Here is a 108,672-nt window from a genome sequence, read left to right on the forward strand (position 1 = left end):
TGCCGTCGGTGCTGTTGAGGGTGTCGCGCAGGGTGGCGCGGCGGTAGTCCGGCAACTGCGTGTAGAGGTACTCGTTCAGCGCATCGGGCAGGAAGAACTGCGAGGTGAGCACCGGCCGGGCGGCGTCGAAGACCTTGAAATGGATGTGCGTCGTGCGGCCGTGGTACCAGCCCGGGTAGATGGTCGTGAAGGCGGCCACGCCGCTGGCGTCCGTCAGCAGGGAGCCGCGCAGGAAGGTCTGGCCCTCGGTGGACAGCCGGCGGTCCTCGCCCTGGCCGGCGTAGCCGGAGTAGAGGCCTTGCGCATCGCAATGCCAGATGTCGACGCGGGCGCCGCGCCAGGGCCTGAGCGCCAAGTCCAGGACCGTGAAGCGCACCGCCAGCGGCACGCCCGGCCGGCCCTCGGTGATGTCGGGGCGGAACTTGCGGGCATCGAAGTAGAAGGGGCCCTCGGTGGCGGCGGCGGTCGGCGGCGCCTGGCCGGCCTCGGCGGCCGCCGCGGCCGCGGGGCGGGACGACGTGGCGGCCACCGTGGCCGCCAGGCCGGAGATCAGGACACCGCGGCGCGCGGTGCGGAAGGAGTCGGGGTCGTTGGTTGGCATGGGCAGGTCCGTGGCTGGGGTGCGCCATCGATGCTGCCTGCGGATTGTCGAGACAAATGGGAGCACGTTGCATTTCCCGGCTGACGGCGTACAAAGGCCTTCCGGACCGGACGGGGCGCTGGTTCGCCCGGCCGTTGCGACGACCGGTCCAGGTCCCGCCTCGATTTCATGGGAATGGAGACGCGTATGCCCACCTACATGACGTGCTTCAGCTACAACACCGAAGGCTGGCAGAAGCTGGCCAGGAACCCCGAGGACCGCAGCGTGCCGGTCAAGGCGCTGCTGGAGAAGCTGGGCGGAAAACTGCTCAGCATGTACTACATGGCGGGCGACTACGACGGCTTCATCATCTACGAGGCGCCCGACGCCAAGGTGGCGGCCACCGCCATCGTCGGGGTCGAGCTGGCGGGCCATATCCGCACCCTCAAGACCTCGCAGCTCTTCACCGTGGCCGAGACGCTGGAGGTGCTGGGCAACGCCGGCAAGCTGGCCTACCCCGCGCCCAAGGGCTGATCAGCCTGCCGTCTTGCCCCGGGCGGCCTTCTTCGGGCTCTCCGGTGCCGCCGGGCCCGAGCCGGCGCCCGCCTGGTCGAGCCACAGCAGGGTGTCGACATAGGCCATGAACCGGTTGAGGTACTCGGGCGACAGGTCGCGCATCAGGGTCAGCGAGCGATGCACGAGGTGGTGCGAGTTGAGGGGGCCGGCATTCTCCGGCACCTTGGCCAGCGACTGCGTCAGCCGCCGCTCGGCGCTGAGCCTGGCCCAGGTGCTGCGGAAGTAGCCGAGCGTCTTCAGCTCGCCGGCCGCCGGCGCGTCGCCCGCGGACGCTGCCTGCCGGGCCACCTGCTCGACCAGCAGCGCGAGCGGGCCAGGGCGCGCCGGCAGCTTTTCGGTCGGCGGCGCCGCATCGCCGTCCGCGGCCCGGGCGGCTTCGAGCGCCGCGCCGTAGTCCGCCACCAGCCCGGCGACCCGGTCGTCGAGCAGGCGGCGCGCCTCGCCGTCGTGGGCGGCCGAGCGTCCGGCCAGCGCCTCGATGAAACGGAAGCGCACCGGATCGAAGCGGTGCGCGCCACTGTCGCGCCAGGCAGCGATCCGGGCGCCGGCCTCGCTGCTAGCCACGGGGTCGGGCCTGCGCGTTGCTCGGCCGCGGCGTGGGCGACATCTCGACGCGCCGGTTCTTCGATCGGCCATCGGCATCGGCGTTCGAAGCCACCGCCTGCTCGGAGCCGAAGGCGGCGGCGAACACCGACGAAGAAGGCAGGCCCTCTTCGATCAGCGCCCGCGTCACGGTCAGGGAGCGCTGGGCCGACAGCTCCCAGTTGTCGGCGAAGCGGCGCGCGCCGTCGCGCATCTGGCGGTCGTCGGTGAAGCCGCTGACCATCAGGATCTCGTCGCGGGCCCGCAGGTAGGCGGCCAGCGGGGCGGTCAGGCTGCGCAGCAGCTGCCGGCCTTCGGGCTGCAGCTCGGCGGAATTGAAGGCGAACAGCACGTTGCCGCTGATCCCGATGCGCCCATTGTTCAGGGTCACGCGGCCGGCGGCCAGGGGACCGGCCAGCGCCTGTTCGAGCGTCTGCAGCCGTTGCGCGGCCTCCTGCCGCTGCTTGACCTCGGCTTCGAGCTGGGACGCGAGATCGATCTGCATGCCGAGCACGCAGACCAGGATCAGCACGAAGGCGCCCAGCAGCCCCGACATCAGGTCGCCGAAGACGGCCCACACCGGCACCGACGGCTCCAGGCCGCCGTCGAGCTCTTCGGTCGTCACGCTTCGCTGCCTTCGGTGGCGCGCTGGCTGGCGATGCGCTGCAGGTCTTCGACGATCTGCTTCTGCGACATGATGCTGAGGTCGATGACCTCGCGCGCCTGCGCCACGTAGTAGGCCAGCTGCTCGTCGCTGCGGGCGATCGACTTGCTGAGCGCGCCTTCGACGCGCTGCAGCTGGGCCGCCAGCTTGTCGTTCGACTGGCTGAACAGCTGCACTCCGGTGCCGAAGGCCTCGCCCAGGCTCGCGACTTCCACCGCGCTGCCGGTGATCTGGGCGGCGACGCCGGCCATCTTGCCGGCTTCGGCAGCGACCGTGTCGGTGAAGCGCGTGCCGACGCGCTCCAGCAGCTCGGCCGAGGTGGCGACCAGCGCGTCGATCGCGCCGCGCTGTTCGGTGGCGGCATGGTTCACCGCGCCCAGCAGCGTATCGAGCGTCTCCAGGATGCGGGCGCGTTCGTCGAGCATCGCGTTGTCGCGCGCCATGCTGTCGGAGAGCTTCTGGCGCAGCTCGGCGATCACTTCGGCGGCGGCGCGAGGGGCCTCGGCGGCGGCCTGCATGAGCCCGGCGATCTCGGCGATGGTGCCCTTCGCGTGCGCTTCGGTCTGCGCCGAGATCTCGCGTGCGGTCTCGGCCAGCGTCTGGCAGATCGCCTGCTGCTGCTGCTCGCTGCGGGCGCCGGCCTGCTGCCATTCCTGCTGCAGCGCGGCGGCCATGGCCTCCAGCGCCTGGGTCCAGGCCGCGAGCCGCTGCTGGTCGCGCGAGGCGATCTCGGCCTGCAGGCCCGCATGCGCCTGGGCCACCGTGCCGAGCAGCGAAGTGCCATGCTGCTCGAAGCTGGCCGCGGCCGCCGCCAGGGCGCCCTGCGTGTCCTCCGACAGCTTTTCGCTCACGCGCTGCTGCTGCGCCAGCGCGCCACTCCAGCCTTCCGACAGCTGGCCGACCGTGCTTTCCAGCCGGCCGGCGACGCCGTCCACGAGCGCGGCCGAGCGTTGTTCGAAGGTCTGGCTGAACTGCTCGAGCGCAGCGCGCAGGTCATGGGACTGGGCCTCGCTGGTGCGCTGCTGGGCGGCGAGCGCGCCCTGCCAGAGTTCGGCCACGGTGGCGGTGCTGGCCTCGAAGCGGCTCGACAACCCGTCGAGCTGGCGCTGCACGCCGTGCTCGACCGTCTGGTGCAGTGCGGCCGCCTCGCGCGCGATGCCGGCCATGGTGGCCTCGACCACCGGCTGGATGGTCGCGCTGGCGGCGCGGGCGCTTTCGATCAGGCTCTGCTCCAGCGAGCGGCCGACCGTGGCGGCGAGCCCGGCATAGGCGGTCTCGGCCTTGCCGTGGAATGTGTCCTGGCTGGCGGCCAGCCGTTCGTGCAGGGCCTGGCTCTGGCGCTCCATCGTCGCCATCATGGCCTGCAGCCGGTCGACCAGCTGGGGCATCGCCTCGCTCTGCCGCTGCAGCAGCTGGAAGGATTGCTCGCGCTGATGGACCTGCGAGAAGCCGCGCAGGCTGGTCGCGATCCGCGTGTCGAGCCGCTGCCCGGCCTGCAGCCGGTCGCGCCGGCACAAGGCCGACAGCAGGCCCAGCATCGCCGACGCCGCCACGCCCGCGAGCGAGGTGCCGAAGGCCAGTCCCAGGCCCTTCACCGGGGCGGCCAGCGAGGCGCGGATGGCCTGCAGGTCGGACGCGCTCTCCAGCGCCGTGCCGGTGCCGCTCAGGGTCACCACCATGCCGAGGAAGGTGCCCAGCATGCCGAGCAGCACCAGCAGGCCGGTGAGGTAGGGCGTCAGGGCCGGGCCGGGCAGGGCGGCGCGTTCGCCTTCGACCCGCAGGCGCACCGCGTTCTGCAGCGAAGGATGGAGCGTGTCCAGCCAGGCCGCGAGGCTCGCCGGCGGCGCCGACACGGCCGCCACGGCGCTCGACAAGGTGGCAGTGGCCTGGTGGTAGCGGCGCAGTTCCAGCGCGCCCATCAGATAGAACGCGCCGATCAGCAGCGTGATCGCCAGCGCCAGCGGGTTCGAGCCGATGTAGCCGGCACCCACCCAGCAGACGGCGGCGAGGCCGACGAAGAAGGCGGCGTAGTGAAGAAATCTGGTCATGAAGGCCTGTCAGTCGGTCAGCGCTTGCGAAGGGCATCGAGCAGCCCTTCGATCGGTTGCAATCGGATATCCAGTTCGGCCAGCAGCACGCCCTGCATGTCGCGGCAGAAAACATCCAGCCAGGCGCCGGATGCGGTTGCGCCGTCGCTCTCGTCGGCCGGCCGCTCGGCGGCCTGGCGCAGGCGCTCGAAGTGCTTTTCGAGCAGGCCGGGCACGGTCGCGAGCAGGCGGTGCTCCTGCGCACCGAGCACCTGCTCCATGACCACGTCCAGCGCGGCCAGCCGGGCCATCTCGGGCGACGCGGACGCGAGCCTGGCCCGCAGCCGGCCGCGCAGGGGACCGATGGCGGTCTCCATGGCCTGTTGCCGGGCGAGATAGCGTCGACGCTGCGATGCGAAGTCGGACGCGAAGGCGCCGCGTTCGGCGATGGCTTTCGCCAAGGCCGCCCGCACCCCGTCGACTTCGCGTCGTTCGGCGTCGTCTGGGCCGCGCGAGCGCCTTGGCGCCGCCGCCGGACTGCCATCCAGCGCCGCCGAGAGCGAAATGGCGTGGGTCCAGCCGAACCACTGACTCAAGCGGTCCGCGAAGCCCTGGCGGGATTCGGGAACCGCGATGTCGTTCAGTCGAGCGAGCAAGCGAACCAGCGCCGAGTCGGTGAAACCTGTGCGCCTTGACACTTGCACCTACTGGAAAAACCGCCGATTTTACATCGGCGCCCGCAAAGCGGGTCCCCACATCAGCCCGCCATGAGCGCGATGACGACGGCGTTGACCAGGTCGATGAAGAAGCCGCAGACCAGCGGCACCACGATGAAGGCGCGCGGCGCCGCGCCATGTTCGCGCGTGACGGCGCTCATGTTGGCGATGGCGGTGGCGGTCGAGCCGAGCGCGATGCCGCCGAAGCCGGCCGAGACCACCGCCGCCTCGTAGTCGCGGCCCATGCAGAGGAAGACCACGAAGACGGCGAAGGCGATCGCCATCAGGATCTGCAGCGACACCGCCGTCAGCACGAAGACCGCCACGCCGTGCATCTGCCAGAGCTGCAGCCCCATCAGGGCCATGGTCAGGAAGACGCCGAGGCAGATGTCCGAGAGCAGGGCCACGCCGGCCTGCATGCGCTCCCAGTGCCACAGCTGGCCCTTCTGCTTGGTGAACAGCGCGCTGACGTTGCGCAGCACGATGCCCGCGATCAGGGCGCCGACGAAGCCCGGCAGCCGAAGGCGGGTCAGTGCGATGGCGTCGCTGACGACGCGGCCCAGGATCAGCGCCAGGTTGAGCCAGAGCAGCGCCAGCAGCACGCTGTTGTAGTCCAGGCGGCTGCGGTTCTCGTCCTCGTAGTGGGCGCCGGCCGGCAGCGCCGCTTCGGCCGACGACTTGAGCCGGTGCCGGCGCATCAGCCAGGCGGCGATCGGGCCGCCGATCGCGCAGGCCGAGATCAGGCCCGCCATGTTGCTGGCCAGGCCGATGGCCTCGGCGTTGACGATGCCCAGCTGCACGAAATGCGGCGCCCAGGCCAGCGTCGTGCCGACGCCGCCGGTGAGGGAGACCGAGCCGGTCAGCAGCCCGGCGCGGCGGTCGAGCCCGAAGCCGCTGGCCACCGCCATGCCGGCCAGGTTCTGCAGCACCATGAAGCCGGTCGCCAGCGCGACCAGGATCAGCAGCGGCCGGCCGCCCTGGCGCAAGGTCCGGACGTCGGAGGCCAGCCCGATGGCGGCGAAGAAATAGAGCAACAGCACGTCGCGCACGCCGAGCTGGAAGTCCACCTTGAGCCCGAACACCAGATACAGCGTGCTGACGACCACGATGCTGACCAGCCCGCCGATGACGGGCTCCGGGATGCTGTAGCGGCGCAGCAGCTCGAAGCGGCGGGTGCAGGCCTTGCCGACGAACAACAGCAGGATCGCCAGCGTGAAACTGACGTAGGCGTCGAGGTGCAGGTCGTGTGGCGGCAAGGCGGTGCTTCCGATGGCGGGGAGTGTGTCCTGCCAGAGCATAACGGCCCGGTTACGTAATTCCCCTCACCCGGGCGTCAGATTCCGATCAGCGAGCCGGCAACAACATCGGGTCGTCCCGGCAAGCCTGCATGGGGCGCAAGGCGGTCCGGCAGCGGGCCGCTTTCACGATCGGAAACAAACCATCTTGCGCGTATGAATAGAAATCTAGTCCGAGGCCTGTTCCTCGTGGCGATCTCGCTGGCCTTCGGCCTGCAGGCGCTGCGCTATCCCATTGGTGACTTCAGCCGCGCGGGGCCGGGATTGTTTCCCGCCATGGTGAGCGGGATCCTGCTCGTGATCGGCGCGGCGACCGTGGTCCGCTCGTTCTTCGTCGAGCGCGTGCGGCTCAGCATCAACTTCAGGAACATCGCGATCATCCTGGGCAGCCTCTGCGGCCTGGCCCTGATCTCGACCTACCTGAACATGATCGCCGGGATCGTCTTCATGGTGTTCTTCTCCTCCTTGGCCAGCAGCTCCGGCTTTTCGTGGATGCGCAACGTCAAGGTGTCCCTCGGGCTGGTCGCGATGGCCCTGGCTCTCCAGAAACTTCTCGGCCTGAACCTGCCGCTCTACTGACCATGGATGCCTTGAACAACCTGGCGTTTGGGTTTTCCCACGCCCTGACCCTCTCGAACCTGATGTACTGCGCCATCGGCTGCACGGTGGGCACGCTGGTCGGCCTGCTGCCCGGCCTGGGGCCGCTGGCCACCATCAGCCTCTTGCTGCCGCTGACCTATTCGATCCCGACCACCGGCGCGCTCATCATGCTGGCCGGCATCTACTACGGCGCGCAGTACGGCGACAGCGTGAGTGCGATCACGATGAAGATCCCGCACGCCAGCAGCATCGTGGCCTGTATCGACGGCTATGCGATGACGCTCAAGGGCAAGACCGGCCTGGCGCTGTTCACTGCGGGCTTCTCGAGCTTCATCGGCGGCACGGTCGCCATCCTGGTGCTGACCTTCCTGGCGCCGATGCTGGGCGAGGTGGCCTTCCTGTTCGGGCCCGCCGACTACGTCGCCATGATGCTGGTCGGCTTCGTGTGCGTGAGCTTCGTCACCACCGGCAGCCTGCTCAACGGGCTGGCCATGTGCATGATCGGCGTGCTGCTCGGCACCATCGGCACCGACGTCAACAGCGGCGCGCAGCGCTTCACGATGGACATGCCCTTCCTAGTCGACGGCGTCGGCATCGTCAGCATCGCGCTGGGCTGCTTCGGCATCGCCGAGATCACCAAGAACCTCGATTCGCGCGAAGAGCGATCGCCCTTCAACGGCAAGATCAACCTGATCCCGACCTGGTCGGAGTTCAAGCGGATCATCCCGAGCGCCCTGCGCGGCAGCGTGGTCGGCTCCTTCCTGGGCATCCTGCCGGGCGGCGGACCCACCATCGCGCAGTTCGCGGCCTATGCCATCGACAAGAAGGTCAGCAAGTACAAGCACGAGATCGGCAGCGGCTGCATCGAGGGCGTGGCCGGCCAGGCGGCGGCCGACGAAGCAGCGGCGCGCACCAGCTTCATCCCGCTGATGAGCATCGGCATCCCCGAGAACGCCGTCATGGCGCTGATGCTGGCGGCCTTCATCATCAAGGGCATCCAGCCGGGCCCGAACATGATCGCCAGCCACCCCGAACTGTTCTGGGGCCTGGTGGCCAGCATGTGGATCGGCAACGTCTTCCTGCTGGTGCTGAACGTGCCGCTGGTGCGCTACTGGCTGTCGGTGTTCAAGATTCCGTACGCCGTGCTGTTCCCGTCGATCCTGTTCTTCTGCTGCATCGGCACCTACAGCGTCAACAACAACCTCGAGGACATCTACATCACGTCGGCCTTCGGCTTCCTGGGCTACATGTTCATGCGGCTGGAACTCGATGCGGCGCCCTTGATGCTCGGCTTCATCCTCGGGCCGATGCTGGAGGAGAACTTCCGCCGCGCGCTGCTGATCAGCCGGGGCAGCTTCGGCACCTTCGTCACGCGGCCGATCAGCGGCACCCTGCTGAGCCTGGTCGCCATGTTCATCGTCTGGCAGCTGGTGGCCTTCGGCTTCAAGGTCTGGAAGCGCAACGCGCCTCGGGTTCAGGCAGCCTAGCCCCGGATGCGCTGCCGTTTTGGCAGGCACCGTGTCGCAGGCCGCGCCAGTCAACGATTCCGCTCGAAATCCGGGCGGTTGTCCCCAAAGTTGTCCCCCGCTGGCAGGGAGAACTTTGGGCGTTGGCGCCTGGGCCGGCCCTGCCGGCCGGCCGCTAGTCCAAGGACACGTTGCGGTACTCGGCCAGCATCGTGCGGCGGAATTCGGTCACCGGGATCAGCCGCTCGCCCAGGTCCGGAAAGAGGGCGCGGACATAGGACTTCTCGCGAACCCAGCAGCCGTTCGAGGTGCCGCCATCCCTGAAGGTCAGGTAGCACACGCGGCGAGGTGCCGGGCAGCCTTGCTCGGCGTCGGTCAGCTGCACCACCTGGAACGGGTTGCTTTCCGTCACGAACAGCACGTCTGGTTGCACGTCGCAGCCAGAAAGGGTGGTGCAGATGGTGACGACTGCCATGACGGACGACGTCTTCATACCTGCCTTCCTGGACGCTCGGGAAGCTTAGATTGAGCTCTTTAGTATTACTTGCGTCAACTCCCCAAGAGGGGGTGACGCGGGCATCGCAGAGGCCTTTGCCGGGCCACGGCAGGTGAGTTGCCGCTCGCATCGCGCTGTGGAAAAGATGCAGGCGACGCACCAAGCTGGCGTGCCGCGTTTTTCGGGCCCGACGCACCGAAGGCGTGCCCTTCCCAATGAGCGGGGTCATTGTGCACTGCACCAAAACACGAAAGTCAAGGCCCGGTTTTCCCCTTGGGCGGTGCATGACTCTGTGGATAACCGAGTGGGCAACCGGTCGGACCCGCATCCCGCTTGGGCTCCATTGCGATGCCCATGGAACGGGCAGTCGGCGGCGGCGGCCAGGTTTATTTGCCGGATCGGCGGCCGCGGCGCGCCGGCTCAGTTGCCAGCCGGGGCGGGCCCGACCGCTGGGCCGGGGTCGTCACCAGAACCGCCACCACGGCCGGGGGCGCAGGCGCACCGCCAGCGGGCGGGTGTCGAGCCGGTCGAGGATGCTGGCGGCCGCACCGAAGCGGCTCTGGGGATCGCCGGGCGAGCCCGTCGTGGTCCGGGGCCCGCCGTCGGCGGGCGTGCCGTCGCGCGGCGGGCGGGTCGGCGCCGGGGCGTCGCTGGCAGGGAGGGCGCCAAAGTCGGTCATGGGCCTGATTCTGGCGGTATTGCGGCCCGCAGGGCGCGAGGGCTGGAAAAACCCGCGTCCGGCAGTTGCCGGAGGAGAAGGGTTGTTTGCCCTTTGATCCGCCCATTGCTTCACGGCACCGCCGCGAACAATCCTCTTCATGAACGCATCCCCTGCATTGCAGCCGGCCGCCGGCCCGCGCGACACCCCGGTGTTCGACGCCCTGGCACAGGCGCTGGACGAGTCGTTGCGACTGGCGATGAATTTTCACCGGGCCGGCCAACTGGAACACGCCGAGACCCTGTACCGCGGCATCCTGGACGCGCTGCCGCAGCACGCCCAGGCGAACTACGGGCTGGCTCGGTTGGCGGTCCGTGCGGGGCAGGCGAGCCAAAGCCTGCCTCACTTCGCCGCGGCGCTGAAGGCGCAGCCGGACAACCCGAACTACCGGCTCGGCTGCATCGATGCGCTGATGCAGGCGGACCAGATCGACGTCGCGCAGGAGATGCTGGCGTCGGCGTTGAACGACGGCCTGCAGGGCGAGGTCGTGGAGGCGCTCGGCAGGCAACTGGAAGTCCGCACGCAGATCGCCCGCTCCATTCGCGACACCCAGGCCCCCGCCAAGGCGGCGCCGGCACCGCGGCCGCAGGCCGCCTCCACACCTGCGAGCCGCAAGGCCCAGCCGAGCCCTCGTGACCTCGGCCTGCTGGCGACCTGCGCGAGCCGCAAGGACCATGCGCAGGTCAAGGCGCTGGCGCGTTCGCTGACCCATCGCTTTCCCCGCCACGGAGCCGCCTGGAAGGCGCTGGGCGTCGCGGTCTGCTCGGAAGACGGCCCGCAGGAGGCGCTGCAGCCGATGGCGACCGCGGCGAGCCTGCTGCCGCAGGACGGCGACGCGCATTTCAATCTGGCCCTGACCCTGGCCTCGGTCGGGCGCAGGAAAGAAGCCGAAGCCAGTTTCCGCCGGGCCCTGGAGATCGACCCGATGAGCGCCAAGACGCACTGCACCCTGGGCTGGATGCTCCAGGCACAGGCTCGGCTGTTCGAGGCCGAGCTGCATTGCCGGCGTGCGCTGGAGATCGCGCCCTCGTATGTCGAAGCCTACCTGGAGTTGGGCGCGATCCTCAAGAACATGCAGCGGCCGCAAGAGGCCGAGGCGAGCTACCGCAAGGCGCTCGAGATCGATCCCGCCAGAGCCCTCGGCCACAACCGGCTGGGGCTGCTGCTGCTGGAACAGGACCGCTGGGCCGAAGCCGAAGCGGCGTTCCGGTGCGCGCTCGCGGCCGATCCGTCGCAGGGCTACCCGTACACCAACCTCGGCGCGGCGCTCGGTGCCCAGGGCCGGCAGGCCGAAGCGGATGCCAGTTATCGCAAGGCCCTGCAGCTCCAGCCGGACGACCACAATTCGCACAGCGCGCTGCTGTACAGCCTGAGCCTGGGCCAGTCTCTGGGCCCGGCGGCGCTGTTCGCCGAGCACCGCCGCTTCGGCGAGCAGTTCGAGACGCCGCTGCGCGCCGCATGGACGCCGCATGACGGATCGCGCGATCCCGATCGGCCGCTGCAGGTCGGCTTCGTGTCGGGCGACTTGTACAACCACGCGGTCGCCTCCTTTCTCGAGCCGGTCCTCCAGCATCTGGTGGGCGACAGCGCACTGGTGCTGCATGCCTATTCGACCCGGCGCGCCGCGGAAGACCACGTGAGCCAGCGCCTGCGAGGCTACGTCAGGCACTGGCACGCGGCCGGGGGACTGGACGACGCCGAACTGGCCGCCAAGGTGCGCGCCGACGGCATCGACATCCTGATCGACCTCTCGGGCCATACCGCCGACAACCGCCTGCCGGCCTTCGCCCGCCGGCCGGCGCCGCTGCAGGTCAGCTGGATGGGCTACCCGGGCACGACCGGCCTCGAGAGCATGGACTACTACCTGTGCGATCCCTTCATGCTGCCGCCGGGACGATTCGACAGCCAGTTCAGCGAGAAGCTGGTCTACCTGCCGGCCAATGCGCCCTTCCTGCCCTTGGCGGAGTCGCAGCCGGTGAACGACCTGCCGGCACTCCGTGCCGGCCACATGACCTTCGGCAGCTTCAACCGGCTGAACAAGATCAGCCGCGACGTGGTCGCCGTGTGGGCCCAGCTGCTGCGCGCCGTGCCCACGTCGCGCATGCTGTTCGGCGCCATGTCGGGCCAGGAGAACTGCGACGCGCTGATCGGCTGGTTCAGCGAGGAAGGGATCGCGCGCCAGCGGCTCGACTTCCATCAGCGCTGCGCCATGCCGCAGTACCTGGCGCTGCATCACCAGGTCGACCTCTGCCTCGACACCTTCCCCTACAACGGCGGGACCACCACCTTGCATGCCTTGTGGATGGGCGTGCCCACGCTGACGCTGGCCGGCGCCACCATGGCCGGCCGGGTCGGCGCCGGCGTGCTCGGGCATGTGGGCCTGGAGGAATTCATCGCTCCGGACGCCGCGGCGTTCGAGGCCCAGGGCGCGGCCTGGGCGCAGCGCCTGCCCGAGCTGGCACAGCTGCGCGCCGGCCTGCGCGATCGCTTCGCGCAGTCGGCCATCGGCCAGCCCGCGCTGATCGCCTCCGGCCTGCAGCAGGCCTTGCGCACGATGTGGCAGCGCTGGTGCGCCGGCCTGCCCGCCGCATCGTTCGAGGCCGGCCGCGATCAGGGGGGCCGCGCATGACGCCACCGCGCAAGGATCCGGTCTATGTGACGCAGCCCCACCTGCCGCCGCTGGACGAGTTCATCCCCTACCTGGAGACGATCTGGGCCAACAAGACGCTGACCAACGGCGGCCCGTTCCATCACCAGCTCGAGCAGGCCCTTTGCGACTACCTGGGCGTCAAGCACCTGTCCCTGTTCACCAACGGCACCATTGCCCTGGTCACGGCGTTGCAGGCCTTGCGCATCACGGGCGAGGTCATCACCACGCCGTACTCGTTCGTGGCGACTTCGCATTCGCTGTTGTGGAACGGCATCAAGCCGGTGTTCGCGGATGTCGATCCGGTGACCCTCAATCTCGATCCGGCCCGGATCGAGGCGGCCATCACGCCGCAGACGACGGCGATCATGCCGGTGCACGTGTATGGGCATCCGTGCGACGTCGAGGCCATCCAGACGATCGCGGACAACTACAACCTCAAGGTCATCTACGACGCGGCACACGCCTTCGGTGTCCAGGACGCCGGCGGCAGCATCCTGCGGCATGGCGACCTCTCGGTCCTGAGCTTTCATGCGACCAAGGTGTTCAACACCTTCGAAGGCGGCGCGATCATCTGTCCCGACGCCAAGACCAAGGTGCGGATCGATCAGTTGAAGAACTTCGGCCACGTCGGGGAGGTCACGGTGGTCGCGCCGGGCATCAACGGCAAGATGAGCGAGGTCAATGCCGCGTTCGGGCTGCTGCAACTGAAGTACATCGACCAGGCGCTCGCGCGCCGCGCGGAAATCGCTGCGCTCTACCGCGAACTGCTCGCGGGCATCGACGGCATCCGCTGCCTTCAGGATGCCGGCGAACGGGTCGCCAATCACGCCTACTTCCCGATCCTGGTCGAGCCCGGCTACCCGCTGAGCCGTGATGCGCTCAACCAGAAGCTGCGCGATCATCACATCTACGCGCGCCGCTACTTCTTCCCGCTGATCTCGGAATTTCCGATGTACCGCAGCCTGGCCTCGGCGCACCGCGACAACCTGCCGGTGGCGTCCGCTGCCACGCAGCAGGTGCTGTGCCTGCCGATCTATCCCGACCTGCGCAACGCGCAGGTGGAGGCGATCGCCGCGCTGATCGACATCGGGGGCGCACCCGAGGCCAGGACCGAGTCGCAGATCGAGGCATTTGCATGAGGGTGGCCATCATGCAGCCGTACTTCATGCCCTACATCGGCTACTTCCAGCTCATCGGCGCGGTCGACCTGTTCATCGTCTACGACAACATCAAGTACACGAAGAAGGGCTGGATCAATCGCAATCGCATGCTGCAGGACGGCCAGGACATCGTGTTCTCGCTGCCGCTGAAGGGCGGCTCGGACGCGCTCGACGTGCGCGACCGATCGCTGGCCGGCGACTTCGATCGCGCCAAGCTGCTGCGGCGCTTCGAGGAAGCGTACCGGCGCGCGCCTTACTTCAGGCAGGGCTTCGCGCTGGTCGAGCAAAGCCTCGGGTGTGCCGAGCAGAACCTGTTCGGCTTTCTCCATCACTCGATCGCGAGCGCCTGCGAACACCTGGGCATCGCGACCGAGATCCAGGCCTCGTCGAGCATCCCGATCGATCACGCGCTGAAGAACACCGACAAGGTCGTCGCCCTGTGCCAGGCGGTGGGTGCCCGAAGCTACGTCAATGCGATCGGCGGCACGGCGCTGTACGCCAAGGAAGAGTTTCGTGCGCACGGGCTCGACCTGGCCTTCGTCCAGTCGAGGCCGCTGCAGTACGCGCAGTTCGGCCAGCCCTTCGTGCCCTGGCTCTCGATCGTCGACGTCCTGATGTTCAATTCGCTCGATACCGTCCGCGGATGCGTCGAATCCGGCTACGACCTGATCTGAAGAGGCTGCCACCGTGTTCGTCTGGAAAAAAAGGGGCAAGGTCTTCACGCCGCAGGAGGTCGAAGGGCGCAGCTGGCTGAAGGAGTTCGCGCAGGCGCCGGCCACGCTGGTCTTCGACGACTTCGTGCGCGTCTATTTCTCGTGCCGTCCGCCGGCCGATGCCAACGGGCAGTACGTGAGCTACTCCGCCTGGGTCGACCTCGACCGCAAAGACCTGTTCAAGGTGCTGCGCGTCAGCGAGGCGCCGATCCTGGCGCTGGGCGGGCTGGGCGCGTTCGACGAGTTCGGCACCTACCCGGTCTCCGTCATCCGCGCGGGCGACGAGGTTCGCGCCTATTACGCCGGCTGGACGCGCTGCGAATCGGTGCCCTTCGACGTCGCGATCGGTTGCGCCGTCAGCCACGACCAGGGCAAGACCTTCACCAGGCTCGGCAGAGGCCCGGTCCTGGGCCGTTCGCCGCAGGAGCCCTTCGTGCTCAGCGGCCCGAAGATCCGCCGCTTCAACGACCTCTGGTGCCTCTGGTACATCGCCGGGCGCAAATGGAAGCGGGTCGCGGGCAAGCCCGAGCCGGTCTACAAGATCCGCATGGCGACGTCGCGCGACGGCATCCGCTGGACACCGCTGAACAAGGACCTGATCGAGAGCCGCATCGAGGAGGACGAGGCGCAGGCCAGTCCCGATGTGTTCTACGCCAACGGCAAGTACCACATGTTCTTCTGCTACCGCTACAGCAGCGACTACCGGGGCAAGGCCCATGGCTACCGGATCGGCTATGCGTCCAGCAGCAACCTGACCGACTGGGTGCGCGACGACGCGAAGGCCGGGATCGACGTCTCGGACCAGGGGTGGGATGCCGAGATGGTCAGCTATCCGCACGTCTTCGAACTGGACGGCAAGACCTGCCTCTTCTATCTGGGCGACCAGGTCGGCCGCCACGGCTTCGGGCTGGCCGAACTCGACGGCACACTGGCCTGAGGACGCACGCGATGAAGCTGAAGAAGCTCGGACAGATCTTCGATCCGACGCACCACACCCTGCCGAACGGCTGCGTCCAGTTCGCGCAGTCGCCGCAGGCCCTCGTGTTCGAGGATTTCGTGCGCATCTATTTCTCGACCCGCGCAGTGGACGAGGCCAACGGCAAGTACCTGAGCCACATCGCCTTTGTCGACATGCGCAAGAACCTGCGCGAGATCATCCGGGTCTCCGACAAGACCGTCATTCCGCTCGGCGGCCTGGGCTGCTTCGACGAGCACGGCATCTTCCCGATGAACGTGCTGCGCCATGGCGATCGGATCTACGGCTACACCTGCGGCTGGAGCCGGCGGGTGTCGGTGTCGGTCGACACCGGCATCGGCCTGGCCGTGAGCCGCGACGACGGCCTGACCTTCCAGCGCCTGGGCGAGGGGCCGGTGCTCGGGGCCTCCCTGCACGAGCCTTGCCTGGTCGGCGACGGCTTCGTGAAGGTGATCGGCGGGCGCTTTCACATGTGGTACATCTTCGGCACGGGCTGGCAGCGGCTCGCGCCCGGCGCCACGCCGGAGCGAACCTACAAGATCGGACACGCGGTCTCGGCGGACGGCATCCATTGGGCCAAGGAAGAGGCGCGGCAGATCATCGACGATCGCCTGGGCGCGGATGAAAGCCAGGCGCTGCCGACCGTGGTCGAGATCGGCGGGCGCCACCACATGTTCTTCTGCTATCGGGAGTCCTTCGACTTCCGCAAGACCCAGGGCCGGGGCTACCGCATCGGGCATGCCTGGTCCGACGACCTGAGCCAGTGGACGCGCGACGACGACTGTGCCTTGCCCGAGGCCAGCCCGGGCGACTGGGACTTCGAGATGCAGTGCTACCCGCATGCGTTCGAGTGCGACGGCAGTTTCTACCTGCTCTACAACGGCAACGCGTTCGGCCGCCGCGGCTTCGGCCTGGCGGAGATCGAGCCATGAGCGCGCCGGCGACAACCATCCGCGTGAACCGGGCCTCCGAGGCCCAGATCGCGGAGCACCTGCGGCGCTGCGACGCCGCCTTCGTGCCGCCGCTGGGCGAGCGGGTCGACATCGGCAGCTACGCCCGCAAACTGGCATCGCAGGCCGAGCGCTTCGAGGCCTGGGCGGCCGGCGTGCTGGTCGGCCTGGTCGCGGTCTATTGCAGCGACGCCGGGCGCCGGGCGGCCTTCATCACGAATGTCAGCGTGCTGCAGGAACGGCAGGGGCAGGGGATTGCATCGCGGCTGCTGGAGCGGGGCATCGGCCACGCGAAGGCGCTGGGCTTCGAGCGGCTGGCACTGGAGGTCGATCGCGGCAACGCCGGCGCGATCCATCTGTACGAGAAGGCGGGATTCAGGGTCGCCGAGGGGGACGGGCGCTCGCTGGCCATGCACCTCGCGACCGACCAAGGGCAACCATGAGCAGCAAGCAACGCGACTACGACCTCGAGATACGAGACACTGCCGACCACCAGTACGCCTACGGGTTCGACTTCGACGTCATGCACCCGTACATGATCCGGTCGTTCGAGCCCTTCTTCCGACAAGGCAGCCTGCTGGAACTGGGGAGCTTCAAGGGTGACTTCACCCGACGCTTCCTGCCGTACTTCGACGATGTGACCTGCGTCGAGGCCTCCGGCGTCGCCGTCGAGGCGGCCCGGCGCAAGCTGGGCGACAAGGTGCGCTTCGTGCATTCGCGCTTCGAAACCGCGAGCCTGCCGAGGCGCTTCGACAACATCGTCCTGACCCACGTGCTGGAGCACATCGACGATCCGGTGGGGCTGCTTCGGCGCATCAACGACGACTGGCTGGCCGAGGGCGGACGCCTGTTCCTGGTCTGCCCCAACGCCAACGCGCCGTCGCGCCAGATCGCCGTCAAGATGGGCTTGATCACGCACAACGCCGCCGTGACGCCGGCCGAGGCCGAACACGGCCATCTGCGCACCTACGCGCTGGACACGCTGGAGCGGGATGCCGCGGTGGCCGGCCTGAAGGTGGTGCACCGCTCGGGCATCTTCTTCAAGGCGCTGGCGAACTTCCAGTGGGACCAGCTGCTGTCGACGCCGATCATCTCCAAGGCATACCTGGAGGGCTGCTATCAGCTCGGGCAGCAGTATCCGGATCTTTGCGCCAGCGTGTTCCTGATGTGCGAGGCGGGGCGTCGGGAGGCATAGCGCTGCGTCTGGAGCCTGCTGGCACCGTCAGCCGGACAAGCGCCCGAGCTGAGGGAATTCTGTACGGCGTACGTCGGTCGTCGACGCCGTTGCGAGGGTCGAAAGCAAAAAAGCCCGCCGTCTTTCGACAGCGGGCTTTTTCACGTTTGGTGCCGGAGAGATGAATCGAACACCCGACCTTCTCATTACGAATGAGCTGCTCTACCGACTGAGCTACACCGGCTAAGCCTTCGATTATAGCGGATTGTGATAGCCAGTCAGCCGCTCGACCTCGTTTTTCGACCCCAACACAACAGCCACGCGCTCATGCAGCTTGGTCGGCTGCAGGTCCATGATGCGCTGGCGCCCGTTGGTCGACGCGCCGCCGGCCTGCTCGACCAGCCAGCTCATCGGGTTGGCCTCGTACATCAGGCGCAGCTTGCCGGCCTTCTCGGGTTCGCGCTTGTCCCAGGGGTACATGAAGACGCCGCCGCGCATCAGGATGCGGTGCACGTCGGCCACCATGCTGGCGATCCAGCGCATGTTGAAGTCCTTGCCGCGCGGTCCTTCCTTGCCGGCCAGGCATTCGTCGATGTAGCGCTTCACCGGGGCGTCCCAGTGGCGCATGTTGCTCATGTTGATCGCGAATTCCTTGGTGTCGGCCGGGATCTGGATGTCCTCCTGCGTCAGCATGAAGGAGCCTTGCTCGCGGTCGAGCGTGAACATGGCGACGCCGGCGCCCACGGTCAGCACCAGCGTGGTCTGCGGGCCGTAGATGCAGTAGCCGGCCGCCACCTGCTTGCTGCCCGCCTGCAGGAAGTCGGCCTCCTGCACGCCGGGCGTGTCGTCGGACTTCTTCAGCACGCTGAAGATGGTGCCGATGCTGACGTTGACGTCGATGTTGCTCGAGCCGTCGAGCGGGTCGAACAGCAGCAGGTATTCGCCCTGCGGGTAGCGGTTGGGCACCACGTGGATGCTCTCCATCTCCTCGCTGGCCATGGCGGCCAGGTGGCCGCCCCATTCGTTGGCCTCGATCAGCACCTCGTTGGCGATGATGTCGAGCTTCTTCTGGATCTCGCCCTGCACGTTCTCGCTCTCGGCCGTGCCGAGCACGCCGCCGAGCGCACCCTTGTTGACGGCCTGGCTGATGCTCTTGCAGGCGCGTGCCACCACTTCGAGCAGCAGGCGCAGCTGGCCGGGGATCAGGCCGTCGGCGCGTTGCTGCTCGACCAGGTAGCGGGTGAGGGATATCTTGGATTGGGCCATGGAGTTCGGGTCCTTGCGGGTTCAGTCAGATCGACAGCGCGCGGGTGACCACCTCGTGCGTGTCCTTGCTCAGGTCGGGGCGCGCAGCGACGCGGGCGATCGCCTCGCGGGCGGCGCTGCGGTAGGGCTCGGCCAGCTTGCTCCAGCGGTCGAGCGCGCGCGCCAGGCGGGCCGCGACCTGCGGGTTGATGGCGTCGAGCTCGATCACGCGGTCGCTCCAGAACACGTAGCCGGCCGCGTCGGGGCGGTGCAGGGCGCCGGGGTTGGCGCTGCAGTAGCTGAAGATCACGCTGCGCGCGCGGTTCGGGTTCTTGATCGAGAAGTCCGGGTGCTTCATGAGCTGCTTGACCAGCGGCAGGATGTCGCCGCCGCGGTCCGGCGCGCCGGCCTGCAGCGAGAACCACTTGTCGATCACCAGCGCCTCGTTCTTGAAGATCTCGTGGAAGCGCGCCAGCGCCTGCGCCGCCAGCGCATGGCCCGACGACACCAGCGCGTTGAGCGCATTGAAGCGGTCGGTCATGTTGCCCGCGTCCTTGAAGCGCTGCAGCGTCTTGCCCGGCCACACGCTGTCGCCCGAGGCCCGCGCCGCCAGGCACAGGTGGGTGAGGGCGATGCCCGCCAGCGCCCGGCGGCCCGAGGAGACCGGGTCGGGCGTGTAGGCGCCGGTGTCGCGGTTCTGCTCGTAGGCCTGCTCCCAGTCGGCGAACAGCGCGGTTGCGAGCTGCGACCGCATGGCTTCGCGCACCGCGTGCACGCGCTGCGGATCGACCACTTCGAGCTGCTCCGCGATGTAGGTCTCGGAGGGCAGCGTGAGCACCAGTTCCTTGAAGGCGGCGTCGAGCTGCGGATGGCGCAGCACGCTGCGCATCGCGTCGACGAAGGCCTGGTCCAGCGGCTGCTCGCCGGCCACGGCGGGCTCGGTGATCGCGCGGATGGCCGCCCGCAGCGCCAGGCGCTGGCCGGCTTCCCAGCGGTTGAAGGGGTCGGGGTCGTTGGCCAGCAGGGTGAGCAGTTGGGCGTCCGAGTAGGCGTAGTCGAGGATCACCGGCGCGCTGAAGCCGCGCAGGATCGAGGGCACGGGCTCGGCGTCGAGGCCGACGAAGGTGTACTGCTCGCCGGCGCGCGTGAGCACCAGCGTGCGGGTGCCCGGCGTGCCCTCGGCCTCGCCTTCGAGCTGCACCGGCAGTTCGCGGCCGTCGGCGCCCAGCAGGCCCAGGTTGACCGGGATCACGAACGGTTCCTTGGTCGCCTGGCCCGGTGTGGGCGCGCAGCTCTGCACGAAGCTCAGGGTGTAGCTGCGCGATGCCGAGTCGTACACCCCGTGGGCCGCGAGGCGCGGCGTGCCGGCCTGGCTGTACCAGCGCTTGAACTGCGGCAGCAGGCGCGCCAGCTCGGTGTCGGGGTTGGCGTCGGCGATGGCCTGGGCGAAGTCGTCGCAGGTCACGGCCTGCCCGTCATGGCGCTCGAAGTACAGCGTGATGCCGCGCTCGAAGCCCTTGCGGCCGACCAGCGTCTGCATCATGCGCACCACCTCGGCACCCTTCTCGTAGATGGTGACGGTGTAGAAGTTGCTGATCTCGATGTAGCTGTCGGGCCGCACCGGGTGCGCCATCGGGCCGGCATCTTCCGGGAACTGGGCGGTGCGCAGCACGCGCACGTCCTCGATGCGCTTGACGGCGCGCGCGGAAGGCTCGGCGCACAGGTCCTGGCTGAACTCCTGGTCTCGGAAGACCGTCAGGCCTTCTTTGAGCGACAGCTGGAACCAGTCGCGGCAGGTGACGCGGTCGCCGCTCCAGTTGTGGAAGTACTCGTGGCCGACCACGCTTTCGATGTTGCCGTAGTCGGCATCGGTAGCGGTGGCCTGGTTGGCGAGAACGTACTTCGTGTTGAAGATGTTCAGGCCCTTGTTCTCCATCGCGCCCATGTTGAAGTCGCTGGTGGCGACGATCATGAAGCGGTCGAGGTCGAGCGGCAGGCCGAAGCGGGCCTCGTCCCACAGCACCGAGTTGATCAGCGAGTTCATCGCATGCTCGGTCTTGTCGAGGTCGCCGGCGCGCACGTAGACCTGCAGCAGGTGTTCGCGGCCGTTGCGGGCCTTGATGTGCTGTTCGCGCGCCACCAGCTTGCCCGCGACCAGCGCGAACAGGTAGCTGGGCTTGCGGAAGGGGTCGACCCACTTCGCGAAGTGGCGGCCCTCGGGCAGGTCGCCCTGCTCGACCAGGTTGCCGTTCGACAGCAGCACCGGGTAGGCGGCCTTGGTGGCTCGCAGCGTCACGGTGTAGCTGGCCATCACGTCCGGGCGGTCGAGGAAGTAGGTGATGCGGCGGAAGCCCTCGGCCTCGCACTGCGTGAAGAAGGTGTCCTCGCTCACGAACAGGCCCATGAGCTTGGTGTTCTTGATCGGGCAGCAGGTGGTGAAGATCTCCAGCTCGAAGGCGTCGGGCAGGCTGTCGATCACCAGCTGGTCGGCCTCCATGCGGAACGACGCACCCTGGCCGTCGACCAGCACGCGGGCCAGGTTCAGCTCGTCGCCGTCGAGGCGCAGCGGCTCGGGCGCGACCTCGGGGTTGCGGCGCAGCCGCATGCGGTTGAGCACCCGGGTCTTGGCCGGATCGAGGTCGAAGGTCAGCTCGACCGTGTCGATCCAGTAGGCCGGCGCGCTGTAGTCCTCGCGGCGGATCGCGATCGGTTGGCCTTGGGCATCACGCAGCAGCATCGAGTGTCTCCAGGAAGTTTGAGTTGGCTAGTTCGTTGTAGTCACGCACGGCCGCGATCACGTGCGGCCCCGCGAGTTCGCTGGCGCTGTGGGTGGTGCAGACCGCCACCGCCAGCATGCCGCCGCGGCGGGCGGCCTCGATGCCGAAGGGCGCATCCTCGAACACGATGCAGCGCGACGGCGCGACGCCGATGCGGCGTGCGGCCTCGAGGAAGATCGCCGGCTGGGGCTTGCCGGGCAGGCCCTCGTCGCCGCCGACGATCGCCAGCGGTGCCGGATCGGGCCGCAGGTGGGACATCGTGAAGGCGATGTTGTGCCGGTCGCCCGCGGTGCCGACCGCGACCTTCAGCCCGCGCGCGACCGCGGCCCGGTTGAAGGCGCCGAAGCCCGGCACTTCGCGGAACTGGGCGCCGAAGAGCTCGCGGTAGATCGACTCCTTGTGGTGGGTGATCTCGGCGCTTTCGGCCTCGCTCACCTCGCGGCCCATGAGCTCGCAGGCGCACTCGAAGGCCGTGCGGCCGGTGGTCTGGCGCATGAACTTCGGGATGTCGATCTCGACCCCGTGGCGCAAGCCGTACTCGATCCATGCCTTGGCGTGCCAGGGCATGGAATCGACCATGGTGCCGTCCATGTCGAAGATCAGGGCTTCCACCTTGCGGGCCTGCATCAGACGCCCTGCTTCAGCGAAGCTTCGATGAAGGCATCGAGATCCCCGTCGAGCACCTTCTGCGTCGCCGAGATCTCGACGTTGGTGCGCAGGTCCTTGATGCGGCTGTTGTCCAGCACGTAGCTGCGGATCTGGTGGCCCCAGCCGACGTCGGTCTTGCTGTCTTCCAGCTTCTGCTGCTCTTCCTGGCGCTTGCGCATCTCGTGGTCGTACAGGCGCGAGCGCAGCCGCTTCCAGGCCACGTCGCGGTTGCTGTGCTGGCTGCGGCCGTCCTGGCACTGCACCACGATGCCGGTCGGGATGTGCGTGAGCCGCACCGCCGAATCGGTCTTGTTGATGTGCTGGCCGCCGGCGCCGCTGGCGCGGAAGGTGTCGGTGCGCACGTCCGACGGATTGATGTCGATCTCGATCGAGTCGTCGATCTCCGGGTAGACGAAGATGCTCGCGAAACTGGTGTGGCGCCCGCCCGAGGAGTCGAAGGGCGACTTGCGCACCAGCCGGTGCACGCCGGTCTCGGTGCGCAGCAGGCCGAAGGCGTAGTCGCCCTCGACCTTGATGGTCGCGCCCTTGATGCCCGCGGTGTCGCCCGGGGTCTCGTCCTCGATCTGGGTCTTGAAACCCTTGCGCTCGGCGTACTTCAGGTACTGGCGCAGCAGCATGCTGGCCCAGTCGCAGGCCTCGGTGCCGCCGGCGCCGGCCTGGATGTCGACGAAGGCGTTCAGCGGATCGGCCGGGTTGTTGAACATCCGGCGGAACTCGAGCTGCTTGATGTCGGCCTCGAGCTTGGCGGCGTCATCAGCGATGGCCTGCAGGCCGTCCATGTCGCCGTCTTCCTTCGACATCTCGAACAGTTCGGTGTTGTCCGACAGGCCGCTGGTGAGCCGGTCGAGCGTGACCACGACGTCGTCGAGCGCCTTCTTCTCTTTGCCCAGCTCCTGGGCCTTCTTGGGGTCGTTCCAGACGTTCGGGTCTTCGAGCGACGCGTTGACCGTCCTCAGTCGTTCAGCTTTGGCATCGTAGTCAAAGATACCTCCGTAAATCGACCGTGCGGGCGCTCAGGTCCGCGAGAGTTGCGCCGATTTGGTTGATTTGCTCTGCATCCATGGGGTGTCCTGACGGTGTTCGGGGGAAACCGCGTATTTTCTCATGCCCGGCATGGCCGGGTCCGGGGCAGGGGGGAGCGCGCTCAGGCGGCGGTGAATTCCTCGATCAGCCGGGCCACGGCGGCCGGCTGGTCGTGGTGCAGCATGTGGCCGGCGTCCTCGACCCGGGCGATGCGGGCGTCGGGCACGCTTTTCAGGCGCTCGTGGTACTCGTCCAGCGTGTAGCGGCCCTTCCACCACTGGCCCAGGCTGTCGTCCGAGGCCTCGACCGCCAGCAGCGGCGCCCGGATGGCGGCATACAGCGCCAGCATCTCGTCGACCCGGAACAGGTTGGCGTTGATGATCTTGTGGGCCGGGTCGCCGAGGATCTCCCAGCGCTGCTCGCCCCCGGCCGCCGGCCGCGCGGCCGACCAGTGGGCGGCCAGCCAGTCGGCCTTGTCCTGGCCGAGGCGCGGGTTGGTCTTCATGAGCCGGCGCGCCACGCCGTCGACCGCCGGGTAGCCGGCCAGCGCCATTTCGCCGCGGTGCAGGCGCTTGAGTTCGTCGATCCACTTGCCGAAGCGCTCCGGCGCCTGCTCGGGCTTCAGGGCCGGCATGCCGAAGCCTTCGAGGTTGACCAGACGACGCACGCGCTGCGGCCGGACGCCGGCGTACTGCATGACCGCGTTGCCGCCCATGCTGTGGCCGACCAGGTCGACCGGGGTGTCGCCGGCGTAGTGGTCCAGCAGCCAGTCGAGATCGGCGAGATAGTCCGGCATCCAGTAGTTGTCGACCGTCCCGCCGTCGGTGAGCCCGAAACCGCGCCAGTCGGCCGCGACCACGAAGCGGTCTTCGGACAGGGCGTCGACCACGAACTGCCAGGAGGCGGCGACGTCCATCCAGCCGTGCATCATGACCAGCGGCGGACGGGCGGCCGAGGGCTGGCCCCAGAGGCGCACGTGGTAGTTCAGGTGGCGGACCGGGACGAATTCGCTGCGGGAGGGGCGGAGGGCTTGGTACATCGAATCCGATGATAAGGACCCCGGGCGGGCGGCGCAGTCGACTGCAAGACAGGCGTTGCATCCACCCTGTAGCATTTCGGCCATGCAAAAAATCCAACTCGGTCAGAGCGACCTCCATGTCACGCCGATCTGCCTCGGCACCATGACCTTCGGCGAGCAGGTGGACGAGCCCACCGCCCACGCGATCCTCGATCGTTCCCTGGAACGCGGCGTCGACTTCATCGACACCGCCGAGATGTACGCGGTGCCGGCGCGCAAGGAAACCTTCGGCGCCACCGAAACCATCATCGGGAACTGGTTCGCCAAGAACCCGGGGGCGCGCCAGAAGCTGGTGCTGGCCACCAAGGTCGCGGGCCCGTCGCGCGGCATGCCCTGGGTGCGCGAGGGCAGCGGGATGACGCCGGCCGACATCGCCGCCTCCTGCGAGGCCAGCCTGAAGCGGCTCAAGACCGACGTCATCGACCTCTATCAGATCCACTGGCCCGAGCGCCATGTGCCGGCCTTCGGCCAGCTCTACTACGACCCGAAGCGCGAGACCTCGACCACCCCGATCCACGACCAGCTCGAAGCGCTGGGCAAGCTGGTCCAGGCCGGCAAGGTGCGCGCCATCGGCCTGTCGAACGAGACGCCCTACGGCGTGCACGAATTCGTGCGGCTGGCCGAGCAGCACGGCCTGCCGCGGGTGGCGACGGTGCAGAACGTCTATTGCCTGATCAGCCGCGCGGCCGAGAACGGGCTCGACGAGACCATGCACCGCCTGGGCGTGTCGCTGCTGGCCTATTCGCCGCTGGCCTTCGGCCTGCTGACCGGCAAGTACGACCTGGGCGGCACCGAGGGTCCGGACGCCCCCAAGGGCGCTCGCATCTCGAGCTACGAATCGGTGCGCAAGCAGCGCTGGGGCCGCCCCGATGCATTGAAGGCGGCGCGCCGCTACAACGCGCTGGCGCGCGAGCACGGCCTCACGCCGGCGCAGATGGCGCTGGCCTTCTGCTACACCAAGTGGCAGGTCGCGAGCACCATCATCGGCGTCACCTCGGTGGCCCAGCTGAACGAAGACCTGGACGCCTGGGGCACCACGCTGTCGCCCGAGCTGCTGGGCGAGATCGACAAGATTCGGTGGGAAATGCGCGACCCCGCCTCCTGAGACCTTGCGGGACAGACCAAGAAACTGCGCAGCAGTTTTTGCGCTGTCCTCAACTGACTGAAGACCGTGGCCAAGAAGACGCACGTTTCCGAAACGCCCGCCACCCAGCTGCTGCGGGCGAACGGCATCGCCTTCACCGAGCACCCCTACGAGTACCTCGAGCACGGCGGCGCCCAGCACAGCGCCGAGGTGCTCGGCCTCGACCCCTTCACGGTGGTCAAGACGCTGGTGATGCAAGACCAGGACGCCAAGCCGCTGATCGTGCTGATGCACGGCAACCGCACGGTCTCGACCAAGAACCTGGCGCGCCAGATCGGCGCCAAGTCGGTCGAGCCCTGCAAGCCCGAGGTCGCGAACCGCCACAGCGGCTACCTGGTCGGCGGCACCTCGCCCTTCGGCACGCGGCGCGCGATGCCGGTCTACATCGAGTCGACCATCCTCGACTTGCCGCGCATCGCGATCAACGGCGGTCGGCGCGGGTATCTCGTGGGCATCGACCCGCAGGTGTGCCTGAAGCTGCTCGGCGCCCAGCCGGTGCAGTGCGCGCTGGCAGAATAGCCGGCTGCCTCGAACGGAGGCGCCCGGAGAAACCGTGAGTTCCTACATCCCCTCGTTGATCGCGATCGTCCTGTCCTACCTGGTCGGCTCGCTCTCGTTTGCCGTCATCGTCAGCAAGTCACTCGGCATGGCCGACCCGCGCAGCTATGGCAGCAAGAACCCGGGCGCGACCAACGTGCTGCGCTCGGGCAACAAGGGCGCCGCGTTGGCGACCCTGCTGCTCGACGCGCTGAAGGGCTGGCTGCCGGTGTTCCTGATCCATCGCTTCGGCGCCGACCTGGGCCTGGGCGCGGGCACCGCGGCGGTGGCCGGCCTGGCGGCCTTCCTCGGCCACCTCTACCCGGTGTTCTTCGGTTTCCAGGGCGGCAAGGGGGTGGCGACCGCCGCCGGTGCGCTGGTCGGCATCGAGCCGCTGCTGGGCCTGGCGACCGGCGTTACCTGGCTGATCATCGCGGTCTTCTTCCGCTACTCGTCGCTGGCTTCCATCGTGGCCGCCTTCTTCGCGCCGGCCTACTACCTGATCGGCGGCCAGATCGCCTGGCCGCTCGACCTCGCGGTGCTTCTGGTGCTGGTGTCGATCAGCCTGCTGCTGGTGTGGCGCCACCGGGAGAACATCCGCCGCCTGGCGGCCGGCACCGAGTCCAGGCTCGGTTCGAAAAAGAAATAGCAACAAGGACACATCCCATGGCAACCCTCCAGCGCTTTCACGTCGGCCCGCGGCTCAGCGAGACCGCGGTCCACAACGACACGGTCTACCTTGCGGGCCAGGTGGCCGACGACCTGTCGCAGGACATCCGCGGCCAGACCGCGCAGGTGCTGGCGATGGTCGACCGCCTGCTGGCCGAGGCCGGCAGCGACAAGTCGCGCCTCCTGATGGTGCAGATCTTTCTTTCGGACATCACCGACATCGTCGCGATGAACGAGGTCTGGGACGCCTGGATCCCGGCGGGAAACACGCCGCCGCGCGCCACGGTGCAGGCCGCGATGGCCAAGCAGGGCTACAAGATCGAAATCGTGGTGACGGCGGCTGTGAGCTGAGCCCAACCTGGGGCGGGCTCAGAACCGTTTCTCGAGCACCATCTGGTCGGCATCGCGCCGCATCGAGAAGCGGTTGATGAAGCTGTTGCCCAGCAAGACGTAGGGCATGGGCTGCTGCGAGACGATGGCGTCGACGTCGTAGACCTCGACGTCGCCGACCCGCACCGAAGCGAGCTTCACCCGAAAGCCTTGCGACACGCCGTTGGCCGTGTTCATGCGCACCGGCTGGCCCTTGCTGAAATCGAGCCCGATGCGCTGCGCGTCGGCGGCCGACAGCGCGATGGTGGTGGCGCCCGTGTCGAGCATGAAATTGACGGTCCGGCCGTTGATGGCGCCCTGGGCCATGAAGTGCCCGCCGCTCGACGCCGGCAGCACGATGCGGGTGCCGCCGCCCGAGGACCCGCCGCCGCCGATGCTCACCGGCGTGTCCATGCGCAGCCCGACCCGCTTGCCCTCGGCCTCGACCGTGGCCTGCTCGCCCTGCAGCGAGACCAGCTTGACGCCCTGGAAGGTCTCGCCGACGGCCAGGGTCTTCGGTGCGCCGCCGTTCACGATCAGGATCGCGCGGCTGCCGATGGTGCCGGTCAGCGTGACCGACTGGGCCTGCGCCAGGGCGCAGGCTGCCGCGAACAGGAGCACGAGCAGCGGCTTTTTCATGGGGATGGAATCAGTCTCTGAAGTTGTTGAAGCTCAGCGGCATGTCGGGCACATCTTTCTTGATGAGCGCCATTGCCGCCTGCAGGTCGTCGCGCTTGGCGCCCGTGACGCGCACCGCGTCGCCCTGGATCGAGGCCTGCACCTTGAGCTTGCTGTCCTTGATCAGGCGCTGGATCTTCTTGGAGGTCTCGGTTTCGATGCCGCTCTTGACCTTGATGACCTGCTTGACCTTGTCGCCGCCGATCTTCTGGACGTCACCCTTGTCGAGGAAGCGGACGTCGACGCTGCGCTTGGTCAGCTTGGCGCGCAGGATGTCTTCCACCTGCACCAGCTGGAACTCGGCGTCGCCGATCATGGTGATTTCCTTGTCCTTGAGCTCGACCGAGGCGGCCGTGCCCTTGAAGTCGAAGCGGGTGCCGATTTCTTTCGCGGTGTTCTCGACCGCATTCTTGACCTCGGGCAAGTTGGGTTCACAAACGGTGTCGAAGGACGGCATGGATGAAAGGCTCCGGCAGCAACAAAAAAGAAGGAAAGGGGGCCGCGCGCGGGTCCGCGCGGTGTGCGAATGCGACAATTCTCCCATGATCGTGGAGCACAACGTACCGCTGCAGCAGCACAACAGCTTCGGCATCGTCGCGCGCGCCCAGCATCTGGTGCGCATTACCGGCGAGGCTGATGTCGCGGCGCTGCTGGCCGACGCGCAGTGGCGCGATGCGCCCAAGTTCGTGCTCGGCGGCGGCAGCAACATCGTGCTGACCGGCGACGTCAAGCCGCTGGTGCTGAAGGTCGAAATCAAGGGCCTGCGGCTGGTCGAGGAGACGCCCCGGGCCTGGATCGTCGAGGCCGGCGCCGGCGAGGTCTGGCACGACACGGTGCGCTGGACGCTCGATCAGGGCTTCCCGGGCCTCGAGAACCTGGCGCTGATTCCCGGCACGGTCGGCGGCTCGCCGGTGCAGAACATCGGCGCCTACGGCGTCGAGCTGCAGGACCGCTTCGAGTCGCTCGACGCCATCGACCTGCAGACCGGCCGCGCCTTCACCCTCGATGCCGCCCAGTGCGCCTTCGGCTACCGCGACTCGGTCTTCAAGCACGCGGCCAGCGGCGGCAACGATTTCGGCCTGGCGGGCCGGGCGCTGATCACGCGGGTGCGCTTCCGGCTGCCCAAGCCCTGGAAGCCGGTGCTGGGCTACCTGGACCTCGAGCGCAAGATGGACGAGACCGGCAATTTCCAGCCCGAGGCGATCGAGATCTTCGACTGGATCTGCGCCATCCGCCGCGCCAAGCTGCCCGACTGGCGAGTGCTCGGCAATGCCGGCAGCTTCTTCAAGAACCCGACCGTGACGCCCGAGCAGTGCGCCGACATCATCGCCCGCGATCCGAAGATCGTGCACTACCCGATGGCCGACGGCAGCATCAAGCTGGCGGCCGGCTGGCTGATCGATGCCTGCGGCTGGAAGGGCAAGTCGGTCGGCAATGCCGGCGTCTACGAGCGGCAGGCGCTGGTGCTGGTCAACCGCGGCGGCAGCGCCAACCCGGTCACCGGCGGCGAGGTGATGACGCTGGCCAAGGCGATCCAGACCAGCGTCTACGAGCGTTTCGGCATCCGGCTGGAGCCGGAACCGGTCGTGGTCTGACGACCGCGACCGCCCCGACTCACTTCGTTTCGTCGTTCTTCAGTTGGGGCAGGGACGCGCCCTGCGTCGACGACAGCAGCCCGGTCTGGGTGTAGATCGCCAGCTTGGCGCGGGTGTCGACGATGTCCAGGTTGCGCATCGTCAGCTGGCCGATGCGGTCCAGCGGGCTGAACGGCGCGTCCTCGACCTTTTCCATGGACAGGCGCTCGGGCGCATAGGTCAGGTTGGGGCTTTCGGTGTTGAGGATCGAGTAGTCGTTGCCGCGGCGCAGCTCGACCGTGACCTCGCCCGTGACCGCGCGCGCCACCCAGCGCTGGGCGGTCTCGCGCAGCATGATGGCCTGCGGGTCGAACCAGCGGCCCTGGTAGAGCAGGCGGCCGAGGCGGCGGCCATGGTCGCGGTACTGCTCGATCGTGTCCTCGTTGTGGATGCCGGTCACCAGCCGCTCGTAGGCGATGAACAGCAGCGCCAGGCCGGGGGCCTCGTAGATGCCGCGGCTCTTGGCCTCGATGATGCGGTTTTCGATCTGGTCGCTCATGCCCAGGCCGTGGCGGCCGCCGATGCGGTTGGCTTCGAGGATCAGGTCCACGAGGCTGGCGTACTCGATGCCGTTGAGGGCGACCGGACGGCCTTCCTCGAAGCGGACGCGGACCTCTTCGCGCTTGACCTCGACTTCGTCCTTCCAGAAGGCGACGCCCATGATCGGCTGCACGATCTTCATGCCGCTGTTCAGGAACTCGAGGTCCTTGGCCTCGTGCGTGGCCCCCAGCATGTTCGAGTCGGTCGAATAGGCCTTCTCGGTCGACATCTTGTAGGCGAAGCCGGCCTTCTGCATGAACTCCGACATCTCCTTGCGGCCGCCGAGTTCGTCGATGAAGGTCTGGTCGAGCCAGGGTTTGTAGATCTTCAGCGCCGGGTTGGTCAGCAGGCCGTAGCGGTAGAAGCGCTCGATGTCGTTGCCCTTGAAGGTGCTGCCGTCGCCCCAGATGTGGACGTCGTCTTCCTTCATGGCCGACACCAGCATGGTGCCGGTGACCGCGCGGCCCAGCGGCGTGGTGTTGAAGTAGGTCAGGCCGGCCGTCGTGACGTGGAAGGCGCCGGCCTGCAGCGCGGCGATGCCTTCGGCGGCCAGTTGGGTGCGGCAGTCGACCAGGCGCGCCTTCTCGGCGCCGTAGAGCATCGCCTTGCGCGGGATCTCGTCGTAGTCGGGCTCGTCGGGCTGGCCGAGGTTGGCGGTGTAGGCGTAGGGGATCGCGCCCTTGTTGCGCATCCAGTGCAGCGCGGCGCTGGTGTCGAGGCCGCCGGAGAAGGCGATGCCGACCTTCTGGCCGGCGGGAACGTTCTGGAGGATGGTGGAGGACATGCGCTGGGTTCCGTTCAGCCGAAGTGGCAGATGTAGCTGTAGGGCTCGCCGCTGACGCGGATCTGGAAGCTGGAGTTGCCCGGCACGCTGAACTTCTGGCCGGCGCCCGAGGCCACCCATTCGCTGCTGCCCGCGAGCAGGTACTCGCACTGGCCGCCGGCGCCTTCCATGGTTTCCGGCGCGCCGGTGTTGAAGGTCAGGGTCGACGGCAGGATCACGCCGACCGACTTCTTGCTGCCGTCGGCGAGCGTGAGATTGTGGCTCACGCATTTGCCGTCGAAGTACACGTTGGCCTTGGTCGAGACCGTGGCGCTCAGGAGGGATTCGGTAGTGCTCATGGGTAGAAGGGCCTGGCATTGCCTGCGTTGCGGCAAGCAAAAGGCGCGTTCCGAGGAAACGCGCCCGGGTGGGTTGGCAAAGCCGTTGATTTTAGGCTGGCCGGCCGGCCTTCCGGCCCGCAGCCGGGATCAGCGCCAGCGGCCGCCCCAGCCGCGCGAGTAGCCGAAGCCCAGCGAGATGCCGATCGGCGGGTAGGCATAGGCGGGTGCCGGGTAGTACGCCGGGGCCGGGTAGTACACCGGCGCGGCTGGCTGCACGTAGACCGGTGCCGGCGCATAGACCGGGGCCGCCTGGGCGTACATCGGCACCGGCGCCGGCGCGCCGCCGCCCGACACCACCAGGCCCGGTTCGGGCACGACGTTGCTCCAGTCCTGCGGTTGCTGCGCTTGCCCGTACGGCTGCGGCGCCTCGACCGGGCCGGCTGCCATCTGCGGCTGCGGCGCCACCGGCGAAGGGGTGGCGATGCCATAGGCGCTCGAATCGACCCAGATGCTGGCGCCGGGCGGGTTGCTGACGCGGGTGTTGTACTGGCGGCCTGCGTATTCGTAGGTCACGTTGTAGCGAATGACGCCGTTCGATTCGGTCACCGGCGAGCTCGTGATGACCCGTGCCTGCACCTGTTCGGCCTGGGCCAGCGTGCCGAAGCCGGCCAGCGCGGCCAGCAGCGACAGGGCGGTTGCGGTGCGTGCGGTTGTCTTGTTCATGTCAAATCTCCTGGATTCCCGGGGGGCGGGGGCGCCCTCTCCAGGGGGTTGGAGGCGTTCGGGCCTCCGGGGTTCCGACCCTTTACAAAGCGTGGCTTTTCCACTGGGTGGCGTCGAATCCGGTTGTAACGTCGCGGCCCGATCCCCAGTTGACCACCGGCCGCTTGATCAGGCTGGGGTTGGCCAGCAGCACCGCGCGGGCCGAGGCGGCGTCGACCACCGCGGCGCGGGTGGCGTCGTCCAGCCGCCGCCAGGTGGTGCCGCGGCGGTTGACCAGCGCCTCCCAGCCCGGCGCGGCCAGCCAGCGGTCGAGTTCGGCCTCCGGCACGCCGGCCTTCTTGAAGTCGTGGAAATCGTAGGCGATGCCATGGTCGTCGAGCCAGGCGCGGGCGCGCTTGACGGTGTCGCAATTCGGGATGCCGTAGAGGGTTGTCATCCGGCGATGATGCCCGCGGCGCCGGTCGGCGACAATTCCGGGCTCCATGAAAACCCTAGAAGACTGGTTGGCGCACGCCGAGCGCCTGCATCCCAAGAACATCGAGCTCGGCCTCGACCGGGTCCGCGCGGTCGCCCAGCGCCTGGGCCTGGCCTTCGACTGCCCGGTCATCACCGTGGCCGGCACCAACGGCAAGGGCTCGACCTGCGCCATGCTCGAGTCGATCCTGAGCCATGCCGGCTACCGCACCGCGGTGTTCACCTCGCCGCACCTGGTGCGTTTCGAAGAGCGGCTGCGGCTGCTCGGCGAAGCGGTCGACGCCGGCGTGCTGGCGCCGTTCTTCGAGCAGGTGGAGCAGGGGCGGGGCGAAGTCGCGCTGACCTACTTCGAATTCACCACGCTGGCGATCCTGCTGTGCATCGCCGCCAGCAAGCCGGACGTCGCGATCCTCGAAGTCGGGCTCGGCGGGCGGCTCGACGCGGTCAACATCGTCGATGCCGACTGCGCCGTCATCACCAGCATCGACCTCGACCACATGGAATTCCTCGGCAACGACCGCGAAGCCATCGGTTTCGAGAAGGCCGGCGTGATGCGCGCCGGCCGGCCGGCGATCGTCAGCGATCCGGTGCCGCCGCAGAGCGTGGTCGACCACGCCGAGGCGATCGGCGCCGACCTCTGGCGGGTCGGCCGCGACTTCAACGTGATGGGCGATCAACAGCAGTGGGGCTGGAGCGGCCGCGGCCGGCGCTACAGCGGGCTGGCCTACCCGGCGCTGCGCGGCGCCAACCAGCTGGTCAACGCGGCCGGGGTGCTGGCAGCGCTCGAGTCGCTGCGCCAGCGGCTGCCGATCACGGCCCAGGCGGTGCGCAACGGACTGGCGATGGTCGAGCTGCCGGGCCGCTTCCAGATCGTCCCGGGCGAGCCGGCGCTGGTGCTCGACGTCGCCCACAACCCGCATGCGGTGGCGGCGCTGGCCGAGAACCTCGACGCGATGGGCTTCTATCCGACCACCCATGCGGTGTTCGGCGTGATGGCCGACAAGGATCTGGCACCCATGTTCGCACGCATCGGGCCGATGATCGACCGCTGGTACTTCACCGACCTGCCGACCGCGCGGGCCGCCAAGGCCGACGACCTGATCGTGCGCTGGCAGGCCCAGAACAAGCGCCGCGACGTCTCGGCCAGCGTCCACGGCGCCCCGATGGAGGCGCTGCAGGCGGCCATCGATCGCGCGGACCCCGCTGATAGAATCGTGGTCTTCGGATCGTTCTTCACCGTGGGTGGTGTGCTCGAGCACGGAACACCCCGTCTGGGCGCCAGGCACCTGGCTCCCGGCTCCTGAAACAGCCTGATTTCCGGCGCCTCCTGCTTCCGTTTCTTCTCGTTTCAACCGCACGCTGCACCCTTCAGGAAAACGAATTTCATGGCGTTCTTCAAGTTCCGCACCCGCGGTCCTCAAGGCAACGAAGGGCGAAACACCGTCGCCGCCGCGCCGGCGGAGAGCATCGAGGCGATGCGCCGCCGGGCACGCCACCGGCTGCTGGGCGCCGCCGTCCTGGTGCTGATCGGCGTGGTGGGTTTCCCGCTGCTGTTCGACACCCAGCCACGCCCGATCTCGGTCGACATCCCGATCGACATTCCCGATCGCAACAAGGTCAAGCCGCTGGCCCTGCCGACGCCGGCGGCCACCGCCGCACCGGGCAGCGACAAGCCGGTCGCCGCGGCGCCGGCTGCCGCGAGCGCCGGCGGCATGATCACCGAGGCGGCCGACGGCAGCGAGCTCCCGTCGGGCAAGGTGGCCGCGGCGACGCCGGCCGCCGAACCCGCGCCGGAGCCCAAGCCGGCCCCCAAGGCCGAGGCCAGGCCGGAGCCCAAGCCCGAACCCAAGCCCAGGCCCGAAGCCAGGCCGGAGCCGAAGCCCGAACCCAAGCCTGAACCCAAGCCGGCGCCGAAGCCGGCCGCCGCAGACGACGCCGCCCGCGCCCGGGCGTTGCTCGAAGGCAAGCCGACCACCGTGGCGGCGGCCGCCGCCGCAGCCGCCAAGCCGGCCGACGACAACGGCCGCTTCGTGGTCCAGGTCGGCGCCTTCGCCGATGCGGACAAGGCCCGGGAAGTGCGCCAGAAGCTCGAAAAATCCGGCCTCAAGACCTACACCAGCGTCGCCAAGACCGCCGATGGCGAACGCACGCGTGTGCGTGTCGGACCCTTCGCCAGCCGTGCCGAGGCCGACCGGGCCGCGGCCAAGGTCAAGGGCTTGTCTTTGTCGGCCTCCGTCCTCAGCTTGTAGGCTCGCGCAGCGACGTGGCCACGCTCGACTGGATTGCCGTCGCGCTGCTCCTGGTGTCGATGCTGCTGGGCCTGGTGCGCGGATTGGTGTTCGAGGTGATTTCGCTGGCCGGCTGGGTGGTGGCCTTCGTGGCGGCGCAGTGGCTGGCCGAGGACGTGGGTCGCTGGCTGCCCTTCGGCGATCCGGCCGCGAGCTGGCGCTATGCGGCCGGCTTCGTGCTGGTGTTCGTCGGCGTGGCCTTCGGCGTCGGCTTGCTGGCGGCGCTCACGCGCAAGCTGGTCGCCGCCATCGGCCTGCGGCCGGTGGACCGGATCCTCGGCGGCGTGTTCGGCGTGGCGCGCGGCGCGGTGGCGATGCTCGCCGTCGCGGTGGTTGTTCATTTGCTGGCGTTGAGCGACAGTGCCTGGTGGCACGGATCGCGCAGCGCCATTGTTCTCGATGCGGCATTGCAGGGCCTGAAACCCGCCTTGCCAGATAAGTTGGCAAGCTACCTGCCCTGAGAGGATCGCTTCATGTGTGGAATCGTCGGCGTTGTCAGCAACGCGCCCGTCAATCAACTGCTCTACGACGCCTTGCTGCTGCTGCAGCACCGCGGCCAGGATGCCGCCGGCATCGTGACGCTGCTGGAGCACAAGTTCTTCATGCACAAGGCCAAGGGCATGGTGCGCGACGTCTTCCGCACCCGCAACATGCGCGGCCTGCCGGGCGACGTCGGGCTGGGGCAGGTGCGCTACCCGACCGCCGGCAACGCCTACAGCGAGGAAGAGGCCCAGCCCTTCTATGTCAACGCGCCCTTCGGCATCGTGCTGGTGCACAACGGCAACCTGACCAACGCCCATGCGCTGCGGACCGAGCTGTTCTCCACCGACCACCGCCACACCAACACCGAGAGCGACTCCGAGGTGCTGCTGAACGTGCTGGCGCACGAACTCGACCGCGCCACCCGTGGCGGCCTGCTCAATTCGGCCACCGTGTTCGAGGCGGTGCGCAACACCCAGCGCCGGCTGCGCGGCTCCTATGCGGTGGTGGCGCTGATCGCCGGCCATGGCCTGCTGGCCTTTCGCGACCCCTACGGCATCCGGCCGCTGGCCATGGGCCGCGGCGCCGACGGCACGATCATGGTGGCCAGCGAATCGGTCGCGCTCGAAGGCTCGGGCCATGTGTTCGAGCGCAACATCGCGCCCGGCGAGGCGGTCTTTGTCGACCTGCAGGGCCAGGTGCATGCCGAGCAGTGCGCCGATGCGCCGACGCTCAAACCCTGCATCTTCGAGTTCGTCTACCTGGCGCGTCCGGATTCCGTGCTCGACGGCATCTCGGTCTACCAGGCGCGGCTGAACCTGGGCGAGACGCTGGCCAAGCGCGTGGTCTCGACCGTGCCGCCGAGCGAGATCGACGTCATCATCCCGATCCCCGAATCGAGCCGGCCGAGCGCGACGCAGCTGGCCCACCTGCTGGGCGTGCCGTACCGCGAAGGCTTCGTCAAGAACCGCTACGTGGGCCGCACCTTCATCATGCCGGGGCAGGGCGTGCGCAAGAAGTCGGTGCGCCAGAAGCTCAACGTGATCGCCAGCGAGTTCAAGGGCCGGAACGTGCTGCTGGTCGACGACTCGATCGTGCGCGGCACCACCAGCCGCGAGATCGTCCAGATGGCACGCGACGCCGGTGCCCGCAAGGTCTACCTCGCGAGCGCGGCGCCGCCGGTGCGCTATCCGAATGTCTACGGCATCGACATGCCGACCAAGGACGAACTGGTCGCGCACGACCGCACGGTCGAGCAGATCCGCGAGCTGATCGGCTGCGACGCGCTGATCTACCAGGACGTCGACGCCATGAAGCGCGCCATCGGCTCGCTGAACCCGAAGCTCGACGGCTTCGATGCCTCCTGCTTCGACGGCGTGTACGTCACGGGCGACATCGACACCGAAGCCATCTCGCGCATGAACGGCAACCGGCCGCGCATCGAGGAGACCGGTGAAGACTCGTCGCGCCTGGCGCTGCCCAATCTCGCCGAGTGAAGCCGTGACCACCGATCGATCCCTGCCCCCCGGACTGCACCGCGACACGCTGGCGGTGCGCACCGCGCTCGAGCGCAGCCAGTACGGCGAGAACTCCGAGGCCCTGTTCCTCACCAGCAGCTTCGTGCAGCCCGACGCCGAGACCTCGGCGCGCCGCTTCGCCGGCACCGAAGAAGGCTTCACCTACACCCGCACCTCGAACCCGACCGTGGCCAGCTTAGAGCAGCGCCTGGCGGCGCTCGAAGGCACCGAGGCCGCGATCGGCGCCTCGAGCGGCATGGGCGCGATCCTCATGATGTGCATGGGCCTGCTGCGCGCGGGTGACCACGTCGTGTGCTCGCGCTCGGTGTTCGGCTCGACCTTGAACCTGATCGGCCGCGAGTTCGGCAAGTTCGGCGTCGAGACCACCTTCGTCTCGCAGACCGATGTGGCCGAATGGCAGGCCGCGATCCGCCCGAGCACCAAGCTGCTGTTCGCCGAGACGCCCACCAATCCGCTGACCGACGTCTGCGACATCCGCGCGCTGGCCGACCTGGCGCATGGCGCGGGCGCGCTGCTGGCGGTCGACAACTGCTTCTGCTCGCCGGCCCTGCAGCGGCCGACCGAACTCGGTGCCGACCTCGTGATCCATTCGGGGACCAAGTACCTCGAAGGGCAGGGGCGGGTGCTGGCGGGCGCCATCTGCGGCCCGTCGAAGCTGATCGACGATGTCTTCGGTCCGGTGGTGCGCACCGCCGGCATGGCGCTGTCGCCCTTCAACGCCTGGGTCGTGCTCAAGGGCCTCGAGACGCTGGGCATCCGGATGCAGGCACATTGCGCCGGTGCGCTGGCGCTGGCGCAATGGCTGGAGACGCAGCCGGGCATCGCCCGCGTGCACTACCCGGGCCTGGCCTCGCATCCGCAGCACGAACTGGCGATGCGCCAGCAGTCCGGGCTCGGCGGCGCGGTCGTTTCCTTCGACGTCCAGGGCGACGGCCCCGAAGCGGCGCGCGCCAACGCCTTCCACGTGATCGACAGCACGCGCGTGCTGAGCATCACGGCCAACCTCGGCGACACCAAGACCACCATCACCCATCCCGCCACCACCTCGCACGGGCGCCTCACCGAGGCGCAGCGGCAGGCGGCCGGCATCGGCCAGGGCCTGATCCGCGTGGCGGTGGGCCTCGACCATATCGATGACATCAAGGCCGACTTGCTGCGCGGCCTGAGCACCCTCGCATGACACAGAAGACCCGCACCCGTTTCGCACCGTCCCCGACCGGCTTCATCCATCTGGGCAACATCCGCTCGGCGCTCTATCCGTGGGCTTTCGCGCGCTCCACCGGCGGCGAGTTCATCCTGCGCATCGAGGACACCGACGTCGAGCGCTCGACCCAGGCCGCCGTCGACGTGATCCTCGAAGGCATGCAGTGGCTGGGCCTCGATCACGACGAGGGTCCGTACTACCAGATGCAGCGCATGGACCGCTACAAGGCGGTGCTGGCCGAGTTGCAGGCCGCGGACCAGGTCTACCCGTGCTACATGAGCATGGCCGAGCTCGACGCGCTGCGCGAGAAGCAGATGGCCGCGAAGGAAAAGCCGCGCTACGACGGCACCTGGCGGCCCGAGCCCGGCAAGACGCTGCCGCCGGTGCCGCAGGGCGTGCAGCCGGTGCTGCGCTTTCGCAATCCGCAGGGCGGCGCGGTGGCGTGGGACGACAAGGTCAAGGGCCGCATCGAGATCGGCAACGACGAACTCGACGATCTCGTGATCGCGCGGCCCGACGGCACGCCCACCTACAACTTCTGCGTCGTGGTCGATGACATCGACATGGCGATCACGCACGTGATCCGCGGCGATGACCACGTCAACAACACGCCGCGCCAGATCAACATCTTCCGCGCGCTCGGCAAGGAGCCGCCGGTGTATGCGCACCTGCCCACCGTGCTCAACGAGCAGGGCGAGAAGATGAGCAAGCGCAACGGCGCCAAGCCGGTGACGCAGTTCCGCGACGAGGGCTTCCTGCCCGAGGCGATGGTGAACTACCTCGCACGCCTGGGCTGGAGCCATGGCGACGACGAGATCTTCTCGCGCGCGCAGTTCGTCGAGTGGTTCAACCTCGACCACCTGGGCCGCAGCGCGGCGCAGTTCGACGAGACCAAGCTGCGCTGGGTCAACGCACAGCACCTGAAGGCGATGGCCGACGATGCGCTGGCACCGCTGGTTGCGGCGCATCTGCAGCAGCGCGGCATCGTGGCCGACGAACGCCTGCCGGCGATCTGCGGCCTCTTCAAAGACCGCTGCGACACCCTCGTCGCACTCGCGGGTTGGGCGGCTGCGTTCTATGCCGACGTGACCGTGAGCGATGCGGATCGCGAACAGCATATTTCTGCTGCTGTGCGCCCGGCAATCGCCGAACTTGCGGCTAAACTATCGGGCGTCGCTTGGGACAAGGCAGCGATCGCATCAGCCATCAAAGAGGTGCTGGTCGCGCAAGGTCTCAAGATGCCGGCATTAGCCATGCCGGTGCGGGTGCTCGTGATGGGCACGCCGCAGACGCCTTCTCTCGATTCGGTCCTCGCGCTCTTTTCTCGCGAAACTATTTTGAAGAGATTGAGAGAGGCCTGATTTTCAGGCTATAATTTGAGGCTCGACACCCAGGGGGGTATAGCTCAGCTGGGAGAGCGCTTGCATGGCATGCAAGAGGTCAGCGGTTCGATCCCGCTTACCTCCACCATCATGGTGTCGAGTTGAAGATTTTGAGTGAGTAACAAGCGCTGATCGCAGCGCGGTTCCTAAGGTTTTGACCCTATCGTCTAGAGGCCTAGGACACCACCCTTTCACGGTGGCTACCGGGGTTCGAATCCCCGTAGGGTCGCCAGTTTCACTGCAAGGTGAAGCAGGCACAAGTCGCAGCACTTGGCTCCTGTATGGAGTGAACGTTGTCTACCAGGAGTGGTAGTTCAGTTGGTTAGAATACCGGCCTGTCACGCCGGGGGTCGCGGGTTCGAGTCCCGTCCACTCCGCCAGATCGAAGCCCTTGCGAGTCAATGACTTGCAGGGGCTTTTCTCTTTGCGGCGCTGCGAGCGCATTCACAGCGTTTTCAGCCGCAACCGCCCGTCCGCGGTCTCGAAGGTATCCGCGCCGGTCCTGTTCACGCTGGCGCCCGTCGTGAGCCGGTATTCGGTTTCCGCCTGGTCCATCCGCTCACGCTCGGCGCTCGCTGCGCCGGGGTCGACCAGATCGACGTATTTCACGACGACGTGCCGCTTCCCGACCTGATCGGTGACCGAGATGCGTTCCGCCGGCGTCTTCTTCCTGCTCGGCATGGAGCCTCCTTTGCTGCAATGCAGCAATTCTGGCGGGGAAACGTGGCGCCGTGTGTAGGCAAATCGCGCGGCGCGCATCCCTAGGCGTGAGGAGGGGTGTGGGTGCAACTGTCTCGTGGTTGAAGCACAATCGCGCCATGACGTGCGTGCGCACCATCGAGGCCGTATCGGAGGCGTTGGACCGCAGTCCAGGTGCAGCGCTCGCGTATCTCAACGATGGCGTGCCGCACCGGTTCACTGCCGTCTACCGGTTCGCCGGGCCGCTGCTGCACAACGTCCTGCTGCACGACAAGGCGGGACGGATCCGGCCCGAGTTCCTGGCCGTCGTGCCGTTCAGCCGCAGCTATTGCCAGTATGTGGTCAGGGAAGCCGCCTTCCGCACCGACAACTCGCTCGCCGACCCTCGCCTGTTCGGCCACGCGCTGAGAGGCATCGTCGTTTCCTACCACAGCGTGCCCTTGCTCGACCCCGTGTCCGGCCAGCTGTGGGGGACGCTGTCCCATTTCGACATGCGCAGCCTGCCACTCGCCGACGAGGAGTTCGAACTCCTCCAGCAGGCGGCCAAGATGCTCTCGCCGGTGTTGACTGCTCTCTGACGGCGCTTCTCGCCGACTTGTTGCGCGAAGTCAAATCCGCGCCGTGCGCGGCGCGTCCAATGGAAGATCCCCGGCTACGAACCATTCGCCAAGCGGCGCCACGGTGTGCTCGAGGTGGCGATCACGCCCTGAGATGCGATTCAGCCGGCCCGCGCCATCTCGTGGTGGACCGCGAGGTGGGTCCGGTCGTCGAGCGTCGAGAAGACGAGCGCGAAGGCGATGCCCACCAACGCGCCGAGCACGGTGTCGAGGACGCGCGCCATCGGCATGCCGGCGCCGCTGGCCGGCGCCGCGAGCGAGGTCATGAGCAGGGCCATCGGCGTGACGCAGATCAGGCCGAAGACATAGTTGAAGCCGATCACCAGCTCGGTGACGAACTGCAGCACGACCACGGCCGCCAGCAATGGCCAGAACGTTGGCGGGCTCGCGAGAATCCCCCACGCCAGGGCGGCGCCGATCATGGTGCCGACCGTGCGCTGCACCGCGCGATGCATCGTGATGTGCAGGTGGCTGCCTTGCATCACGGCCGTGGCGCCGATCGCCGCCCAGGCGGGATGGGGCCAGCCGGCGGCGAGGGCCAGCAGCGCGGCACTGGCCGCGCAGAGCGCGATGCGCCCGGCTGCGATCCATTGATGCGGCAGCGGCCGGTCGCTGCCGGCGGCCGCGGGCAGCGGCACCTCGGAACGCAGCCGGTCGGTCGCGCCGCAGGCCGCCCATGCGACGGCGGCGCCCGCCATAGTGAAAAGCACGCGCGCGGCGACGGTGCGCCACGCATCCACGGGCCCGACTGCGGCGCAGGCCGCGAACACGAAGATCACTGCGCCGGGGGCGCCAAGCCGCCAGCGGTTCGTCAGCCAGGTCAGCGCGCCGGCGAGCAGCGCCAGGCAGATCAGCATCGTCGCCGGTGCCGCGCCGGCGATCGAGGCCGCCGACAGCACGCCGACCGAAGCGGCCAGCAGCAGACCGGCGAGGAAGACGACGGGCATCCGTCGGCCGGCGGGGGCGAAGCGCCCGAAGAGCGCGGCCAGCGCTCCCAGCGCGGGAAAGCCTTCCATGTGCGCCCAGGGCGACAGGTGGGTGGCGGCCACGGCGATCAGCAGCGCCAGGGAGGTCTGCATGCCGGCCACGGCGGCGTTGCGCAGCGAGGGTGGGCTCGCGACCGCGAAGCTCTCGCGCAGGCGCGCCAGTGCCAGCAGCCGGCGCAGCGATGCGCGGCGCGTGCGGACGAGGTCGAAGGCAGGAGGTGCGTGCATGGAGGGGCTCAGTTCATGGCGGCGATGCGGGCCTCGATCCGTTCGAACACGCGCAGCACGGCCTGTGCATCCTGTGCGTCGACGTCGGCCAGCAGCTCGGATTCGATGGCGTGCAATCGCTTGCGGATCGATGCCACAGTGCGTCGACCGGCGGGGGTCAGGTGGACCAGCTTCACGCGGCGGTCGACCGCGTGCGGACGCCGCTCGATCAGGTCCTGTTCGACCAGGATGTCCAGCAGGCGGACCAGGCTGGAGCCGTCGAGACCGACCGCGGCGGCCAGGTCGCTTTGCGAGATGCCGCTGCCCAGCTCGTGCAGGTGCATCAGCGGCGCCCAGGTGGCATCGCTCAGCCCGACCGCCGACAGCCGGGAGTCGAGCGCCTGACGCCAGCGCCGCGCCAGGCCGACCAGGCGGATGCCGATGCGCTGGTGCAGGTTGGCGGCGCTTTCGTCCTTCATGGGACGTATTCTATCAAAACCATTTGGATTCAAACGAAATGCCGGGGCGATGCTCGGGACATCGGCAGGAGGATCGCACCATGAAAAAAGCCCGCTCGAGGCGGGCTTTCGGGAATGTGGCCGTGGGCACTTACGCGACCCACGTTACGGCAAATGTTCACTTGCGGAAGTCACCTGTAGTTTTTCTCGTCGTGGTGGCTTCGACGCGCCGGCGTGAGATGCGGCTTGCCTGCGCAGGCAACCGAAAGAGGCCAGGGCATTTCGGGGAAGGGCGGATTATAGCAGAGTCGGCTTCGGGTTAACCTTGGGCTTCGATCAATGGCCGGAGATGCGCGTGAAAGAGGGCAGGCAGGACAGCGAGAAGGGGCTGCAGGCACGCGCCCCGGGCGAGCCCGGACGGCTGCTGAAGCTGCTGTGGCTGGCCGCCGGCTGGCTGAGCTTGGCGGCCGGATTCATCGGCATCTTCCTGCCGCTGCTGCCGACCGTGCCCTTCGTGCTGCTCGCGGCCTTCTGCTTCTCCCGCGGCAGTGCGCGCTGCGAGCGCTGGCTGCTCGGCCATCCGCGCTTCGGGCCGTGGATCGAGGACTGGCGCGCGAACCGCGCGGTGCCGCTGCGGGCCAAGCAATGCGCCACCGTGATGATGGCCGCCGGCGCCGTGGTGGCCGGCTTCCAGTTGCCGCCGGCCTGGTGCTGGGTGCCGGCGCTGGGCTGCGCGGCGGTCGCCGCCTGGCTCTGGCGGCTGCCGACCAAGGGCGCGCCCGCTTCCGCCGACCCTGCCAAGGTGCCCTGACCGCGGAGAAAATGGCGCATTTCAGGCGGAATGAGACGAAGCGGCATATAGTCCATCTGGAGGGGCTTGTAACCAAAAGTGTTATTAGTCATAATGTCTTACATGCACTCCACCCGCTCCTCCCAACTGCAATGGTCCACCAAAGGACTGCTGGGCATTCTCCGGGCCACCCGGGGGGCGCCCGCGCCGCGTTCCGCTCGAACGGTGGAAGACCCGCCCGAACCCTTGAGCGCAGAGGAGTTGAGCCAGATCGCCAAGAACTGGCGCAGCCGCTCCGGCCAGGACGAGGGTCGGGCGGACACCGTCGCCCAGGCGCTCGAATCGCTGGCAGAGCAGCGCCGGGCCGCCGCCGCACGCAGCCGCGCCCAGATCGTCGGCCAGCGGATCTCGGCCTTCATGAAGATCTGACCCGAAGGGCTCTGCCAAACCCTTCGCGCTTCTTGACTGGCCACGAGGGCCTGGTCAGAACGCGTTGATTCTCATCCTCGACGCGGACGCTTCCCGCAGACATCGGGCCCTGGTCTTCCTAGACTCTGCGGCCCATGATGATGACGATGAAGAGAAGGGCGGCCGGCTGCATGTTGGCCGCCGCCGCGCTGGCCACCGGCGGTTGCGGATCCCTCCTGGCCGAAAGCGCCTCCGCCGGCGCCGGCATCGCGAGCGGCGCGCTGGCCAATGCAATCACCGACAACCCCGGCGTGGCGACCGGCATCGGCATCGGCGTGCAGGCGGCGGTGCGCTCCGGGGTGCAGTACTACCAACGCAAGGTTCACGGCGAGGCCCAGGCGCAGATCGCCCAGGTCGCCGGGCCGCTCAAGGTCGGACAGGTCAAGCCATGGAAGACGACGCTCTCCCTGCCGCTCGAGAGCGAGGAGGCCGGTCGCGTCGTGGTCAGCCGCGTCATCAGCACGGGCGAACTCGACTGCAAGGAGATCGTCGTCTCGGTGGAGCAAAGCGGCACTGGCCCGTTGCCGGCGAGCGAGTTCTACGTGGCCTCGATCTGCCGCAACGGGAGCCGATGGGCGTGGGCCCAGGCCGAGCCTGCGACCGAGCGATGGGGCTCCCTGCAATGAGCCGCGCTGGCCTGGCGGTCGCCGCCCGCCTGAGCGCCGCGCTCGGATGCGCCGCCGTCCTCTCGGCCTGCAGTTCGGTCGCGGGCATCACGGGCGCCGTTGCCGGCGTGGCTTCCGGCTCGGCATCCGCCAGTCCGGCGGTGGGCGTGGCGGTCGGCATCGGCGTGCAGGCCGGCATCGATGCCAGCCTCAAGTTCGTGCTGCGCCGCTGGAGTCAGCAGGAGCAGGCGCGCATTGCGGACCAGGTCGGCGGCATGGCGGTCGGGCAACGCGGGCCCTGGGAAGTCCGCCACGCCGTGCCCTACGGCGACGGACAGGGCGAAGTGCAGGTGGTGCGCGCGTTCGCCACGCCGCTGGCGGACTGCAAGGAGGCCGTGTTCTCGGTCGATGACGCGGCAGCCCAGGCCGCCGGGGCGGCGCCGCCGCGCTTCGTCACCACCGTCTGCCGCGGAGACCACGGCTGGAAGTGGGCGGCCGCGGAGCCTGCGGTGGCGCGTTGGGGCGCGCTGCAATGAGGCAACGTGGGCCCCAGTAAGCATTTCGCCTCACTGTAGATTTCCGCCCGGCGGTCGATATCCAGTTGCAACCCGAGAGATCGCGCGCCGCCGTGGCGTGCCGTTCTCGGGCTGTGCGAGGCGGGGGCTTCCCTCCTTGCAGAACCGTGCAACGAGGAGAAGAAGATGCGCTGCAGATCACGGGCGGAATCGCCGTGGAGTGCGGCCGCCATGCTGGCGGTCGCCATGTCCCTGTCCGCCTGCGGCGGTGGCGGCGGTGGGGGCGGCGGCGTCGCGGTGCCGGTGGCGGCCGCGCCGCCTGCGGCGGTGAAGCCCGCCGATGGCGCGCCGGTCTCGACCTCCTGCAGTTCCTGCAGCCAGGTGGAGGTCGCCACTTTCTCCGGCTCGGGCACCAGCATCTGGCAAGGCGTCAACAAGTCGCAGGTCTCGGCGGACATTCCGTTGTCGATTTCGGGCCTGGACGGCCAGACCGTGACGCTGGTGCTGACCAACGAGAGCGCGTCCGACCAGTCGATGGGCGGCCTGGTCGTGCGATCCAGCAGCGAGCGCAGCATCGTGGCCAGCAAGTCGGCCCTGCAGGCTGACGATCATGCGGAAGCGCAGAACATGGCCATCGGCGAGTTCAACCGCGCCGGCTTCGACAAGCTGCTCGGCGCGCCGTCGAAGGACGCGATGGCGCTGTCGAAGTCGGTGGCGGCTTCCCCGCCCTATGCCGTCGCCGACGAGCGCCAGATCTACCTGTACGACCATTCCCAGCGAACCGTGAAGCTGGCGACCCAGCGCAACGCAAGCGATGGCACCCTGGTCAACCTCTGGGTCGAAGTGAGCGAACTGAGCCCGTCGCGCATCACGGCCGAACTGGCCCAGCGCATGGAAGACAAGTTCGCCGCGCCGGGCGGCATCCACGACCTGCTGGTGCGCACCGGCGGCCCGCTGTGGGGCGAACATCCGTTCAGCGAACTGATCGCGGGCAGCGGCCAGCCGGTGGACATCTTCCTGGTCAACTTCGACGGCAACGGCAAGCCCTATGGCGTCATCGGCTACTTCTGGGGCATGAACAACTTCAAGAAGGATGCCGGCGACCGGACCTGGAGCAATGAATCGCTGAGCCTCTACCTCGACACCGAGTCGCTCTACCTCGACGGCGAGGCCGGCGTGAAGCAGATCGCGACGACCATGGCGCACGAGGGCATGCACATGCAGAACTTCTATCGCCGCAGCGTGAAGATGGGATCGAAATACGCCTTCGCCACCTGGCTGGAAGAAATGTCGGCCCTGATGATGGAGGACTGGGCGAGCTTCAACATCGACCCCAGCCACAACGCGATTCGCGACTCGCGCTTTCCGTACTACCTGGCCTACAACGGCGCCGGCAGCTACAACTGCATGCTGTCCGAGTGGACGCCGATGGGTGCGAACTGCGAGAGCTATGCGCTGAACGGGTCGTTCGGCGGCTTCCTGAATCGCCAGCTCGGCCTGGACTTCTACAAGTCGCTGCTCAACAGCACGGGCATCGAGGACTCGGCCGCCATTCTCGAGACCGCGATCAAGGCGAAGCGCCCGGACTCGGGCACGGGGCAGGAGCTGCGCCGTTTCTCGGCCACCGCGGCCGGCGTCATTCCGCTTGGCGCGGGCCTGGCCGAGTACAGCATGCCGGCACGCAGCGAAGGCGGCTTCAGCTTGCCGGCGATCGACCCATCGAGCCTGGGCCGCGACAAGCGGGCCCTCCCGCAGGCGGTGCCGGACTGGCTGCGCAAGACGGGCAGCTTCCCGGTCGCGCGCCCCAACGTCAAGGGCACCTACACCGAGACCGTGCGCGTGCCGGCCGGAACCACGCTGTCGGTGGTGGTCAACTAGCGCGGGTCAGTTCGCGACGCCGACCCGGGCCGGCCGGCCCCACCCGCGCGGCAGCGCGTGCAACACCGCCTGCGCATCCAGCGAGGCGATCGCCACCCCGGTGTCGGCCGGGATCCGGCCCTGGGCCAGCAGCGCCTCGTAGCGCAGCGCACTGACCCGAAGGAAGGACGCGAAGTTGCCGACCTCGCCGCGGGCGGCGACCAGTTCGTCGTAGAGCTTCTCGATCAGCTGGACCACGCCCATGTCGTCGCGCCCGGCAATCTCCTCGAGCACCTGCCAGAACAGGTTCTCGAGCCGGATGCTGGTGACCACGCCGTGCAGGCGGAGCGAGCGGGTGCGGCTGTCGTAGCTTTGCGGGTCGGCGCTGATGAACACTTCGCACATGGCCATCTCCTCGTGGTGCGGGAACGGGTGTCGGTTGGCGCGACTGTAGCGCCGACCGGCGCGCGCTCAGCCTTCGATGCGGGTGCCGAGCACGCGGAGGAACTGGGCGATCCAGGCCGGATGCGCGGGCCAGGCGGGTGCGCTGACCAGGTTGCGATCGGTCACGGCCTGGTCGACCGGGATGTTCATGTACTCGGCGCCGGCCAGCTCGACCTCGGGCTGGCAGGCCGGGTAGGCCGAGACCTTGCGGCCCTTCAGCAGCCCGGTGACCGCCAGCAGCTGGGCGCCGTGGCAGACCGAGGCGACCGGCTTGTCGGTGGCCAGGAAGTGGCGCGCGATCTCGACCACGCGGGCGTTCAGGCGCAGGTACTCGGGTGCGCGGCCGCCGGGGATCACCAGGGCGTCGTAGGCCTCGGGCCGGACGTCCGAGAAATTCGCGTTCAGCGTGAAGCGGTGGCCCGGCTTCTCGCTGTAGGTCTGGGCACCCTCGAAGTCATGGATCGCGGTGTGGATCCAGTCGCCGGCCTTCTTGTCGGGCGCCACGGCGTGCACCGTGTGGCCCACCGCCTGCAGCGCCTGGAACGGCACCATGGTCTCGTAGTCCTCTGCGTAGTCGCCGCAGAGCATGAGGATCTTGCGTGTCATCGTTCGTCTCCATCGGGGATTCTGGAGACGCGATTGTTGGGAAGCTCGCGCCGTCGGTGGTAGCAGTCGGCTGTGATCCTGCGTCCGGCCCGGGCCTTGACGGCCAAGGTCGTCCAGCGGATCGGCAGGGCCGAGCAGGGGGCCGGCCGGCCCCCACCGGGCGCTGCTATTGGGCGGACGCGACCGAGGTCATGCCGCCGGTGGGCGTCGTGGGCGCCGAGGCGTCCGCCACGGCGGTGACGGCCTCGACCAGGCGAAGCTCGCCTTTGGCGGCCTCACCGCTGACGATGCCTGCCGCCGATGCCAGGGTCACTGCCCCGGCCAAGATGAAGTTCCATGTCGTGTTCATTGCTGCCTCTGTAGGCATCGATTGTGCGACCGGCAAGCGGCGCTGAAACGACACAAAAAGAACAGCAGTGTTCGCTCGATAGAAACAATGGCGGGGCGTCACTGGGTCGGGACCGCCGCCAGCTTGGCGCAGGTGTATCCCGGCTCGACCGAGCGGAAGCGCTCGACGACCATCTGCTCGCGCGGCGGCCCTTCCATGGCTTCGCGCACCTCGAGCCGGCCGTCGAAATTGACCAGCAGCGGGGCGGCGGGCGCCTGGCGCCAGGCGAGGTAGCTGCGCTGCAGGGCGACCGCGTCGGCCGTCATCGCCAGCGGCCAGCGCTGGCCGCTGGCGCAATCGGTGAACAGGGCGGCATCCGCGAAGTAGACCAGGTCGCCACGCCAGTGCGCGGGTTCGGCGTGCAGGCCCGCCGCCAGCGACAGAAGGACGCCGGCGGTCCAGGCCGCGATCGGGTGTGGGTGGGTCATCCGGATCTGCCTTTCAGGTTCGTGCGCAGGGTTCCACGCGCAAGGCGCAATTTACCCCCGGGCGCAGACGCCGGCGCTGCGGCGGGAAAATTCGAAGGCGGGCCGTTGTTGCGGCGCGCCCGCAGGCGGATGATGCCGGTCAAAGGAGCCCCAGCAATGCGACATGGATGGGACGACAGTCCGGCGCCCCGCGCGCCGTCGAGGCGGTGATGAACGCGGCCGGCGATCTCGGGGGGCTCGGTGCGGCCGACCCGACCGATCGCGCCCGTGCACTCGCCACGCTGGTGGTCGCCGGCCGGGCGTCGACGCCGGTGCTGCTCGACGCCCTTCGAAGCGCCGATGCCGGGGTGCGCGAGCTGGCTGCGCAGGGCCTCGCCGAGATCGCCGACCCCCGGGGCGCCGACGCCCTGCGGGCCGCGCTCGCCGACAGCGATCCGCTGGTGCGCGGGCGCGCCGCCCAGGCGCTGGCCGCCATTGGGACGCCCGATTCGCTCGCCGCGCTGGCCCTGACCTTCGACGACCACCCCGACGCATTGCGGGCCCCGCACACGCTCGCCACCTACGTGCTGATGGCGCGCGGCGCCGAGGCGCTGCCGGTGATCGCCCCGCTGCTCGATGCGCCGTCGCCGCTGACCCGCCAGCGCGCCTTCGCGGTGTTGCAGGCGGTGGTCCCCATGCTGCCGGGCGTCGACGAATGGGGCCCGGTCTGGCGCGCGCTCGGCGCCTTCGACCCGAACGACCCCGACCCCGCCGCCCGTGGCGCCGCCGCGGCGCAGTGGCGGCAATGGATCGAGGCCCACGGAGCCTAGCCCGCACCGCCCACGGCGGCGGGTACATTGCGTGATCCACAGTCGAAGCCGAAGGCCAACGCATGCGTCGTGTCGCGTCCCTGATCCTGGTCGTCCTGCTCGCCGCTTGCACGACCATCGCCCTCCACCGTTTCGATCAACTCTACGGGCCGGCCGACCCGACACGCTTCGACCGGCCCCCGGCCCCGCCGCCCGGCGAGTCCTATGCCCAGACCGTGCAGCCGATCCTCGACCGCCGCTGCGTGGTCTGCCATGCCTGCTATGACGGCCCCTGCCAGCTCAAGGCGACGGCCTGCGAGGGGCTGGCACGCGGCGCCACCAAGACGCCGGTGTACGACGCCACGCGCCTGCTGGCGGCGCAGCCCACGCGGCTCTTCGTCGATGCGCAGAAGCCCTCCGAATGGCGCGACCTGGGCTTCTTCCCGGTGCTCAACGAGCACCGGCCCACGCCCGAGATCAACCGCACGGCCGGGCTGATGCACCGCCTGCTGATGCTGAAGGAAAAGCACCCGCTGCCGACCCGCGGCACGGTGGGCGGCGGGCTCGATTTCTCGATCGACCGCGCAGCGATGTGCCCGGCCGGCGCCGAGATCGACGACTACGAGCGCAAGATGCCGCTCGGCGGCATGCCCTTCGGCCTGCCGGGGCTGAGCCCGTCCGAGCTGGGCGTGCTGACCCGCTGGATCGAGCGCGGCGCCCCCTTCGAGGGCGCGCCGGTGCTGCCGCCGCTGGCACTGCAGCGCATGGCGATGTGGGAGCGCTTCTTGAACGGCGATTCGCTGAAGGAGCGGCTTTTCAGCCGCTACGCCTACGAGCACCTGTTCCTCGCGCACCTGTATTTCGACGACGATCCGCAGCGCCAGTATTTCAAGCTGGTGCGCTCGGCCACGCCGCCGGGCGAGCCCGCGCAGCCGATCGCGACCCGCCGCCCGGTCGACGATCCCGGCGTCGAGCGCGTCTACTACCGCCTCGTGCCCGAGCGCGAGACCATCGTCGCCAAGACCCACATGCCCTATGCGCTCGGGGCGGCGCGCATGGCCCGCTGGCGATCGCTGTTCCTTGACGCGCCCTACGCGGTCGAACGGCTGCCGGGCTACAGCGCCGACACGGCGGCCAACCCCTTCGCGACCTTCGCCGCGCTGCCGGTGAATGCGCGCTACCGCTTCATGCTCGACGAGGCGGAGTTCACGATCATGGGTTTCATCAAGGGTCCGGTATGCCGCGGCCAGATGGCGCTCGATGTCATCGAGGATCGCTTCTGGGTGGCTTTTCTCGCGCCCTCGGAGGGCAAGGACCAGGCGCAGGCGGATCTGCTCGCGCGCGACGCCAACCTGCTGCGCCTGCCGACCGGCAGCAGCAACGAGGAGGTGGTGACGCCGTGGCTGCACTATGCGCGGCTCGAGAACGAGTACCTGCGCGCCAAGTCGGAGTTCCTGGCCCGCAGCCTGGGCGGCCCGCAGAACCTCGACCTGCGCCTGCTGTGGGATGGCGACGGCCGCAACGACAACGCCGCGCTCACCGTGTTCCGGCATTTCGACAGCGCCAGCGTGGTCAAGGGGCTGGTGGGCGACGCGCCGAAGACCGCCTGGGTCATCGGCTACCCGCTGCTCGAGCGCATCCATTACCTGCTGGTCGCCAACTACGATGTCTTCGGCAACATCGGGCACCAGCTCAATTCGCGCCTCTACATGGATTTCCTGCGGATGGAGGGCGAGTTCAATTTCCTCGTGCTGCTGCCGAAGTCGCAGCGCATCGCGACCCGCGACCTCTGGTACCGCGCCGACAGCCCTGCCACGCGCGAGCAGGTCTATGGCGGGCCGTCGACCACGCTGGCGCTCGACAGCGGCATCCGCTACCAGAGCGCCGACGCCCGGCTCGAACTGCTCGGCATGATCAAGGCGCGACTGGCGCCGGTGCTGGACCGGGGCTTCGAACTCGAGCGCGCGCCGCCGGCCTGGCAAGCGTCGCTGCGCGCGCTCGGCGGGGTGCGCGGCGCGTCCCTGCAATGGCTGCCGGAGGATGCGGCGCTTGTGGTCGAAGCGCCCGGCAGCGCGCCGGCCACCTTCAGCCTGCTGCGCGACACCGGGCATGCAAGCGTGTCGCACCTGCTCGGCGAGCGCAAGGAGCTTCGCCCCGACGAGAACGCGCTGACCCTGGTGCCCGGCGTGATCGGTGCCTATCCGAACGTGTTCCTGCGCGCCAGCCCGGCGCAGCTGCCGGCGCTGGCCGATGCGATCCGCAACCTGAGGTCCGAGGTCGACTACGCGGCCTTCGCCGAGCGCTTCGCGGTGCGGCGCACCAACACCGATTTCTGGGCCGTCAGCGACGCCCTGGTCGAACGCTACCGCCGCGACCAGCCGCTGCAGGCGGGCGTGCTCGACCTCAATCGCTACGAGAACCGTTAGTTATTGCACATCGGGGCGGTTTCCCGAAGGCGGTCAGTTGTTTCGGCTGCCGAAGGGGAAAGCTCCGAACGGCCGCACGCATGCGGCCCTCTTAGCATCCCCTGGCCGCCCGGCGAAGTGTTCCCGGCGGAGCGTCGCTGCGTCAGTGGCGGCAGAAACAGCAACAACAAAAGGGGAGCCGCAATGGCCAACGAGATCATCAACAAGACGACGGGCAACAACAACATCGTCACGGGCACGGGCAACGACCACATCGTGACCGGCATCGGCAACGACACCATCGATGCGGGCGCGGGCAACAACTACGTCTACGCCGGCGATGGCAACAACAAGGTCGTGACCACCACGGGCAACGACAGCATCTATGCCTACTTCGGCGACGACACGGTCGAGGCCGGCGACGGCGACAACTACATCCACGTCGACCATGGTGACAACCAGGTGCGGGCCGGCAAGAACAACGACACCGTGGTCGCCTACAGCGGCGACGACGTGATCGACGTCGGCGACGGCAACAACTATGTCTACGCGGGCTACGGCAACAACCAGGTCACGGGCGGCAAGAACAACGACTACGTCGAGGTGTACAGCGGCGACGACACGATCCATGCCGGCGACGGCAACAACACGGTGGCGGCGGGCAACGGCGACAACGAGATCACCAGCGGCAACGGCAACGATTTCATCTACGCGGGCTGGGGCAACGACAAGGTCGACGCCCAAGACGGCAACAAGTACATCGACGTCGGCTACGGCGACAACGTCGTGACCGCCGGCACCGGCGACAACACGGTGATCGCCTACAGCGGCAACGATCGTGTCGAGCTCGGCAACGGCAACAACAAGGTGTTGGCCGGCGAAGGCAACAACCAGGTCGTGACCGGTACCGGCAGCGACAGCATCTACGGCGGCATGGGCAACGACACGGTCGACGCCGGCGCGGGCAACAACTACGTCTATGCCGGCGAAGGCAGCAACAGCATCACCAGCGGCAGCGGCGCCGACTGGATCGAGGCCGGCCTCGGCGACGACATCGTGCAGGCTGGCGGCGGCAACAACCGCATCAGCGTGAGCGGCGGCAACAACCAGGTCACGACCGGCGAAGGCAACGACACCATCTACGCCGGTGGAACCCTGGGCAACACCAACCTCATCCACGCCGGTGGCGGCAACGACTACCTCGCGCTCGGCGACGCCAACGACACGGTCCACCTGGGGGCAGGCAACAGCACGCTGAGCGCCGGCAGCGGCAACGACAGCGTCTACCTGGCGTTCGGCGCCAACCTCGGCAAGAAGAACGTGCTGTCGGGCGGTGCCGGCAGCGACACGCTGGTGCTGAGCTTCAGCGCGGCCGAAAGGGCACTGCCGGCCGTCGAAGCCGATCTGGTCCGCTTCAAGGCCCACGTGGCCGCCGGCCTCGCGGCCAGCAGCTTCCAGTTCACCTCGATCGACCTCAAGGTCGACAACTGGGAAAAGATGGTCGTCCTGGTCAACGGCCTCCTCGAGAACGGCAGCCCCTGGGTCCCCCCGCTCGACCAGGAGATCGTGACGCGCGGCGCCGCCAGCGACGTCATCAACACCGGCAACGGCAACGACATCATCGACGCTGGCGCGGGGAACAACCTGGTGAACGCAGGCTATGGCAACAACACAGTGACCGCGGGCGACAACAACGACACCATCACCGCCTACAGCGGCGACGACGTGATCCATGCGGGCGGCGGCGACTTCAACTATGTCTATGCAGGCTATGGCAACAACCTGGTCACGGCCGCGGGCGGCAGCGACTACATCTACGCCTATGCCGGCGACGACACGGTCGAGGCCGGCAGCGGCAAGAACTACGTGGACGTGGGCTACGGCAACAACAAGGTCACGACCGGCAGGGACAACGACACCGTGATCGCCTACTCGGGCGACGACACGATCGACGTCGGTGCGGGCGACAACTACGTGCATGCCGGCGCCGGCAAGAACGTGATCAGCGCAGGCTCTGGCAACGACACGGTCTATGCCTTCGAGGGCGACGACAAGATCGACGCCGGTGGCGGCAACAACTACATCGAGGCCGGACACGGCAACAACCAGGTCGCGACGCTGGACGGCCACGACACGATCATTGCCGGCGTGGGCAACGACACGATCGTCGCGGGTGCGGGCAACAACTACATCGTCACGGGCGAGGGCAACGACACGGTGCGCACGGGGGCCGGCAACGACACCATCTTCGGCGGCTGCGTCGGCGACAGCGACATCGAGGCCGGTGACGGCCAGAACTACGTCAACCTGGGCGGCGGCAACAACGTGCTCGTGACCGGCAGTGGCAACGACACGATCATCGGCGGCGGCAACCTGGGCAACCACAACCTGATCACCGCCGGCGGCGGCAACGACTACCTGTGCCTGGGCGCCGCGGACGATACCGTGATGCTCGGCGCCGGCAACAGCACGCTGTTGGCCGGGGACGGCGACGACAGGGCGGTGCTGGTCTACAGCGAGAACCTGGCGACCAGGAACGAACTGTGGGGCGGCTGCGGCACCGACACGCTGGTGCTGCGCGCCACGCTGACCGAAATGCTGGCCGGCACGGCGCTGGCGGCGGACATCGAAAGGTACCAGCAGCACCTGGCGGCCGGCAAGGCCGACGTGGTGTTCCAGTTCAACGCCATCGACCTGAAGGTCCACAGCTGGGAGAAGTTCGAGGTCGAGGTGGTCAACGAGCCGCCGGTGCTGCCGAAGGATCCGGTGCTCATCGAGGGCAGGGAAGACAAGTTGGAGGAGATTCAGGACAAGCTGCTGCACGGCGTCAACGATGTCAACGGCGATCCGCTGAAGGTGGTGGCGGCGAGCGGCGCGGCCCATGGCACGGTGACGGTCCATCCCGACGGCACGGTCACGTACCAGGGCGACCCGAACTGGTCGGGTACCGACACCGTGACTTACACCGTGTCCGACGGCCAGGGCGGCCTCGCGACCGGCACCGCCACCATCACGATCGCCGGCGTGGCCGATGCGCCCGAACTGAGCGTGGCGCGCAACGACATCTTCACCTTCGACCTGCGCTCGGCCCTGACCGACACCGACGGCTCCGAGACGCTGTCGCTGGCGGTCGCCGGCCTGCCGTCGCACGTCCGGCTCAGCAAGGGCAGCTTCGACGCGGGCGAGGGCGTCTGGGTCATCGACCCGGCCGATGCCGGCACCATTCGCTTCCAGACCGACCCTGGCATCGAGGTCCCGCGTGACCTCGAAATGGTGGTGACCGCGACCTCGCGCGAGGCAGACGGCGACGAGATCTCGACCACCTACCGGCTCTTCGGCATGGACGACGACCGCGTGGCGCTCGATCGACTGCCGGGTGCCCACGAGATCGTCGATGGCGGCGCCGGCTTCGACACGCTGGTGTTCGACGCCATGCCCGATCTCGACCTGACGGCGCTGGCCACGAACTCGCTGCGCAGCCTCGAGAAGATCGACATGGCCGGCGGCGCCAGGACGCTGACGCTGTCGGCGGACAAGGTGTCGGAAATGACGTCGGCGAACAAGCTCTACGTCACGGGCGACGCGGGCGACCAGGTGAACCTGGTTGCCGGCGGCTGGAACCTGCAGAGCACCGCGACCGAGAACGGCATCTCGTACAACGTCTACCAGCACAACGCGGTGTCGTTGTATCTCGAGAACACGCTGACTGCCGTGATCTGAACCGTCCTGCACTGACGGCATGACGATGCCCCCGTCGGCCCTTCGCGGCGGACGGGGGCATTTTCTTGTGCGATGGGGCTGTTTCCCCGGGCCGCAAGGAAGCCTCCGATTGGCTGATCGTGCCCGCTGTCCTACGATGGGCCGCGCCTGGAGATCTCTCCTGGCGCTTCCAATTGCAATGCTCATCAAGAAAACCAAGGGATAGCGAAATGGCCAACCAGACCATCAGAAGAACCACCGGCGACAACCTCGTCACGACGGATGACGGCAACGACACCATCACGACCGGTGCGGGCAACGACACCATCGACGCCGGCAAGGGCAACAACTACATCAACGCGGGCAATGGCCGCAACACCATCACCAGCGGTCTGAACAACGACACGATCCATGGCGGTTCGGGCGTCGACATCATCCAGGCGGGCCATGGCAACAACCACGTCTACGCCTACGACGGCAACAACCAAGTCACGACCGGCGACGGCAAGGACTACATCTATGCGCTGAAGGGCGACGACACGATCGTGGCCGGCAACGGCGACAAGTACATCGACGCGGGCTACGGCAACAACGACATCACCGTCGGCAACGGCAAGGACACGATCATCGCGTACCACGGCAACGACGTGGTCCGGGCCGGCAATGGCAACAACGTCATCCATGTCCACGACGGCAAGAACGTCGTCACGGTGGGTGGCGGCAACAACAAGATCTACGCCGGCCGGGACGACGACGTCATCCAGGCCGGCGACGGTCACAACAGGATCGAGGCCGGCGAGGGCAACAACCGCGTCACGACCGGCGCCGGCAACGACACCATCGTCACCGGCTGCTACGGCAACGACACCATCGACGCCGGCGACGGCGACAACCATGTGACGGTGCATTCGGGCAGCAACGCGGTGAAGACTGGCAGCGGCAACGACAAGATCTACGCCAGCGGCAGCTACAAGGACTTCAATTTCATCGATGCCGGCGCCGGCAACGACTGCATCTCGCTGGGCTGCGCCAACGACACGGTCCTGATCGGCGCGGGCAGCGACACGCTGTACGCGGGCGGCGGCAACGACCGCGTCATCGTCACCTACGGCGAGAACGCGGGCTACAAGAACTACCTCGATGGCGGCTGCGGCAGCGACACGCTGGTGCTGCGTGTGACGGCCGCCGAGAAGGCGACCAACGCGGGCTTGGCGAAGGACATCGCGGACTACGAGAAGCACCTGGCTGCCGGCAAGGCCGGCGTGGTGTTCCAGTTCAAGTCCATCGACCTGAAGGTCCACAGCTGGGAGCGTTTCGTGGTCGAGGAGATCAACGAGGCGCCCGTGCTGCCCGCTGTGCTTGCCTTTGCCGGCAAGGAAGACGAGCCGCTCAGCTTCAACCTGCTGTCCACGGCGACCGACGTGAACGGCGATGCGCTGACGCTGGTCGACGTGCAGGGCTTCTCTCACGCTCTGGGCAACCCGACTGTCGCCGCCGACGGCACGGTCACGTACACGGGCGCCTCGAACTGGTCGGGCACCGAGACCGTGACCTACACCGTGTCCGACGGCAAGGGCGGCCTCTCGACCGGCACCGCCACCATCACGATCGCCGGCCTGGCCGATGCGCCCGAACTGAGCGTGGCGCGCAACGACATCTTCACCTTCGACCTGCGCTCGGCCCTAACCGACACCGACGGCTCCGAGACGCTGTCGCTGGCGGTCGCCGGCCTGCCGTCGCACGTCCGGCTCAGCAAGGGCAGCTTCGACGCGGGCGAGGGCGTCTGGGTCATCGACCCGGCCGATGCCGGCACCATTCGCTTCCAGACCGACCCTGGCATCGAGGTCCCGCGTGACCTCGAAATGGTGGTGACCGCGACCTCGCGCGAGGCAGACGGCGACGAGATCTCGACCACCTACCGGCTCTTCGGCATGGACGACGACCGCGTGGCGCTCGATCGACTGCCGGGTGTCCACGAGATCGTCGATGGCGGCGCCGGCTTCGACACGCTGGTGTTCGACGCCATGCCCGATCTCGACCTGACGGCGCTGGCCACGAACTCGCTGCGCAGCCTCGAGAAGATCGACATGGCCGGCGGCGCCAGGACGCTGACGCTGTCGGCGGACAAGGTGTCGGAAATGACGTCGGCGAACAAGCTCTACGTCACGGGCGACGCGGGCGACCAGGTGAACCTGGTTGCCGGCGGCTGGAACCTGCAGAGCACCGCGACCGAGAACGGCATCTCGTACAACGTCTACCAGCACAACGCGGTGTCGTTGTACCTCGAAAACACGCTGACTGCCGTGATCTGAACCGTCCTGCACTGACGGCATGACGATGCCCCCGTCGGCCCTTCGCGGCCGACGGGGGCATTTTTCATCCGGCCTTCATTCGGCCAGTTCGTCGAGGATCGGGCAATCGGGCCGGTGGTCGCCGTGGCAGCAGTCGGCCAGCCGCTCGAGTGTGCGCTGCATCGCGGTCATCTCCTCGATCCGGCGGTGCAGGTCGGCCGCGTGGGCCAGCGCGATGCGCTTGACGTCGGCGCTGGCGCGGCCCTTGTTCTGCCACAGCTTGAGCAGCTCGGCGATCTCGGCCATGCTGAAGCCCAGGTCGCGCGCGCGCCGGATGAAGCGCAGCGTGTGCACGTTGTTCTCGGTGTATTGCCGGTAGCCGGCGTCGGTGCGGGCCACCCGGGGCAGCAGGCCGAGCGATTCGTAGTGCCGCACCATCTCGGCCGAGACCCCCGAGCGGGACGCTGCCTCACCGATGTTGAAAGGCGTCTGGCTCATCTCGTGTGTCCCTTCCAGCGCCGCAGCAGCAGCGCATTGCCCACCACGCTGACGCTGCTGAAGGCCATCGCGGCGCCGGCGATGACCGGGTTGAGCAGCCCGAAGGCGGCCAGCGGTATTCCGACCACGTTGTAGGCGAAGGCCCAGAACAGGTTCTGGCGGATCTTGGCGTAGGTGCGGCGCGAGATGTCGATGGCGTCGCTGACCAGCGCCGGGTCGCCGCGCATCAGCGTGATGCCGGCCGCGTGCATCGCGACATCGGTGCCGGTCGACATCGCGATGCCGACGTCGGCCGCGGCCAGCGCCGGCGCGTCGTTGATGCCGTCGCCCACCATGGCGACCCGCGTGCCCTCGGCCTTCAGCTGTCCGATGATGGCGGCCTTGTCCTCCGGCAGCACCTCGGCGCGCACGGTGTCGATCTTCAGCAGCCGGGCCACCGCCTCGGCGCTGCCGCGGTTGTCGCCCGACACCAGCGCGGTGCGGATGCCCTGCGCGTGCAGCCGCTCGATGGCGGCCGCGGCATGGGCCTTGGGCTGGTCGCCGAAGGCCAGCAGGCCGACCAGGATGGGACGGCCGCCCAGGTCGGCCAGCCAGGACACGGTCCGGCCTTCGGACTGCAACTGCTGCGCCCGTTCGCCGAGCTTGCCCAGCGGCACCGAGAGTTCGCGCATGTAGCGGCCGCTGCCCAGCCGCAATTCGCGCCCGCCGACCTCGGCCGAGACGCCGCGCCCGGGCACCGCGCGCACCGCGTTCGCGCGCCCCGGTTCGATGCCGGCCTTGCGGGCCGCCTCCAGCACCGCGCGGGCGAGCGGATGCTCGCTGCCCGACTGCAGGGTTGCGCTCGCTTGCAGCAGGGCGCTGGCATCGCCGTCGACCGCCTCGCAGGCCACCAGTTCGGGCCGGCCCTCGGTCAGGGTGCCGGTCTTGTCGAAGGCGACGATGCCGACCGCGTGCGCCACTTCCAGCGCTTCGGCGTCCTTGATCAGCACGCCATGGCGGGCGGCGACGCCGGTGCCGGCCATGATCGCGGTCGGCGTCGCCAGCCCGAGCGCGCAGGGGCAGGCGATGACCAGCACCGCCACCGCGTTCAGGATGGCGCTCTCCCAGTCGCCGGTGCCGAGGCCCCAGCCCGCGAAGGTCAGCAGCGCGATGCCGATCACCACCGGCACGAAGACGCTGCTCACGCGGTCGACCAGGCGCTGGATCGGCGCCTTCTTCGCCTGCGCCGACTCGACCAGCCGGACGATTCGCGACAGCGTGGTCTCGGCGCCGACCGCGGTGGTTCGCACCAGCAGCAGCCCTTCGCCGTTGACCGAACCGCCGGTCACGCTGTCGTCTACCTGCTTGGCGACCGGCAGGCCTTCGCCCGTGATCAGCGATTCGTCGACTTCGCTGCGGCCTTCGACCACCCGGGCGTCGACCGGCACGCGCTCGCCCGGCCGGATGACGACCAGATCGTCGATGCGCACCTGCGCCAGCGCGACGTCCTGCTCGACGCCGCCGCGGCGCACGCGGGCGCGCTCGGGGCGCAGTGCATGCAGCGCGCGGATCGCCTCGGTGGTCTGGCGCTTGGCCCGGGTCTCGAGCCACTTGCCGAGCAGGACCAGCGTGACGACCACCGCCGAGGCCTCGAAGTACAGGTGCGGCGGCATGCCATGGCCGGCATGGGCGAAGAGCAGGTACAGGCTGAGCCCGTAGGCGGCGCTGGTGCCGAGGGCCACCAGCAGGTCCATGTTGCCGGCGCCGGCCTTCAGCGCCTTCCAGCCGGCGCGGTAGAAGCGCGCGCCGAGCCAGAACTGGACCGGTGTCGCGAGCACCAGCTGCAGCCAGCCGGGCAGCATCCAGTCGCTGCCGAACAGCATCCCGGCCATCGGCAGCACCAGCGGAGTCGACAGGATCGCCGCCGCGGCGACCCGCCAGCCTTCGTTGCTGCGGCGTGGCGGCGCAGCGGCGGCCGCGCCATCGTCGGCGCTCGGCGTCTCGCCTTCGAGATGGGCCTGGCCGACGCCGTAGCCGGCCTTCTCGATGGCGGCACGCAGGCTGGCGAGCGCCACCGAGCCGTCGGTGTGCACGCTGGCCTCCTCGGTCGCGAGGTTGACGCTGGCCTCGGTGACGCCGGTCACGGCGCCGAGCGCCTTTTCGACGCGCGCCACGCAGGACGCGCAGCTCATGCCCTCGATCGGCAGCGACCAGGCCTGCAGGCCGGTCGCCCCGGGTGGCATCGCCAGGGTGGTGTTCATTCGGAAAATCCTGTCCTTCACTAGCCGCCTTCGCGGGATGAAGGGAGTCTCAACCTTACCATCATGGGAGGGTCAAGCCGACGGGGTGCCCGCATCCACCTTTCGGCGTAGTCCGATCAGAAAATAGTAGTTTTTAGTTACGCGACGTATCCTTCTGCCGACTTGACGAAGAGGTGTCCTCATGGGCGCAAGCGAAATCGACAAGATGGCGAACCTGACGGCCGACTGCCGCCTCTGGGTGGACGATCCGGCCGGCTTCACCACCAGCAAGGTGGGCAGGCTGCACCACACCTACCACGAGCATCCGCTGTTCCAACTGCCCGAACTCGAGGCGCTGGCCGAGGAACTGATGCCGCTGAAGCAGTGCCGCTTCATCCGGCCGGGCATCAAGCAGTCGTCGGCCTTCGCGCACGCGCCCGAGCATCCCGAGGGGCTCAGCATCGCCGAGGTGTTCCGGCGCATCGAGGAGCCGGGCTCGTGGATCGCGCTCTACGACGTCGAGGTGATTCCGCGCTACAAGGCGCTGCTCGAGAACATCCTGGGCAATGTGCAATCGGTCATCGACCGGGAGCAGCCCGGCATGTTCCTGGTGACCGGCTTCATCTTCATCTCGGCGCCGCCTTCGGTGGTGCCCTTCCACATCGACCGCGAGAACAATTTCTGGCTGATGCTGCGGGGACGCAAGGTGATGAACGTCTGGGACCGCACCGACCGCGTGGTCATCCCCGCGAAGACGGTGGAGGACTACATCGTCGCCCACGTCGCCCGCGACGTCCGCCTGAAGGACGGATTCACCGAGCGCAGCCACGAGTTCGAGACCCGGCCGGGCGACGGCGTCTACTTTCCGAGCACCTCGCCGCACATGACGCGCACCGACCCGGGCTGGGCCGAGGCCGGGGAGGGCGTGGCGATATCGGTCGGCGTCAACTTCTACACCTCGGTCACGCGCCGGACGGCGCGCCTGCACCAGGTCAACCGCCTGCTGCGCAAGTGCGGGCTGTCGCCGAGCGACCCCGGGGAGTCGCCGCGGGTCGATGCGATCAAGGCGCCGATCGGCAGGCTGGTCGGCGCCACGCGCTGGAAGCTCACGCAGTTGCGCAGGCCCGAAAAAAGAGGCGAGCTGCCGCCCCCCGGCTCGTTCTGAGCGGGCTCAGCGGCGCAGCATTTCGCGCCCGCCGACCGCCGGCGCGTCGTTGCCCCACGCGCCGCGCACGAAGGTCAGCACGGCAGCGACCTCGTCGTCGTCCAGCGCCTGGTTGAAGGGCGGCATGCCATAGGGCCGTGGATTGCCCGCGGTGGCCGGCAGGAAGCCGCCATGCCGCACCACCTGGATCAGGTTGGCGGTCGAAGCCATGAGTACGGCCCGGTTGCCGGCCAGCGGCGGATAGGCGCCCAGCGCGCCCTGGCCGACGTCGCCGTGGCAGTAGGCGCAGCGCTGGTCGTAGATCTTGCTGCCGCGTTCCATCACGCGGGCGTCGCGGCGGATGGGCGCGGTGGCCGGCGCTGCCGCCTCCGATGCCGGCAGACCCTTCAGGTAGACGGCCATCGCCTGCAGGTCGGCTTCGTCGAGGTACTGGGTGCTGCGGAAGACCACGTCGGCCATCGGCCCCATGACCGAGCCGCGCGGCGAGGTCCCGGTCTTGAGCAGCGCCACGATGTCGTGCGGGTTCCAATCGGCGACGCCGGCCTCGCGCTTCGAGGTCAGCGACGGCGCATACCAGTTCTCGACCGGGATCAGCCCGCCCGAGAGGCCGAGCTTTTCTTCGGTGGCGCCGAGCACGTTGCGGGTGCCGTGGCAGGCGATGCAGTGGCCCAGGCCCTCGACCAGGTAGGCGCCGCGGTTCCATTCGGCCGGCCGCGCCGGATCGGCGGCGAAGCTGCCCGGTGTGAAGGACAGCGCGCGCCAGACCGCCAGCGCGGCCTGGGTGTCGTAGGGAAATCGCAGCTTGTGCGCCAGGTTCGGGGTCGGGGCGGGCGGGACGCTGCGGAGGTAGGCGAAGAGGGCGTCGGAATCCTCGCGCGTGACCCGCGTGAAGTTCGGGTAGGGGAAGGCGGGGTAGAGCAGGCGCCCGTCCTTCGAGCGGCCGTTGTGCATCGCGCGCCAGAAGTGGGCGGCGCTCCAGCTGCCGATGCCGGCCTGCGGGTCGGGCGTGAGGTTGCTCGAGAACACGGTGCCGAACGGCGTCTCGATGCCGACGCCGCCGGCATAGTCAGCGCCGCCGCGGGTGGTGTGGCAGCCGGCGCAGTTGCCGGCCAGGGCCAGGTAGCGGCCACGCTCGACCTGCGCCGCGCTCGGCGCGATCGGGGCGATCGGGGCGGCCGCGTCGGCGGGCAGCGGGTCCTCGCCGCGAATGTTCAGCGCGACCACGGCCACCACGGACAGCAGGGCGAGGGTGGCCAGGAAGACCAGTAGGAAGAAGAGACGTCGCATGGCGGGCTTCAGCGGTTCAGCGCGCTGCAGGGGATCGGCAGGGGGGCCGGTGGCGTGGCCGCCGGATGGCTGTCGGCCGGCACCGGCTGCAGCGCCAGCCAACTGGTCACCGCATTGATGTCGGCGGTCGTGAGCTTCCTGCCGACCTCGGCCATGCAGTCGGGCGGCAGCGCGTGGCGGTCGTTGGTGAGCCAGGCGCCGAGCTGGGAGGACAGATACAGCCGCGGCAGGCCGAGCAGGCCGGGGATGCCCGGCAGGACGCCGGTCAGCGCCTGGCCGTGGCATTGGACGCAGGCCGGGATGCCGCGCGCCGCGTCGCCCTGGAAAGCCAGCGCCAGCCCGCGCGCCAGCATTTCAGGCGTGGCATCGGTCGCGGCCGGCCTCGGCGGGTAAGGCAGGTCGAGCCCGGCGAAGTAGGCCGCGAGCTCGCGCAGATAGTCGTCCGACAGGTGCTGCACCATGTGCGTCATGTCGCTGTTGAAGCGGCGGCCGTCGCGAAAGCTGCGCAGCTGGTTGAACAGGTAGACCTCGGGCTTGCCCGACAGGCGCGGGAAATAGCCGCCGTCGGTGCTGGCGCCCTCGCGGCCATGGCAGGCGATGCAGGCCGCGGCCCGCTGGGCGATGGTGTCGGGCACCTGCATCGGGGGCGTGGCGGCAGATGCCGCCAGGCTCCAGGCGGCAAGCAGCAGGCTTTGCAGGAGGCGGGGGATTTTCATGCGTGGCGCCTTGATTCTCAGCCCTCGACTGTCGGCGATCGGCGCCGAAAAGAACAGGCTCAGTGCGACACCAATCGATCGGATCAGTTGAGCCGCTACAGTCGGCGCATGCGATGGCGATACCTTCAGATGCCAGGGTGGCTGCGGCTGCTGTGCGGCGCCGCGGCGGGCGTATTGGTCGGCCTCGGACTCGGGCTGATGCCGAAGCCGTTCGACGGCGTCGCGCGCGGGCTCCTGGGCTGGTGCGTCGGGGCCGCGGTCTACCTGCTGCCCGCCTGGTGGCTGGCCGAGACCTGCAATCCCGACCGCACCCGCGCACGGGCCCAGGCGCAGGACCAGCCCAGCGCCCTGATCCTGGCCATCATGGTGAGCGTGATCGGCGTCAGCATGGTGGTGATCGCCATGCTGCTGCGGAGCGTGCCGCAGCTGTGCGGCGCCCAGCGCATCGGCCACATCGCGCTCGGCCTGGTGGCGCTGACCGGCTCGTGGCTGATGATCCATACGATCTACGCCTTTCACTACGCCCACCGCTACTACCAGTCGGAGATCGCGCCGAACCGGCAGGGGCCGGGCCTCAAGTTTCCGGGCAAGCTGGCGCCCGACTACTTCGACTTCCTCTATCACTCCTTCGTGGTCGGCATGACCTCGCAGGTGTCCGACGTGCAGGTGACCTCGCGCGAGATGCGCCGCATCACGCTGGTGCACGGCGTGCTGTCGTTCGGCTTCAACATGCTGGTGCTGGCGCTGTCCATCAACGTCGTGGCCTCGTCGATGCAGGCCGGCGCGGGCGACGGCGGGTCAGCCGGCGGCCACGCGGCGACGGCCCAGCTTGACCAGTCCTGTCGATAGCGCGACGCCGCAGACGATCACCAGCGCGCAGATCAGCATCCACTGCGTGATCTGCTCGCCCAGAAACACCGCGCCGTAGAACAGCGCGAACACCGGCACCAGGAAGGTCACGGTCAACGCGCGTGCCGGGCCGGCGCGCTCGATCAGGCGAAAGAACAGGACGTAGGCCAGGCCGGTGCAGGCGGTGCCGACCGCCAGCAGCGCCAGCCAGGCCTTGGCGCTCGGCATCTGCGCCGGCCACAGCCAGACGGCGGGCAGCGCCAGCGCCAAGGTGGCGCCGACCTGGCTGCCGGCGGCGGTCGCCATCACCGGCACCCCGCTCAGGTACTTGCGCGTCAGGTTGGCCGCGAAGGCATAGCAGATGCAGGCCGCGAGGCAGGCCGCGATGGCCCAGCGGGCGGCGCTCTCGTCGGCGCCGGAATGGAAGCCGGCGGTGCGGCCGGCCAGCATCGCCACCCCGGCGAAGCCGATCACCAGGCCGAGGATGCGCGAGCCGTCGGGCCGGTCCTTGAACCAGCCCCAGGCCACCAGCGCGCCGAACATCGGCACCGTGGCATTGATCACCGCCGCCAGCCCGCTGTTGAGGGTCAGCAGTCCGAAGGCGAAGAAGGCGAAGGGCAGGCCGGAATTGAGGACGCCGATGCCGAGCGCGGGCTTCCAGTGCTGCCTGAAGGCCGGCCACTGGCCGCGCAGGAACATCAGCGGCAGCAGGCACAGCATCGCGATCGCGACCCGCACCGCGGCGGTCGGCAGCGCGCCGAACTCGGCCGCGCCGATGCGCATGAAAAGGAACGAGGCGCCCCACAGCGCGCCGAGCAGCAGCAGATCGACCAGCCAGGCGCGGCTGGCGGTCGGAGGGCTGGGGGTGATCGTGGGAGTCGCCGCGGTCGTTCCGCCGGCCGTGCATTCGCCTTCGCTCACAGAGCCCCTTCCAGTTCCAGCAGCGCGGTCTTGCGCTCGAGCCCGCCAGCATAGCCGGTGAGCGAACCGTCGGCGCCGAGCACGCGGTGACAGGGGACGATGACGCTGATCGGGTTGCGCCCGACCGCCGCACCGACCGCGCGCACCGCGGCCGGCTTGCCGACGCCGGCGCTCAGCGCCCCGTAGCTCGTGGTCCGGCCGGCCGGGATCGCGCGCAGCGCCTGCCACACCGACTGCTGGAAGGCGGTGCCGTGCGACAGGTCCAGCGGCAGGTCGAAGCTGTCGCGGCGGCCGGCGAAATAGTCGCCGAGCTGGGCCGCGGCCTGGCGCAGCAACGGGTGGGCATGGTCGGTCTGCCAGCCGCGGGTGTCGGGCCAGTGGCGCTGCTGGTCGAACCAGGCGCCGGCCAGGCCCTGGTCGGTGGCCGCCAGCGTGATGCTGCCGAGCGGACTGTCGATGTGGGTGGTGTAGAGGGTCGAGGTCTTGAACTTCATGGCAATCAGGCGATCGCGCCGGTGCGGGTTCGGGGTTCTTCGGCGAGCGCGGGAGCCGCCGCGACGGGCGTGGGGCGGTGCCAGGCGCGCAGCACGGCATAGCCGCGCCACGGCCGCCAGGCCTGCGACGCCTCGGCCGCGGCGCGCGCCGAGCCGACGCCGAGCGCCTTCTGCAGCGCCACGTCGCCGGCCGGGAAGGCGTCGGGCCAGCGCAGCGCCCGCATCGCGATGTATTGCGCCGTCCAGTCGCCGATGCCCGGCAGCGCCTGCAGCGCCGCCAGCGTGGTCGGCACGTCGGCGCCGGCGTGCAGCGTGAGCCGGCCCGCGAGCATCCCTTGCGCCAGGGCGAGCAGGGCGGCCTGGCGCTGGCGCACGATGCCGAGCCGGCCCAGGGCGTCGCCGCTGGCGCTGGCGATGGCCGCCGGCGTGGGGAACAGGCGGTCGAGGCCGTCGATCGGCGTCGCGATCGGCTCGCCGAAGGCCTCGACCAGGCGCGAGCCCAGCGTGCGCGCGGCGGCCACCGTGATCTGCTGGCCCAGCACCGCGCGGACGGCAAGTTCGAAGCCGTCGACCGTGCCGGGGACGCGCAGTCCGTCGCCGTCGGGGAAGCTGGCGTGCAGCACGCTGTTGATCACCATCGGCTCGGCATCCAGGTCGAGCAGCGCACGGACCCGGCTGATGACCGTCGGCAGCACCGTGGCCAGCGACTCGCCGACCTGCAGCAGGACCTGCTCGCGCCCGGGGTCGAAGCGCAGCTGCAGCCAGCCCGCGTGGCTGCGGCCGCCCTGGGCGACCCGCAGCGTGCGCGCGAACAGCGGCTGGCCGGCGCCTGCGGTCACCTGCTCGACGCCGCGCAGCGCCCGGCGGCCGAAGAAACCGAGCATCGCCTCGCTGTCGCAGGGCGGCCGGTAACCGAGCCGCACGCTGACCGAATCGCCTTGGCGCCCGCTGGCGGCGCCGGCGCGGCGCAGCGCGCTCGGGTTCAGGCCGTAGTGGGCGACGAAGGCGGCGTTGAAGCGGCGCACGCTGGCAAAGCCGCTGGACATCGCCACCTGCGTCATCGGCAGCCGGGTGTCGGCGATCAGCTGCTTGGCGGCCAGCAGGCGGCGGGTCTGCAGGTACTGCAGCGGCGAGACGCCGAACTGCGACTCGAAGATGCGGCGCAGGTGGCGGTCGCTGACGCCGAGCCGGGCCGCGATGCGCGCGGCGCCCGGTCCGTCGTCGCTCCAGGCGTCGGGCTCGTCGATCAGGCGCGCGGCCTGCAGCGCCAGGATGCGCGAGGCGTCCTCGGTCGACCAGTTGGCGGCGCGCGGCGCCAGCTCCGGCCGGCAGCGCAGGCAGGGCCTGAAGCCGGCGGCCTCGGCCTGCGCGGCATGGCGGAAGAAGCAGCAGTTTTCGCGCCGCGGCAGCTTGACCCGGCACACCGGCCGGCAATAGACGCCGGTCGAGGTCACGCCCGTGAAGAAAGAGCCGTCGAAGCGTGCATCGTGGGCCTTCATGGCCAGGTAGCAGGCATCGCTTTCGAGTCCGGCGGAGGAGGCGGGGGCGGCTGGCATGCATCGATGATACGGCTGCAGTTGGGCAAAAGTAGCCGTTTTCGGACATCTGGCCCGCTGGGGCGATGCCTACAATGTTCGACGTTTTAGGAACTTTCAGGGGATATCTTTCATGCAGCTCAGTGCGTCGATCTTCAAGGCCTATGACATCCGCGGCGTCGTGCCCGCCACGCTCGACGCGGAGGTCGCCGAGGCCCTCGGCAGGGCCTTCGGCAGTGCGGCGCGCGCCGCCGGCGAGACGACGGTGGCGGTGGGCCGGGACGGACGGCTGTCGGGGCCGGCGCTGGCCCAGGCGCTGATCCAGGGCCTGGTCGCCACGGGCATCGAGGTCATCGATGTCGGCGCGGTGACCACGCCGATGCTCTATTTCGCGGCCCACACGCTGTGCCGCAGCGGCATCCAGGTGACCGGCAGCCACAATCCGAAGGACTACAACGGCTTCAAGATGGTGCTGGCCGGCCGCGCCATCTACGGCGACGAGATCCAGGGCTTGCGCCGGGTCATGGAAGACGGCAGCGCCCGCCTGGCGGCCGGCGGCAGCGTGCGCAAGGTCGATGTCACCGAGGCCTACACGCAGCGCATCGCGGGCGACATCAAGCTCGCCCGGCCGCTGAAGATCGTGGTCGATTCGGGCAACGGCATCGCCGGCGCGTCGGCACCGGCCATCTTGCGCGCGATCGGCTGCGAGGTGGTCGAGCTGTTCAGCGAGGTCGACGGCGATTTCCCCAACCACCATCCCGACCCGAGCAAGCCCGAGAACCTCAGGGACCTGATCGCCGCGCTGAAGGCCGGAGACGCCGAGCTCGGCCTGGCCTTCGACGGCGACGGCGACCGCCTGGGCATCGTCACCAAGGACGGCAGCAACATCTACCCCGACCGCCAGATGATGCTGTTCGCGCAGGACGTGCTGTCGCGGGTGCCGGGCGGCACCATCGTCTACGACGTCAAGTGCTCGCAGCGCCTCGGCCCGGCGATCGCCGCCGCGGGCGGCCAGCCGCTGATCTACAAGACCGGCCACTCGCTGATCAAGGCGAAGATGAAGGAGATCGATTCGCCGCTGGGCGGCGAGATGAGCGGCCACATCTTCTTCAAGGAGCGCTGGTTCGGCTTCGACGACGGCACCTACGCCGGCTGCCGCCTGCTCGAGATCCTCAGCAAGAGCCCGAACGCGAGCGACGTGCTCAATGCGCTGCCGACCAGCTTCTCGACGCCCGAGCTCAACGTCGCCTGCGCCGAGGGCGAGCCGCACAGCGTGGTCGCCCAGCTGGTCGAGCGCGCGAAGTTCGCCCCGCCGGCGCAGGTCTCGACCATCGACGGCGTGCGGGTCGACTGGCCCGACGGCTTCGGCCTGGTCCGGGCATCGAACACGACGCCGGTGCTGGTGCTGCGTTTCGAAGGCCAGACCGAGGCCGCGCTGCACCGCATCGAGGCCGAGATGCTGGCGCTGCTGCGCAGCGTCAAGCCCGACGCGAAGCTGGCCGAAGCCGCGCACTGAGGCCGGCCCGAGCGTGCGTTCGCTGCTGCTGCGCCTCTACGGCGCCTTCACCACCCTGGCCCAGCCGCTGGTCCGGCGCAAGCTGCGGCGCCGCGCCGCGGCCGAGCCCGGCTACGCGCACGCGGTCGAGGAGCGCTTCGGCCACTACGACGCCGAGGCGACCGGCACCGGCTGGTGCTGGATCCACGCGGTGTCGCTCGGCGAGGCGCGGGCCGCCGGCATCCTGATCGAGGAATTGCGCCGCCAGTACCCGGGCATCCCGATCCTGCTCACCAACGGCACGGCCACCGGCCGCGAGGAGGGCGCTAAGCTGCTGCAGCCGGGCGACCTGCAGGTCTGGCAGCCCTGGGATGCGCCGGGCGCGGTGGCCCGCTTTCTCGATCGCTTCCGGCCGCGCATCGGCGTGCTGATGGAAACCGAGGTCTGGCCCGAGATGACCGCTGCCTGCACCGAGCGCGGCATTCCGCTGGTGCTGGCCAATGCGCGGCTGAACGAGAAGTCGCTGGCCGGGGCCGAGCGGCTCGCCTGGCTGGCGCGCCCGGCCTACTCGGCGCTGGCCGCCGTGTGGGCCCAGACCGAAGCCGATTCGCATCGGCTGGTGTCCCTGGGCGCCAAGGTCGCGGGCGTCTACGGCAACCTCAAGTTCGACGCCACGCCCGACATGCGGCAGCTCAACGCGGCGGCCAAGCTGCGCACGCAGCTGCCGCGGCCGATCGTGGTCTTCGCGAGTTCGCGCGACGGCGAGGAGCGGCAGCTGCTGGAGGTGCTCAAGCGCTTCGGCGCGCTGGCGCCGGTGCCGCCCGAGCAGGAGGCGGTCCGCTCGATCGCCCGGCGGGTGCACGACGTGCAGTGGATGATCGTGCCGCGGCACCCGCAGCGCTTCGACGAGGTCGCGGCGCTGGTCGAGTCGCATGGCTTCGCGGTGGCGCGGCGCAGCGCCGCCGGCGCCCCGGCGGAGGCCGAGATCTGGCTCGGCGATTCGCTCGGCGAGATGGCGCTGTACTACGGCCTGGCCGACGTCGCGCTGCTGGGCGGCAGTTTCGAGCCGCTGGGCGGCCAGAACCTGATCGAGGCCGCGGCCTGCGGCTGTCCGGTGATCATGGGGCCGTCGACCTTCAACTTCGCGGAAGCGGCCGAGTTGTCGCTGGCGGCGGGTGCTTCGCAGCGCGTGCCGGATATGGAGCATGCGGTGACGGCGGCGCTCAAGCTGACCGAGAACCCCGAGCGCCGCGAGGCGATGTCGCAGGCCGCGCTGGCCTTCGCCAACGCCAATCGCGGCGCGGCCGAGCGCACCGCCAGCGCGCTGCTGGCGATTGCGGAGGCGGCCTCGCCGGTGGGGGAGGAGCGGGCGGAGCCGCGGTTGGAGTAGGGGCAGGGGCGGACGCCGCGGCTTCGGCAAAATACGGTCGACCTCAATCGGAGCGACCCATGCGCATCGAACACATCGCCCTCTGGACCCAGGACCTCGAGCGCTTCAAGCGCTTCTACGTCGACTATTTCGGCGCTGCGGCGGGCAGCGGCTATGTCAATCCGGCCAAGGGCTTTGCATCCTGCTTCCTGAGCTTCGGCGACGGCGCGCGCATCGAGGCGATGACGACCACCACGCTGAATCCGATGGTCATCGAGCCAGGCGCCCAGCGCATGGGCCTGACACATTTCGCGGTATCGCTGGGCTCCGAGGCAGCGGTCGACGTGCTGACGCAGCGCCTGAAGGCCGACGGCTATCCGGTGCTCGACGGGCCGCGCAGGACCGGCGACGGCTACTACGAGAGCGTGGTGCTGGATCCGGACGGCAACCGGGTAGAGATCACCGCCTGAATCGAACGGGGCGTTTGACAGGATATTCTGGTTGTATATACTTTTGGTATATACGAAAAAGGAAATCGCATGACGTATGCCCGCGTCTTCCAGTCCGGCAACAGCCAGGCGGTGCGGCTGCCCAAGGAGTTCCGCTTCAATGCGGAGGAGGTGGAGATTTTTCGTCAGGGCAACGACGTTGTCCTGCGCGAGCGGCCCGTGAGCGCGGTCGCGATCCTCGACGCACTGGTCCGCATGCCCGCCGATTTCATGGCCGACGGCCGTGACGACGGCCCGCCACAGGAACGCGAGCTCCTTTGATGGCCATCCGCTTCCTGCTCGACACCAACATCTGCATCTACATCGCCAAGCACAACCCACCGGCCGTGCGGGCGCGTTTCGAGCAACTCGCGCCTGATGTGCTCGCGATGTCCGCCATCACCTTCGGCGAACTGCGATTCGGCGCCGAAAAGAGCCAGGCCCGCGGCAAGGCATTGGCGGCGTTGGAGCAGTTGCAAAGCGCCATCCGGATTGCGCCGCTGACCGAAGCGGCCAGCCAGCATTACGGCGAGATCCGCAGCCACCTCGAACGCATCGGCCAGCCGATCGGCAACAACGATCTCTGGATCGCGGCCCACGCACGCGCAGAAGGCTGGGTGCTCGTCACCAACAACGAGCGAGAGTTCCGCCGCGTGGAAGGGCTGTCGGTCGAGAACTGGGTGACGGCCCCCTGACGCTCAGCGTCCCGGCAACTCGACCCTGTGCGCGGGCGGCAGCAAATAACCATCGCGATACACCCCCTGGATCAGCCCGCTGACCCGGTCATTGGAGCGGGCCGTCACGAACTCCCGCTCCGAGGTCTGGTAGACCACGATCGTGCAGGGAGTGCGCTTGCTGAGCGTGCGGGCGACACCGGTCGCCTGGCTGGAGGTAGGGTAGGTGTTCATGAGAACCATATCGGCAGCGCGCCTGAATGCTGAAGGGCTGCGCCGCCGTATCGGGCTCAGGCGCCGCGACCCTGGAAGAACGCGTTCAATTCGTTGCCCGAAGCCGCCTCCGCGAAGCCGTCGAAGCGCCCCTCTTCGGCGATGCCGCGCGCCGCCCGGATGAACCCGCCCCAGGCCGCGCGGGCCATGGCGCCGCCGACGCTGACCCGCCGCACGCCCAGCGCCTCGATGTCCTTCATCGTGAGCTCGCTGGTCGCGCCGACCAGCAGGTTGACCGGCTTCGGCGCCACCGCGGCGACCACGGCCGCGATCTGCTCGCGGGTGCGGATGCCCGGGGCATAGAGGCAGTCGGCGCCGGCCTCCGAATACGCCTTCAGCCGCGCGATGGCGTCGTCCAGGTCGGGCCGGCCGGCGAAGAAGTTCTCGGCCCGCCCCACCAGCAGCACCTCGCCGCCGGCTTCGTCGATGGCGGCGCGGGCGGCGCGCAGGCGCGCCACCGCGACGTCGATGTCATGCAGCGGATGCGCAGGATCGCCGGTCGAGTCCTCGATCGACAGGCCGGCCACGCCGGTCGCGATCGCCATGCGCACGCTCTCTGCGACGCCCTGCGGATCGGCCGCAAAGCCACTTTCGAAGTCGGCGTTCACCGGCAGGTCGGTGGCCGCCGCGATGTCGCGCAGGTGGGCCAGCACCGCCTCTCGCGAGAGCGCGCCATCGGGGCGGCCCAGCGTCCAGGCGTAGCCCGAACTGGTGGTCGCCAGCGCCTGGAAGCCAAGGCCTTCGAGCCAGCGCGCGCTGCCGACGTCCCAGGGGTTCGGGATCGCGAAGCAGCCGGTACGGTGAAGCACGCGGAAGTCGGCGCGCCTTTCTGCAAGGGTGCGGGTCATGGGGAGCCTCCTGGCGCCGCATTGTGCGCCCTACCGCCCGGTAGGAGCGCGAGTCTCCAAGGCGACGCCGCCTCCGGAGAAACCTTAGGCGGCGCCGCCGCGCCCGCTTCCACAATGGCCCGGCGCGCTCGATGCCGACGCGGCTGCATCGCCTGGGCCAACCGAGGATTCATGTGGAAATGTTCTTTCAGCAACTCCTGAACGGCCTGACCGTCGGGGGCGTCTACAGCCTGGTGGCGCTGGGCCTGACGCTGGTCTACGGCATCCTGCACGTGCCGAACTTCGCCCATGGCGCGTTCTACATGTCGGGCGCGTTCGCGGGCTACTACCTGATGGCCAAGCTGGGCCTCAACTACTGGCTCGCGATGGCCGGTGCCGCCGCCATCGTGGCCGCCATCTCGATGCTGACGCAGCGGCTGGTGTTCCACCCGCTGCGCAACGCGCCCGAACTGCACGACATGATCGCCGCCATCGGCGTGCTGCTGTTCCTTGAGGCCGGCGCCCAGGCGCTGTTCGGTGCCGACTTCCACCGCATGCCGACGCCCTACGGCCAGATCGTCGAGGTCTTCGGCCTCACGGCGCCGCTGCAGCGCCTCTTGATCATCGCCGGCGCCTTCGGCCTGATGGTGCTGCTGCACCTGTTCCTCAACCACACGGTGATCGGCTCGACCATCATCGCGATGGCGCAGAACCGCGACGGCGCCGCCCTGGTGGGCATCGACGCCACCCGCGTGACCCTGCTGGTGTTCGCGATCTCGGGCGCGCTGGCGGCGGTCGCGGCGGTGCTCTATGCGCCCATCAACCTGGTCTACCCGGCGATGGGCAACCTGGTCATCACCAAGGCCTTCGTGATCATCATCCTGGGCGGCATGGGCAGCTTCCCGGGGGCGATCGTCGGCGGGCTGATCATCGGCATGGCCGAGAGCTTCGGCGGCTTCTACTTCTCGACCGACTACAAGGACATCATCGCCTTCGTGCTGCTGGTGGTCATCCTGTCGTTCCGCCCGCAGGGCCTGTTCACCGGGAAGGGAGCACGCTGATGAACTGGCTCCAAGGCAAGACCGGCTGGGCGCTGCTGGCCGTGGCGGCGCTCGCGTTCCCGCTGTTCGCGCAGAACAACTACCTGATCTCGGTGGCGACGCAGGCCTTCATCATGGCCATCGCCGCGCTCGGCATGAACCTGATCACCGGCTACACCGGGCAGTTCAACCTCGCGCACGGCGCCTTCATGGCGGTGGGCGCCTACACGGTCGGCATCCTCACGGTCGACCACCAGGTGCCGTTCTGGATCGCCTTCCTGGCGGCCGGCGTGGTGACCGCGGTGCTGGGCTTCTTCATCGGCCTCTTGTCGCTGCGCCTGCGCGGCCACTACTTCTCGATCTTCACGCTGTGCGTGAGCTACATCATGTTCCTGCTGATCGAGAAGTGGGAAAGCCTGACCCACGGGCCGGTCGGCATTATGGGGATCCCGGCGCCGACCGGCATCGGCCCGCTGCAGTTCGGCACGCCGCTCGCGCAGTATTACCTGGTGCTGGCCTTCCTGGTGCTCGGCCTGTGGATCATGTCGCGCATCGTGCGCTCGCTGCTGGGCCGCAGCTTCATGGCGGTGCGCAACAGCGACGACCTGGCCGAGGCGCTGGGCATCGACCTGATGCGCACCAAGACGCTGTCCTTCGTGCTGTCGGTGGTCTACGCCGGCTTCGCGGGCGCGCTGTATGCGGGCCAGGTGCGCTTTCTCGGGCCCGACCTGGCGAGCGAGGCCGTGACCTTCGACCTCGTGATGTTCGTGCTGGTCGGCGGCATCGGCACCTTGCTGGGGCCGCTGCTCGGCACCTTCCTCGTGACCTGGCTGACGCAGAGCCTGCAGTTCCTGCAGGACTACCGCATGGTGGTGTTCGGCCCGGTGCTGATCGCGCTGATCATCTTCCTGCCGGACGGCATCGTCGGCACCTGGCTCAAGCGGCGCGCCCAGCGCGCCGATGCGGCCCAGGCCGCGAAGGCAGCCACCCCGGGCGCCGCGGCGCAGGAGGCGCAGGGCAATGCTTGAAATCGAATCGCTGACCAAGCAGTTCTTCGGCCTCACGGCGGTCGACGACATCTCGACGCGCTTCGAGCGCGGGCAGGTGAGCGCGATCATCGGGCCCAACGGCGCCGGCAAGACCACCTTCTTCAACCTCGTGGCCGGCACCCACAAGCCGAGTTCCGGGCGCATCCGCTTCAACGGGCAGGATGTGACCGGCCTGCGCCCCGACCATGTGGCCAGGCTCGGCATCGCGCGCACCTTCCAGACCACGCACCTGTTCGACAACGCCACCGTGCTCGACAACCTGATCGTCGGCCATCGGCTGCGCACGAAGTCGGGCCTGTGGGATGTGCTCGCCAACACGCGGCGCTTGCAGGAAGAAGAACGGCTGTGCCGCGAGAAGGCGCGCGAGGCGCTCGACTTCGTCGGTCTCTCGCATGTGGCGACGCGCATCGCGGCCGACATCACGCAGGAGGAGCGCAAGCGCGTCGCCTTCGCGCTGGCGCTGGCGACCGACCCCGAACTGCTGCTGCTCGACGAACCGGCCGGCGGCGTGAATCCCGAGGAGACCGTGGGCCTCGCGGCCCTGATCCGCAAGCTGGTGGACCACGGCAAGACGGTCTGCCTGATCGAGCACAAGATGGACATGATCATGCGACTGGCCGACAAGATCGTCGTGCTGAACAACGGCGCCAAGATCGCCGAGGGCACGCCGGAGCAGATCCGGCGCGACCCGCAGGTGATCGATGCCTACCTGGGGGTCGACCATGCTGCGGTTTGAAGGCGTCGACCTGCACTACGGCAGCTTCCGCGCGCTCGCCGGCGTGACGCTGCACGCGGCGCCCGGCGAACTGGTGGTGCTGCTGGGCGCCAACGGCGCCGGCAAGACCTCGATCTTCATGGCCGCCAGCGGCATCCACAAGCCGAGCGCCGGCAGCATCCGCTTCGGCGAGCAGGAACTGGTCGGCCAGCGCCCGGCCCAGATCGTCGCCTCGGGCCTGGTGCACTGCCCCGAGGGACGCAAGCTGTTCCCGATGATGTCGGTGAAGAAGAACCTCACGCTCGGCGCCTACGTGCACCGGCGCGACAGCGCGGGCATCCAGCGCTCGCTCGACGAGGTGTTCGAGCTGTTCCCGATGCTGGCGCAGAAGCAGGACCACCCGGCCGGTTCGCTCTCGGGCGGCCAGCAGCAGATGGTGGCCATCGGCCGCGCCCTGCTGGGCCGCCCCAAGTTGCTGCTGCTCGACGAGCCCTCGCTGGGCCTGGCGCCGCTGATCGTCAAGCAGGTGTTCGAGGTCATCCAGCGCATCAACAAGGCCGGCACCACGGTGCTGCTGGCCGAGCAGAACGCCTATTCGGCCTTGGCGATCGCCGACCGCGCCTACGTCATCGAGCGCGGCCGCATCGCGCTCGAAGGCGACCGCGATTCGCTGCTGCACAACGAGGCGGTGCGTGCGGCGTATATCGGCGCCTGAGACCTTGCGGGACCGACTGAGACTTTGCGGGACAGACCAAGAAACTGCGCAGCAGTTTTTGCTCTGTCCTCAACTGATTAGAGAAACGTTCAACCACCTGGAGACACCCCTATGAGCATCACAACAAAAGCCTTGCCCCTCGTCGCCGCCCTCGCAGCGGCCTTCAGCGCCGGCAGCGCCTTCGCGCAGGAAACGGTCAAGATCGGCTTCACCGGCCCCTTGAGCGGCGGTGCCGCGCTCTACGGCAAGAACGTGGTCAACGGCATGGAGATGGCCATCAAGGAGATCAATGCCGCCGGCCTCGAGGTCGCCGGCAAGAAGGTCAAGCTCGAACTGGTGGCGCTGGACGACAAGTACGCGCCGGCCGAGGCCGCGATCAACGCCCGCCGGCTGGTGCAGCAGTACCAGAGCCCGGCGGTGTTCGTGCCGCACTCGGGCGGCATCTACGCGATGCAGGCCTTCAACGAGCAGGAGAAGTTCATCGTGATGGCGTACTCGAGCACGCCCAAGATCACCGAGACCGGCAACAAGCTCACGATCCGCATCCCGCCGACCTTCAACTCCTACATCGAGCCCTTCACCAGCTACGAGATGAAGAAGTTCGGCAAGAAGGTCGGCATGCTGCCGGGCGACCACGAATATGCGAAGAACTGGACCCAGCTCTTCGGCCCGGCCTGGGAGAAGGCGGGCGGCACGATCGCCTCGAACAACCCGATGTCCTACAACCGCTCGGCCGACTTCTACAGCGGCGTGAGCCGGGTGCTGGCCGAGAAGCCCGACGTGCTGTTCGTCGGCGGCCCGTCGGAGCCGACCGCGCTGGTGGTCAAGCAGGCGCGCGAGCTGGGCTTCAAGGGCGGCTTCCTGATCATGGACCAGGCCAAGCTCGACGAGATGGCCAAGGTCACGGGCGGCCTGGCGCCGCTGGAAGGCTCGATCGGCGTGCTGCCGGTGTCGTACGACGAAAGAGTCGGCCCCAAGACCTTCGCCGCCGCCTACCGCAAGGCCTACGGTGCCGACAAGGACCCGACCACCGAGTCTTCCTACAACTACACGCTGACGCACGCGCTGGCCGGCGCCATGAAGCTGGCCGGCACGACCACCGATGCGGCCGCGATCCGCGCCAAGATCGGCGAGGCGCTGACCAAGATGCCGACCGACACCAACGCGGGCGGGTTCAAGGGCGTCGACGCCGTGGGCGGCACGATCGTCGATCCGCTGGTCGCCACGGTCGAGGGCGGCAAGATCAAGCCGGTGAACCTGAGCGACCTGGCAAAGTAGGGCTGTCCGCCGACAGCAGCTTGGGTCAGGGCTCGACGACGTTGAACATCGGCTCGAACTCGTCGAGCATGCCCAGCAGCGCGTAGACCTTGTCGGCGTCGCCGTCGACCGCGATCTGCCCGGCCGCGATGCCGCTGGTGATCGCGGCGGCGATGCCGGCCTCGTTGGCCAGCAGCTTCGCCAGGCCGTCGCGGCTGACCGCGATCGACGCCTCGGCGGCGCTCGCGGCGCGGGCGTCGCAGGGCCGGTAGCTGAGGGCGGCGTTGGCCAGCGTCAGCGTCCAGCGCTCCCGCGCATCGACGATGTGCCAGGCCAGGCTCATCCGGTGGCCGCTCGCACGCTCCGCGACCAGGCGGATCGCCAGGCAATCCAGGAACATCTCCATCGGCACCGCCTTCAGCAGGTCGTAGCTCATGCTGCGGCGCCTGGCCGCCGGCACACCGACCCGAAGCTCGCGTGCGGCCAGCAGGTAGGCATTGCGCCAGGTGGCCGATTCGCTGGCGAAGCCGAGCGCCTCGAGCGCCGCGGCGCATAGCGTGCGCGCGGCCTGGTTGCCGGGGTCGGCGAACACCAGGTGGCTCGCGACCTCGGCGACCCAGCGGTGCTCGCCGCGCTGGAAGTCGGCCTGGGCGCGTTCGAGCAGCGCGTCGGCGCCGCCCATGTAGGCCACATAGCGCGCGCCGGCTTCGACCGGCGGCAGCGCATGCAGCCGCGACGGATTGCCGTCGTACCAGCCCAGGTAATGCTGCACCACGGCCTTGACGTTGTGGACCAGCGTGCCGTAGTAGCCCTGCGCATGGTCGACGTCGATCAGTTCGGGCGGCAGCCGCAGCAGTTCGGCGATTTCGACCGCGGTATGGCCCTGGTTCATGAGCCGCACGGTCTGGTCGTGCACGTACTTGTACAGGTCGCGCTGCTGGGCGATGAAGCGGGTCAGCGTCTCCTGGCCCCAGGTCGGCCAGTTGTGCTGCGCGAAGACCACGTCGGCATGGGGTGCGAACTCGTGCAGCGCCTCGTCGAGGTAGCGCGACCAGAGCCGCGCATCGCGCACCTGGGCGCCGCGCAGCGGACACAGGTTGTGCATCGTGTGCTGGCCCAGTTCGGCGAGGTTCAGCGCCCGCAGCTGCGGAAAGAAGAAGAACATCTCCGCGGGCGCCTCGCTCTCGGGCGCCAAGGCAAAGACGATCTCGATGCCGTCGACCATGTGCCGCTCGCGCTCCTTCTCGATCGTGCGGGTCGGCGGGATCAGCGTCACGGTGCCGTGCGGCAGGCTCTTGCCGAGGCCGCAGTCGACCTGGCCGCAGACGCCGCGCTGCAGCGTGCTGCCGAACTGGAACTGCGAGCGGCGCGACATCGCGTTGCCGGCGATCATGTTCTCGGCCACGGTATGCCAGAGGAAGCCGGCCGGCGCGATGATCGGCACGCCGCGGCGGATCGCGTCCTGTTCGTCGATGACGCCGCGCACGCCGCCGAAGTGGTCGACGTGGCTGTGGCTGTAGATCACCGCCGTGACCGGCCTGTCGCCGCGCTGCTCGCGATACAGCCTGAGCGCGGCCGCCGCCGTCTCGGCGCAGGTCAGCGGGTCGATCACGATCACGCCGCGCTCGCCCTCGATGATCGTCATGTTGGCGAGGTCGAAGCCGCGCACCTGGTAGATGCGCTCGCACACCTCGAACAGGCCGTGCGCCATGTTGCGGCGGGCCTGCTGCCAGAGCCCGGGGTGGACCGTGGGCGCGGGCTCTTCGGCTTCGAGGAACTCGTAGCCGGCCAGGGTCCAGACGATGCGGCCGGTGGCGTCCCGGATCTCGGCATCGGGCCAGCTCGCAATGAAACCGCGGGTGGTGGGGTCGGGGTGCTGCATCTTCGTCTCAATCGAGTTTGGCGCCGGAGGCCTTCACGAGCCTTTCCCAGACCGGCCAGGCCGCCTCGTAGCTCTGGTGGAACTGCTCGGGCGTGCTGCCCATCGGCACCATGCCCAGCATCTCGAAGCGCTTGGCCAGCTCGGGCGAGGCCAGCGCCTGCTGCGAGGCCTGCTGCAGCCGCGCGACCACCGGCTTCGGCGTGCCGTGCGGCACCGCCAGCGCGAGCCAGCCCGACATGCGGTACTCGGCGTCGGCGAAGCCCGACTCTGCGAAGGTCGGCAGCGCGGGCCACTGCGGCATGCGCTGCTCGCCGGTGATCGCGATGGCACGCAGCTTGCCGCCGTCGAGGTAGGGCTTGGCCGAGACGATGCTCGCGAAGGTGAAGCCGAGCTGGCCCCCGACCAGGTCCTGCAGCATCGGCGCCTCGCCCTTGTAGGCCACGTGGGTGATCGCCGTCTTCCACGACTGCGCCATGTGCGCGCAAGTCAGGTGCGGGTAGGAGCCCGCGCCCCAGGAGCCGCAGTTGCCGCCGGCCGCCGTGGCGCGCATCTCGCGCTGCAGGTCGGCGACGTTCTGGATCTTCGAGGCCGCCGGCACCAGCAGCATCAGCGGCGCGGTGGCGATCTGCGTCACCAGGTCGAGCTCCTTGCGCGGGTCGTAGGGCAGCTTCTCGTAGAGGAACTGGTTGGTCAGCAGCGACTGCGTGAGCCCGACCAGCACGGTGTAGCCGTCGGGCGCGGCCTTGGCCACCGCCGCGGTGCCGAGGATGCCGCCGGCGCCGGGCTTGTTGTCGATGATCACCGGCTGGCCGAGCAGCCGGGTGATCTGCTCGGCCAGCGAGCGCGCCACCACGTCGGTGCCACCGCCCGCCGCATAGGGCACGACCATCGTCACCGCCTTGCGCGGGTAGTCGGGTGTTTGCGCCTGCGCGCCGGCCTGCCAGCCGATGCCGGCCAGCAGCAGGGCGGCCAGCTGCCATGTCGATGCCATCTTCATTGCGTCTCCTGGATGTGTAGCAACGGGCTCATTCTGGGCAAGCTTGAATCTGATGGCCAATGCAAAATAGGGACTTCAACTTGTACTTCAACGCAAAATGCAGCTGCGCCAGCTCCAGCACCTGGTCGCCTTGGCCGAGCAGGGCAGTTTCGGCCGCGCCGCCGAAGCCGCGCACCTGACGCAGCCGGCGCTCTCGCGCAGCATCGACAAGCTCGAGGAAGACCTGCAGGCGCGGCTGGTCGACCGCGCCTACGGCCAGGTGCGCTTCACCGCCGCGGGCGAGCTGGTGCTGGCCCGCGCCCGCGAACTGCTGGCCGACGCCGGCCAGGTCCGGCGCGACGTGCGCATGCTGCAGGGCTTGTCGACCGGCAGCCTGCAGGTCGGGCTCGGCCCCTTCGCCGCCGGCATGCTGGGCCGGCCGGCCCTGTCGCTGATGGCCCAGCGCCATCCGCAACTGGTGGTGCGCATCGATGTGGCCGACCCGAATTCACTCAGCGAGCGGCTGCACCGGCGCCAGCTGGACCTGTTCATCGCCGACACCCGCGATCTCAAGAAACAGCCCGGCCTGCAGTTCAAGCGGCTGCCCAACGTGGCGGCGTCGTTCTTCGTGCGCGAGGGCCATCCGCTGCTCGCGCACGGGGGCGTGACGCTCGACCAGGCAATGGACTATCCGGTGGCGAGCCCGAACCTGCCGGCGGCCGTGGCTTCGCACTTCGACAAGCAGGTGAAGCGCGTCGACCGGCCGGTGTTCAACATGGTGTGCGACGACCTCGGCACCTTGCGGCATCTGGCGCTGACCGCCGACGCCGTGATCCTGGCGCCCGACGCGGTCGGCCTGAACCACGGCACCGAATCCTTGCTGCGCCTGCGCGTGAAGCGGCTCACCCGCATGCAGACGCACTACAGCATCGTGATGCTGGCCAACCGCACGCTGTCGCCGGCGGCGCTGGCTTTCACCGCGCTGGTCCACGACATGATGGACCCGGCGGCTGGATCCACGTCTAGCGTTGCGGCAACTGCTCGATCACCGGCGGCGGGGGCGGCACCGGCATCGCCGGCGGCTGCGGGTTGAAGGGCGGCGTGACCACCGGCGGCACCACCGGCACGGCCGAGGTGCCCGGGCGCGGCAGCGAGGCCGGCGGCACCGGCACCGGGCTTTGCGTGGCGGCCGAGGGCTGGGTCGGCGAGGCTTCGCTCTGGACGCTCGCGCGGCCGCCGATCGCCAGCGTGTCGTTGATGGCCTGCAGGTCGTCGGCGCTCAGCGTGCCGTTGGCCTGGCGCAGCTTCAGGTTGCCCACCAGCACGTTGTAGCGCGCCACCGCCAGGTCGCGCTTGGTCTGGAACAGCTGCGCCTGCGAATTGAGCACGTCGATGTTGATGCGCACGCCCACTTGGTAGCCGAGCCGGTTGGCGTCGAGTGCGCTCTGGCTGGAGGCTTCGGCCGCTTCGAGCGCCTTCACCTGGCCGGCGCCCGAAATCAGTCCGAGGTAGGCCGAGCGCGTGGCCTGCGAGACGCTGCGGCGGGTCGACTCCAGCGTCTGGCGCGAGTTCTCCTCCAGCGCCAGCGTCTCCTTGACGCGGTTCTCGGTCGCGAAGCCCGCGAACAGCGGCATGTTAAACACCAGCGCGATGCTGGCGGCATTGACGCGCACCTTCCCGGTGGTGGTGCTGGTGGTGCTGCCGTTCGGGTTGTTCGTGACGTTGTAGCCCAGCTGCGCATCGAGCGTGGGCTTGTGGCCGGCCTGGGCCTTCTCGACCTCGAGCTTCGCGACTTCCAGGCCCAACCGCGCCTGGTCGATCGCCGGGTGGATGTCGTCGGCCTGCGTGACCCAGGCATTGATGTCGGCCGGCTGCACCGGCGGCAGCGCCACCGGTGCGGCCAGCGGGATCGGCTGGGTGCCGGTGCGGCCGACCAGCTGGTCGAGCACGATCTTCTTGACCTGCAGGTCGTTCTCGGCGGCGATCTCCTGCGCCAGCACCAGGTCGTAGCGGGCCTGGGCCTCGCGCGTGTCGGTGATGGTCGATGTGCCGACCTCGAAATTGCGCTTGGCCGAGGCCAGCTGCTCGGCCACGCCGATCTTCTGCGCCCGCACCAGGGCCAGGCTGTCCTGGCTCGAGAGCACGTCGAAGTAGGCCTGGCTCACGCGCACCACCAGGTCCTGCTCGGCGATCTTGAGGGTGTCCTCGGCGATGCCGAGCTGCCGCTTGCTCTGCTCCCAGACGGCCCAGTTGGCCGGCCGGTAAAGCGGCTGGGTGGCGTTGATGCCGGCGGCCTGCGTCGGGATACCGCGGTTCAGCGAGAGGGTGTCGGTCGACAGCTCCTGGTGGGTGGCCGTGGCATTGGCCGACAACCCGACCGCCGGCAGGATGCCGGCCTTGGCCTGCGCGGCCCGCGCCAGGTTGGCGTCGTACTGCGCCCGTGCGCCCTGGTAGGTGGCGTCGAAGCCGCGCGCGGCGTCGTAGAGTTCGATCAGGCTCTGGCCATGGGCCGGCAGCGCGATCGCCGCTGCGAACACGGTCGCGAGCGCTGCCGAAAGAGGAAGAGGCCTGGGCACGGGCATGAAGCGTCCTTGGGGATACGAAAATCGGGGCGGGGCGGCGGCGCGGGCCGCTCAGTAGCGGGGCACGGATGGGTCGTGCTGGGCCGACCAGGCATCGATGCCGCCGGCGATGTTCGCCACCTCGCCGAAGCCGTTCTGGGCCAGGAAGGCGGCCACCCGCTGGCTGCGTGCGCCGTGGTGGCAGAGGCAGGCGATGCGCTGGCCCGGATCGAGTTCGCTGACCCGGGCCGGGATCTCGTTCATCGGGATCGTCGCCAGCGTGAAGCCCTGTGGCGCCACGCTCGCGGTCTGCAGTTCCCAGGGTTCGCGCACGTCGAGCACCACCGGCCTCGCGTTCGGATTCCTGGCGAACCAGTCGGCAAGCTCGGTCGGGCGGATTTGGTCGATCATGAAGGGCAGGGGATCAGAAGTTGAAGCGCGAGGGCGCGGGGAAGTTCAGCAGGCGCGGCGCCACCGTGTCCCAGGGCTGCAGCACGTCCCACTTGCCTTCGCCGGTGCGGGTCACGAAGTGGGCGCGCATCATCGGTTCGTCGCCGACCACGGCCGCCAGCCGGCCGCCGATGTTGAGCGAGCCCAGCAGGCCCTGCGGGATGCGGGCGACCGAGCCGCTCAGCACGATGACGTCGAAGGTCGGCCCGCTGGCCAGCGGCATGGCGCCGTCGGCATGGCGCACCTCGGCGTTCGTGACGCCGTTGCGGCGCAGGTTGGCGGCGGCGAAGGCGGCCAGGCCGGGGTCGATCTCCAGGCTCAGCACCTGGGCCGCGCGATGGGCCAGCAGGGCGGCCATGAAGCCGGAGCCGGTACCGATCTCGAGCACGGTCTCGTGCTTCTGGATGTGCAGGTCCTGCAGCATGCGGGCCTCGACCTTGGGCGAGAGCATGCACTGGCCGGGTTCCCTGGCCGTGCTGGCGCCCTCGAGCGGGATTTCCATGTCGAAGAAGGCCAGCGCACGGTGCGCCTCGGGCACGTAGTCCTCGCGCCGGACCTGGGCCAGCAGGTCGAGGATGTCGAGATCGAGCACGTCCCAGGGACGGATCTGCTGTTCGATCATGTTGAAGCGCAGGCGCTCGAGCGTGGGGGTGGGGTTCATGGGGTCTCTCCTCGCGGACTCAGGACAAACTTTCGATTTTAGGCGCCGCCACGGCCGCGGTTTCGGCGGCCGGCTTCGGCTCGCCGGCCCAGCGGCGGCGGGCCCAGTTGGCCAGGTCGTCCATGTAGCAATAGACCACCGGCACCACCACCAGCGTCAGCAGCGACGAGGTGATGACGCCGCCGATCACCGCCTGGCCCATCGGCGCGCGCTGCTCGGAGCCCTCGCTGATCGCGAAGGCCAGCGGCACCATGCCGAAGATCATCGCCAGCGTGGTCATCAGGATCGGGCGCAGCCGCACCCGGGCCGCCAGCAGCAGGGCCTCGGCGCGCGGCAGGCCCGGCACCGGCGTGCCGTCTTCGGCGACGCCGGGCTCGCGCGAGCGGATCGCGAAGTCGACCAGGAGGATCGCGTTCTTGGTCACCAGGCCCATCAGCATGACCACGCCGATGATCGAGAACATCGACAGCGTCGAGCGGAAGATCAGCAGCGCCAGCACGACGCCGATCAGGGTCAGCGGCAGCGCCGTCATCAGCGCCAGCGGCTGCAGGAAGCTCTTGAACTGGCTGGCCAGGATCATGTAGATGAAGATCACCGCCAGCGCCAGCGCCGAGACCGCGTAGCCGAAGGACTCCTGCATGTTCTTGGTCGAGCCGCTGAACTGCCAGCCGTAGCCCGGCGGGAAGGCGATGCCGGCCAGCGCCGCGCGGATGTCGGCCGAGACCTCGCCGGCCGAGCGGCCGTCGACGTTGGCGTTGATGCCGACCTCGCGCGCCAGCGCCCGGCGGTTGATCTGGTTCGGCCCCGTCGATTCGCGCACCTCGGCCACCTGCGCCAGCCGCACGATGCGGCTCGAGCCGTCGGCGTTGGCGCCGACCGCGGTGCTCAGGAACGGCAGGCGGGCCAGGTCGGCCGGCGAATTGCGCACCTCGGGCGCCAGGCGCACGTTGACGTCGTAGGTCTGGTCGTCGGGCGCGCGCCAGTTGCCCACCGTGGTGCCGGCCACCAGCGTGCGCAGCGCGGCCGCGATCGGCGCCACGCCGAGGCCGAGGTCGGAGGCGGCGTCGCGCCGGATCACCACGCTGACCGTCGGCTTGTCGGGCTTCAGGCTGGAGTCGAGGTCGACCAGGCCGGGGATCGGGCGGATCTTGTCCATCACGCGCACGGTCAGGCGCTCGAGCTCCTTCAGGTCGGGCCCCTGCAGCGAGAACTCGATCGGCTTGTTGCCACCGACCGAGTCGCGCAGGCCGACGTGCGTGACCGTGATGCCCGGAATGGCGCGCAGCCGCTCGCGCAGCACGGTCGACATCTGGTCGACGCTGCGGCTGCGCGCGCGCCGGTCGACCAGCCGCACGTAGATGCTCGCGTAGATCTTGCCCTGGGCGTCGCCGCTGTTGATGGTGGTGAGCGTGTAGCGCACCTCGGGCATCTCGCGCAGCACCGTCTCGACCTGGCGTGCCTTGGCCTCGGTCACTTCGAGCGAGGAGCCGACCGGGGTGTAGAAGCTGATCGAGGTCTCGGAGAAGTCGGCCTTGGGCACGAACTCGGTGCCCAGCAGCGGCACCATGAAGATGCTGCCGATGAAGATGCCGATGGCCGCGAACACGGTGGCCAGCTTGTGCACCAGCGCCCAGCGCAGGATGCCCTGGTAGCCCTCGGCCAGCCGCTCGGTGGCGCGGTCGAACCAGCCGGTGACGCGGCCGATGGTCTTGTCGTAGAAAGTGACGGGTGCTTCGTTCTTGCCGTGCTTGTCGATGGCCGGGTCGTGCCAGATGCTCGACATCATCGGGTCGAGCGTGAAGCTCACGAACATCGAGATCATCACCGCCGCCACGATGGTGATGCCGAACTCGTGGAAGAACTTGCCGATGATGCCTTCCATGAAGCCGATCGGCAGGAACACCGCAACGATCGACAGCGTGGTCGCCAGCACCGCCAGCCCGATCTCCTGGGTGCCGTCGAGCGAGGCCTGGTAGGGCTTCTTGCCCATCTGCACGTGGCGCACGATGTTCTCGCGCACCACGATCGCGTCGTCGATCAAGAGGCCCACGCACAGCGACAGCGCCATCAGCGTGATCATGTTGATGGTGAAGCCGAACATCGCCATGAACCAGAAGGTGCCGATCAGCGCGATCGGCAGGGTCAGGCCGGTGATCACGGTCGAGCGCCAGGAGTTCAGGAACAGGAACACGATCAGCACCGTGAGCAGGGCGCCTTCGATCAGTGTCTTGCGCACGTTGTCGACCGCCACCCGGATCGGCCGCGAGGCATCGGCGATCGGCTCCAGCCGCACGCCCGGCGGCAGCTGCGGCTTGATCTCGGCGATCGCCTTGACCAGGCCGTCGACCACCTGGATGGTGTTCTCGTCCTGCGCCTTCTGCACCGACAGCAGCAGGGTGCGCTGGCCGTTGTAGAGCGCCAGGCTGTCGATCTCCTGGGCGCCGTCGCGCACCGTCGCGACCTGGTCGACCCGGATCGGCGCGCCGCCCTTGCGGGCGACGATGATGCGGCCGAAGTCCTCGGGCCGCTCCATGCGGGCGTCGATCTGCACCACCCGGTCTTGCTCGAGCGAGCGCACGGAGCCGACCGGCAGCGCCTGGTTCTCGCTGCGCACCGCATCGACCACCTGGCTGGCGCTGACGCCGAAGGCTTCCATCGCCTGCGGATTGAGGTAGATGTTGATCTCGCGCTTGGTGCCGCCCACCAGCGTCACGGAGCCGACGCCGCGCACGTTCTCCAGCCGCTTCTTGAGCACCTGGTCGGCCCAGTTGGTGAGTTCCACCGCGCTGGGCTGCTTGTCCTTGTCGCCCTCTGGCAGCACCGCCACCGACCAGACGGCGCGCGAGGCGGGGTCGAAGCGCAGCACGCGCGGGTCCTTGACCTCGTCGCGGAACAGCGGCCGCACGCCGGCCACCTTCTCGCGCACGTCCTCGGCCGCCTTGCGGCCGTCGACGTAGAGTTGGAACTCGATGATGACGACCGACTGGCCCTCATAGCTGCGCGAGGTCAGGGCGTTGATGCCGGCGATCGAGTTGACGCCTTCCTCGATCTTCTTGGTGACTTCGCTCTCGACGATCTCGGGCGAGGCGCCCGGATACTCGGTGATCACCACCACCACCGGGAAGTCGATGTTCGGGAACTGGTCGACCTGCAGGCGCTGGTAGGAGAAGGCGCCCAGCACCACCAGGGCGAGCATGAGCATGGTCGCGAAGACCGGATTCTTGAGGCTGACGCGGGTGAACCACATGCCTTGCCCGCCTCAGGGTGCGCTGCGCGGCGAAGCGGGGGGGGCCGGCGCGGCAGCGGCCGACACCGGCGTCAGGCGCACGGCCGTGCCCTGGCGCAGCGGCCCGAGGCTGCCGGCCACCACCACCGCGCCTTCTTCGATGCCGCGCACCGCGACCATCGTCTGGCCGTCGAGCTGGCCGCGCAGGCCGGTCTCGACCGGCCGGTGCGCGATGCGCCCGTCGATCACCACCTGCACGTAGGGCGCCGGCTTGTCGGTGCGCACCGCGGTCAGCGGCAGGGCCAGCGTCTCGGTGCGGCCGACGTCGATCGTGCCCTGCGCGAACAGGCCCTGGCGGAAGCCGGTGCTGCGGTCGAGCCGCAGGTAGACCAGCACGCTGCGGCTGCCGGCCTGGGCGCTCGGGTTGACGCGCACCACGCTGGCGCCGACGCTGCGTTCGCCGCTCTTCGGGTCGCTCACGCTGCTGCCCTCGATCTGCAGGGTGGCGCGCTGGCCGACCCGCACCGCCACCGAGTCGGCCGCGGCCAGCGTGGCTTCGACCTCGATGCGGCTGAGGTCCACGACCTCGATGATCTTGGCGTCGACGCCGACGCGCTCGCCCGACTGGGCGAGGCGCTGCGACACCTGGCCCGCGATCGGGCTCTTGAGCACGGTGTCGTCGAGCGACTTGCGGGTCATCTCGACGGCCGCCAGCGCGGCGCGATGCGTCGACAAGGCCGAATTGAGATTCGACTGCGAGGTTTCGAGCGCGGTGCGCGAGATGAAGCCCTGCTCGACCAGCGCCTTGTTGTTGTCGAAGGTGCGCTGCGCCACCTCGGCCTGGGCGCGGGACGAATCGGCCTGCTCCTGGGCCTGCCGCAGGCGCGACTGGTACTCGATCGGATCGATGCGCGCGATGACCTGGCCGGCGGTCACCGTGTCGCCCTCGCGCACCGTGAGCCCGATCAGCTCGCCGGCGACGCGGGCCTTAACCTGCGCCGAATCGACCGCCCGCAAGGTGCCCGAGACCGGCAGCGTCTCGGCCAGCTCGCGGCGCGCGACGCGCACCACGTCGGTGGCCGACAGCTCCACCACCGTTTCGGTCGCGGCCGAGCCGGCGCCGGCCGCCAGCTTGGCCTGCTGTGCCTTGCGCGCGCCGATGGCTCGCAGCGCGCCGCCCGCGATCAGCGCCAGGACCAGGGCCGCGATGGCCCATTTCATCGTTCTTTTCATTCGGCAGCCTTCGGCGTGCGGCAGAGACCGTGCAGCACGGTCTCGGCCTGGAGCGCCAGGTATTTCTCGGGATCGATCGTGGAGGTGTGATCGAAGCAGATCGCAGGCGAATGCTTGGTGAGCATCAGGAAGATCATCGGCGCGATGACGGTGTAGATCGCCAGGTCGACCTCGACCGGCGCGAACTCGCCGCGGTCGATGCCGCGCTGGACGATGCGCCGCAGCAGTTCGTGCCCCGGCTTGACGACTTCGCGGCGATAGAACTCGGCCAGCTCCGGAAAGTTGCGCCCTTCGCTCATCATCAGCTTGGTGAGGCCGGAGGCCTTGGTCGCGCCGACCCGCTCCCACCAGACGCGCATGCAGTAGCGCAGCATGTCGGCGGTGCTGCCCTCGTATTCGTCGAACTCGCGGTTCCATTCGGTGAAGCGGCCGGCCAGGTTCTCGATCACGACCGCCTTGAACAGCTCTTCCTTGCTCTGGAAATAGAGGAAGAGGGTGCCCTTGGACACGCCGGCGCGGGCCGCGACCTCCTCCGAACGGGTGGCGGCGAAGCCTTTCTCGACGAACAGGTCCAGCGCCGCCTCTAGCAGTTCGCCCGGACGGGCTTCCTTGCGCCGCTCGCGCTTGGCGCTCACGGGGCACAGCTTGTCCTTGAGGAATCGGGGGGCGGGCATGGTATTAATGACTGGCGGGTTAGTAATGTAGTGAGGGTGTTGCACTGCGTCAAGCCGGCACAATGTGCGATTGGTCTCGAAACTTCGCCGGAGTTGTCATGTCATCCCCCTCCTCGCCCACTGAAACCATCGTCCTCGGCGGCGGCTGCTTCTGGTGCACGGAAGCCGTGTTCGACCGCGTCCAGGGGGTGCTCGACGTCGAATCCGGCTACAGCAACGGCCAGACCGTGAATCCGAGCTACGAGCAGGTCTGCACTGGCCGCACCGGGCATTCCGAGGTGGTCAAGGTGACTTTCGACCCGGCCGAGATCTCGCTGCACGAGATCCTTGAGATCTTCTTCGTCGTCCACGACCCGACGACGCTCGATCGCCAGGGCAACGATGTCGGCACCCAGTACCGCAGCGGCATCTACTACCTCGATGCGGCGCAGAAGCAGGTCGCCGAGGACGTGATCCGCGAGATCGGCGAGAGCAAGACCTACCGCTCGCCGATCGTGACCGAGGTCGAGCCGCTGGCCAACTACTCGGCCGCCGAGGCCTACCACCAGGACTACTTCCTGAACAACCCGAACCAGGGCTACTGCGCCTTCGTGGTCGGCCCCAAGGTCGAGAAGTTCCAGAAGACCTTCGCGGCCCGGGTAAAGTCCTGAGTTCTTTCGGGACAGACCCGGAAACTGCGAAAGCGGTTTTTTGCTCTGTCCTCGACCAACCTGAGACCTTGCGGGACAGACCAACAAACTGCGAAAGCAGTTTTTGCCCTGTCCTCAACTGACTGATGCCCTTCGCCCAGCGCTCCCTCCGCAGCCGCACCATGTTGTGCGTGCTCGCGTTCGCGCTCTGGGCCGCCACCACCCTGGGCCTGCTGCACGGCACGCTGCATGGCGTGGCGGCGTCGGCCCATGCGGACGCCGCCACCGGCGCGGTGGCCGGCAAGGCGGCAGCCTCGCACGGGCTGTCGGCGCTGTTCGGCGTCCACACCGAGGCCGAGTGCCGGCTCTACGACCAGTTGTCCCACGGAGCGGCCGCGCCTTGCGTGCCACCGGTCTTCCTGCCGGTGCTGCTGCCGGCTGCCAGCTTCGTCTGGCTCGAGGGCGAGGTCTTCGCCCGCTGGATCGCGCTGTTCGACGCGCGCGGTCCGCCTTCCACTCGCTGAATCCCCCGTGTTTTCCGGTTGCCGCCCCCGCCTGGCGGGCCGCGGCCGGCTGTCCATCGATTCAACGAGTGTTTCTTCATGTCCATTCTTTTTCCACGCCACCGCGTCGGCGTCGCGGTGCTGTCCGTCCTGTCCTGCGCCTCCCCGGGTGCCTGGGCGCAAGCTGCGCCTGAAGCGCCCGCCGCCTCGCTCGGCGAGATCACCGTCACCGGCAACCCTTTGGGCGCCACCGACCTGATCGCGCCGACCACCTCGCTGACGAACGAGTCGCTGCTGCTGCGCTCGCAGTCCACCCTCGGCGAGACGCTCAACGGCCTGCCGGGCGTCGCCAGCACCTATTTCGGCCCCAACGCCAGCCGGCCGACGATCCGCGGCCAGGACGGCGACCGCATCCGCATCCTGCAGAACGGCGGCAGCGCGCCCGACGCCTCGGCGCTGAGCTACGACCACGCGGTGCCGGTCGACGCGCTGGTCACCGAGCGGCTCGAGGTGCTGCGCGGAACGGCCGCGCTGCAGTACGGCGGCAGCGCCGTCGGCGGCGTGGTCAACGTGATCGACAACCGGATCCCGACCGAGCCGATCGAGGGCTTCGGCGGCCGCGCCGACCTGGGCTACGCCACCGGCAACCGCGAGACGTCCGGCGGCGTGGTGCTCGAAGGCGGTACCGACCGCTATGCGCTGCACGTCGATGCGTTCCGGCGCGATTCGAGCGACGTCTCGGTACCGATCGAGCTGCCCTGCGAGAATCCGAAGCGCGCGGGTTTCGCGCGCAAGATCTGCAACTCGGCCAACGAGGCCGATGGCGGCGCCTTCGGCGGCACGCTGTTCTTCGACCAGGGCTGGCTCGGCGCCTCCGCCAGCACCTACCGCAGCACCTACGGCACGGTGGCCGAGGACGACGTCACGATCGGCATGCGCTCCGACCGCTACGCGCTCGAGGGTGAATGGCGGCCGGGCGGCTTTTTCAGCAGCGTGCATGCGAAGCTGAGCCGCACCGAGTACCGCCACACGGAGTACGAAGGCCAGGCGCCCGGCACCACCTTCGCCAACGACAGCAACGACCTGCGGATCGAGGCGCGGCACCGCCCGATCGGCGGCCTCGAAGGCATGGTCGGCTTCACGAGCGAGAGCGGGCGCTTCTCGGCCAACGGCGAGGAGGCTTTCGCCCCGAACAGTCGCACGACGTCGAATGCCTTGTTCCTGCACGAGGAGTTCGGCACCTCGTGGGGCCGGCTGAGCTTCGGGGCCCGCACCGAGGAGGTCAAGGTGCGCTCGCTGGGCGATCCGTCCGACCCGGAAGTCACGCGCTTCTTCGTCGGCGAGCGCGATTTCCGTCCGAGCAGCGCCGCGTTCGGGGGGCTGGTCAACCTGTCGCCGCAGTGGCAGTTGACCTCGAACCTGGCCTACACCGAGCGGGCGCCCAAGGACTACGAGCTGTTTGCCAACGGCCCGCACGTGGCGACCGCCGCCTGGGAGACCGGCGATCCGAACCTGAAGGTGGAAAAGTCGACCGGGCTGGACCTCGGCGCCCAGTGGAAGTCGGGCGCCAACACGGCCAAGCTCAATGCCTACGTGACCCGCTTCAGCAACTACATCGGTCTCAGTGCCACGGGCAATGTGCGCGGCGCGGACGGCGAGCTGAATCCACCGCCGGTCGAGACGGCCGAGGGGCTGCTGTTCCCCGAGGTGTTCGCGGACTACGTCTACCACGGGGTGCGGGCCCGCTTCACCGGCCTCGAAGCCAGCGGCACCTTGCAACTGCTCGGCGCCGACGGCTTCTCGCGCGCGGCCGACGGTTCGACGCTCGATCTCGAATGGCGCGGCGACCTGGTGCGGGCCACCAACACCGACACCGGGGAGCCGCTGCCGCGGATCGCACCGTGGCGCATCGGCAGCACGCTGGCCTACGGGCGCGGTGCGTGGACCGCGCGCCTGGGCTTCGACTACAACGCGGCGCAGAACCGCGTGCCGCCGATGGGCGACCGCGCGACCGAGGCCTACACGCTGTGGAACGCATCGGTCAGCTACAAGCAGCGGGTCCAGCGTGCCAACCTCACCTGGTACGCGCGGGTCGACAACATCGGCAACACGCTGGCCTACAGCGCGACCTCGATCCTGACGACGACGGTGTATCCGGCTGCACCGCTGCCGGGGCGCACCTTGAAGGTGGGGTTGAGGGCGACGTTCTAGGGAACCGGCCGGCCCGGCTTGCTGCCGTGGCAGTCGAGGCACCGGGTCGGCTATTCTCGAAAGGCTCATGAATGGTCTCGTCGTTTCCTCGCTGCTGCCCGTGGTCGTCCTCATCGCGGTCGGCTGGCTGGCAGGGAGGATGCGCTGGATCCGGGGCGACTCGGTCAAGGACCTGTCGAACCTGGTGTTCCTGCTGCTGGCACCGCCCCTGCTGTTCCGTTCGATGAGCACGGTGCGGATCGAGCAGCTGAGCCTGAAGCCGGTGGCGGCCTATTTCGTCGCCGCCGGCCTGATCTTCGCGGCCACGCTGGTCTGGCGCGGCTTCCATCGCACCGGTGTCGTGCTGGCGCTGGCCAACACCTACAGCAACACCGTGATGATCGGCATCGCGCTGGTCGGCCTGGCCTACGGTCCGCCGGGCATGGTGGTGCTGCTGACATTGATCTCGCTGCATTCGCTGGTGCTGCTGACCAGCGCCACCGTGTTCCTCGAACTCGCGCTGGCGCAGGATGATGCGCAACGCATCGCGCCGGGCGGGGCAGGGCGGCGCCCGATGGCGCGCACCGTGTTGCGCGCCCTGCGCAACGCGGTCATCCATCCGGTGCAGGCACCGATCCTGCTGGGCTTGCTGTTCGCCCAGACCGGGCTCGAGATCCCGGCCGCGATCGACAAGCCGATCGCCTTGCTCGGCCAGGCCTTCAGCCCGGTGGCGCTGATGCTGGTCGGCATCACGCTGGCCTTGACGCCGGTCGGCCAGCACTGGCGCGCCGCGCTGCTGCATGCCGCGATCAAGAACCTGGTGCACCCGGCGCTGGTCGCGGCGTTCGGCCTCGCCTTCGGCCTGCGCGGCCTGCCGCTGACGGTGATGGTGGTCGCGGCGTCGCTGCCGATCGGCGCCAACGTGTTCCTGTTCGCTCAGCGCTACCGGACCTCGGAGGCGCTGATCACCGCCAGCGTCGTGGTCTCGACCGTGATGGCGCTGGTTTCCCTGTCGGTCGTGATGGCGCTCGCCGGGCGCCTTTGAGGCCGGCTCAGGGCGCCAGCCGTTCGCGCACCCAGGCGCCGCCTTCGGCGCGATAGCGCAGCCGGTCGTGCAGGCGGCTCTTGCGGCCCTGCCAGAACTCCCAGCGATCGGGCACCAGCCGGAAGCCGCCCCAGTGCGGCGGCCGTGGCGGCGACAGCAGGTGCTTTGCGGCCTGCAGCGCGGCGTTCTTCACCAGCACGTCGCGGCCGCTGATGACCTCGCTCTGCGGGCTGGCCCAGGCGCCGATGCGGGAGTCGAGCGGGCGGCTGGCGAAGTAGGCGTCGCTCTCGGCCTCGTCGACCCTGGCGACCCGGCCCTCGATGCGCACCACGCGCTCGAGCTCGACCCAATGGAACTGCAGCGCCGCGTAGGGGTTGCCGGCCAGCTCCTGGCCCTTGCGGCTGTGGTAGTTGGTGTACCAGACGATGCCGCGGGCGTCGTAGCCCTTGACCAGCACGATCCGTGTCGAGGGGCGCAGGTCGCCGCCCACCGTGGCCAAGGTCATCGCGTTGGGTTCGGGCACCTGGGCGTCGATGGCCTCGGCCAGCCAGCGCTCGAACTGGTCGAGCGGATCGGCGGCGCTGCGGATTTCGTCGAGCTCGGCGCGCTCGTAGCTCTTGCGCAGGGCGGCCAGGGATTCATTGGGAGAAGGCATGGCGCCATTGTTGCGCAAGCGAAGCGTGGATACTTCGGCGCATGAATCCCGCCGCCCAACCGTTCCTGCCGACCGTCATCGTGCTCGCCTCGGGCCGCGGCGAGCGCTTCCGTGCCGCCGGCGGCAGCGGCCACAAGCTGCAGGCGGCGCTGGCCGGCGCCACGGTGCTCGACCACACGCTGGCCGCGGTGCGCGCCAGCGGGCTGCCCTGGCATCTCGAGGATGCCGGCCATCCGGGCATGGGCGACTCGATCGCCGCCGCCGTGCGGGCCACCGCCGGGGCTGCGGGCTGGCTGATCCTGCCGGCCGACCTGCCGCTGGTGCAGCCCGCCACCCTGCAGGCCGTGGCGACCGCGCTGGGCGGGTCGGTGCAGGCGGCGCAGCCGCACTACCGCGGGCAGCGCGGGCATCCGGTGGGCTTCGCCCCGAGCGCCTTCCTTGCGCTTTCGCGACTGTCGGGGAACCAGGGCGCCGCCCCGGTGCTGCGCGCGCTCCGGGAGGCGCGGCAGGTGGCCGACATCGAGGTCGACGACATCGGCGCGGTGACCGACATCGATACGCCGGACGAGCTGGCGCGGGCCGAGGCGCTGCTGGGCCAGCGTCCGCTCTAGCTTCGCGCGATCACCCCGCAGGCGATGCGCGGGCCCGAATTGCCCGCCGGCTGGGTCGTGAAGTCGTCACGGTCGCGGTGCACCACCAGCGCGCGCCCGATGATGTTGTTGACCGCGCCCTCGGTCATCGAAATGGTGTGGACGTCGACGCTGAAGCGCGCCACCCCGTTGGCGTCGGCCACCAGGCTGGGCAGTTCGCCTGCGTGGCTTCCCGGGGCGGCGAACTTGCCGTGGGTCCCGCCGGCCGGATTGAAGTGGCCGCCCGAGGCATTGCCGTTGTCGCCGCAGTCGCCCTTTTCGTGGATGTGGAAGCCATGCTCGGTGCCCGGTGCGAAGCCGCGCACTTCGCCCTTCACGCGCACGCCGTGCTCGAGCGCGGTGAAGCTCACCTTGCCCAGGGTCGGGTTCGGCGTGATCGCGCCGGTCGGCGCCAGTTCGGCGGTCGCGCCGGCTTTGGGCCCGAGCGTGCCGCAGGCGGCGAGCAGGCTGGCCGCGGCCACGGCGATGGCAGGGGCGATGAGGCGAGGGCGCATGGTCGGACTACTCCTTGAATTTGTCGGTGGGTGCTGAGCCCAGAGGGTATACCGGAGGCGCCGGCTCGGCGCTGTCGGCCGGGGCCGACAGCCGCGCTTGCGCCAGCTTGACCAGGCGTGCCAGCGCGGCATCGTGGATCGCATGGCGCCGCAATTCGAGCAGGGTCTGCTCGGCATAGTCGAGCGAGCTGCCGTAGCGGCCCACCGCGTTGGCGAAGATGTGGGCATAGCGCTCGTCACTGAGTTCGCCGGTGAAGTTGGGGCTGCGCCGCGACAGCGTGAAGGCCAGCGCCCGGACCCGCGAATGCGGCGTGGCGCAGTCGAGCCAGCGCGGGTCGTAGACCCCGGTGGGCATCTCGCGCAGCCAAAGCCGGCCGAGGGTCTCCAGCCCTTCGGCGGCCGGCACCCTGAACACCATGCCGCGGCAGCTGCCGCCGGAGAGCAGCCCGAACACCAGCCCCGGGGTCTCGACCGTGCCGCGGTTGATCCGGCTCCACATCTTGAGTGCGCGGTGCCAGCCATGGACCCGGGCCGGATGCCTTTCGACGAAGCCGAAGTCGGGCCGCCAGATCAGGGAGCCGTAGCCGAACAGCCACAGGTCCTCGTGTCCGCCCCATTCGTCGATCACGCGATCGAGCATCGGCTTGGGGTCGCGCAGGGGCGTGGGCAGGGGGTCCAGGCCGGGTGGCCCGGGGTCGCCGCCGGGGGGCCGGGGGGCGACGCCTACAATTTGGCGGTCATGGTTCACCGCACCATTATTTACCGACCCCTCAACTACGGAGATCCGCCCATGTCCGCCAACAGCGACGACGAGAGCCAGCAGAATTTCATCCTCGCCTTCGTGCTGGGCCTGATCGCCCTGGTGATCTTCTTCGTGATCGCGATCGTGCTCTACACCCGCGGCCACGCGGCAGGTCCGGCGGCGGCTCCGGTGGCTGCGGCCGCACCGGCCACCACGATCGCGGTGGTCACCGAGACGGTGACGGTCGTGATTCCCGACGGCGCCAGCATCCGCGTCGTCGGCGGCGTCGTGAATTTCTATTTCGCCACCGCCAGCGCCGACCTGGCGCCGGGCGCGGCGGAGGCCCTGGCGGTCGTCATCAAGGGGGTGGAAGGCGGCCACAAGGCCGTGATTTCGGGCTTCCACGACACCACCGGCGACGCCGCCATCAACGAGGCCCTGGCGAAGAAGCGCGCCGAGACGGTGCGCGATGTGCTGACCGGCCTGGGCGTGCCGGCCGACAAGGTCGACCTGCAGAAGCCGGGGGTGACGGCCGGCAGCGGCAACAATGCCGAGGCGCGCCGGGTCGAAGTCAAGCTGCTGGACTGAAGCCGCAGCGCGCCCCTCAGAAAAAGCCCGGCCTGTCCGGGCTTTTTCATGGGGGCTTGTTACCATGCACTTCCGAGCCGCCCCACGCTGGCTCACCGGCAGAGCGACACAGCCCATGAACACCCATCCCACCGTCCGCGCTGTCACCGAGCGCATTCGGGCGCGCAGTCTCAGCCTGCGCAGCGCCTATCTTCAGGACCTGGCCGACACCCGCGGCCGCGACCGGGGCTCCGACCGGATGGGCTGCGCCAACGTGGCGCATGCCGTCGCCGGCATCCCGGCCAACGACAAGTTCAGGGTGGTGAGCGAGCGGGCGCCCAACATCGGCATCGTCACGGCCTACAACGACATGCTCTCGGCCCATGCGCCGTACCAGGGCTATCCCGACATCGTCAAGCACGAGGCCCGCCGCCTCGGAGCCACGGCGCAGGTGGCGGGCGGCGTGCCGGCCATGTGCGACGGCGTCACCCAGGGCACGCCCGGCATGGAGCTGAGCCTGTTCAGCCGCGACGTGATCGCCATGGGCACCGCGGTGGCGCTCACGCACGACATGTTCGATGCCGCGCTGCTGCTCGGCGTGTGCGACAAGATCGTGCCGGGCCTCTTGATCGGCGCCCTGCATTTCGGCCACCTGCCGACGGTCTTCGTGCCGGCCGGGCCGATGCCTTCGGGCCTGTCGAACACGGCCAAGTCCAAGGTGCGGGAGCAGGCGGCGCAGGGGCTGGTGGGCCGCCAGGGCCTGCTCGACGCCGAGATGCAGGCCTACCACGCGCAAGGCACCTGCACCTTCTACGGCACCGCCAACAGCAACCAGATGCTGCTCGAGGCCATGGGCCTGCATGTGCCGGGCTCGGCCTTCATCCAGCCCGGCGACACGATGCGCGAGGCGCTCACGCGCGAAGCGGTGCGCACGGTGCTGGGCCGGGCCTCGGACACGGCCTTCGCGGTGCCGCCGATCGGCGAGCTGGTGGACGAGCGCGTGATCGTCAACGCGATGGCGGCGTTGCTGGCCACCGGCGGCTCGACCAACCACCTGATCCACTGGGTAGCGGTGGCGCGTGCCGCCGGCATCCTGATCGACTGGAACGACTTCGCCGAGCTGTCGGAGGTGGTGCCGCTGCTCACGCGGGTCTATCCCAACGGCAGCGCCGACGTCAACGGCTTCCAGGAAGCGGGCGGCCCCGGCTTCGTGATCGGTGAACTGCTCGACGCCGGCCTGATGCATGCCGACGTGCTCAGCGTGCGCGCCGGCGGCATCCGCGAGTTCGCCGGCATCCCGGTGCTGGCCGGCTCTGCTTCGGACGAGCGGCCGCTCAGCTGGAAGTCGGCCGCGCCGTCGAAGGACGACACCATTGCCCGCCCGGTCTCGGCGCCGTTCAGCGCCACCGGCGGGCTCAAGCTGCTGCAGGGCAACCTGGGGCGCAGCGTGATCAAGATCTCGTCGGTGCCCGGCGACCGCCACGTGATCGAGGCGCCGGCCCGGGTCTTCGATTCCCAGGCCGCGCTGCAGCAGGCCTTCACGGCCGGCGAGCTCGAACGCGACGTGGTGTGCGTGGTGCGCTGGCAGGGCCCGCAGGCCAACGGCATGCCCGAGCTGCACAAGCTCACGCCGCCGCTGTCGGTGCTGCAGGGCAAGGGCTTTCGGGTGGCGCTGGTGACCGACGGCCGCATGAGCGGCGCCTCGGGCAAGGTGCCAGCGGCCATCCATGTCTCGCCCGAGGCCGCGGCCGGCGGGCCGCTGGCCAAGGTGCGCGACGGCGACCTGATTCGGCTCGACGGCGTGGCGGGCACGCTCACGGTGCTGCTGCCCGAGGACGAGTGGGCGGCGCGAGAAATTCTGAAGATGCCCGACCAGGCACGCGCCGCCAACGGCCGCGGCCTGGGCCGCGACCTGTTCGCCGGCATGCGGCGCAATGCATTGACTGCTGAAGAAGGAGCCTGCTCATGGCTGTGAACGACAAGATTTCCGCGCTCGACGTGATGCGCGACGCCCCGGTGATTCCGGTCATCGTGCTGCACGACGTCAAGGACGCCGTGCCGCTGGCGCGTGCGCTGGTGGCCGGCGGCATCCGGATGCTCGAAGTGACCTTGCGCACGCGCGAGGCGCTCGAATGCATCGAGCTGATCTCCAAGGAGGTGCCCGAGGCCGTGGCCGGCGCCGGCACCATCCGCAGCGCGGCCGATGCGCAGGCCTCGGCGCTGGCCGGCGCGCGCTTCGGCGTCAGCCCGGGCTACACGCGGGCGGTCGGCAAGGCCTGCCACGACCTCGGCCTGCCGCTCTTGCCCGGCGTCGCGACCGGCAGCGAGATCATGATGGCCCAGGAAGACGGCCTGACCGAGCTCAAGTTCTTCCCGGCCGTGCAGGCCGGCGGCCTGGCGATGCTGAAGGCCTGGCAAGGCCCGTTCGGCGACGTCAAGTTCTGCCCCACCGGCGGCGTCCATGCGGGCAACGCGCACGAGTTCCTCGCGCTCGCCAACGTGGCCTGCGTGGGTGGGTCGTGGATCGTGCCGACCGACGCCATCGCCGCCGGCGACTGGGGCCGCATCGAGGCGCTGGCGCGCGAGGCCTGCCAGTTGGCGCGTTGAAGGTGGGGCGATGGGGGAGGTCGTGGACGGCAGCGAACTGAAGGTCATCGCCTTCGATGTCTTCGGCACCGTGGTCGACTGGTATTCCGGCATTGCGGCGGAGGCCGGGCGCCTGCTGCCCGGTGTCGACGGCGGCGCCTTCGCGCTGGCCTGGCGCGCCGGCTACCAGCCGGCGATGAAGGGCGTGATGGAGCGCCTGGCGGCCGGCGAGGGCGGCTTCACCTTGCTCGACGAACTGCACATGGGCATCCTCGGCCGCGTGCTGCAGGACTTCGGCCTGGCCGACCTCGACGCCGACACCAAGCGCGAACTCAACCGGGCCTGGCACCGGCTGCCGGCTTGGCCCGATGCGGTCGAGGGGCTGGCCCGGCTCAAGCGCAGGTACACGATCTGCACGCTCTCCAACGGCAACATCGGCCTGCTGACCGAAATGGCCAAGCGCGCCGGGCTGCCCTGGGACTGCGTGCTGTCGGCCGAGGTGTTCAAGGCCTACAAGCCCGACCCGCGCACCTACCTGGGCGTGGCGGCGGTGTTCGACGTCACGCCGGGGCAGGTGATGCTGGCGGCAGCACATCACGACGACCTGGCCGCAGCGCGGGCCTGCGGACTGCGCACCGGCTACATCGAGCGGCCCCAGGAGTTCGGCCCCGGACGGCCCAAGGATGTCTCGCCGCAGCCCGACAACACGCTGCATGCGCGGGACATCGGGGCGTTGGCGGATTTGCTGGGTTGTTGAGCCTCAGCGCAAGCCGCCCCCGGCCGCGCCTTCCGCCCGCTGGATCAGCTCGATCTTGTACCCATCCGGATCCGTCACGAACGCGATCACCGTCGAGCCGCCCTTCACCGGCCCGGCCTCGCGCGTGACGTTGCCGCCGGCCGCCTTGATCTTCTCGCAGGCCGCGTAGGCATCGGGCACGCCGAGCGCGATGTGGCCGTAGGCGGTGCCCATCTCGTAGCTGTCGGTGCCCCAGTTGTAGGTCAGCTCGATCTCGGCCTGGGCCGGGTTGCCCTCGTAGCCGACGAAGGCCAAGCTGTACTTGTACTCGGGGTTCTCCGACGTGCGCAGCAGCTGCATGCCCAGCACCTGGGTGTAGAAGTCGATCGAGCGCTGCAGGTTGCCGACGCGCAGCATGGTGTGGAGGAGTCGCATATCGTGGTCGTCTGGTTGTTGCTGCGACATTGTCGCGCCACTGCCTGTCGCTAGTCTTGCGCGGGGGTGTCCCAGGCGCTCAGCCGCCCCTCGTGCATCACGCCGATGCGATCGGCCATGGCGCGCGCCTCGGCTTCGTTGTGGGTCACCAGCACCGCGGTCTGGCCGGCGGCCTTGAGGATCTCGCGCACCTCGGTGGTCAGCCGCTCGCGGGTGGCGCCGTCGAGGTTCGAGAACGGCTCGTCGAGCAGCAGCAGCGCGGGCTCGGGCGCCAGCGCACGGGCCAGCGCGATGCGTTGCTGCTGGCCGCCCGAGAGCTGGTGGGGATGGCGCTGGCCGGCGTCCGGCAGGCCGACCAGCGCCAGCATCGCTGCCACGCGCCGCTGCTGCTTGGCGCGGGGCAGGCGGCGCAGCCCGAAGGCCACGTTGTGCGCCGCGTCCAGGTGCGGAAACAGTGCGTACTCCTGGAACATCATGCCGACGCGGCGCCGCTCGGGCGGCAGCTGGACCTCGGGCGAGGACAAGGTGACGCCGCCCAGCCGGATACGGCCGGCGCGCACCGGCTCGAAGCCGGCGATCGCCCGCAGCACCGTGGACTTGCCGCAGCCCGAAGGGCCGAGCAGGCAGCCGATGTCGCCGGCGTCGAGCGCCAGCGAGAAGTCCTCGACCACCGTGTGCAGCCCGGCTGCGCCGTCGTAGCCGAGGTGCAGACCGTCGATGGACAACGTTGCGCTCATGCGATGGGCTCCGACAATCCATGGCGCGCCAGCAGCACCACCGGCAGCAGCCCGGCGACCACGATCGCCAGCGCGGCGATCGCGCCTTCCTCGTAGGTGCCGCGCGCCGCCTCCGCGTAAAGCCAGGTGGCGAGCGTGTCGAAGTTGGCCGGCCGCAGCAGCAGGGTGGCGGGCAGCTCCTTCATGGCGTCGACGAACACCAGCAGCGCGCTGGCCGCGATCGCCGGCCGCAGCAGCGGCAGGTGGACGCGGCGCAAAGTGCCGCCGGTGTTTTCGCCGAGCAGGCGGGCGGCCTGCTCGAGCGCCGGCGGGATGCGCGCGAGGCCGGCCTCGATGCCGCCCACCGGCATCGCCAGGAAGCGGATCGCGCAGGCCACCACCAGCACCACGCCGGCGCCCATCAGCGGCAGGCCCGGGTGGCCGATCAGCCCGGCCAGCGCGGCGTCGGCGGCCAGCGCCGGGGTCAGCAGGCCGATCGCCAGCACGGTGCCCGGCACCGCGTAGCCCAGGGTGGCGGCCCGGCCCTGCCAGCGGGCGCCGTTGTGCGCCGAGCCTTGGGCCCGGACCGCCCAGGCGACCACCAGTCCGGCGGCCACCGCCACCGCGGTGACGCCGGCCGCGACGCCGAGCGTGTTGACCAGGCTGTCGATCAGCCCGCGCGAAATTCCGCTGCCCTGGCGCAGCCGCTTCACCGCTTCCCAGACCAGGTGGAGCGCCGGCGCCGCGAAGCCGAGCAGCACCGGCAGGGCCGCGGCGGCGCTGGCCAGCCAGGCCGCTGCACCGTGCAGGCGCCGCGGCTGGATGGCGCGCATGCGCTGGGCCGAGCCGAAGCGCTGGTGGCGCCGGCCGTGGCGCTCCAGCAGCACCAGCGCGACCACGAGCAGCAGCATCGCCGACGCGATCTGGGCCGCGCCGGCCAGGTCGGAGCGCGTGATCCAGGTGGTGTAGACCGCGACCGTGAGCGTGCGGATGCCGAGGAATTCGGAGGCGCCGATGTCGTTGAGGGTCTCCAGCAGCGCGAGGCTCAGGCCGACGGCGAGCGCCGGTCGGGCCAGCGGCAGCGCGACCCGGAAGAAGGCGCCGGCGCGGCTCTCGCCGAGCGAGCGCGCCGCCTCCATCAGGTGGGCCGGCTGGGTCATGAACATGGCGCGCGCGGTCATGTAGACATAGGGGTAGAGCACGAAGCCGAGCACGAGGATGGCGCCCGGCATCGAACGCAGGTCGGGCAGGCGAAACTGGCGCGGGCTGTCGAAGCCGAGCAGCCACCGCAGCGCGCCCTGCACCGGACCGAGCGGATGCAGCAGGTCGAGGTAGGCGAAGGCCACGATGTAGGTCGGCATCGCCAGCGGCAGCAGCAGGGCCCAGTGCAGCACGCCGCGGCCAGGGAAGTCGCAGCTGCTCACCAGCCAGGCGCAGCCGGTGCCGATCACCAGCACCAGCAGGCCGACGCCGGCCAGCAGCACGGCGGTGTCGAGCGCCGCCTGCGGCAGCACGTCGCGCACCAGCCCGGCCCAGTGGCCGAGCCCCGAGCCGAAGGCCAGCCACAGCAGGCTCAGCACCGGCGCCAGCACGCCGAGTGCGATCGCCATCGAAGCGGTCCGCCAGACCGGGCCGACCGGCCGCAACCGCGTCACTGGTCGAACGCGACCTTGTCGACCAGCGCGCTGGCCTGCTTGCGGTATTTGGCGATCTCGGCGACCGGCAGCGGATCGACCTTGAGCTCGCCGATGCTGCTGGCGATGATCGGATCGAGCGCGACGCCCTGGCGGACCGGGAATTCGTAGTTGGCTTCGGCGTAGAGCACCTGCGCCGGCGGCGACACCAGGAACTCGATCAGCTTGACCGCATTGGCGCGCTGGGGCGCGTTCTTCGCGACCGCGGCGCCGCTGATGTTGACGTGCGTGCCGCCGCCCTGGGCGAAGGTGGGCTTGACCACCTTGATCGCATCGCCCCATTTGCGGGCGTCCGTGCCTTCCTTGGCGCCCTTGAGCTGGCCGACGTAGTAGGAGTTGGCCAGGCCGACATCGCAGATGCCGCCGAGGATGTCGCGCGCCACGTCGCGGTCGCCGCCGGTGGCCTTGCGGCCCAGGTTGGCCTTGACGCCGCGCAGCCACTGCTCGGCCTTGGCTTCGCCGTCGTGGGCGATCATGGCCGACACCAGCGCCACGTTGTACGGATGCTGGCCCGAGCGGATGCAGACCTTGCCCTTGTACTTCGGGTTGGCGAGGTCCTCGTAGCGGAAGGCGGCCAGCGGCAGGCTCTTGTCGGCATACAGCACCCGGGCCCGCAGCGACAGCGCGAACCACTGGCCGTCGCTGCCCCGCAGGTTCGGCGGAATCGCGGTCTCGAGCGCGGCCGATCGCACCGGCTGCGTGACGCCGCCATCGACCAGGTCGACCAGGTTGCCGATGTCCACCGTCATCAGCACGTCGGCCGGCGAGCGCGCGCCTTCGGCCTTGACCCGTTCGAGCAGGCCGTCCTTCACGAAGACGGTGTTGACCTTGATGTCGTTCTGGGCACTGAAGGCCGCCAGCAGCGGCTGGACCAGGCCGGGCTCGCGCGTGGTGTAGAGCGTGACCTCGCCGGCCGCATGCGCCGGCACGGCGCTGGCCAGCAGGGTGAGGGCTGTCGCGCCGAGCGCGAGGGCCGCGCGGGCAGGCGCGCGAGGGCGTGCGGTCATGGGGCTTCTCCAGGGGACGGTGACGAAGGGCGCGGGCGCAGGGTTTGCGCGCGCCAATGCGAATAATTATCACTGTCGACTTTCGGACGCCCGGCCGATTCACCCACGAATTCGAAGTGTTCTCCGCGACGCCGGCGCGGGACCCGCCAGGGTCGGCCGGTCATTCGGTCCGGGGACCGGCCTTGCGTGCATAGAACGCCGAGACGTCCTCGATCTCCGCGTCCGTCATCGTGCGGGCCACGTTGCGCATCTGCGCCTCGGAATCGTTGCCGCGCTCACCCGACCGGAAGGCCTTGAGCTGCAGCACGAGATAGCCCTTGGGCATGCCCTCGAGCCACGGCGCGCCGAACTTCTGGTCGATGCCGCCATGGCAGGAGACGCAGGGCGCGATGTTGCGCAGCGGTGCGCCGACCCGCACCAGTGCGGGCAGCGCCTCGTCATAGGTCGTCGGCGCGGTTCGTGCCTTCGGCAGATAGGCGTAGTAGGCCGCCAGGTCGGCGATGTCCGTGTCCGACAGGTTCCTGGACAGCGCCACCATGATGGGGCTGCCGCGCTTGCCGCTGCGGTAGTCCATCAGCTGCTTGATGATCACTTCCGGGTATTGGCCGGAGAGGTTGGGCGCATCGGAGCTGCTCATGCCCTGGGCGCCGTGGCACATGGTGCAGTTGAGCGCCAGCGTCGCGCCGCGGCCGACCGCCTGCTGCGAGCCCTCCTTGCCCATCGATCGATCCAGCACGACATCGGTGGCGGTCGCGGCCTGCCGGGGCGCCGAGCCGAAGGACCAGTCGGCCGGCACCCCGGCCGCCCGGCAGATGCTCGCCCACATCCCCTTGGCGCTGAAGTCGCCGTGCACCGAAGGCAGCAGCACGAAGCCCGCCGCGAAGGCGCCCACGGTGAGGACGATGAGCCAGATGACGCTCTTGCGGACCCAGGGGTTGCGCCAGCCGGGCATGCCGTTCACCTTCATCACCGGCTCCCGATCGGTATCACCGGCACGGAGGCTTCCTTCAGCGAAGCCAGCTGCACGATCGGGTAGCCGTAGTTGACGATCGTGAGGCCGATCATCATCGCGACCCAGAGCCCGAAGCCGTTCAGTGCGACCGGCGTGTGCGCAGTCGGATGCGCCGCGCGGCTGAAGGTGAAGGGCGCCACCACCGTGCCTTCCTTCTTTCGCGCAGTGGCCAGCGTGTAGACCAGCAGGATGCCGGACGCGAGCAGGATGAAGCCGCCGATCGCCGACACGGTGACGGTCCAGGCCTGCGGCTGGATCTCGGGATGCGTGTAGTCGTAGTAGGCCATGCGCCGCGGCATCCCGAGCAGGCCGACCAGGTGCCATGGCATCGACAGCACCATCATGCCGACGAACCACAGCCAGATCTGCCACTTGATGAGCGCGGCCGACAGCGGCGCGCAGCCCGTGAGCTGCGGCCACAGCTCGTAGGCGACCATGAAGTACATCAGCACGATCGCGCCGGCGAAGATCAGGTGGAAATGGCCCGTCACCCACTGCGTGTTGTGGATGGTCTCGTTGAGCTGGTAGCTCATGTTGATGAGGCCGCCGGCGCCGCCGAAGCCGAGCATGATGAAGGAGAAGGTCACCGCCAGCATCATCGGGTTGTCCCACGGCAGCGTCCTGAGCCAGCCGAACATCCCCTTGCCGCCGCGCAGCCTGCCGGCGATCTCGACCGAGGCCACGATGGTGAACACCGTCAGCAATGTCGGCACCGACACCATCGCGGTCATCACCGCATGCACGAACTTGAAGCCCGCGCCCACCTGCGGGTCGGCGAAGAGGTGGTGGATGCCGATCGGCATCGAGAACACGAGGAAGAGCACGAAGGCCACCCGACCCATGGTGTCGCTGTATAGCCTGCCGCCGATGGCGCGCGGCACGATGGTGTAGAACGCGATGTAAGAGGGCATCAGCCAGAAGTACACGATGGCATGCAGCGTCCACGAGAAGAAGACGCGTGCGAGGCCGGCGTTGATCGTGTCGGTGAGTCCCAGCGAAGCCGGCAGGATCAGCACCAGGACCTCGATCGCAGCGCCGAGCGAGGTCCACGCCCACAGGTACGCACCGGCGACGTTGCCGAACATCGCCAGCGGAACGGGCTCGCCCGGGTTCTGCTTCTTCCAGGCGCGCAGGTTGATGGCCATGAGCGCGACCCAGATCCACGAGCCCACGACCACCAGCACCACGCCCAGGTAGTAGAACGGGCTCGCGAGCATCGGGGGGTAGAAGGTGTAGAGCACCGACGCCTTGCCCAGCGCCATCGTCACGGCCGCCACCGCCGTGCCGACCACGACGAGCCAGAAGCCCGCCCAGGCCCAGCGCAGGCCGATCAGCGGCTTCTTCAGCGCCAGCTCGGAGATGGCGTAGCCGAAGCCCATCGCGACCAGCGTCGGCAGCACGTAGGCCATGACCGTGCCGTGGCCGGTGACCGAGCGGTAGTAGTGCTCGGGGTTGTTGATCCAGGTCGACAGCGGGCTGCGGACGTACATCTGCCACGCGCCCAGAACCAGCGCGCCCAGGAAGGCGACGAAGGCCACCCAGAAGTGGGCCAGGACGAGTCTTCTAGCGTGGAACACAGCTGAGCCTTTCACCCGGCCGGGCCTTGGCCATGAATTCGTCCTGCGGCAGCACCTGCACGCGGGCCCACATGGCCTCGTGCCCGGTGCCGCAGTATTCGTGACAGGGCATCAACTGTTCGCCGGTGCGGCGAAACGATGTCGTGAAGGTCGCCACGAAGCCCGGCACGACCATCGTGTTGGCGTTGGTGCGGCCGATGATGAATCCGTGGATGGCGTCCGTCGCCGTGGCGCGGAAGGTCACGGGCGCATCGGCCGGCACCACGATGCATTGCGGCTCGAACGAATACTGCTGGGCGATGAGCCGCACGACCACCCGGCCGTCGGCCTCGATGGCCGTGCCGAGGTTGCTCTCGATGAACTCGCCGCGCAGGTGGAGCGTCTTCACGTCCACCGTCTCCACGCGCGATGGCGGCATGGTCGCCCAGTGCAGGCCGGTGACGACCATCATCAGGATCAGCACCGCGATGATGGCGCCGACGATCCAGGTCCAGCGCCGCTCGGCCGCGGCCGCGATCGCTTCCGACTCGTGCGAGGGCAGGGTCGCACTCATTGGACGGCACCGCGCGGCAGGTAGACCGCGAAATAGAAGATGAAGTAGATCGCCACGACGATGGCCGTCGCGATGCCCGCCACCGCGAACGCCCCCGTGGGCCCTCGGCGCACGATGTCGTCGACGCGGCGGTCTTCCTCTTGCTCATCGATGGGGGACATGGCGGGCTTCCTCATTCGGGCAGCAACTTGCGCAGTTCGCTGATCTGGGATGCGTCGACCGGCGTGCCGCTGTTGTCCCATGCCACGCGGATGTAGGTCACGACGGCGGCCGCCTGGTCATCGTCGAGGATGTGGCTGAAGGGCGGCATGCCGTGCGGGCGCGGGTTCTTGCGGGTCCCGGGCGCGTAGCCGCCGTTGAGCACCATGCGGATCGAGTTGACCGGCGAGGCCATCGTGATGGACTGGTTGCCCGCCAGCGGCGGGAACGACGGCGGATGCCCCTTGCCCTCTTCGCCATGGCACATCGCGCACTGCGTGCCGTAGATCTTGCGGCCCGTCTCCATCACGCTGGGGCTCACGAGCCGGGCCTGGCTGGTCGGCGGCGGCTCGGAGTCGCGCTGGGGCAGGGCCTTGAGGTAGACCGCCATCGCCTTGACGTCCTCGTCGCTGAGGTACTGCAGGCTGTTGTAGACCACCTCCGCCATCGGGCCGTAGGTGGTGCCGCGGTGCGAGACGCCGACCTGCAGCAGATCGGCGATTTCCTGGATCTCCCAGTTGCCGAGGCCCGCTTCGCGGTTGGAGGTGAGCGATGGCGCATACCAGTTCTGGTTCGGGATCATGCCCCCTTCGAAGGCCTTCGATTCGCTCGACCCGCCCAGCGCATTGATGGCCGTGTGGCACATCGCGCAATGGCCGAGCCCCTGGACGAGGTAGGCGCCACGGTTCCATTCGGCGTTCTGCTTCGGGTCCGGGACGAACTCGCCTTCCTTGAAGTAGAGCGTTCGCCATCCGATCAGGAGTTCCCGCTTGTTGAAGGGGAACTTGAGTTCATGCGGCCGGTTCTGCTGGCGCACCGGCGTGACGGACATCAGGTAGGCAAAGATGGCGTCGCTGTCCGCGCGCGTGACCTTGGTGTACGAGGCGAACGGCATGGCCGGATACAGCAGCGTGCCGTCCTTGGAGACGCCCGTGTGCATCATCCGGTAGAAGTCGTCGGGGGTCCAGCGGCCGATGCCGGTCTCGTCGTCCGGCGTGATGTTGGGCACGAAGAGGGCGCCGAAGGGCGTCGGCATCGCCCGTCCGCCCGCGAACGGCTTGCCGGTGGCCTCCGTGTGGCAGGCCACGCAGTCGCCGGCTCGCGCCAGGTATTCGCCGCGGGTGATGACTTCGGTGGTCGCATCCTTCGGGGCCGTGCTGGCCCGACCCTGATCGGGCAACGCGGCGGGCCGCAGCCACCACAAGACCGCGGCGCCCGCCACCGCCAGCACCGCGAACGCGAGGAGGATCTTGAAGGCCAGTTTCATGAGCGTCACTTCTGGCTGCCGCATGCCAGGGGCATGCGAACCACATTGGCCGGTTCCGGCGACGGGTCCCTGGGCGCCGCCTGCTGTGACAGCCAGGCCGCGACGGCATTCATGTCCGCGTCGCTGAGGCGCGTGGCCACCCGCTTCATGCAGTCGGGTTCGGCCGCGTGGCGCTCGCCGACGCGCCAGCGCGTGAGCTGGGCCACGACATAGGTCGGCCGCAGGCCGACCAGGCCGGGAATCCCCGGCTCCATCCCGGTCAGTCCGACGCCGTGGCAGGCGACGCAGGCGGGAATGCCCTTGCCGGCATCGCCGGCCGCCACCAGCGCGCCGCCCCTGCGCATGGTTTCCATGTCCGCCTTCATCGCTTCAGCGGGCCCGAACGGCGGGCGCTGGCTCGCGAAGTGCTGGGCGATCTCCTTCAGGTAGGCGTCCGGCAGGTAGGCGACGAGGTAGTTCATCGGCGCGTAGTGCCGCGTGCCGTCGCGAAACGCCACCAGCTGGTTGTACAGATAGCCCGCGGGCTTGCCGGCGATGCGGGGGAAGTAGCCGTTGTTGGTGCCCTGGCCGCTCTGGCCGTGGCAGGTCACGCAGCCCTGGACGCGGGCCTCCATGGAATCGACTTCCCGGAACGAGGGAATCGCCTCCGACTGGGCGAGCGCGGGGAGGCTGGCGCTGCCCCAGGCGATCGCCACGGTGGCGCAGGCCGCCGGCCAGTGAAGGCATCGGGGCTTCATCGTGGCTTCCTTTCGTATTCCACGGCAGCTCGGGCCGTACCGCTCAATGGCAGGGAGACGCGGAATGGATCGTAGCGACGGCCACCGTGCCTTGCAACAATTCATTCGAGCCCGGAATGGCGCCCTCCGGCCGGGAGCCGGTTCAGCGGTTCGGCATCTCGAACACCAGGCAGGTGGTGGTGGCGTGGGCGTAGAGCGTGCCGTCGGCGCCGACCAGGCGGGCTTCGGCGGTGGCCAGTTGGCGGCCGCAATGCAGCACCTTGCCCTCGGCGCGCACGCG

The 108,672-nt window shown here is 69.0% G+C and carries 110 protein-coding genes and 4 tRNA genes (2 of these 114 running past the window's edge); 56 read left to right on the plus strand and 58 right to left on the minus strand.

Annotation, left to right across the window (positions count from 1 at the left end; translation table 11 throughout):
• Positions 1-601: the 5' portion of an intradiol ring-cleavage dioxygenase gene (locus QTI33_RS00530; RefSeq protein WP_286503739.1), read on the minus strand. Its footprint begins 251 nt before the window's first position; the window shows 601 of its 852 coding nt (coding positions 1-601); the start codon lies at positions 599-601; its stop codon lies beyond the left edge, outside the window.
• Between the two features lie 186 nt (positions 602-787).
• Between QTI33_RS00530 and QTI33_RS00535 the strand changes: the two genes are divergently transcribed.
• Positions 788-1,114, plus strand: a complete 327-nt coding sequence (locus QTI33_RS00535; protein WP_286503740.1) for a GYD domain-containing protein — start codon at positions 788-790, stop codon at positions 1,112-1,114.
• Here QTI33_RS00535 and QTI33_RS00540 read toward each other — a convergent pair whose 3' ends face one another.
• Genes QTI33_RS00540 through gltS form a run of 5 tightly spaced genes read right to left on the minus strand, consistent with a single transcriptional unit; the run spans position 1,115 to position 6,401 of the window.
• A complete protein-coding gene (locus QTI33_RS00540; protein ID WP_286503741.1) occupies positions 1,115-1,720 on the minus strand; it encodes a DUF2894 domain-containing protein in 606 nt (201 codons plus the stop codon).
• Entirely contained in the window at positions 1,713-2,363 is a 651-nt protein-coding gene (locus tag QTI33_RS00545; RefSeq protein ID WP_286503742.1) for an OmpA family protein, read from the minus strand. Before QTI33_RS00545 ends, QTI33_RS00540 begins: the two co-directional genes overlap by 8 nt.
• Complete coding sequence (locus QTI33_RS00550) at positions 2,360-4,450, minus strand: DUF802 domain-containing protein (protein ID WP_286503743.1); 2,091 nt, start codon at positions 4,448-4,450, stop codon at positions 2,360-2,362. The genes QTI33_RS00545 and QTI33_RS00550 overlap by 4 nt, the downstream gene beginning before the upstream one ends.
• A gap of 17 nt (positions 4,451-4,467) precedes the next feature.
• Positions 4,468-5,133, minus strand: coding sequence for a DUF3348 domain-containing protein (locus QTI33_RS00555; protein WP_286503744.1), 666 nt, complete (start codon positions 5,131-5,133; stop codon positions 4,468-4,470).
• Positions 5,134-5,186: 53 nt separating this feature from the next.
• The gene (gene gltS / locus QTI33_RS00560; RefSeq protein WP_286503745.1) at positions 5,187-6,401 is read right to left on the minus strand and encodes a sodium/glutamate symporter; all 1,215 of its coding nucleotides are present in this window, start codon (positions 6,399-6,401) and stop codon (positions 5,187-5,189) included.
• A gap of 195 nt (positions 6,402-6,596) precedes the next feature.
• Here gltS and QTI33_RS00565 point away from each other — a divergent pair, with 195 nt between their 5' ends.
• Positions 6,597-7,019 (plus strand): tripartite tricarboxylate transporter TctB family protein, encoded by a 423-nt coding sequence (locus tag QTI33_RS00565; protein WP_286503746.1) that lies wholly within the window; start codon positions 6,597-6,599, stop codon positions 7,017-7,019.
• A gap of 2 nt (positions 7,020-7,021) precedes the next feature.
• Positions 7,022-8,527, plus strand: a complete 1,506-nt coding sequence (locus QTI33_RS00570; RefSeq protein ID WP_286503747.1) for a tripartite tricarboxylate transporter permease — start codon at positions 7,022-7,024, stop codon at positions 8,525-8,527.
• 154 nt (positions 8,528-8,681) lie between these two features.
• Here QTI33_RS00570 and QTI33_RS00575 read toward each other — a convergent pair whose 3' ends face one another.
• Both QTI33_RS00575 and QTI33_RS00580 read right to left on the minus strand, forming a co-directional pair.
• Positions 8,682-8,999, minus strand: a complete 318-nt coding sequence (locus QTI33_RS00575; protein WP_286503748.1) for a hypothetical protein — start codon at positions 8,997-8,999, stop codon at positions 8,682-8,684.
• A gap of 466 nt (positions 9,000-9,465) precedes the next feature.
• Positions 9,466-9,681 (minus strand): hypothetical protein, encoded by a 216-nt coding sequence (locus QTI33_RS00580; protein ID WP_286503749.1) that lies wholly within the window; start codon positions 9,679-9,681, stop codon positions 9,466-9,468.
• Positions 9,682-9,820: 139 nt separating this feature from the next.
• Here QTI33_RS00580 and QTI33_RS00585 point away from each other — a divergent pair, with 139 nt between their 5' ends.
• The 7 genes from QTI33_RS00585 to QTI33_RS00615 are packed head-to-tail and all read left to right on the plus strand — an operon-like array spanning position 9,821 to position 17,364.
• Positions 9,821-12,349 carry a tetratricopeptide repeat protein gene (locus QTI33_RS00585; protein ID WP_286503750.1) on the plus strand — a complete coding sequence of 843 codons (2,529 nt, stop codon included), beginning with the start codon at positions 9,821-9,823 and terminating at the stop codon, positions 12,347-12,349.
• Positions 12,346-13,509, plus strand: a complete 1,164-nt coding sequence (locus QTI33_RS00590) for a DegT/DnrJ/EryC1/StrS family aminotransferase (protein ID WP_286503751.1) — start codon at positions 12,346-12,348, stop codon at positions 13,507-13,509. Before QTI33_RS00585 ends, QTI33_RS00590 begins: the two co-directional genes overlap by 4 nt.
• Positions 13,506-14,204 carry a WbqC family protein gene (locus QTI33_RS00595; RefSeq protein WP_286503752.1) on the plus strand — a complete coding sequence of 233 codons (699 nt, stop codon included), beginning with the start codon at positions 13,506-13,508 and terminating at the stop codon, positions 14,202-14,204. The genes QTI33_RS00590 and QTI33_RS00595 overlap by 4 nt, the downstream gene beginning before the upstream one ends.
• A 13-nt stretch (positions 14,205-14,217) precedes the next feature.
• Positions 14,218-15,180 (plus strand): glycoside hydrolase family protein, encoded by a 963-nt coding sequence (locus QTI33_RS00600; RefSeq protein ID WP_286503753.1) that lies wholly within the window; start codon positions 14,218-14,220, stop codon positions 15,178-15,180.
• An 11-nt stretch (positions 15,181-15,191) separates the two neighbouring features.
• Positions 15,192-16,151, plus strand: coding sequence for a glycoside hydrolase family protein (locus QTI33_RS00605; protein WP_286503754.1), 960 nt, complete (start codon positions 15,192-15,194; stop codon positions 16,149-16,151).
• Positions 16,148-16,612: a GNAT family N-acetyltransferase gene (locus QTI33_RS00610; protein ID WP_286503755.1), complete on the plus strand. Its 465-nt coding sequence runs from the start codon at positions 16,148-16,150 to the stop codon at positions 16,610-16,612. The genes QTI33_RS00605 and QTI33_RS00610 overlap by 4 nt, the downstream gene beginning before the upstream one ends.
• Positions 16,609-17,364: a class I SAM-dependent methyltransferase gene (locus QTI33_RS00615; RefSeq protein ID WP_286503756.1), complete on the plus strand. Its 756-nt coding sequence runs from the start codon at positions 16,609-16,611 to the stop codon at positions 17,362-17,364. The genes QTI33_RS00610 and QTI33_RS00615 overlap by 4 nt, the downstream gene beginning before the upstream one ends.
• A gap of 147 nt (positions 17,365-17,511) precedes the next feature.
• Here QTI33_RS00615 and QTI33_RS00620 read toward each other — a convergent pair.
• The 6 genes from QTI33_RS00620 to QTI33_RS00645 all read right to left on the minus strand — a co-directional run bounded on the left by QTI33_RS00620 (position 17,512) and on the right by QTI33_RS00645 (position 24,096).
• Positions 17,512-17,587: transfer RNA gene (locus QTI33_RS00620), tRNA-Thr, on the minus strand.
• An 11-nt stretch (positions 17,588-17,598) separates the two neighbouring features.
• The gene (locus tag QTI33_RS00625; protein WP_286503757.1) at positions 17,599-18,609 is read right to left on the minus strand and encodes a class 1 fructose-bisphosphatase; all 1,011 of its coding nucleotides are present in this window, start codon (positions 18,607-18,609) and stop codon (positions 17,599-17,601) included.
• A 25-nt stretch (positions 18,610-18,634) separates the two neighbouring features.
• Complete coding sequence (pepN, locus tag QTI33_RS00630; RefSeq protein ID WP_286503758.1) at positions 18,635-21,325, minus strand: aminopeptidase N; 2,691 nt, start codon at positions 21,323-21,325, stop codon at positions 18,635-18,637.
• Positions 21,312-21,992, minus strand: coding sequence for an HAD family hydrolase (locus tag QTI33_RS00635; protein ID WP_286503759.1), 681 nt, complete (start codon positions 21,990-21,992; stop codon positions 21,312-21,314). The genes pepN and QTI33_RS00635 overlap by 14 nt, the downstream gene beginning before the upstream one ends.
• Positions 21,992-23,096 (minus strand): peptide chain release factor 2 gene (gene prfB / locus QTI33_RS00640; protein ID WP_286503760.1). Its coding sequence is split into 2 segments (ribosomal slippage): positions 21,992-23,014 and positions 23,016-23,096, totalling 1,104 coding nucleotides; the frame shifts between segments, so codons are not numbered across the junction. Before prfB ends, QTI33_RS00635 begins: the two co-directional genes overlap by 1 nt.
• Positions 23,097-23,178: 82 nt before the next feature.
• Positions 23,179-24,096: an alpha/beta fold hydrolase gene (locus QTI33_RS00645; RefSeq protein ID WP_286503761.1), complete on the minus strand. Its 918-nt coding sequence runs from the start codon at positions 24,094-24,096 to the stop codon at positions 23,179-23,181.
• 82 nt (positions 24,097-24,178) lie between these two features.
• Here QTI33_RS00645 and QTI33_RS00650 point away from each other — a divergent pair, with 82 nt between their 5' ends.
• From QTI33_RS00650 to QTI33_RS00665, 4 genes are all read left to right on the plus strand, one after another.
• Positions 24,179-25,240 (plus strand): aldo/keto reductase, encoded by a 1,062-nt coding sequence (locus QTI33_RS00650; protein WP_286503762.1) that lies wholly within the window; start codon positions 24,179-24,181, stop codon positions 25,238-25,240.
• 66 nt (positions 25,241-25,306) lie between these two features.
• On the plus strand, positions 25,307-25,798 hold the full coding sequence (locus tag QTI33_RS00655; RefSeq protein ID WP_286503763.1) for an aminoacyl-tRNA deacylase: 492 nt from the start codon (positions 25,307-25,309) through the stop codon (positions 25,796-25,798).
• A 34-nt stretch (positions 25,799-25,832) separates the two neighbouring features.
• Complete coding sequence (plsY, locus tag QTI33_RS00660) at positions 25,833-26,465, plus strand: glycerol-3-phosphate 1-O-acyltransferase PlsY (RefSeq protein ID WP_286503764.1); 633 nt, start codon at positions 25,833-25,835, stop codon at positions 26,463-26,465.
• A 17-nt stretch (positions 26,466-26,482) separates the two neighbouring features.
• Positions 26,483-26,836 (plus strand): RidA family protein, encoded by a 354-nt coding sequence (locus QTI33_RS00665; protein ID WP_286503765.1) that lies wholly within the window; start codon positions 26,483-26,485, stop codon positions 26,834-26,836.
• An 18-nt stretch (positions 26,837-26,854) separates the two neighbouring features.
• Here the strand turns inward: QTI33_RS00665 and QTI33_RS00670 are convergent, their stop codons facing one another.
• Both QTI33_RS00670 and QTI33_RS00675 read right to left on the minus strand, forming a co-directional pair.
• On the minus strand, positions 26,855-27,493 hold the full coding sequence (locus QTI33_RS00670) for a retropepsin-like aspartic protease family protein (RefSeq protein WP_286503766.1): 639 nt from the start codon (positions 27,491-27,493) through the stop codon (positions 26,855-26,857).
• A gap of 10 nt (positions 27,494-27,503) precedes the next feature.
• On the minus strand, positions 27,504-27,989 hold the full coding sequence (locus QTI33_RS00675; protein ID WP_286503767.1) for a YajQ family cyclic di-GMP-binding protein: 486 nt from the start codon (positions 27,987-27,989) through the stop codon (positions 27,504-27,506).
• Between the two features lie 85 nt (positions 27,990-28,074).
• Here QTI33_RS00675 and murB point away from each other — a divergent pair, with 85 nt between their 5' ends.
• Positions 28,075-29,127 (plus strand): UDP-N-acetylmuramate dehydrogenase, encoded by a 1,053-nt coding sequence (murB, locus tag QTI33_RS00680; RefSeq protein WP_286503768.1) that lies wholly within the window; start codon positions 28,075-28,077, stop codon positions 29,125-29,127.
• A 19-nt stretch (positions 29,128-29,146) separates the two neighbouring features.
• On the opposite strand, the gene argG is transcribed toward murB, so the two are convergent.
• The 4 genes from argG to QTI33_RS00700 form a co-directional block, all read right to left on the minus strand.
• Positions 29,147-30,490: an argininosuccinate synthase gene (gene argG / locus QTI33_RS00685; protein WP_286503769.1), complete on the minus strand. Its 1,344-nt coding sequence runs from the start codon at positions 30,488-30,490 to the stop codon at positions 29,147-29,149.
• 14 nt (positions 30,491-30,504) lie between these two features.
• Positions 30,505-30,828 carry a pyrimidine/purine nucleoside phosphorylase gene (gene ppnP / locus QTI33_RS00690; RefSeq protein WP_286503770.1) on the minus strand — a complete coding sequence of 108 codons (324 nt, stop codon included), beginning with the start codon at positions 30,826-30,828 and terminating at the stop codon, positions 30,505-30,507.
• Between the two features lie 129 nt (positions 30,829-30,957).
• Entirely contained in the window at positions 30,958-31,533 is a 576-nt protein-coding gene (locus QTI33_RS00695; RefSeq protein ID WP_286503771.1) for a hypothetical protein, read from the minus strand.
• An 82-nt stretch (positions 31,534-31,615) separates the two neighbouring features.
• Positions 31,616-31,969 carry an ArsC family reductase gene (locus QTI33_RS00700; protein ID WP_286503772.1) on the minus strand — a complete coding sequence of 118 codons (354 nt, stop codon included), beginning with the start codon at positions 31,967-31,969 and terminating at the stop codon, positions 31,616-31,618.
• Between the two features lie 46 nt (positions 31,970-32,015).
• On the opposite strand from QTI33_RS00700, the gene folC reads away from it, so the two are divergent.
• The 9 genes from folC to QTI33_RS00745 all read left to right on the plus strand — a co-directional run bounded on the left by folC (position 32,016) and on the right by QTI33_RS00745 (position 39,279).
• Entirely contained in the window at positions 32,016-33,311 is a 1,296-nt protein-coding gene (gene folC, locus QTI33_RS00705; RefSeq protein ID WP_444814788.1) for a bifunctional tetrahydrofolate synthase/dihydrofolate synthase, read from the plus strand.
• Positions 33,312-33,392: 81 nt separating this feature from the next.
• Positions 33,393-34,256 (plus strand): SPOR domain-containing protein, encoded by an 864-nt coding sequence (locus QTI33_RS00710; RefSeq protein WP_286503773.1) that lies wholly within the window; start codon positions 33,393-33,395, stop codon positions 34,254-34,256.
• Positions 34,257-34,270: 14 nt separating this feature from the next.
• Positions 34,271-34,756: a CvpA family protein gene (locus QTI33_RS00715; RefSeq protein WP_286503774.1), complete on the plus strand. Its 486-nt coding sequence runs from the start codon at positions 34,271-34,273 to the stop codon at positions 34,754-34,756.
• A gap of 12 nt (positions 34,757-34,768) precedes the next feature.
• Positions 34,769-36,271 carry an amidophosphoribosyltransferase gene (gene purF / locus QTI33_RS00720; RefSeq protein ID WP_286503775.1) on the plus strand — a complete coding sequence of 501 codons (1,503 nt, stop codon included), beginning with the start codon at positions 34,769-34,771 and terminating at the stop codon, positions 36,269-36,271.
• 4 nt (positions 36,272-36,275) lie between these two features.
• A complete protein-coding gene (locus tag QTI33_RS00725; RefSeq protein WP_286503776.1) occupies positions 36,276-37,493 on the plus strand; it encodes an O-succinylhomoserine sulfhydrylase in 1,218 nt (405 codons plus the stop codon).
• Positions 37,490-38,878: a glutamate--tRNA ligase gene (gltX, locus tag QTI33_RS00730; protein ID WP_286503777.1), complete on the plus strand. Its 1,389-nt coding sequence runs from the start codon at positions 37,490-37,492 to the stop codon at positions 38,876-38,878. Before QTI33_RS00725 ends, gltX begins: the two co-directional genes overlap by 4 nt.
• A gap of 33 nt (positions 38,879-38,911) precedes the next feature.
• Positions 38,912-38,987 (plus strand) — tRNA-Ala (locus tag QTI33_RS00735).
• 68 nt (positions 38,988-39,055) lie between these two features.
• Positions 39,056-39,131 (plus strand) — tRNA-Glu (locus QTI33_RS00740).
• Positions 39,132-39,202: 71 nt separating this feature from the next.
• A tRNA-Asp gene (locus QTI33_RS00745) sits at positions 39,203-39,279 on the plus strand.
• Between the two features lie 64 nt (positions 39,280-39,343).
• On the opposite strand, the gene QTI33_RS00750 is transcribed toward QTI33_RS00745, so the two are convergent.
• Positions 39,344-39,580: a hypothetical protein gene (locus QTI33_RS00750; protein WP_286503778.1), complete on the minus strand. Its 237-nt coding sequence runs from the start codon at positions 39,578-39,580 to the stop codon at positions 39,344-39,346.
• 137 nt (positions 39,581-39,717) lie between these two features.
• Between QTI33_RS00750 and QTI33_RS00755 the strand changes: the two genes are divergently transcribed.
• Positions 39,718-40,176 carry a GAF domain-containing protein gene (locus QTI33_RS00755; RefSeq protein WP_286503779.1) on the plus strand — a complete coding sequence of 153 codons (459 nt, stop codon included), beginning with the start codon at positions 39,718-39,720 and terminating at the stop codon, positions 40,174-40,176.
• Positions 40,177-40,316: 140 nt separating this feature from the next.
• Here the strand turns inward: QTI33_RS00755 and QTI33_RS00760 are convergent, their stop codons facing one another.
• Together QTI33_RS00760 and QTI33_RS00765 are read right to left on the minus strand one after the other, a co-directional pair.
• On the minus strand, positions 40,317-41,429 hold the full coding sequence (locus tag QTI33_RS00760; RefSeq protein ID WP_286503780.1) for an FUSC family protein: 1,113 nt from the start codon (positions 41,427-41,429) through the stop codon (positions 40,317-40,319).
• An 8-nt stretch (positions 41,430-41,437) separates the two neighbouring features.
• A complete protein-coding gene (locus QTI33_RS00765; RefSeq protein ID WP_286503781.1) occupies positions 41,438-41,887 on the minus strand; it encodes a MarR family winged helix-turn-helix transcriptional regulator in 450 nt (149 codons plus the stop codon).
• A gap of 334 nt (positions 41,888-42,221) precedes the next feature.
• On the opposite strand from QTI33_RS00765, the gene QTI33_RS00770 reads away from it, so the two are divergent.
• The 5 genes from QTI33_RS00770 to QTI33_RS00790 all read left to right on the plus strand — a co-directional run bounded on the left by QTI33_RS00770 (position 42,222) and on the right by QTI33_RS00790 (position 46,122).
• Positions 42,222-42,677 carry a YbaN family protein gene (locus QTI33_RS00770; protein WP_444814789.1) on the plus strand — a complete coding sequence of 152 codons (456 nt, stop codon included), beginning with the start codon at positions 42,222-42,224 and terminating at the stop codon, positions 42,675-42,677.
• 102 nt (positions 42,678-42,779) lie between these two features.
• The gene (locus QTI33_RS00775; protein ID WP_286503782.1) at positions 42,780-43,085 is read left to right on the plus strand and encodes a hypothetical protein; all 306 of its coding nucleotides are present in this window, start codon (positions 42,780-42,782) and stop codon (positions 43,083-43,085) included.
• A 146-nt stretch (positions 43,086-43,231) separates the two neighbouring features.
• On the plus strand, positions 43,232-43,750 hold the full coding sequence (locus QTI33_RS00780; protein WP_353506304.1) for a hypothetical protein: 519 nt from the start codon (positions 43,232-43,234) through the stop codon (positions 43,748-43,750).
• Positions 43,747-44,265 (plus strand): hypothetical protein, encoded by a 519-nt coding sequence (locus QTI33_RS00785; RefSeq protein ID WP_286503784.1) that lies wholly within the window; start codon positions 43,747-43,749, stop codon positions 44,263-44,265. The genes QTI33_RS00780 and QTI33_RS00785 overlap by 4 nt, the downstream gene beginning before the upstream one ends.
• A gap of 165 nt (positions 44,266-44,430) precedes the next feature.
• The gene (locus tag QTI33_RS00790; protein WP_286503785.1) at positions 44,431-46,122 is read left to right on the plus strand and encodes a M30 family zinc metallopeptidase; all 1,692 of its coding nucleotides are present in this window, start codon (positions 44,431-44,433) and stop codon (positions 46,120-46,122) included.
• A 6-nt stretch (positions 46,123-46,128) separates the two neighbouring features.
• Here QTI33_RS00790 and QTI33_RS00795 read toward each other — a convergent pair whose 3' ends face one another.
• From QTI33_RS00795 to QTI33_RS00810, 4 genes are all read right to left on the minus strand, one after another.
• Positions 46,129-46,506: a ribbon-helix-helix domain-containing protein gene (locus QTI33_RS00795; RefSeq protein ID WP_286503786.1), complete on the minus strand. Its 378-nt coding sequence runs from the start codon at positions 46,504-46,506 to the stop codon at positions 46,129-46,131.
• A gap of 66 nt (positions 46,507-46,572) precedes the next feature.
• Positions 46,573-47,151 (minus strand): DJ-1/PfpI family protein, encoded by a 579-nt coding sequence (locus QTI33_RS00800; protein ID WP_286503787.1) that lies wholly within the window; start codon positions 47,149-47,151, stop codon positions 46,573-46,575.
• Between the two features lie 166 nt (positions 47,152-47,317).
• A complete protein-coding gene (locus QTI33_RS00805; protein ID WP_286503788.1) occupies positions 47,318-47,500 on the minus strand; it encodes a hypothetical protein in 183 nt (60 codons plus the stop codon).
• Between the two features lie 98 nt (positions 47,501-47,598).
• Entirely contained in the window at positions 47,599-47,967 is a 369-nt protein-coding gene (locus tag QTI33_RS00810) for a hypothetical protein (protein WP_286503789.1), read from the minus strand.
• 167 nt (positions 47,968-48,134) lie between these two features.
• On the opposite strand from QTI33_RS00810, the gene QTI33_RS00815 reads away from it, so the two are divergent.
• The 4 genes from QTI33_RS00815 to QTI33_RS00830 all read left to right on the plus strand — a co-directional run bounded on the left by QTI33_RS00815 (position 48,135) and on the right by QTI33_RS00830 (position 57,171).
• A complete protein-coding gene (locus QTI33_RS00815) occupies positions 48,135-48,776 on the plus strand; it encodes a HEAT repeat domain-containing protein (protein ID WP_286503790.1) in 642 nt (213 codons plus the stop codon).
• Positions 48,777-48,838: 62 nt separating this feature from the next.
• Complete coding sequence (locus tag QTI33_RS00820) at positions 48,839-51,181, plus strand: fatty acid cis/trans isomerase (protein ID WP_286503791.1); 2,343 nt, start codon at positions 48,839-48,841, stop codon at positions 51,179-51,181.
• A gap of 183 nt (positions 51,182-51,364) precedes the next feature.
• Complete coding sequence (locus QTI33_RS00825; protein ID WP_286503792.1) at positions 51,365-54,880, plus strand: cadherin-like domain-containing protein; 3,516 nt, start codon at positions 51,365-51,367, stop codon at positions 54,878-54,880.
• Positions 54,881-55,089: 209 nt separating this feature from the next.
• Positions 55,090-57,171 carry a cadherin-like domain-containing protein gene (locus tag QTI33_RS00830; RefSeq protein WP_286503793.1) on the plus strand — a complete coding sequence of 694 codons (2,082 nt, stop codon included), beginning with the start codon at positions 55,090-55,092 and terminating at the stop codon, positions 57,169-57,171.
• Between the two features lie 75 nt (positions 57,172-57,246).
• Here the strand turns inward: QTI33_RS00830 and cueR are convergent, their stop codons facing one another.
• Entirely contained in the window at positions 57,247-57,648 is a 402-nt protein-coding gene (cueR, locus tag QTI33_RS00835; protein ID WP_286503794.1) for a Cu(I)-responsive transcriptional regulator, read from the minus strand.
• The gene (locus QTI33_RS00840) at positions 57,645-59,888 is read right to left on the minus strand and encodes a heavy metal translocating P-type ATPase (protein WP_286503796.1); all 2,244 of its coding nucleotides are present in this window, start codon (positions 59,886-59,888) and stop codon (positions 57,645-57,647) included. The genes cueR and QTI33_RS00840 overlap by 4 nt, the downstream gene beginning before the upstream one ends.
• A 181-nt stretch (positions 59,889-60,069) precedes the next feature.
• Between QTI33_RS00840 and QTI33_RS00845 the strand changes: the two genes are divergently transcribed.
• The gene (locus tag QTI33_RS00845; protein WP_286503797.1) at positions 60,070-61,032 is read left to right on the plus strand and encodes a cupin; all 963 of its coding nucleotides are present in this window, start codon (positions 60,070-60,072) and stop codon (positions 61,030-61,032) included.
• Positions 61,033-61,038: 6 nt separating this feature from the next.
• Here the strand turns inward: QTI33_RS00845 and QTI33_RS00850 are convergent, their stop codons facing one another.
• Both QTI33_RS00850 and QTI33_RS00855 read right to left on the minus strand, forming a co-directional pair.
• Positions 61,039-62,319: a c-type cytochrome gene (locus tag QTI33_RS00850; RefSeq protein ID WP_286503798.1), complete on the minus strand. Its 1,281-nt coding sequence runs from the start codon at positions 62,317-62,319 to the stop codon at positions 61,039-61,041.
• Positions 62,320-62,327: 8 nt separating this feature from the next.
• Complete coding sequence (locus QTI33_RS00855) at positions 62,328-63,035, minus strand: c-type cytochrome (protein WP_286503799.1); 708 nt, start codon at positions 63,033-63,035, stop codon at positions 62,328-62,330.
• 129 nt (positions 63,036-63,164) lie between these two features.
• Between QTI33_RS00855 and QTI33_RS00860 the strand changes: the two genes are divergently transcribed.
• Positions 63,165-63,884 carry a DUF1345 domain-containing protein gene (locus QTI33_RS00860; RefSeq protein ID WP_286503800.1) on the plus strand — a complete coding sequence of 240 codons (720 nt, stop codon included), beginning with the start codon at positions 63,165-63,167 and terminating at the stop codon, positions 63,882-63,884.
• On the opposite strand, the gene QTI33_RS00865 is transcribed toward QTI33_RS00860, so the two are convergent.
• The 3 genes from QTI33_RS00865 to QTI33_RS00875 are packed head-to-tail and all read right to left on the minus strand — an operon-like array spanning position 63,834 to position 66,855.
• Positions 63,834-64,754, minus strand: coding sequence for a DMT family transporter (locus tag QTI33_RS00865; RefSeq protein ID WP_286504522.1), 921 nt, complete (start codon positions 64,752-64,754; stop codon positions 63,834-63,836). The two genes, QTI33_RS00860 and QTI33_RS00865, sit on opposite strands and share 51 nt — an antisense overlap.
• 47 nt (positions 64,755-64,801) lie before the next feature.
• Positions 64,802-65,299 (minus strand): methylated-DNA--[protein]-cysteine S-methyltransferase, encoded by a 498-nt coding sequence (locus tag QTI33_RS00870; RefSeq protein WP_286503801.1) that lies wholly within the window; start codon positions 65,297-65,299, stop codon positions 64,802-64,804.
• 5 nt (positions 65,300-65,304) lie between these two features.
• A complete protein-coding gene (locus QTI33_RS00875; RefSeq protein ID WP_286503802.1) occupies positions 65,305-66,855 on the minus strand; it encodes a DNA-3-methyladenine glycosylase 2 family protein in 1,551 nt (516 codons plus the stop codon).
• Positions 66,856-66,967: 112 nt separating this feature from the next.
• On the opposite strand from QTI33_RS00875, the gene QTI33_RS00880 reads away from it, so the two are divergent.
• From QTI33_RS00880 to vapC, 5 genes are all read left to right on the plus strand, one after another.
• Positions 66,968-68,350: a phosphomannomutase/phosphoglucomutase gene (locus QTI33_RS00880; RefSeq protein ID WP_286503804.1), complete on the plus strand. Its 1,383-nt coding sequence runs from the start codon at positions 66,968-66,970 to the stop codon at positions 68,348-68,350.
• A 13-nt stretch (positions 68,351-68,363) separates the two neighbouring features.
• Entirely contained in the window at positions 68,364-69,719 is a 1,356-nt protein-coding gene (locus QTI33_RS00885) for a 3-deoxy-D-manno-octulosonic acid transferase (protein WP_286503805.1), read from the plus strand.
• A 59-nt stretch (positions 69,720-69,778) separates the two neighbouring features.
• Entirely contained in the window at positions 69,779-70,168 is a 390-nt protein-coding gene (locus QTI33_RS00890) for a VOC family protein (protein WP_286503806.1), read from the plus strand.
• A gap of 69 nt (positions 70,169-70,237) precedes the next feature.
• Positions 70,238-70,468, plus strand: a complete 231-nt coding sequence (locus QTI33_RS00895) for an antitoxin (protein ID WP_286503807.1) — start codon at positions 70,238-70,240, stop codon at positions 70,466-70,468.
• A complete protein-coding gene (gene vapC / locus QTI33_RS00900) occupies positions 70,468-70,881 on the plus strand; it encodes a type II toxin-antitoxin system tRNA(fMet)-specific endonuclease VapC (protein WP_286503808.1) in 414 nt (137 codons plus the stop codon). Before QTI33_RS00895 ends, vapC begins: the two co-directional genes overlap by 1 nt.
• 3 nt (positions 70,882-70,884) lie before the next feature.
• Here the strand turns inward: vapC and QTI33_RS00905 are convergent, their stop codons facing one another.
• Both QTI33_RS00905 and QTI33_RS00910 read right to left on the minus strand, forming a co-directional pair.
• A complete protein-coding gene (locus QTI33_RS00905; RefSeq protein ID WP_286503809.1) occupies positions 70,885-71,094 on the minus strand; it encodes a hypothetical protein in 210 nt (69 codons plus the stop codon).
• A 56-nt stretch (positions 71,095-71,150) separates the two neighbouring features.
• Positions 71,151-71,981, minus strand: coding sequence for an isocitrate lyase/PEP mutase family protein (locus QTI33_RS00910; RefSeq protein WP_286503810.1), 831 nt, complete (start codon positions 71,979-71,981; stop codon positions 71,151-71,153).
• Between the two features lie 173 nt (positions 71,982-72,154).
• On the opposite strand from QTI33_RS00910, the gene QTI33_RS00915 reads away from it, so the two are divergent.
• The 5 genes from QTI33_RS00915 (at position 72,155) to QTI33_RS00935 (ending at position 76,757) form a co-directional block, all read left to right on the plus strand.
• The gene (locus QTI33_RS00915) at positions 72,155-73,021 is read left to right on the plus strand and encodes a branched-chain amino acid ABC transporter permease (protein WP_286503811.1); all 867 of its coding nucleotides are present in this window, start codon (positions 72,155-72,157) and stop codon (positions 73,019-73,021) included.
• Complete coding sequence (locus tag QTI33_RS00920) at positions 73,021-74,028, plus strand: branched-chain amino acid ABC transporter permease (RefSeq protein WP_286503812.1); 1,008 nt, start codon at positions 73,021-73,023, stop codon at positions 74,026-74,028. Before QTI33_RS00915 ends, QTI33_RS00920 begins: the two co-directional genes overlap by 1 nt.
• Entirely contained in the window at positions 74,021-74,785 is a 765-nt protein-coding gene (locus QTI33_RS00925) for an ABC transporter ATP-binding protein (protein ID WP_286503813.1), read from the plus strand. The genes QTI33_RS00920 and QTI33_RS00925 overlap by 8 nt, the downstream gene beginning before the upstream one ends.
• A complete protein-coding gene (locus QTI33_RS00930) occupies positions 74,772-75,479 on the plus strand; it encodes an ABC transporter ATP-binding protein (RefSeq protein ID WP_286503814.1) in 708 nt (235 codons plus the stop codon). The genes QTI33_RS00925 and QTI33_RS00930 overlap by 14 nt, the downstream gene beginning before the upstream one ends.
• Before the next feature lie 111 nt (positions 75,480-75,590).
• Positions 75,591-76,757, plus strand: coding sequence for an ABC transporter substrate-binding protein (locus QTI33_RS00935; protein WP_286503815.1), 1,167 nt, complete (start codon positions 75,591-75,593; stop codon positions 76,755-76,757).
• Positions 76,758-76,782: 25 nt separating this feature from the next.
• Here QTI33_RS00935 and QTI33_RS00940 read toward each other — a convergent pair whose 3' ends face one another.
• Together QTI33_RS00940 and QTI33_RS00945 are read right to left on the minus strand one after the other, a co-directional pair.
• Positions 76,783-78,618 (minus strand): alkyl/aryl-sulfatase, encoded by a 1,836-nt coding sequence (locus tag QTI33_RS00940; RefSeq protein WP_286503816.1) that lies wholly within the window; start codon positions 78,616-78,618, stop codon positions 76,783-76,785.
• Positions 78,619-78,625: 7 nt separating this feature from the next.
• Complete coding sequence (locus QTI33_RS00945) at positions 78,626-79,615, minus strand: Bug family tripartite tricarboxylate transporter substrate binding protein (protein WP_286503817.1); 990 nt, start codon at positions 79,613-79,615, stop codon at positions 78,626-78,628.
• A gap of 97 nt (positions 79,616-79,712) precedes the next feature.
• Here QTI33_RS00945 and QTI33_RS00950 point away from each other — a divergent pair, with 97 nt between their 5' ends.
• Positions 79,713-80,687, plus strand: a complete 975-nt coding sequence (locus tag QTI33_RS00950; RefSeq protein WP_286503818.1) for a LysR family transcriptional regulator — start codon at positions 79,713-79,715, stop codon at positions 80,685-80,687.
• Here the strand turns inward: QTI33_RS00950 and QTI33_RS00955 are convergent.
• Genes QTI33_RS00955 through QTI33_RS00980 form a run of 6 tightly spaced genes read right to left on the minus strand, consistent with a single transcriptional unit; the run spans position 80,617 to position 88,399 of the window.
• Positions 80,617-82,176 carry a TolC family outer membrane protein gene (locus QTI33_RS00955; protein ID WP_286503819.1) on the minus strand — a complete coding sequence of 520 codons (1,560 nt, stop codon included), beginning with the start codon at positions 82,174-82,176 and terminating at the stop codon, positions 80,617-80,619. The genes QTI33_RS00950 and QTI33_RS00955 overlap by 71 nt on opposite strands.
• 51 nt (positions 82,177-82,227) lie before the next feature.
• The gene (locus tag QTI33_RS00960) at positions 82,228-82,566 is read right to left on the minus strand and encodes a rhodanese-like domain-containing protein (RefSeq protein ID WP_286503821.1); all 339 of its coding nucleotides are present in this window, start codon (positions 82,564-82,566) and stop codon (positions 82,228-82,230) included.
• A gap of 13 nt (positions 82,567-82,579) precedes the next feature.
• The gene (locus QTI33_RS00965) at positions 82,580-83,266 is read right to left on the minus strand and encodes a protein-L-isoaspartate O-methyltransferase family protein (protein ID WP_286503822.1); all 687 of its coding nucleotides are present in this window, start codon (positions 83,264-83,266) and stop codon (positions 82,580-82,582) included.
• A 19-nt stretch (positions 83,267-83,285) separates the two neighbouring features.
• The gene (locus QTI33_RS00970; protein WP_286503823.1) at positions 83,286-86,513 is read right to left on the minus strand and encodes an efflux RND transporter permease subunit; all 3,228 of its coding nucleotides are present in this window, start codon (positions 86,511-86,513) and stop codon (positions 83,286-83,288) included.
• Positions 86,514-86,525: 12 nt separating this feature from the next.
• The gene (locus QTI33_RS00975; RefSeq protein WP_353506305.1) at positions 86,526-87,713 is read right to left on the minus strand and encodes an efflux RND transporter periplasmic adaptor subunit; all 1,188 of its coding nucleotides are present in this window, start codon (positions 87,711-87,713) and stop codon (positions 86,526-86,528) included.
• A gap of 8 nt (positions 87,714-87,721) precedes the next feature.
• Entirely contained in the window at positions 87,722-88,399 is a 678-nt protein-coding gene (locus QTI33_RS00980; protein ID WP_286503825.1) for a TetR/AcrR family transcriptional regulator, read from the minus strand.
• A 98-nt stretch (positions 88,400-88,497) separates the two neighbouring features.
• Here QTI33_RS00980 and msrA point away from each other — a divergent pair, with 98 nt between their 5' ends.
• The 4 genes from msrA to QTI33_RS01000 all read left to right on the plus strand — a co-directional run bounded on the left by msrA (position 88,498) and on the right by QTI33_RS01000 (position 92,766).
• Positions 88,498-89,049, plus strand: a complete 552-nt coding sequence (msrA, locus tag QTI33_RS00985) for a peptide-methionine (S)-S-oxide reductase MsrA (RefSeq protein ID WP_286503826.1) — start codon at positions 88,498-88,500, stop codon at positions 89,047-89,049.
• A gap of 161 nt (positions 89,050-89,210) precedes the next feature.
• Positions 89,211-89,552 (plus strand): hypothetical protein, encoded by a 342-nt coding sequence (locus QTI33_RS00990; RefSeq protein ID WP_286503827.1) that lies wholly within the window; start codon positions 89,211-89,213, stop codon positions 89,550-89,552.
• Between the two features lie 78 nt (positions 89,553-89,630).
• Positions 89,631-91,742 (plus strand): TonB-dependent receptor, encoded by a 2,112-nt coding sequence (locus QTI33_RS00995; protein ID WP_286503829.1) that lies wholly within the window; start codon positions 89,631-89,633, stop codon positions 91,740-91,742.
• A gap of 67 nt (positions 91,743-91,809) precedes the next feature.
• Positions 91,810-92,766, plus strand: coding sequence for an AEC family transporter (locus tag QTI33_RS01000; RefSeq protein WP_286503830.1), 957 nt, complete (start codon positions 91,810-91,812; stop codon positions 92,764-92,766).
• A 7-nt stretch (positions 92,767-92,773) separates the two neighbouring features.
• Here QTI33_RS01000 and pdxH read toward each other — a convergent pair whose 3' ends face one another.
• Entirely contained in the window at positions 92,774-93,421 is a 648-nt protein-coding gene (gene pdxH / locus QTI33_RS01005) for a pyridoxamine 5'-phosphate oxidase (RefSeq protein WP_286503831.1), read from the minus strand.
• Positions 93,422-93,462: 41 nt separating this feature from the next.
• On the opposite strand from pdxH, the gene QTI33_RS01010 reads away from it, so the two are divergent.
• Positions 93,463-94,032, plus strand: coding sequence for a nucleotidyltransferase family protein (locus tag QTI33_RS01010; protein WP_286503832.1), 570 nt, complete (start codon positions 93,463-93,465; stop codon positions 94,030-94,032).
• On the opposite strand, the gene QTI33_RS01015 is transcribed toward QTI33_RS01010, so the two are convergent.
• The gene (locus QTI33_RS01015; protein WP_286503833.1) at positions 94,029-94,565 is read right to left on the minus strand and encodes a superoxide dismutase family protein; all 537 of its coding nucleotides are present in this window, start codon (positions 94,563-94,565) and stop codon (positions 94,029-94,031) included. The genes QTI33_RS01010 and QTI33_RS01015 overlap by 4 nt on opposite strands.
• Positions 94,566-94,572: 7 nt before the next feature.
• A complete protein-coding gene (locus tag QTI33_RS01020; protein ID WP_444814804.1) occupies positions 94,573-95,205 on the minus strand; it encodes a gamma-glutamylcyclotransferase in 633 nt (210 codons plus the stop codon).
• 150 nt (positions 95,206-95,355) lie between these two features.
• Between QTI33_RS01020 and QTI33_RS01025 the strand changes: the two genes are divergently transcribed.
• From QTI33_RS01025 to QTI33_RS01040, 4 genes are all read left to right on the plus strand, one after another.
• Positions 95,356-95,895 carry an OmpA family protein gene (locus QTI33_RS01025; RefSeq protein ID WP_286503834.1) on the plus strand — a complete coding sequence of 180 codons (540 nt, stop codon included), beginning with the start codon at positions 95,356-95,358 and terminating at the stop codon, positions 95,893-95,895.
• Positions 95,896-96,010: 115 nt separating this feature from the next.
• Positions 96,011-97,849 (plus strand): phosphogluconate dehydratase, encoded by a 1,839-nt coding sequence (gene edd, locus QTI33_RS01030; RefSeq protein WP_286503835.1) that lies wholly within the window; start codon positions 96,011-96,013, stop codon positions 97,847-97,849.
• The gene (gene eda / locus QTI33_RS01035; RefSeq protein WP_286503836.1) at positions 97,840-98,481 is read left to right on the plus strand and encodes a bifunctional 4-hydroxy-2-oxoglutarate aldolase/2-dehydro-3-deoxy-phosphogluconate aldolase; all 642 of its coding nucleotides are present in this window, start codon (positions 97,840-97,842) and stop codon (positions 98,479-98,481) included. Before edd ends, eda begins: the two co-directional genes overlap by 10 nt.
• A 10-nt stretch (positions 98,482-98,491) precedes the next feature.
• Positions 98,492-99,217, plus strand: coding sequence for a haloacid dehalogenase type II (locus tag QTI33_RS01040; protein ID WP_286503837.1), 726 nt, complete (start codon positions 98,492-98,494; stop codon positions 99,215-99,217).
• A 3-nt stretch (positions 99,218-99,220) separates the two neighbouring features.
• Here QTI33_RS01040 and gloA read toward each other — a convergent pair whose 3' ends face one another.
• The 11 genes from gloA to QTI33_RS01095 all read right to left on the minus strand — a co-directional run.
• On the minus strand, positions 99,221-99,631 hold the full coding sequence (gene gloA / locus QTI33_RS01045; RefSeq protein WP_286503838.1) for a lactoylglutathione lyase: 411 nt from the start codon (positions 99,629-99,631) through the stop codon (positions 99,221-99,223).
• A gap of 50 nt (positions 99,632-99,681) precedes the next feature.
• Positions 99,682-100,368 (minus strand): ABC transporter ATP-binding protein, encoded by a 687-nt coding sequence (locus tag QTI33_RS01050; protein ID WP_286503839.1) that lies wholly within the window; start codon positions 100,366-100,368, stop codon positions 99,682-99,684.
• Positions 100,365-101,957, minus strand: a complete 1,593-nt coding sequence (locus QTI33_RS01055) for an ABC transporter permease (RefSeq protein ID WP_286503840.1) — start codon at positions 101,955-101,957, stop codon at positions 100,365-100,367. Before QTI33_RS01055 ends, QTI33_RS01050 begins: the two co-directional genes overlap by 4 nt.
• Before the next feature lie 41 nt (positions 101,958-101,998).
• Positions 101,999-103,048 carry an extracellular solute-binding protein gene (locus QTI33_RS01060; protein ID WP_286503841.1) on the minus strand — a complete coding sequence of 350 codons (1,050 nt, stop codon included), beginning with the start codon at positions 103,046-103,048 and terminating at the stop codon, positions 101,999-102,001.
• Positions 103,049-103,208: 160 nt separating this feature from the next.
• The gene (locus QTI33_RS01065; RefSeq protein ID WP_286503842.1) at positions 103,209-104,015 is read right to left on the minus strand and encodes a c-type cytochrome; all 807 of its coding nucleotides are present in this window, start codon (positions 104,013-104,015) and stop codon (positions 103,209-103,211) included.
• A complete protein-coding gene (locus QTI33_RS01070) occupies positions 104,015-105,637 on the minus strand; it encodes a cbb3-type cytochrome c oxidase subunit I (protein WP_286504525.1) in 1,623 nt (540 codons plus the stop codon). The genes QTI33_RS01065 and QTI33_RS01070 overlap by 1 nt, the downstream gene beginning before the upstream one ends.
• Positions 105,624-106,190, minus strand: a complete 567-nt coding sequence (locus QTI33_RS01075) for a cupredoxin domain-containing protein (RefSeq protein ID WP_286503843.1) — start codon at positions 106,188-106,190, stop codon at positions 105,624-105,626. Before QTI33_RS01075 ends, QTI33_RS01070 begins: the two co-directional genes overlap by 14 nt.
• A complete protein-coding gene (locus QTI33_RS01080) occupies positions 106,187-106,351 on the minus strand; it encodes a hypothetical protein (protein WP_286503844.1) in 165 nt (54 codons plus the stop codon). Before QTI33_RS01080 ends, QTI33_RS01075 begins: the two co-directional genes overlap by 4 nt.
• A gap of 11 nt (positions 106,352-106,362) precedes the next feature.
• On the minus strand, positions 106,363-107,655 hold the full coding sequence (locus tag QTI33_RS01085) for a c-type cytochrome (RefSeq protein WP_286503845.1): 1,293 nt from the start codon (positions 107,653-107,655) through the stop codon (positions 106,363-106,365).
• 5 nt (positions 107,656-107,660) lie between these two features.
• A complete protein-coding gene (locus QTI33_RS01090; RefSeq protein WP_286503847.1) occupies positions 107,661-108,392 on the minus strand; it encodes a c-type cytochrome in 732 nt (243 codons plus the stop codon).
• A gap of 142 nt (positions 108,393-108,534) precedes the next feature.
• Positions 108,535-108,672, minus strand: the final stretch of a protein-coding gene (locus QTI33_RS01095; protein WP_286503848.1) for a PaaI family thioesterase. Its footprint extends 405 nt past the window's final position; the window shows 138 of its 543 coding nt (coding positions 406-543); its start codon lies off the right edge, out of view; it ends in the stop codon at positions 108,535-108,537.

The sequence above is a fragment of the Variovorax davisae genome, from assembly GCF_030316845.1.
Taxonomy (GTDB): Bacteria; Pseudomonadota; Gammaproteobacteria; order Burkholderiales; family Burkholderiaceae_C; genus Variovorax; species Variovorax davisae.

Excerpts from the sequence above, each read along its gene's own strand:
- QTI33_RS00535 (WP_286503740.1), top strand. The coding sequence starts at position 788 with ATGCCCACCTACATGACGTGCTTCAGCTACAACACCGAAGGCTGGCAG.
- QTI33_RS00550 (WP_286503743.1), bottom strand. The coding sequence starts at position 4,450 with ATGACCAGATTTCTTCACTACGCCGCCTTCTTCGTCGGCCTCGCCGCC.
- QTI33_RS00565 (WP_286503746.1), top strand. The coding sequence starts at position 6,597 with ATGAATAGAAATCTAGTCCGAGGCCTGTTCCTCGTGGCGATCTCGCTG.
- QTI33_RS00570 (WP_286503747.1), top strand. The coding sequence starts at position 7,022 with ATGGATGCCTTGAACAACCTGGCGTTTGGGTTTTCCCACGCCCTGACC.
- QTI33_RS00575 (WP_286503748.1), bottom strand. The coding sequence starts at position 8,999 with ATGAAGACGTCGTCCGTCATGGCAGTCGTCACCATCTGCACCACCCTT.
- QTI33_RS00580 (WP_286503749.1), bottom strand. The coding sequence starts at position 9,681 with ATGACCGACTTTGGCGCCCTCCCTGCCAGCGACGCCCCGGCGCCGACC.
- QTI33_RS00585 (WP_286503750.1), top strand. The coding sequence starts at position 9,821 with ATGAACGCATCCCCTGCATTGCAGCCGGCCGCCGGCCCGCGCGACACC.
- QTI33_RS00590 (WP_286503751.1), top strand. The coding sequence starts at position 12,346 with ATGACGCCACCGCGCAAGGATCCGGTCTATGTGACGCAGCCCCACCTG.
- QTI33_RS00595 (WP_286503752.1), top strand. The coding sequence starts at position 13,506 with ATGAGGGTGGCCATCATGCAGCCGTACTTCATGCCCTACATCGGCTAC.
- QTI33_RS00605 (WP_286503754.1), top strand. The coding sequence starts at position 15,192 with ATGAAGCTGAAGAAGCTCGGACAGATCTTCGATCCGACGCACCACACC.
- QTI33_RS00610 (WP_286503755.1), top strand. The coding sequence starts at position 16,148 with ATGAGCGCGCCGGCGACAACCATCCGCGTGAACCGGGCCTCCGAGGCC.
- QTI33_RS00615 (WP_286503756.1), top strand. The coding sequence starts at position 16,609 with ATGAGCAGCAAGCAACGCGACTACGACCTCGAGATACGAGACACTGCC.
- QTI33_RS00625 (WP_286503757.1), bottom strand. The coding sequence starts at position 18,609 with ATGGCCCAATCCAAGATATCCCTCACCCGCTACCTGGTCGAGCAGCAA.
- pepN (WP_286503758.1), bottom strand. The coding sequence starts at position 21,325 with ATGCTGCTGCGTGATGCCCAAGGCCAACCGATCGCGATCCGCCGCGAG.
- QTI33_RS00635 (WP_286503759.1), bottom strand. The coding sequence starts at position 21,992 with ATGCAGGCCCGCAAGGTGGAAGCCCTGATCTTCGACATGGACGGCACC.
- QTI33_RS00645 (WP_286503761.1), bottom strand. The coding sequence starts at position 24,096 with ATGTACCAAGCCCTCCGCCCCTCCCGCAGCGAATTCGTCCCGGTCCGC.
- QTI33_RS00650 (WP_286503762.1), top strand. The coding sequence starts at position 24,179 with ATGCAAAAAATCCAACTCGGTCAGAGCGACCTCCATGTCACGCCGATC.
- QTI33_RS00665 (WP_286503765.1), top strand. The coding sequence starts at position 26,483 with ATGGCAACCCTCCAGCGCTTTCACGTCGGCCCGCGGCTCAGCGAGACC.
- QTI33_RS00670 (WP_286503766.1), bottom strand. The coding sequence starts at position 27,493 with ATGAAAAAGCCGCTGCTCGTGCTCCTGTTCGCGGCAGCCTGCGCCCTG.
- QTI33_RS00675 (WP_286503767.1), bottom strand. The coding sequence starts at position 27,989 with ATGCCGTCCTTCGACACCGTTTGTGAACCCAACTTGCCCGAGGTCAAG.
- murB (WP_286503768.1), top strand. The coding sequence starts at position 28,075 with ATGATCGTGGAGCACAACGTACCGCTGCAGCAGCACAACAGCTTCGGC.
- argG (WP_286503769.1), bottom strand. The coding sequence starts at position 30,490 with ATGTCCTCCACCATCCTCCAGAACGTTCCCGCCGGCCAGAAGGTCGGC.
- ppnP (WP_286503770.1), bottom strand. The coding sequence starts at position 30,828 with ATGAGCACTACCGAATCCCTCCTGAGCGCCACGGTCTCGACCAAGGCC.
- QTI33_RS00695 (WP_286503771.1), bottom strand. The coding sequence starts at position 31,533 with ATGAACAAGACAACCGCACGCACCGCAACCGCCCTGTCGCTGCTGGCC.
- QTI33_RS00700 (WP_286503772.1), bottom strand. The coding sequence starts at position 31,969 with ATGACAACCCTCTACGGCATCCCGAATTGCGACACCGTCAAGCGCGCC.
- folC (WP_444814788.1), top strand. The coding sequence starts at position 32,016 with ATGAAAACCCTAGAAGACTGGTTGGCGCACGCCGAGCGCCTGCATCCC.
- QTI33_RS00710 (WP_286503773.1), top strand. The coding sequence starts at position 33,393 with ATGGCGTTCTTCAAGTTCCGCACCCGCGGTCCTCAAGGCAACGAAGGG.
- purF (WP_286503775.1), top strand. The coding sequence starts at position 34,769 with ATGTGTGGAATCGTCGGCGTTGTCAGCAACGCGCCCGTCAATCAACTG.
- gltX (WP_286503777.1), top strand. The coding sequence starts at position 37,490 with ATGACACAGAAGACCCGCACCCGTTTCGCACCGTCCCCGACCGGCTTC.
- QTI33_RS00750 (WP_286503778.1), bottom strand. The coding sequence starts at position 39,580 with ATGCCGAGCAGGAAGAAGACGCCGGCGGAACGCATCTCGGTCACCGAT.
- QTI33_RS00755 (WP_286503779.1), top strand. The coding sequence starts at position 39,718 with ATGACGTGCGTGCGCACCATCGAGGCCGTATCGGAGGCGTTGGACCGC.
- QTI33_RS00760 (WP_286503780.1), bottom strand. The coding sequence starts at position 41,429 with ATGCACGCACCTCCTGCCTTCGACCTCGTCCGCACGCGCCGCGCATCG.
- QTI33_RS00765 (WP_286503781.1), bottom strand. The coding sequence starts at position 41,887 with ATGAAGGACGAAAGCGCCGCCAACCTGCACCAGCGCATCGGCATCCGC.
- QTI33_RS00775 (WP_286503782.1), top strand. The coding sequence starts at position 42,780 with ATGCACTCCACCCGCTCCTCCCAACTGCAATGGTCCACCAAAGGACTG.
- QTI33_RS00780 (WP_353506304.1), top strand. The coding sequence starts at position 43,232 with ATGAAGAGAAGGGCGGCCGGCTGCATGTTGGCCGCCGCCGCGCTGGCC.
- QTI33_RS00785 (WP_286503784.1), top strand. The coding sequence starts at position 43,747 with ATGAGCCGCGCTGGCCTGGCGGTCGCCGCCCGCCTGAGCGCCGCGCTC.
- QTI33_RS00790 (WP_286503785.1), top strand. The coding sequence starts at position 44,431 with ATGCGCTGCAGATCACGGGCGGAATCGCCGTGGAGTGCGGCCGCCATG.
- QTI33_RS00795 (WP_286503786.1), bottom strand. The coding sequence starts at position 46,506 with ATGTGCGAAGTGTTCATCAGCGCCGACCCGCAAAGCTACGACAGCCGC.
- QTI33_RS00800 (WP_286503787.1), bottom strand. The coding sequence starts at position 47,151 with ATGACACGCAAGATCCTCATGCTCTGCGGCGACTACGCAGAGGACTAC.
- QTI33_RS00805 (WP_286503788.1), bottom strand. The coding sequence starts at position 47,500 with ATGAACACGACATGGAACTTCATCTTGGCCGGGGCAGTGACCCTGGCA.
- QTI33_RS00810 (WP_286503789.1), bottom strand. The coding sequence starts at position 47,967 with ATGACCCACCCACACCCGATCGCGGCCTGGACCGCCGGCGTCCTTCTG.
- QTI33_RS00815 (WP_286503790.1), top strand. The coding sequence starts at position 48,135 with ATGGGACGACAGTCCGGCGCCCCGCGCGCCGTCGAGGCGGTGATGAAC.
- QTI33_RS00820 (WP_286503791.1), top strand. The coding sequence starts at position 48,839 with ATGCGTCGTGTCGCGTCCCTGATCCTGGTCGTCCTGCTCGCCGCTTGC.
- QTI33_RS00825 (WP_286503792.1), top strand. The coding sequence starts at position 51,365 with ATGGCCAACGAGATCATCAACAAGACGACGGGCAACAACAACATCGTC.
- QTI33_RS00830 (WP_286503793.1), top strand. The coding sequence starts at position 55,090 with ATGGCCAACCAGACCATCAGAAGAACCACCGGCGACAACCTCGTCACG.
- cueR (WP_286503794.1), bottom strand. The coding sequence starts at position 57,648 with ATGAGCCAGACGCCTTTCAACATCGGTGAGGCAGCGTCCCGCTCGGGG.
- QTI33_RS00840 (WP_286503796.1), bottom strand. The coding sequence starts at position 59,888 with ATGAACACCACCCTGGCGATGCCACCCGGGGCGACCGGCCTGCAGGCC.
- QTI33_RS00845 (WP_286503797.1), top strand. The coding sequence starts at position 60,070 with ATGGGCGCAAGCGAAATCGACAAGATGGCGAACCTGACGGCCGACTGC.
- QTI33_RS00850 (WP_286503798.1), bottom strand. The coding sequence starts at position 62,319 with ATGCGACGTCTCTTCTTCCTACTGGTCTTCCTGGCCACCCTCGCCCTG.
- QTI33_RS00855 (WP_286503799.1), bottom strand. The coding sequence starts at position 63,035 with ATGAAAATCCCCCGCCTCCTGCAAAGCCTGCTGCTTGCCGCCTGGAGC.
- QTI33_RS00860 (WP_286503800.1), top strand. The coding sequence starts at position 63,165 with ATGCCAGGGTGGCTGCGGCTGCTGTGCGGCGCCGCGGCGGGCGTATTG.
- QTI33_RS00870 (WP_286503801.1), bottom strand. The coding sequence starts at position 65,299 with ATGAAGTTCAAGACCTCGACCCTCTACACCACCCACATCGACAGTCCG.
- QTI33_RS00875 (WP_286503802.1), bottom strand. The coding sequence starts at position 66,855 with ATGCCAGCCGCCCCCGCCTCCTCCGCCGGACTCGAAAGCGATGCCTGC.
- QTI33_RS00880 (WP_286503804.1), top strand. The coding sequence starts at position 66,968 with ATGCAGCTCAGTGCGTCGATCTTCAAGGCCTATGACATCCGCGGCGTC.
- QTI33_RS00890 (WP_286503806.1), top strand. The coding sequence starts at position 69,779 with ATGCGCATCGAACACATCGCCCTCTGGACCCAGGACCTCGAGCGCTTC.
- QTI33_RS00895 (WP_286503807.1), top strand. The coding sequence starts at position 70,238 with ATGACGTATGCCCGCGTCTTCCAGTCCGGCAACAGCCAGGCGGTGCGG.
- vapC (WP_286503808.1), top strand. The coding sequence starts at position 70,468 with ATGGCCATCCGCTTCCTGCTCGACACCAACATCTGCATCTACATCGCC.
- QTI33_RS00905 (WP_286503809.1), bottom strand. The coding sequence starts at position 71,094 with ATGAACACCTACCCTACCTCCAGCCAGGCGACCGGTGTCGCCCGCACG.
- QTI33_RS00910 (WP_286503810.1), bottom strand. The coding sequence starts at position 71,981 with ATGACCCGCACCCTTGCAGAAAGGCGCGCCGACTTCCGCGTGCTTCAC.
- QTI33_RS00920 (WP_286503812.1), top strand. The coding sequence starts at position 73,021 with ATGAACTGGCTCCAAGGCAAGACCGGCTGGGCGCTGCTGGCCGTGGCG.
- QTI33_RS00925 (WP_286503813.1), top strand. The coding sequence starts at position 74,021 with ATGCTTGAAATCGAATCGCTGACCAAGCAGTTCTTCGGCCTCACGGCG.
- QTI33_RS00930 (WP_286503814.1), top strand. The coding sequence starts at position 74,772 with ATGCTGCGGTTTGAAGGCGTCGACCTGCACTACGGCAGCTTCCGCGCG.
- QTI33_RS00935 (WP_286503815.1), top strand. The coding sequence starts at position 75,591 with ATGAGCATCACAACAAAAGCCTTGCCCCTCGTCGCCGCCCTCGCAGCG.
- QTI33_RS00940 (WP_286503816.1), bottom strand. The coding sequence starts at position 78,618 with ATGCAGCACCCCGACCCCACCACCCGCGGTTTCATTGCGAGCTGGCCC.
- QTI33_RS00945 (WP_286503817.1), bottom strand. The coding sequence starts at position 79,615 with ATGAAGATGGCATCGACATGGCAGCTGGCCGCCCTGCTGCTGGCCGGC.
- QTI33_RS00950 (WP_286503818.1), top strand. The coding sequence starts at position 79,713 with ATGCAGCTGCGCCAGCTCCAGCACCTGGTCGCCTTGGCCGAGCAGGGC.
- QTI33_RS00955 (WP_286503819.1), bottom strand. The coding sequence starts at position 82,176 with ATGCCCGTGCCCAGGCCTCTTCCTCTTTCGGCAGCGCTCGCGACCGTG.
- QTI33_RS00960 (WP_286503821.1), bottom strand. The coding sequence starts at position 82,566 with ATGATCGACCAAATCCGCCCGACCGAGCTTGCCGACTGGTTCGCCAGG.
- QTI33_RS00965 (WP_286503822.1), bottom strand. The coding sequence starts at position 83,266 with ATGAACCCCACCCCCACGCTCGAGCGCCTGCGCTTCAACATGATCGAA.
- QTI33_RS00970 (WP_286503823.1), bottom strand. The coding sequence starts at position 86,513 with ATGTGGTTCACCCGCGTCAGCCTCAAGAATCCGGTCTTCGCGACCATG.
- QTI33_RS00975 (WP_353506305.1), bottom strand. The coding sequence starts at position 87,713 with ATGAAATGGGCCATCGCGGCCCTGGTCCTGGCGCTGATCGCGGGCGGC.
- QTI33_RS00980 (WP_286503825.1), bottom strand. The coding sequence starts at position 88,399 with ATGCCCGCCCCCCGATTCCTCAAGGACAAGCTGTGCCCCGTGAGCGCC.
- msrA (WP_286503826.1), top strand. The coding sequence starts at position 88,498 with ATGTCATCCCCCTCCTCGCCCACTGAAACCATCGTCCTCGGCGGCGGC.
- QTI33_RS00990 (WP_286503827.1), top strand. The coding sequence starts at position 89,211 with ATGTTGTGCGTGCTCGCGTTCGCGCTCTGGGCCGCCACCACCCTGGGC.
- QTI33_RS00995 (WP_286503829.1), top strand. The coding sequence starts at position 89,631 with ATGTCCATTCTTTTTCCACGCCACCGCGTCGGCGTCGCGGTGCTGTCC.
- QTI33_RS01000 (WP_286503830.1), top strand. The coding sequence starts at position 91,810 with ATGAATGGTCTCGTCGTTTCCTCGCTGCTGCCCGTGGTCGTCCTCATC.
- pdxH (WP_286503831.1), bottom strand. The coding sequence starts at position 93,421 with ATGCCTTCTCCCAATGAATCCCTGGCCGCCCTGCGCAAGAGCTACGAG.
- QTI33_RS01010 (WP_286503832.1), top strand. The coding sequence starts at position 93,463 with ATGAATCCCGCCGCCCAACCGTTCCTGCCGACCGTCATCGTGCTCGCC.
- QTI33_RS01015 (WP_286503833.1), bottom strand. The coding sequence starts at position 94,565 with ATGCGCCCTCGCCTCATCGCCCCTGCCATCGCCGTGGCCGCGGCCAGC.
- QTI33_RS01020 (WP_444814804.1), bottom strand. The coding sequence starts at position 95,205 with ATGCTCGATCGCGTGATCGACGAATGGGGCGGACACGAGGACCTGTGG.
- QTI33_RS01025 (WP_286503834.1), top strand. The coding sequence starts at position 95,356 with ATGTCCGCCAACAGCGACGACGAGAGCCAGCAGAATTTCATCCTCGCC.
- edd (WP_286503835.1), top strand. The coding sequence starts at position 96,011 with ATGAACACCCATCCCACCGTCCGCGCTGTCACCGAGCGCATTCGGGCG.
- eda (WP_286503836.1), top strand. The coding sequence starts at position 97,840 with ATGGCTGTGAACGACAAGATTTCCGCGCTCGACGTGATGCGCGACGCC.
- QTI33_RS01040 (WP_286503837.1), top strand. The coding sequence starts at position 98,492 with ATGGGGGAGGTCGTGGACGGCAGCGAACTGAAGGTCATCGCCTTCGAT.
- gloA (WP_286503838.1), bottom strand. The coding sequence starts at position 99,631 with ATGCGACTCCTCCACACCATGCTGCGCGTCGGCAACCTGCAGCGCTCG.
- QTI33_RS01050 (WP_286503839.1), bottom strand. The coding sequence starts at position 100,368 with ATGAGCGCAACGTTGTCCATCGACGGTCTGCACCTCGGCTACGACGGC.
- QTI33_RS01055 (WP_286503840.1), bottom strand. The coding sequence starts at position 101,957 with ATGGCGATCGCACTCGGCGTGCTGGCGCCGGTGCTGAGCCTGCTGTGG.
- QTI33_RS01060 (WP_286503841.1), bottom strand. The coding sequence starts at position 103,048 with ATGACCGCACGCCCTCGCGCGCCTGCCCGCGCGGCCCTCGCGCTCGGC.
- QTI33_RS01065 (WP_286503842.1), bottom strand. The coding sequence starts at position 104,015 with ATGAAGGTGAACGGCATGCCCGGCTGGCGCAACCCCTGGGTCCGCAAG.
- QTI33_RS01075 (WP_286503843.1), bottom strand. The coding sequence starts at position 106,190 with ATGAGTGCGACCCTGCCCTCGCACGAGTCGGAAGCGATCGCGGCCGCG.
- QTI33_RS01080 (WP_286503844.1), bottom strand. The coding sequence starts at position 106,351 with ATGTCCCCCATCGATGAGCAAGAGGAAGACCGCCGCGTCGACGACATC.
- QTI33_RS01085 (WP_286503845.1), bottom strand. The coding sequence starts at position 107,655 with ATGAAACTGGCCTTCAAGATCCTCCTCGCGTTCGCGGTGCTGGCGGTG.
- QTI33_RS01090 (WP_286503847.1), bottom strand. The coding sequence starts at position 108,392 with ATGAAGCCCCGATGCCTTCACTGGCCGGCGGCCTGCGCCACCGTGGCG.